This is a genomic window from Mesorhizobium sp. Pch-S, assembly GCF_004136315.1.
Classification (GTDB): domain Bacteria; phylum Pseudomonadota; class Alphaproteobacteria; order Rhizobiales; family Rhizobiaceae; genus Mesorhizobium.
Genome location: NZ_CP029562.1, coordinates 3,303,331 through 3,416,082 on the forward strand (window position 1 = coordinate 3,303,331; position 112,752 = coordinate 3,416,082).

The following is a 112,752-nucleotide window of genomic DNA, read 5'->3' on the forward strand; positions in this document are numbered from 1 at the left end:
CCGCCCGTCTGAATGGCGCGCGGTCGACGGGGTTATCGCAATTCACTAGGCGAAACCGCGGAATGAATTCGTTCAGATGACGATTGTCCGAAACCCGAATAGCGGAGGGTCGGTCGGCTGCTATCGTGCGGCGATTGTTTCTAACCGTTCAGGCGCAATATTTCGACATTCAGCAGAACGGCAAACGCCACCCAGGCGGCCAACGGCACCAGGCACCAGGCCGCGACGGGGTCAATCCGCCGGAACATCACGATCGTGGCAAGAATGACCATCAACTGCGGGATGATGTCGAGCAGCCCCGCAAGCGGACTGTGCAACCCGAAAAACAACCAAGACCAGAGCGCATTGAGCGCCAGTTGGAGGAAGAAAAGCGTCAGCGCAGGATGGCGCTCGGCAGGTCTCCCGGGGATCTTGAGCACACGCCATACTGCATAAGCCATCAAGGCGTAAAGCGTGGTCCAGACGGGTGCAAAAAGCCAGTTCGGTGGGTTGAAAGTGGGTTTGATCAGGCCCGCGTACCAAGAGGCGATGTTCGGGTAGGTAGCCCATTGGCCCAGGAGTGATGCCATGATCACCGGTAGCACGGCAATTAGAGCCCTCAGCCATGCCGGCCATACTTGATGCCTTACCCTTGCGTCCATGCGACTGCTTTCACGTCTTTGAATTTCCCAGCCCAGACAGGCCGACATATTCGTCCCCGATATTTACGCAGTGAACGCAGGCTTGGATCAAAATCTCTTGTGTCATTGGCAGTAATGGCAGCCAGTCGATTTCGTAGCGCATTTCCGGACCCGCTAGGCGAAGTTCGCAGGCCGGAGTCTGACGGCTGTCAGACTGGTCGGCGGCTGGGGAGGTCCAACTGCGGATATTCATCGTTTGGATCCGGCTTGTTCAGTTCGATATCGCACCGGGACATAGCCTGTCCGCTTGAATAAGCGATCTACCTCTTCTCCAGAACGTTGCAAGTAATCTCGCGCGAGTTCGCAAAGAAGGCCCGCCCAGCGAAACTGAGCAGTCCGTTGCCTGAGATGCGTGCCACAACGTTGGACCCGGATCGCCAGACAGTGCACCAATGCCGAGGGGCAAGCCTCCGCTCGAGCCTCCAATACCTCTAGCTAAGTGTTAAGCTGATGAATGAATGGTACCGGGGACCGAGCGGCGCTCATGGCCGTGCTGGCGAACGGTCAGTGGGCGGATCAGCGCGCCAAAGGGTAGCCGTCCAATGCGGCCAAAGAACACGGCCGCGTCTGGTTCTGGGACGCCGTCTTTCCGCTTCTGAACGATTTTGCCCGTGTGCCGGTCTGTGGACTGATCGCCCAGTACAATGATGCTGCCGCATATCCTGGACCGGATCGCCTGCCAGGTGTCATGCGTGATGTCCTGAACCGGAGCCTGCTCATTCGCGGTTTCATCCAGCGTGAGTTTGTCGATCAACGCCCCGCCTTCTACAGCCAGATGGCTGCATGGATTGCATCCGGTCAAATCCGATACAAGGAAGACATCGTCAACGGGCTAGAGGCTGCACCAGAGGCTTTCATCGGTTTGCTGGAAGGGCGCAACTTTGGCAAGTTGGTGGTTCGCGTCGCGGAGTGACGGCATTTCCGGCTGGGTTGCACCTGGTTGCTGGGCGGTTTCGATCCGGGCGAGGTGAGCTTTGACCGTCCGGCGCCACAAAGCGCGGAACGCCATCAAAGCACTCCTGCGACATCGGTTAGGGCAAAATCCTTGCCGACAAAGAGCAAGGGGCATCCATGCTCTTTCGCAACTTCATAGGCAAAACAATCCCCGAAATTAAGCCCAGCAGGGTGCACGCCCTTGCCCCAACTTTCATAAGCACGGGCGATGCGTCGTGCCGATGCCGGTGTGATACTGACAATTTCGAAGCCGAGGCCTTCGATGAGGCGCTCCATTTCTTCGCCGACATTTCGCCTTGCAGCCACAATCAGCACTTCAGCCACAGTGCCAGAGGAAATCAGGAGCTTTTCTTCGGCTTCCAGTGCAACGGCGCAGGCATCCGCTTCGGGTTCATTCAGCACAATGGCCATTAGTGCCGATGTGTCGACCGCGATCATTTCGGAAGGCCGTCATCGCCATAGAGGAAATCCTGGCTTCGCGCGGCATTCGGTCCGGCTACCACCTTTGCGGCGGCAGATGCTCGCACGGCCGTAAGCAGCGTCCGACGGGATTTCCGGTCTGGCGTCGCCTTGATTGGCACAAGCCGTACTGCTGCGTGGCCATGTCGGGTAAGGATGACATCGTCGCCCGCCTCGGCTCGCCGAACAAGCTCCGTTAACTGTCCCTTTGCCTCTGTGACAGACACCTGCATGGTCAACTCCGTAATGGACCACTTAACGGTCCAATCTGCGCTGGTGTTTAGACTATTTGATGGTCCGCAGCAACCGCGTGATAACAATGGGCGCTTCACCGCGACAGCCCAAGCCTCAATGCACTTAAAGCGGCGACATTGGCGGCGCCCCTCCAGGTTTTCACCGAAAGCGCCAGTCCAGCGGATCGCCAGTGTGTGGATGACGCGGAGGATGCCCACAGGCATCAAACTTGTATAGGCTTGAAGGCAATAGCCCTCTAAATGAGCACTCCGCCACTAGATCGTCGAATAATAGATCAGGTTGAGGCCGTTATAGATCACGTGAAGGGTCACGGCCGGCCAGATGGAGGCTGATAGGCGGAACATCGCACCAAAGAAGAGCCCCATCACAAACGCATCCACAAAGATGACGCTCGGTCCGTGAATTGCGGCGAACATGAGCGAACTGCCTAATACCGCGACCCATGATCCGTATTTTTCGAGAGCGCTCTGGACCACCCCGCGAAACACCAGTTCCTCGCCAATCGGTCCCAAGACCGCGCTCGTCAACAACAATAGCAGCATCCCCGCGAGGCCGCCGTTTGCCGCAGCTTGAAAATCCGCTTGTGTGTTCGCTTCGGAGATAAAATGGAAATAGACCGCTTCGACAATGAAGATCAGGCCGAAGCCCACCACGCCAAGCGCTGTGCTGATCGCTATCCACTTGAGCGTCGTCGGACGAAAGCCGAATGCCCCCCAGTTTCGAACACGATAGAGATACGCGCCGAGCAATCCAGCGAGGCCGAGCGCAAAGTTCGCTGCACCGGCGATGTTGACGCGGAAGACGGCCTTGTCGTCGGGCTGGAGCAGCATCCAGTAGCCAAGAAAGCCAATGCCGAGAATATAAACACCAACAGCGATCGCGATCTCCGGCCATCCGGGTTGCGCGATCATGCGTGTCTGGGCAGGTCGAATATCAGTCATTGGGCAGCCACAAATCCACCAATTCCTCCACTGTCACGGCCGTTATTTCTATCAGTTTAGCATTGTGGACGGCTGGTGCTGAAATCTGCGCTGGCAATCCAATGTCCCTTGGCGCGAAGCGGTGATAGGCGGCGATATCTTGCCGTGGAAAACCCGATCATTTCTCTCTGCAAGAGTTTAGGTGAAGCTTCTGGCGCTCCGACTCATCAGAACATGGCTTCGGATCGGGCGGCGACCAGCAGCCAGCCGGGAGGATAGCCCGGCACCAGTATGGAGCAAGCTCTTTACACTGGGGCCGACTTCGAATTGGATCATCCCATGGATGAAACCGACTTGAAGCACCTACGCCGTTGCGTGGATCTGGCTAAAGCTGCCTTGGACGTCGGCGACGAACCCTTTGGCTCGGTCCTGGTATCGAGCGCCGGCGAAGTGCTGTTCGAAGACCATAATCATGTGGCGGGCGGAGATCATACCCAGCACCCCGAATTTGCCATCGCGCGCTGGGCCGCCAACAACATGGCACCGGATGAGCGGGCCGCGGCGACCGTGTATACGTCGGGCGAACATTGCCCAATGTGCGCCGCCGCGCACGGCTGGGTCGGTCTCGGCCGCATCGTCTATGCCAGTTCGTCCGAACAATTGACCACCTGGCTTGGCGAGCTTGGCGTTGCTCCATCTCGTGTCCGGGCCTTGCCTTTCGAAAGCGTGGTGGAAGGGGTTGCTGTCGAGGGACCGGTTCCCGCACTCGCTGAGGAAGTCCGGAAACTGCACCGGGCTTTTCACGGAAAATGAAATGCGGGCTGAACAGGTCGGGTCACGGATTGAGGTTGATGAAATTTAGATCGGCAGCTTAACTAGAGCGTCCACCAGGGCGATTGTCTCTCGGAGGTTCTCTGCCATTCGCTCGTGGTCTGAAAGCCGGCGCTGGGTCGTATAGGTTCGGATACCCTGTCCGTCGACTTCGTATGTCTCCATCGTCTTGCTGCGGATGGAGTAGATCAGACCCTCGCAGGTCTGCAGATCAGTTGCGAGCTTCTCACGTAGCGCTGTCATCGCTGCATTCATGGGGTCCCTGTTGATGCGAGCATTTGTTCCAGTCATCAAACGTGGAGCGCTTTGGCAGGTTCCGGGAGATTTCAGGCAGTTCAGGATCTGTCAGAAACCATCGGCCTAGAAGGTATCATCGGTCGAGGAAACCAAGCGTTCAATCTCCAAGAATGTAGCCACGGCTGCAGCGCAACGCTGTCTTGAAGGACCATATCGGACAACGATGGCTCGGGCGCGAGCTTCACCGATGCCAAATTGCTCGCCGAGCGAAGCAATAAGCGCCTCGCGCTCTTTGGACGCAGATTTTTCCTTGCGTTTCTTTTTCGGCATTTCATTTCCCGACTAACGATATCGGTTTGGTAAGTTATGGCGAGAAGTTCAAGGTTTTACCTGGATAGCACACATCCAGTGCACGACGTTTATGAGGCTGGGAGTGAATCCAGCAGCCCAAGCAAGGCGAGGGTGTTTAATAGGTCAATCGAGTTTGCTTCCGCCTCCTTTCAACGATATTCGTTCGTTGATAGGAGGTTGCGATGGTTCTTTTCTGGTTTGATCAGCAAGAACGCCTGAAGACGAAGAAGGGCCAGGAACTGCTCTCCGATGACCGTCGGGGCGACATCGTCCCTACAAACGTCGCACCGGCGCCGGAGCCAGTTGAGGGCAAGATCGCAGTCAGGATTGGACCTGATGGCAGGCCTGTGGTTGTCGTGAAGGAATAGGGGCTCCAGCCAGCGACTGCACTGATGTGGCTAGCCTTCCTGTCGCTGCGTGAGGTCAGGCAAGATGCGGGGTTCGCGCTTCGGTTCAGAGGCGCGGAATTCGCGCTCTCTCTTTTCTTTGAGCGCTTTCGCGAATGCAGGATCAGCGAGCAGCCGTGCGCGGAGAGCCAGCTCTTCTTCCGTAATATTGGGCAGCACCGTCGTCATTGGGCATAAGGTCCTTGCTGTGGCGGCTTGAACTTACCCCTTGGGTCGGGGCTGTCCTTTTTTCGGAAGCCAGCCCAAGGCTTCCAACCGAGATATTCAACCTGTTGCGAGGCGTTAATGGTGGCGCACAGCTTGTCGGTCTTGCCGCCTTTGACGTTCGTCGAGATGCGCCCCGACCCTTTCACTCCCGAAAGACGGGCGAAAACACTTACCGGATAAGGGCAGTTGTTTCGAAAGGTGACGCAGGAACACTTTTCACCTGAGCCGACGCAGGAAGTCAGCGTTTTTCCGAGCGTAAGACCGCAATAATCGCTGGATGCGACATCTCTGGATGGTTTGCTGGCCTGTCGCGATACCTGCCACTTGCAGGTTTCCGCCGTTCCGGCGCGCTGCGTGTAGGTTCCTGACATGGCTGACCCATTCACAGAGCCGGTGAACGTGCCACCGTTGCCGAACGAGTTGGAGTAGTCAAATCGGATGCTCTTCCCGGAAAGTCGGCCCGACGTGATCTGACCGTTCGTCATTCCGCCGGAAACGCCGCCGGAATCATCTATGGAAAGCTTGAGTGAACCAGACCCGTAGGAGCAGTTTATGCTGCCTACCCAAGTTGTGTCCGCATTCGCGACAGTCAGTGTCATAGAGACGGCGAACAAAGTCGCCAGAATTCGAAGTAGCATACTGTGTTCCCCCAGGCCTTGGGGAATTCTGCTCTAGCTCCGTCAAACAGACAAGTCGGAGCGAAAGCTCTTCAGAGATCGCGAGGTCCACGGCAGGCTTCGCCGCCTCGCATAACCAATTGCAGGAACTCAAAAGCCCAAAATCAGGCGAGATTTACGGCTTAGTTCGTCTCATTAGCGAGGAGGCTTGGGCACGGCGTCGGACACCCGGGCTTTCGCAAACGACGACGATATGTGCGTCCTTTAAGTGTCCTCTCTGAACTAACGCGATTGCGCGTAGACGGATTCTCGGATCATCTGCCAACCGCTCTTTTGGTGGCGCCAGAACTGGCTGAAGATCAGTTCGACTGGTTTGCCGCTGACCTGCATGGTGCGCTTGCCGACCACCATGCCGATGTCGCGGCTCCTGCTCGCATGCAGGTATTCAACGGTGTTCTTCTGCTGAGACGCCGTGTCCTTGTCACGCTGCTCCGCAAAGAACGAAATGATGGCCTGCTTGTCCACCACCAGGGTCTCGCCACTGCTGTCGAGCCGATGGATCAGAAAATCGTCGGCATAAAGCGACCGCAGCTCGTCGGGGTCATTGCGTGCGGCGGCGTCCAGTCGCCTGCAATTTTCAATAAGCTCTTGGTCCATCAATTCCCCCTATAAGCCCGCTCGAGATCAGAGATGATGATCTTCTTCATCTTGTACATGGCCTGCATGGCGCGCTCGGCTCTGGCCCGGTCCTTGTCGGCAATCATGTCGAGCAGGATCGTGGGCGTGACCTGCCAGTAGACGCCAAACTTATCCGTCAGCCATCCGCAGGGCTGTTCGCGGCCGCCGCCGGCCGTCAGTGCATTCCAGTAATAGTCGGTTTCCGCCTGGTCGCCGGTCTCGACCAGGAAGGAGAAGGCTTCGTTGTATGTGACATGCGAGCCGGCGTTGAGGGCCTGTACAGGCATGCCGGCCAGTTCGAAACGCACAACCGACAGTTCCGGATCGGGCAATCTGGTCTGACTTAGTACCCGAGAGTCCTTGAACACCGAGCGATAGAATTCCATGGCCTCTTCGGCCTGACCTTTGAACCAGAGGTGCGGGTAGATTTTCATGACATTCGACCTTTGTGCTTTGGGGGATATTTGGGCTTTTCAGCGATTGAACGGCTGGATCGAACCGTCCCAATCACGTTCGAAGCCGAGATCCTGAAGACGATGAGTGGAGAAGCGCTCGAACCGCTTCGTTGCGCGGCGATGCTGCAGTTTGACCAGCAGGTCATGGGCAGCACCTGCCATCCGCTTTCGTAACCCGGCAATCACGTTCGCGAGATCGACTGACACCGGGGGCTGTGACTTTGTAAGTGCGTAAATGTTACTCATGTGAGAGCCTTTCCGGAGTTCGTTTGATGGTCGGCAAGGGTAAAACCGTTTGCTTTCATGGGATAAGCATGTGTAATTTTGGGTTGGACGACAAACGACTAATCCTTTGAGATTTGTAAGAAGAAGTTACAGATAACCATGGCCCGGAAGCTGCCACCCTTGACTGCGCTTCCCGCTTTCGACGCGGCCGCGCGTCATTTGAGCTTCACGAAGGCTGCCGATGAACTCCTGGTGACGCACGCGGCTATCAGCCGTGCGATCCGGAACCTGGAGGAGGTTTTGGGCACCCGGTTGTTTGAGCGGCATACGCGCTCGGTGCGCCTCACGCCTCAAGGTGCTGCGTATGTCGCCGAGATCGGTCCGGCCTTGGACCGCATTGGCGCTGCGACGATCGTCGCGTCGGCTTCAAGGTCGGCGAGCGTCCTCACCGTCAGCACATCTGACGGCTTTGCAGGGCGCTGGCTTGTTCCACGGTTGCACCGTTTCCACAGTGCACACCCGGACATCGATGTGCGTCTCTCGACATCAGGTGTGCATGCCGACTTTGTCAGGGACGGGATCGATATCGCCATTCGCTATGGCATGGGCGAGTACCCAGGCGTGATTTCGGAGTTTCTGGCTGATGAGGATGTCTCACCGGTCTGCAGCCCTTCATTGCTCGAAGGCAAACACCCGTTGCGCACGCCAGCTGATCTTAAACATCACAGGCTGATCCACGACAATTTTCGGCTCGGGTGGGAGACGTGGTTTCGCGAGGCGGGCATCGATGACGCCGAGCCAGGCATTGGCGTCAAATTCGACTCCGCCGTCTATGCGGTCGAGGCCGCAGTGCATGGCGAGGGTGTTCTTCTCGGACGAAGCGCGCTCGTGTCAGTGGATCTGGCAGCAGGGCGGCTGGTACGTCCTTTCGATATCTCTCTCAAATCGCGATGGAGCTATTATGTGGTCTATCCCGAAGGCGCATTGCGACAGAAGAAGAACAGAATGTTTCGCGATTGGTTGTTTGCGGAAATGGTAGATCAACCCCGAGAAATCTTGCCCTAGAGCGCGCCTGCCTCAACGGCTTACCAGTCGCGGACGGCTTAACTGGTTGGCCCTCCTGCGGCGCAGCGTGGAGTCTGGCCTTCATGGAGTGAATGGCAACTTGGCGTCCTCAAATCGACCGTCCCAAAAGACGGTTGAGGAACGCTTCCTTCCGGACACACATGGCAGCACCTAGGCGCGAACGCTGATCGATTTTGCGTTTCCCGTTTGTCAACGCGCCGCGACCATGTCGCGGGCATGTGTGGAAAAAGTGGAACCAATTGTTGGCGTGCAGATTTTGTTACTGGGCGAGCGCCTGAATTCAACAAGGAGCCTGTGTATGGGAAGCACATCGGACAAGGTCAAAGGTAAGGCCAACGAGGTCGCCGGGAAGGCGCGCCAGGCCATCGGCAAAGCCGTGGGCAACCACGAAGAACAGGCCAAGGGCAAAATCCAGGAAACCAAGGGTAAGGCGCAGGTCGCCAAGGGCCAGGTTAAGGACGCTGTGAAGAACCTCGTCGACAAGGCCTGATCGTAAAATACGCCCCCATCAACGAGCCCGCGGCAACGCGGGCTTTTCCTTTGGAGAATGAAATGCGGATCAAGATGTTGGCTGCAGTACCGGTTGCCTTCGCGCTGCTGGCGGGAAGCGCCCAGGCTCAAACGCCCGACGAGCCCGCCGTCACCGCCTGCAAATCGACCGGCTTGTTGGCGTTGCAAGAGAAGTCCAAGGACATCACCGATCTCGTGATCGATATGGAGAGCGTCGCGGTCAGCAAAGCTGACACCAAAGTTGAAGATGTGCCGGTCAAGACCGTCATCCTCGGCGAAGCCTATATTGCTCGTAGTGGCAAAACCGGAGCGCCTGATCGCTTCGTCTGCCTTCTCGGCGAAAAGGGCAAGGTGCTGTTGACCTTCTTCACCGCACAGTGAGCAAATTCCGTCGTCGCGCGTTTCGGAGGTTGCTAGGGAGGGGCGTTACGAAGTCACGGATTTTCGTGGCGGCTTCAAGGGCCGTGACGTACGGGGTGGCAGCGCCAGCGGAACGGATTCACCACCAGCAACTCCTTAATAGCCGCTATGTGTCGTTGGCCAACGCCCGCTTTCGAAATGCAGCCCCACGGATAACCCGGTCCCCGACTTGCTCGAAGACCGGGATAGCGCTTGTTTCAGGTCATTCTTTAGGCAGAGGTGGTTTGCCATCATCGGGCCGCTCCAGACCGCCTCTATCCGGTCCAAAATCCTTCCAGCCGTGGCGCGGTCCATGCGGATGCGGCGCGCGCAGTTCGTCGACGCGACCATCCTTGTGGATCACCATGCCGGCATGGACAAAGCCGTCGTCGAAACGCCCTTGGATGGTAACCTCCTCATTCTGGGCGACAAGCGGCGAATTGGCTCCGTCTGGGCCGACATCGACGAGCGCGCGGCCGGAGCTGTCAGCGATGATGAACTTGTTGCCGAAGATCTCCGCCACGTTGCCCTTGACCGCGACCAGCGTATTGTCGGCCATCGCGCTTACTGCAACAGGGGGCAGGAGGGCCTGGCGCTCATCTCGGTGCGAGAGTTTCATGGCGACGGCGCCGGCAACGGCTCCGACCAGAAGCATGCCCACCAAAGCCGACCCGCCAAGCACCTTACCGCGCAATCGGCGCCTGGAAGGCTGCTTCGAAGAGGTGTCAGCGTCAGCATTGCCGGCCGGGTCGATATTGTCTTGGTTCGACATTTGCGGTTCCTTTCTTGGGTTGTCGATGGCGCTTTCTAGCAAGCCGTGTCGAACCGAAACTGAACCGCGCCGTTCAGGTTGAGTTAAGTTGCGGGGCCTATCCCCGAACGTGCTGCAAGTTGAAAGTGACCCATGCGTGTTCTCCTCGTCGAAGATGACATTGTGCTGGCTGAAGGCATCTCGAAGGCGCTGCGTTCGGAAAATTTTGCCGTCGACGTCGCGCGCAATGGCGAGGACGGCGTGCATCTCGGCGACACCGAGACTTACGATGTCGCGGTGCTGGATCTGGGCCTGCCCAAGGTCGACGGGATCGGGGTGCTGACCTCCTGGCGTAAGGCAGGGCGCGTGATGCCGGTGCTGATCCTGACCGCCCGGGACGGCTGGTCGCAGAAGGTAGAAGGGTTCAAGGCCGGCGCCGACGATTACATGACCAAACCATTCCGCATCGAGGAGTTGGTCATCAGGCTTCGCGCGCTGGTCCGGCGTGCTGCCGGCTATGCCGCGCCGTTGATAACAAGCGGGCCGTTGAGTTTCGACGCCCAGCTCGGCACCTTCGAAAAGGATGGATTGCCGCTCAAGCTGACCGCCCTCGAATGGCGTGTCCTGCAGTGCCTGATGCTGCGCAAGGATATGACCGTCGACCGCTCCAGCCTTGTCGAGCGCGTCTATGAAGGCGACGCCGATGTAGACTCGAACTCGATCGAGGTGATCATTGCAAGGCTGCGCCGCAAGATCGGCCATGACATGATTGCGACCGAACGGGGTCGAGGCTATCGGCTGGTCACACCGCCATGAAGCTGGCCGGACGCATAAGAAGCCTTGCGCCGCAATCGATTGCCGGACGTTTGGCTTTCGGGTCGGCCATCCTGGTCATCCTGGCCCTGATCGTCACCGGCATCAGCACCGGATTTGTGCTGTCACGCTTCATCCGGGGCCAGATCGACCAGCGGCTCGACACGCAGATCGGCGCGGTTGCAGCGGCCTTGTCAGCGCAAAGCACATTGCCTCAGGGATTGTCGCTCGGCGATGCGCCGCCATTCGACCGGCCAAACGATGGCTGGTACTGGATGGCGACTGCGGACGGGCATCGCTATCGCTCCAAATCACTGGAGGGCGGGGATATCGTCAATCAGGGTTCAGAGCGCTGGTGGGATGCTTGGCATCGAGGCCCATCTGACGACGACGCGCGACCGCGGCCTTTCAAAGGCGCCGGACCGCGCGGTGAGCCCTTGTACTTGCGAACACAAATCGTGCCGATGGATGGGGTCTGGGTCACGATCACGGCTTCAGCGCCGGCGCACGCTCTGGTCAAGCCATTGCGGGATGCAATGGTTCCGATCGTGTTGTCCATGCTGGCGCTCGGGCTGCTGCTCGGGGGCGCGACCGTCCTGCAGTTGCGCCTTGGACTTCGCCCGCTGGCGCGTATGACCAAGGATCTCGAAAATGTTCGCGCCGGCCGAACCGAGTCCATTGGTGGATATCAGCCGCGCGAATTGCGCGGGCTGGTCAGTGAACTGAATTCATTGATCGCCCAGAATGCGGAAGGCATCAAACGGGCGCGTGGTCATGTGTCAAACCTCGGGCACGCGCTCAATACGCCCCTGGCGGCGCTGGCGCTGTCCTTCAGCAGTAGCGACAAGTCTGGGGATCGGGATCGTTTCGCGCTGGTGAGCGAGATGCAGGAACGCATCCGTCATCATCTGGGAAGAGCGCGGGCGGCGGCCTTGCATGGCGCATCTCATGTCAGCACCAGCGTCGGCCCGCATGTTCAGGACATCAAGGACGTCCTTTTGAAAGTTCATGCGGATCGGCGGCTGGTGGTCACCACCGACATACCGGAGACGCTCGCTGTGGCCTGTGAACTGCAGGATCTGGACGAGATGCTGGGCAACATCCTCGACAACGCCTTCAAATGGGCACGCAGTGCTATCGCGGTGACAGGTCGCTTCCAAGACCAGCACGTTGTGCTCGAGATCGAGGACGATGGCCCCGGGATCGCTTCTGAGAAGCTCGATGAGGTGATGAAGGCAGGACGCAGGCTCGATGAGACCATACCGGGCAATGGATTTGGCCTTTCCATCACGCGAGAACTCGCTGAGCTCTATGGTGGCTATCTGATTTTGGGTCGGTCGAGATCGGGCGGCCTGAAGGCAACGGTTGGTTTGCCGGCCTCCGTGGCAGGTGTCGGCCTTTAAGGGCGAGTCCTTCCAGCCAATTCTGACAGGTTTGATCCAGCCTCCGCGTTGCCTTCGGGGGAGCTAGAGATCCGCAGGTCCCCGCTGCGGCGCAAGTAGCTGGAGGCGACAAAGCGGTCGGTTCCATCTGGGCAGATCTGCGCTCTCATTGCTGTCGTTCGATGCCACGCCACCAGGCCAAAAAACTGTCGTTGAGATACAAAACCAGTTTCAGGCGTTACTGCCCTCCAGCAGATCAAACAGCCCGCAAATACCTCCTCGATACCCTAGCTGGCATCGAGGAAGCTTTGCCTAAACCTAATCGCTCATGCCATCTCGACGCTTTCTGCGGCTGCACGACGAAGTTCATTTATCGCGCCGTGGCTTTTCAGCCATTCCGCACGCCGCTCGAACAGGCTGGGAACGACTGCATTGACTTCGGCTATTAGTGCGCCGACATCGGCGGTGAGCAAGCGCCCGCCATCGACGACGATGCGTCCCGCAACCATCGTCAAATCGACATCTCCGCCCTGCACGGCGTGGACCAGATTGTGATGAAGGTTTCCCGCAGCCCCACCTAGCAACGGGGTCATCCGTGGCGTGTCGGTGCGAACCGCAATCAAGTCTGCTTGCTTGCCGACTTCGAGAGAGCCGATCTGCTTGTGCAAGTTCAATGCTCTGGCTCCGTCGATCGTTGCCATGCGACATACGGACCATGCATCGAGGGCTGCCGCATCAAGGGTAGACACCTTTGCCAGGAGAGAAGCGGACTTCATCTCGTCGAACATGTCGAGGTTGTTGTTTTCTTTTTCGCCATCGGTCCCGATGCCAACGGCCACCCCCTTTTTTCGCAATGAAAGCACCGGTGCCGCTCCGCTTGCCAACTTCATGTTGCTCACCGGATTATGGGCAACACCAACCTTGCGTCGTGCCAGGATGTCGATCTCGTCCTCTGACAGCCAGACGCAGTGGGCAAGCAGGACATGGTGCGCATCAAGCATCCCGAAGGCTTCAAGTGCCTGGACGGGGCGTTTGCCATAGCGGCGTTCGGTTTCCTCGACATCGAAGCGGCTCTCGTTGCTGTGGGTATGAAAGCCGACCTTGTATTTGCGGCTAAGCTCTGTCGCGCGGGTCCACGCATCGGGCGTGCCATAGAACATATGCTCAAGACCGACCCAGACCTGGATTCTTCCTTCAGCGCGCCCGTGCCATTCCTGGATAAGTGCCTCATTGGTGTCCAACGTCTCGAAATAGTTGTGATCCGGGTGTTCACCGACGTAGGGAACCAGAACGGCGCGGATACCGAGTTCCCTGGCGACCTTGGCGCTGCCATGCATATACCGCCACATATCGAGGATTGTCGTCGTTCCCGACAACAGCGCTTCAGCATAGCAGAGGTGCGAAGCGATCTCAGCCTCCTTCGCGTTCACGACGCGATGCATCGGATCGATATATTGCTGAAGCCATTCCCAAACAGGAAGTCCCTCCGCGGTTCCGCGCAGCAGACCAGAGTGGGCATGGGCGTTGATCAAGCCAGGCATCAACAGCCTGTTGGCAAGCTTCCTGACCGGAATTCCCGGATTCGCCGCAATCACACTTGCTGCTTCGCCCACCGCCTTGATCCGGCCGTTTGTACCGACGGCGATTGCGCCATTCGTGATCACCGTATTGTTGTCGTCCATTGTAATCAGGTGGTCGGCGCATAGGATCAGTGACATCATTTTCTCCATATTCAGATGGTTAGAGGAATTCAGGCTTCGGCCGCGAGAGCGCTGCGACGCGCTTCGATCTCTGCGGCCTGGTCGGATGCCAATCCGTTGAAAAGCAAGTTGAGCAGGATGGCGCACAGTGTGGCGAGGATGATCCCGCTTTCGGTAACGATGCTTGTCCATGCGGGGAGGTGAGCGAAAAAGCCTGGCGCCAGCATCGGGATCATGCCGACACCAACGCTGACTGCGGCCACCAGAACGGACCCCTGGTTCTTCTCGAAGTCGACGGTCGAAAGGATGCGCACGCCCATCATGGCAACCATCGCAAACATCACGAGAGCCGCGCTGCCGAGCACAAAGGGCGGGGTCGAAGCGATCACATAGGCGAGCTTCGGGAATAGCCCGAGGGCGACGAGTATGAGACCACCGGCGGCGCAAACGTAGCGGCTCTTGACCCCTGTCAACGTAACCAGCCCGATGTTCTGGGAGAAGGATGTGTAGGGGAACGCGTTGAACATGCCACCGAGAACCGCGCCAAGTCCATCGGCCCTAAGGCCCTTGACCAGGCGTGGCGGCGTTGTGGGGCGATCGACGATGGTGCCGAGCGCCAGAAACATTCCGGTGGATTCGACCATCGTGACCAGCATGACGAGACACATCGAAAGGATCGCCAGCGGATCGAAGACTGGCATGCCAAACGCAAAGGGGCGAATGAAGGCCAGCCAGGGTGTCTGGGACCATTCCGACAGGTTGATCTCGCCAATGGCAAAGGCAGCGACGAAACCGGCCGCAATTCCGACCAGCACCGCGACGTTGGCAAGAAAGCCCCTGGCGAAGCGGGACAGCATCAGGATCAGGATCAGCTCGCCAAGCGAGATGACGAGGTAGATGGGAGACCCGTATTTTGGGTTCGGACTGCCGTCGGGCAGCAAAGGTGGTCCTCCAGCCGCCCAATCGATGCCGACCTTCATGAGGCTGATACCAATGACAAGCAGCACCGAGCCCGTCACGACAGCTGGGAACAACCGAAGAAAGCGGCCCATCAGAGGGGCAAACAGGATGCCGAACACGCCCGATGCGATGATGGCGCCATAGATGCCCGGCAGTCCAAGCCCCGGGTTCATGCCGATGGCGATCATAGGGGCGATCGAGGTGAAGGTTACCCCCATCATCACAGGCATCCGCATTCCAAAGCCGGGCAATCCCAGCGACTGGATCAGCGATACGATGCCCGCGACGAACACATCCGCACTGAGGATGATGATCAGGTGCTCTTTGGGCAGATTCAGCGCCGCACCGAGTATCAACGGCACCACGACACAGGCCGAATACATGACTAGGACATGCTGGAAACCCAAAACCGCCGTGCGGACGGGCGGCAGCCTGCGGTCTACTTCATGGACTTCAACTGACATTTCTCCCTCCCTGGAAATGAATGCCGACGCCGAGGTCGAATGCCTCTTGTGCGTGCGGCAAGCGGAATATTGTGGAGGTTGCGCTGGCGTGTAAAATTGGGACCCATCTGGATTCCCGATGGATCAAATGGACCTCTCGCTCGACAAACTCTGGATTTTTCAAGCGGCCGCCCGCGAGAAATCGTTCTCTGAGACCGCTCGAAAACTCGGCAGGGCGCAATCGGTGGTAAGCAGCGCTATCGCTGATCTCGAAATTGATCTCGGTATTTCGTTGTTTGATAGGCAAGGACGCTACCCGCTGCTGACCCATGCGGGTGAAGCCCTTTTGCCGGAGGTGGAGGCCATCCTCTCGCACTGCGACAGCCTCCAGGAACGGGCCCATGCATTAAGCGGCACCTCGGAAGCACGGCTCTCGATCGTGATTGAAGATGCTTTTCCTGCCGCTGAAATAGGCGGAGTGCTTGCGGCCGCCAGCCGGAAGTTTCCGGGCATCCAGCTCAACGTCCTGCAGCCGACGGGCGAGGGGATGGTCGATATGCTGATCAAGGGAGATGCGACTTTCGCGCTTGGATGTGCACGCCCGCATTACCCGCCAGGGATAAGCTTTCGCAGGCTGGGCGACGTTGTCCTGATCAACGCATCCCGGCACGACCATCCCTTGGCCCAGGTCGATGCGGTTCGGTTCTCCCATCTCGCCGACCACCTGCAGCTCTTTCTGGCAGGACAGACCAAGCATCTCCTGACGAGCGAATATCTGAAATCCCCGCGCAGATGGGTCGTCCAAAGCCAGGCGTCGTTGCTCGACTTTCTAAGATCCGGCCTGGGATGGGCCATCGTTCCGAAACGGCTGGTGGCGCCGGACCTGCAGGCTGGTCTTGTGACCGAACTCAAGCTGGACGCGTATCCATTCACTGATTGGCGGGTCGGGCTCGATCTCGTGTGGAAGATCGACGACACACCCGGCATCGTCGCAGCTTGGCTGAAGGCGGAGTTGGGTCGAACCCATATTGGCAGCCGAGAATGAACGTGCGGGAGCGGCATGGAGACCGCTGTGTGAAAAGTTCACTCCGGCAGCTTTGCGCCTTCATTTCGAACGCACGACCGAGCGGCTTCGTATCCCGAAAGCAGCCGCTTTGCACGAAGCCGCGCTATCTATGCAATGAGGCTGCCAAACAACTCGCGCCCGACAGAATTCACGGCGTGAGCCCCGCACATTGGGCGGTGTTGCGGATGTGCGATTCCATCTCGTGCTTTGCACCAGCGCTATCGCTGGTTGTCAGCGCCTTGATGATGCGCCGGTGCTCGGCGATGGAATCTTTCATGCGTTCCGGATTGGTGATGGGAATCGGCTGGCGCTGTGTTTCGGCCAACTGGTCGCGCATCGTCTCATAGAGCGTGCGTAGCACGGCATTTGAGCAGGCTGAGACGATGATGGCGTGGAATTCGAGGTCTGCCTCGACGTTGGCCAGCCGGTCCTGCCGGGCCCAGCCTTCTTCCATAACGCGGGTGGCTGCTTCCATCTGTTCAAGCTGCAACTGTGTTAATCGTCCGGCGGCCAGTCGTGCGATTTCCCCTTCGAGCATGATACGGGTCTGGAACACGTCGAAGACCGAAAAGCTCTCCGAATAACGCCAGGGCGCCATATGGCCCGTCTGACCTTGCGGTGGGCTGGCAACGAACGTTCCCCTGCCAGGTTCCGTCTTCAAAAGGCCGAGCGTTTCGAGCGTCAGCAGTGCTTCACGGAGTGACGCGCGGCTGATGCCGAAGTTTTGTGAGAACTCGCGTTGCGACGGAATCTTTTCGCCCGGCTTCAGTGTCCCGCCCGTGATCATGGCCTGGATTTCCCGAGCCACTGACTGCGGAAGAAGCGTCTTGTTCAGCATTCTCACCCTCTTCTTCAACCCCGCGGGAGCGGGGTGTTCAAATCTATTTTCGACCGGTGGCCTTGCAAAGCGGAAAGAGCCGTGTTTCTGTGGTCTAACTGGTCTGACCAGTTAGACCATGTAGAAGACTTCGAAATCAAAAGGCAAGGGGAGCCCATGACACTGGCATCAAAACTCAAAACGATCCTGCTTTCCGCAACTTGCGCCGTCGTTGGCGTCGTGGCCGCGCACGCTGCCGACCTCACGGTGGGGGCCAACATCGGCAACGTCCCTTGGGAATTCCAGGATGCGGACGGCAAAGTCGCTGGATTCGAGATCGATCTCGTCAACGAAATCGGCAAGCGGCTCGGCAAGTCGGTCGAGTTCGTCAACACACCTTTCAACGGCCTGTTTTCAGCCGTTCAGTCGGGGCGGATCAATATTGGCATCTCCTCGATCACCATCACCGACAAGCGACTGGAGTCGGTCGCCTTCGCGCAGCCCTATTATGACAGCGATCAGTCACTCACCGTGACCGCATCCTCGGGCATAACCGGACTCAAGGGAATGGATAGTAAGGTGATCGGCGTCGATACCGGGTCGACCGGAGATATGTGGGCCGACAAGCACAAGGCCGACTACAAGTTTGGTGAAATCCGCCGTTTCGAGGGCCTTTCCCCGGCGATGCTCGATCTCGTCGCCGGGCGGATTGACGGCTATGTCAGCGACATTCCCGCACTCCTCTATTACGTCAAGGACAAGCCCGATCTGAAGGTCGTCGAACGTATCCCGACCGGCGAAAAATACTCGATGATGTTCAAGAAGGGTGATCCGCTCGCCGCGGAAGTGAACGCGGTGATCACGACCCTGAAAAAGGAAGGTTTCGTCGCGAAACTGCACGAAACCTGGTTTGGCGCAAAAGCGGAGGAAGCGACCTCCACTGTCGCCGTCTTCGACATGCCGGCTGCCAAGTAGCCAACCAACCGGTGTAGCCTCCGACCGGCGAAGCCTCGGGCTTCGCCGGCCTCCCAAGGGAGCCGTCGTGGCATGAATCTCATCGATACCTTCTTCAACGTCAGAGTGCTGCTCGACAGCCTGCCGCAGCTGTTGCGTGGGCTCGTCGTCACGCTTCAGATCGGCGTTACCAGCATTCTTTGCGGATTGGCCGGGGGGCTTTTCCTGGCTGTTGCCCGTCTTTATTCGCCAGCGGTCTTCAAGCCTTTCATCCGGATCTATGTCGACTTCTTCCGGTCGATTCCGCTGCTGGTTCTTCTGATCGTCGTCTACTACGCGCTGCCCTTTGTCGGGATAAAGCTCTCTCCTCTGTTGTCCGCGGTGACGGCACTCACGCTTGTTTCAGCCGCCTATACAGCCGAAATCTTCCGCGCAGGCATCGAAGCGATACCGCGAGGGCAGTTCGAAGCATCGGCGGCCTTGGGCCTCTCGAACAGACATACGATGATCGACGTCATCCTGCCGCAGGCAATCCGGGTCGTCATTCCGCCGCTGACCAACAATTGCATCAACGTGCTCAAGGATACTGCGCTCGCGTCGGTCGTTGCGATGCCAGACCTGTTGAAGCAGGCCACCCAGGCGCAATCGCTTGCCGCCAACCCGACACCGCTGATCGGTGCGGCGGCCATCTATGTCGTGCTGCTCTGGCCGCTGGTGACCATGGTTGCCAGGTTCGAAAAACGTTTCAGCCGAGGGAGACGCTGATGGCTGCTCTCATTTCCATCCGTGGCCTGACGAAAGCGTTCGGCCAGTTCACCGTCCTTCACGGCATCGATCTCGACATCGCCGAAGGCGAGGTGGTTTGTGTCATCGGACCTTCCGGTTCCGGGAAGTCCACGTTGATCCGCTGCATAAACCATCTGGAGACTTTCGATTCCGGGTGCAGCATCACGGTGGATGGTATCCGCGTCGGGCAGGGGGCGGCTCTCGCCAAGGTACGTGCCGAAGTCGGCATGGTGTTCCAGTCGTTCAACCTGTTCCCGCACATGACGGTGCTGCGCAACGTCATGCTGGCGCCGATGCGGGTGCGGGGAACTGCGCTGTCGGAAGCCGAGCGCAAGGCGCGGGAACTGCTTGCTCGTGTTGGTATCGCCGAGCAGGCCGACAAGTATCCCTCGCAGCTCTCGGGTGGGCAGCAGCAGCGCGTGGCCATCGCACGTGCGCTGGCCATGGAGCCGAAGGCACTGCTCTTCGATGAGCCGACCTCGGCTCTCGATCCGGAAATGGTTGGCGAAGTGCTTGACGTTATGCGCACGCTGGCCGGCTCCGGCGTCACCATGATCGTCGTCACACATGAGATGGGCTTTGCGCGCCAGGTCGCCGATCGCGTCATCTTCATGGATGGCGGGCGCATCGTGGAGGTGGGAACGCCCTCAGCCATATTCGATACCCCTCGCGAAGAACGTACACGCGGTTTTCTGCGCGCCGTCCTCAATCATTGAAAACCACGCCCCAAAGGATGATACGAATGGCCATCACCAATCCGTTGGACATCGATTTCGCTCGCGCCCAGTTTCCTGGCCTCGCGCGCGGTTGGACCTTTTTCGACAACGCCGGTGGATCGCAGATCCTCCAGAGCGCGCTCGATCGCATAAACACGTTCCTGATCGAGAAGAATGTTCAGATCGGCGGTTCCTACGCGGTGTCGCAGGATGCGGCGAAAGCGCTTTATGAGGCGCGCACTGCCGCCATGCATCTGGTCAACGCTAGCCGGCCGGAAGAGATCGTGTTCGGAAGCTCGACGACCGCACTGCTGCAGAATCTGGCTCGCGCCATGGCAAGCCAATTCGAACCTGGCGACGAAATCGTCGTCACCGTCAGCGACCATGAGTCAAACATAGGCCCATGGGACAGGTTGCAGGCAGTGGGAGTGGTCGTGAAGTTCTGGCCTCTCGACAGGAAGACCCTGGCGCTGGACCTCGCCGACCTCGAGCCGCTGATGAGCGAGCGCACGAAACTCGTCTGCGTATCCCATGCCTCGAACATCCTCGGCGCGATCAATCCGGTTCGCGAGATTGCCGACTTCGTTCATGGCCGGAATGCCAAGTTGTGTGTCGATGCGGTGGCCTACGCACCGCACCGGGCTGTGGACGTGCAGGCATTCGATGCGGACTATTATGTCTTCAGCCTCTACAAGACCTACGGGCCGCACTATGCATTGATGTACGGGAAGTACGATCTCCTGCTGGAGCTCGACACGCTCTATCACTACTTCTACGGCAAGGACAAAGTCCCCGGCAAACTGGAGCCAGGCAATCCGAACTACGAACTTGCCTATGCGACCTGCGGGATCGTCGATTACTTCTGCGAACTTGGCGCGCGCGCTGGCGCGACCGGTTCGGTGCGCCAGAAGATCGAAGCGGCGTTCGAAGCCATCACACAACAGGAAGATGCCCTTGCGGAGCGGCTGCTGGCGTATCTGCGCCAGCGCAACGATTGCGAGGTCATCGGGCAGGCCGTCAATCGGGACAGCAAACGCGTTCCCACGATCTCCTTCCGTTTTGACGGGCGCGATGCGGCCGAGATCTGCAAGGCCATAGACGGGGAAAATATCGCTATCCGGTACGGCGATTTCCACTCCCGCCGGCTGGCCGAATATCTCGATGTCACCGACCGCAACGGGATGCTTCGTGTCTCGATGGTGCACTACAACACGCTCGAAGAGGTCGACCGCCTGACGGCTGCATTCGACCGCGTGCTTTCGAGCGATACCGGAACCGTTGTGCAAGCACGGCGCCTCCGCTGAATGCTTGGGCGGAGAGCGGCGATGCATTTCGACACGGTTATCCGCCACGGAACGGTCGTGACGGCGAGCGACGTCTTCAAGAGCGATGTCGGTATCATTGATGGTCGGGTTGCAGCTCTTGCAGCCGGGCTGGCAGATGCCGACGAGATCATCGATGCGAGGGGCCTCTATGTCATGCCCGGCGGCATAGACAGCCATGTCCATCTCGATCAGCCGTCAGGTCCCGGCATCGTCATGGCGGACGGTTTCGATAGCGGTACACGATCGGCGGCGATTGGAGGCAATACGACAGTTCTGGCTTTCTGCATGCAGGAGAAGGGCCAGAGCCTGCGTAGCGCGCTGAAGGCCTATCATGCCAAGGCAGAAGGACACTGCCATGTCGATGCGGCGTTCCATCTCGTGATCACCGATCCATCCGCCGCGGTTCTGGGCCAGGAACTGCCGGCCCTGGTGGCAGATGGCTACACGTCCATCAAGATCTTCATGACCTATGAGGGTTTGCGACTGCGCGACGACGAAATCCTGTCGACCCTCGATGCCGCCCGGCGAACCGGCGCACTGGCCATGGTTCATTGCGAAAACGAAGATGCGATCCGATACCTGATTGGCCGCCATGAAGCGGAAGGGTTGCTCGAGCCCAGATATCACGCCACGACCCGGCCCATAGCGGCGGAGCGCGAAGCAACGCATCGGGCATTGTCGCTTGCCGAAATCGTCGACACGCCGATCGTGATCGTTCACGTTTCCAACCGGCAGGCGATGGAAGAAATTCGCCGCGCACGGGAGCGGGGACAGAAGATCGCGGGCGAGACATGTCCGCAATATCTGATGCTGACAGCGGAGGATCTGGACGGCGACGCGCTTGAGGGCGCGAAGTATGTCTGTTCGCCGCCGCCTCGCGACCGGGAAAGCCAGGAGGCTTGCTGGAATGGTATCGAGCAGGGCGTATTCGAGCTGTTCTCCTCGGATCATTGCCCGTTTCGGTTCAACGACAGCGAGGGGAAATCAAACGAACGGGGCAAGCAGAGCTTTCGCTGGATCCCCAATGGCATTCCTGGTGTTGCCACCCGGTTGCCGATCCTCTTTTCGGAAGGGGTGGTGAAGGGGCGGATCGACCTCAATCAGTTCGTTGCGGTGACGTCGACCAACCACGCGAAGCTCTATGGCCTCTACCCGCGCAAGGGAACAATCGCGATCGGCGCGGATGCCGATATCGCGCTGTGGGATCCCGACCAGGAGGTGGTGATCACCAACGATATCCTTCAACACGGTTCGGACTATACGCCCTATGAAGGATTGGCGGTGCGAGGATGGCCGGTACGTACGCTTCTGCGTGGGCAAACCATCATGCAGGACGGCCATCTCAGCAAGGCGACGGCCTCCGGCATTTATCTTCGCAGAACCCTGTCATCGCTGGCGCGCAATTGCGCTGAAACGAACTCCGTTTGAATTGGCTCAGATTGCATCGGAACATATCGATCGTTGGCTGCAAACTGACCCCCTGCAACCACACCGACAGTTCTGCTTCCTACTGGCAGTCATGGAAATCCAGGTCAGTTGCGGCCCATGCAGGCGCGACTGTGCGGCGACACAAGCCAGGGCTTAGCCTCTCGCGCTGATCGGTATGGGCCCGGATGGATTGATAGGTGCTGACGGCCGCGCAAGCACTTCTTGTTGCCACATAGTGCCGATAAGCGCACCCGGCGCCCCATTTGATGGCGCGTCTCAGGCACCGCCCGCTCAGCTTCGGCTGGGCGGGCTCTTTTGATTTCAGAAGCGTTAAGGATTTTGGAACTCCGGGCGAAAAGCTGACTTTTTGGGTTCAGGCAGCGAGAGATGCCCGCAGTCAAAATGTTCGATCATATCAAACGGAGCTTCATATGACCGTCCAACGCTCGGCAATCAGCGGGATTGCCTTTCCTGGCGATATGGATGCGCTGCACCGCATCTACGACAGCCTCTGCAACGAGCGTGGATTTTGTCATGGCAGCCCGGCCGCCCAGGACTTGGCCAGAGCGACGATGAGTCTGTTTTCCCAAGGCGTCTCCGACGAAAGCGAAATCCGGGAAAGCATCGCGATCTACCTGGGCCGAAAATCGCCAGCAGCAACTCTGTTGCACGGGGGACAGTGATGGCTTCGTTCAAGCCGGTAATGTCGCCGCGAGAGGTTATGAATTCCCCGTTTCCTGCATGCATCGCGGTGTGAAAGCGCTGTCCATGACCCTGCCGAACACGGCGAAAGCACAGTCGCAGGCGAAATGCATTGCGGTCAAAGCTGAAGCAAGCACAGCCTGGGAAGCGGTCCAAGCCGCTTCACAGGCTGTCCTTGCTTACCTACCGAGAGTTGGCTTCCAGGCGTGGAGGGGCAGCCTCGCGCTGAGGCTGAATGACCGCGCCGAGCGGATGGCAGGCGGTCAACTTTCGGTCTGCCGGTAAAGAGCAACCCGGTTCTGACCTGGGCTCATGCATCCGAGCGGCTCTCACCAGGGGATGGCGGCGTCACTGCCAGGCTTCGCTCGATGAGTGTGGATATACGCTGCGAGAAGACCTTGGCATCTTTCGGCTTGTCGCCGTCGAGGATGCGGGCTTCATCATAAAGCAGATGAACCATATCCTGCCGGAACGGCAGGTCCTCGTCGCTGAGCTTCGCCAGCGCCAGAATGCGCTCGTGCCGAGGATTGATTTCAAGCACTGGCTTCATGGCTTTATCGAGCCGTCCAGCGGCACTCAGCAGTCGCTCGATCTGGCGATCCGGTCCACCTTCCGGAGCCACCAGACAGACAGGGCTTTCGGTCAGGCGCTCGGAGCTTTTCACATCCGAAAGCTCTTCGCCGAGGGTCGATTTCACGAACGCGATGAAGGTTGCAATCTCAGGGGTGGCTTCGGCATCGGGTTTTGCAGCATCGTGTGGCAGCGCAATCTCGGACAGATCAGCGCCACCCTGCGTTACCGACTTGAAAGGTTTGCCGTCGAACTCCGGCGCCATCGTCACCCAGAAACTGTCGACCGGGTCCGTCAACAGAAGGACCTCGACGCCACGTGCTTTGAACCCCTCAAGTTGCGGCGAGGCTTCGAGCCGGGCCCTGTCGTCGCCGGTCATGAAGTAGATCGCGGTCTGTCCGCCCTTCATGTCCGCGATATAGTCGGCGAGGCTGCGCCATGCTTCGCCTGATGTGGTCGAGTGGAAGCGGGCCAGTTTCAGCAACGCTTCGCGGCGTTCCCAATCCTCATACAGACCCTCCTTGAGGACGACACCGAAGTTCTCCCATATTTTCAAATAGCGCTCGCCGTCCGTTTCGGACAGTTTTGCGAGGTCACCGAGGATGCGGTTGGTTACGCCCTTGCGGACTGCCGCCAGAAGCGGGCTGTCCTGGATCATCTCCCGTGAAAGGTTCAGCGGCAGATCGGCGGAATCGACGAGACCGCGCACGAAGCGCAGATAGCGTGGCACCAGATCCGCATCGTCGGTGATGAAGACCCGCCGCACATAGAGCTTCATGCGACCCTTGCGATCCTGATCGAACAGGTCGAAGGGGCGCGAGCCCGGAATGAAGGCCAGCGTGTTATACTCGTGCCGTCCTTCGGCCTTGAAGTGAATGGTCTCGGCCGGTTCGTCATACAGGCCGGAAACGCCGCGATAGAAATCGGTATAGTCTTCAGGCTTGATGTCGCTCTTCGGCTTTACCCACAAGGCCGTGCCGTCCGCGATCTCTCGTCGGTCGGCTCCCGGCGTCTCGACCAGCGCGACCGGCACCGGCACATGGCCGGATTGTTCCTTGATCAATCCTTCGAGGTGATAGGGTTGCGTGAAGCTGGTGGCGTCCTCCATCAGGTGAAGAACGACACGGGTCCCGCGCCTGGGCGCATCCGCAATCGGGGCCGGCGCGATTTCATATGAGCCCTTGCCGTCGGAAGACCAGCGCCAGGCCGTTTCAGTTCCTGCCTTGCGCGTGATGACGTCAACCTTGTCAGCAACCATGAAGGCCGAATAGAAGCCTACGCCGAACTGACCGATCAGTTCCGCACCTTCTCCAGATTTCGCAGCCTCGATACGCTCCATGAAGGCACGGGTGCCGGAGCGCGCTATCGTCCCGAGCGCCTCGACCAGTTCGTCGCGGCTCATGCCGATGCCATTGTCCTCGACGGTCAGACGTTTTTGGTCGGGATCCGCGGAAATGGTGATGGCCGGCTTGGCATCGCCGCCGAGCAGCTCCGGCCTGGCGATAGCTTCGTATCGCAGTTTCTCGCAGGCATCTGCAGCATTGGAAATCAGTTCGCGCAGGAACACGCTCCGGTCGGAATAGACCGAATGCACCATCATATGGAGAAGGCGTGAAACATCGGCTTCGAAGGATAGGGTCTCGGCTTCTTTCACATCTGTCGTCATGGAAGATTACCTGCTGCAAGTGAATAGGGTAGACGGCCGATGAGATGGCCAAATGCGAGCGTGCTTTCAAGTGTCTTTCGTCTTGGTCGAGAGGGCGTGTGCGCTTCGTATTGCTGAACTCTTCAGCCGGCGAATGCAACTTTTGCCCCCGGCGCGGGAAGGCATGACGCTGGAGGAGAATCCCATCTCGTTGACGTGGTTGACGGCATGCGCGGGCATTGGCGAACCGTGTCAGGTATTCATGGCTGACACATGTTGGCGCGCAACTCGTACTGCTTGAGGGCCCGACCGGTTTATCGGTCGTCGCGTAACTCGCAACGGCTCACCTCATCGGCCGGCGACACGAGGCGTGTCTCCATGTCAGAAAATACTGGGAAAGTTGAACGAACGTCCTGGTAAGAGTTCTGTCTCAGGGTGACACGAAAACCGCTGTCGGAGCTATTCACCGGATATTGACAGAACTCGCGTTATTGCCCTCTCTGAGGATAGGCCCAGTTCAGAGCATAGTCGTCAAGTGCGGTAGGATATGAGTTATCAGGACGTCATCGGACTGCTGAATACAAGCATGTCTGTCATATTCTGCGTATCAATGTTCTTTCTTTGGCGTCACCATGGCAACCTTACCTACATAGGAATATTCGCTCTCTCATACGCGACCAGGGCTATCTGCTTCGGCGTATTCTACTTCGCGTTTACGTTGCAGGATCCGGTGCTGCGGCTTCTGGCCAACGTATTCTTGATGTTATCGATGGTTTTGTTGTCGTTCGGGCTGTCGAGCCGGCGCGGACGACGACCTCGCTACAGCATTCTCCTCATCATTGCTGCAGTCGCGTTAGGCGCGCTTTATTACTATCAGTTCGTGGAGCAAAGTCTGCTGGCACGAGTGATCTATCTCAATGGCGGGCTCGCTGCCGTTGGCCTGGTGATGTTGCTGGATGTCGCGGCACGGCCCATTCGCACGCCAGTTGAGCAGGTGCTGCTCGGCCTGATACTCATTTCGTGTGTCGGGTTTCTTCTGCGCCCCCTGTTCTTGCTCGCGTCCAGCGATGCGGCCGGGCCTGTCGAAGGGGCCTATTGGCTCGTTGTTTCAATATCTGACGCTCTCATATGCGCGATGACTGCTGTCGGGATATTCGCAGTGATCGCAAGCGACGTCATGGATAGCATCAAATCGGATGCCCAGGTCGACGCGCTGTCAGGCCTGTTCAATCGCCGCGGCTTTGAAGCGCGCGTGGTGAATGCGCTGGCGCGGCAGACAGCAGAGGCACCGGCTGCGATGATCCTGAGCGATCTCGATCACTTCAAATCCATCAACGATCGCTTTGGACACAGCAGCGGTGACAAGATCATCCGTGCCTTTTCCGAAACCCTGAAGGACAAAGCTCCGGGAGATGCGATCGTCGCCCGCTTGGGCGGGGAGGAGTTTGCGGTGCTGCTTCCCCCAGGACAGGCCATCGTCGCGCAAGCCGTCGCGGAGGCTACTCGCTCCGCGTTCAAGGAAATCGCGCCAGCTATCCTTTCGAATGAATTTGGCCCGACAGCCAGCTTCGGCATCGCAGTCGCATCAAAGGGCGAAGATCTCCTATCTTTGCTCGATCGTGCAGATCGTGCGCTCTATCAAGCAAAGAGCGAAGGGCGCGATCGCATTCGGCAGGCTGACTAGAAAAACCGTGAGCGCCTTTCTAATTCCGCCTTCCACCCTGGAGACCGATCTAAGCCGGCGGCCCCACAAGACTTACGCAAGGATAAGAGGAGATGCTTGCGTCGCCATCGGCCTGTGGTGATTCGGGTAGGGGGAACCGCGACTTGAGTGCAACTGCCGTTACCAGCTCCGACGCTTTCGTAAGCAGAGCAGCCAGAATGGCGCTGCTGCATTCTGCCTGCTTCCATCGCACCACTGTGGCCGCCGCGATGACGGTGCTCCTGCCTTCGGCGGAAGCGCTTGCGCAATGCGCCCCGCCGCCACCTGCGGCGGTGAGCATCTCCTCCGGCAACTGCGAGGATCCGGCGTTCACCGCGCGAGAGAGCGCGGGCACCGTGGTCGAGGTCACCGGCACCGGGAGTTATAGCGCCACCTCTACCCATCTTCTGGTAACGAACAGCGGCTACGGCGCGCATGCGACCGGCGGCGGAACAATCTCGTTCACCGGCCTGCCTGACGATAGCACTACGCTGAGCGAAATCACGACTTATGGCTTGGGCAGCCACGCCCTCTATGCCGAGGGTGGCGGACTGATCACCGGTGACAACATCGCCATCTACACAAACGACGCCGGCGCTTATGGCGTCGGCGCGGTGGGAGCCGCTAGCAGCGTTACGTTGTCCGATGGCGCGGTAAACACTTTCGGTGACGGCTCCCACGGGGTCTATGCGGCGAGCGGTGGGACGATCATTCTGACCCGAACCGATATCCAGACCTACGGCGCGGGTGCTTCCGCTGTCTTCGTGGACGCCGGAGGCTCGATCACCCTCAACAACCTGAACACGTACAGCAACGGAGACCATGGTCCGGGCGCCGTCGCCTCCGGTGCCGGCAGCAGCCTCACCCTCAACAAGACCTATGTGAACGTGACGAGCAACGGCAGCGCCGGACTGTTCGCCGACGGCGGGGGAATGGTCACCATGAACGGTGGGGCCATCGCGAGCGGCGACTATTACGGCGGCACCGTCATTGCCAACACACCGGGCATCGTCGCCCGGGGCACCGGCAGCAGCATCCAGGTCAGCAATGGCGCAACTTCCGCCACCTATGGCGCAAACAGCCCCGGTGTCTGGGCGGACGCCGGAGCCACGATCGACTTTTCGGGCTACGGCATCTTCACCTATCAACCCAATTCTCCCGGCGCGTCGGCAAGTGGAGCGGGCAGCACGGTCACCCTGACCAACACCATCGTGCGCACGTCCGGCCCTTGGAGCGCTGGCCTGCTTGTCACCGACGCTGGAACAATCACCGTGACGAATACCGAGGTCACCACCGGCTTCAGGGTGACCGGTGGCAACCCGCCAGTCCTCCAGTTCCCAGATGCCCAGATCGGCTTGGAGGCGCATGGCGCCGAGGTGGTCGGTGCCGGCAGCCGATTGCAAGCCGAGAATGCTGACTTCACAACGAATGGTGATGGTGCCGTCGGCGTGAGGATCAGCCAGGGCGGCATAGCCTCAATTGTCGGTAGTACCATTGCAACCAGGGGTGATGATACCATTACGGCCGGCGGCGCCGATGGTGTGCGCGTGAACGATGCCGGAAGTCATGGTGTCGTGACCGGAACTTTGATAACCACTGCGGGCATGAATGGCGTAGGCTTGCATGCCAGGGCGGGCGGCACAATCGTCGCCAAGGATGTGAGGCTCGCCACACAAGGGCAGAACGCCCGCGGCGTCCAGGCACAGGAGCCTGACAGCACCATAGCCCTGACGCGTACCGCCATCATCACCGGCGGCACCGGTGCCGCGGGCGTCCAGGCCGACAATGGGGGCACGGTGCAGATCGTCGGCGGTTCGGTTGCCACGACTGGCAGCACTGCGCATGGATTTGCCGCCATCAACGGCGGTACAGTCAATGCCACCGGCACTGCGGTCTCAGCGACCGGTGCCGGATCGACGGCGATTTACCTTGCCGGTAAGGGTCCGAGTGCGATCTCTGTCACCGGTGGCAGCCTAACCGCCACGGATGGCGCGATCATCCGGGCGGAGGGCGGCGACGGCACCGTCTCGATCAGCGGCGGAACAACGATAAACCCGGCCATCGTGAACGGTCGGCTATTGCTGGCGCAGGTAACCGAGGATGCCGCGGCCAAACCGGCCAAGCTGACGCTGAACATCACCGGATTGCCTTCGCTGACCGGCGACATCATCGTCGATCCCTCCACCCTCAGCTACAATCTCAGCAACAGCAATTGGACCGGCAATCTGCTGCTGACCGGCTCGGGCAACACCGCCACCGCCAGCCTGACCACGGCGCGATGGACGGGCGACCTTTTGGCCGATGCCGACAACACCGCCGATGTGGCGCTGGCGCAAGGCAGCCTCTGGACCGGCCTGGCGCGGAACGCGACCGATGTTGCCATCGATGGCAGCAGCGCCTGGGATGTGACCGGGGATTCCAACGCGACCGGCACGGTGACCAATGCCGGCCTGATCCAGTTCCTCGCACGACCGGGAGCCTACAGCACGCTGACGGTCCGCAACTATGCCGGCAACAACGGCCGCATCGGCTTCAACACCTATCTTGAATCGGACAACTCGCCGAGCAACCTGCTGGTGATCGATGGCGGCCGGGCAAGCGGCACGTCGTCGGTGCTGGTGGACAATGCGGGCGGTCCAGGTGCGCAGACCGTGGCAGATGGCATCCGGCTGGTGCAGGTGACCCGTAATGGCACCACCGCGACGAACGCCTTCACGCTCGGCCAGCGCGTCGCCGCAGGCGCCTATGAGTACCAGCTCTTCCGCGGCGGCAGCACCGGCGCCGATGATTGGTTCCTGCGCTCCCACCTCGTCAACCCGCCGACGACCCCGACGGCGCCGAGCGGTCCGGACATCCCGCTCTACCGTCCGGAGGTGGCGCTCTATGCACCGATCCCGGCGATCGGCCGGCAGATGGGGCTCGCGACCCTCGGCACCCTGCATGAGCGCGTCGGCGAGGAAGAGAACATCCGAAACCTGACCGGCCGCGGCTACGTCAATGGCGGCTGGGGCCGCGTCTTCGGGGAAAACACGCGCAACCAGTGGGACGGTACCGTCGACAGCCGTGCTGCCGGCGACCTCGTCGGAATACAGGCCGGCCTCGACGTCATCCGCACCGATCCCTATGCCGGCGGTCATCGCGACCATCTCGGCGTCTATGGTGCGTATACCGATTACAGTGCGCACTCGGTCTCCGGCTTTGCCCTCGGTATCGAGAACCTTCGTGTCGGCCGTCTGTCGATGGCAGGACCTTCTCTCGGCGCCTACTGGACCCATTTCGGGCCAAGCGGCTGGTATGTCGACGCCGTCTTCCAGGGCAACTGGTACGACATAAACGCGCGCTCGGACTACGGGGCCGCGCTGTCCACCGACGCCACCGGCTATACCGCTTCCGTGGAGGCTGGTTATCCGATCCGCTTCGGCGAAGGCAATCGCTGGCAGATCGAGCCGCAGGCGCAGATCATCTCCCAAACCATCTCGGTCAACCGCTCCAGCGACGCCTACTCCGGCGTGAGTTGGGACGAGGGCCATGCCTGGACGGGACGGCTCGGGGCACGGCTGCAATATACCGATGAGGATGCGCAAGGCAGGCTCTGGCAGCCTTATGCGCGGGTCAATCTCTGGCACGCCTTCTCCGGCAATGACAGCGCGATCTTCGGCTCCGCCTCACCCGCCATCGAGACCCGTTTTGGCGATACCGCACTCGAGCTCGGCGGCGGTGTAACCGCGCGGGTCAACCAGAATGTGAGCATCTACGGACAAGGCTCCTACCGCTGGTCGCTCGATGGCAATCGCAGTCGCCAGACCGCAACCGCAGGCACCATCGGCATCCGTTTGAATTGGTAGCTGAGACAATCGAGGCGGGAAGCATTCCAGCATCGCAGGCTCGGCATGACAGCAAGGCCGTCATCTCGGACATCCAGCCTGCCTTTGAGTTTCCTGAAAGCTGCCGTTCGCACCGTCAGACCGGATTGCAGCAGGCTTGACGGACCGTTGCAGATACCCAAGTCCGGGGTAGCTGAAAGCGTATGTCAGTTCATTCGGGGCGGAGCGCCTCGAAACTGATGATTTCGTCGTCTTTGTGCGGTGCTCTTCCATGCTGATAGTTGCCTGACACCACGACATCGACAAAGCCCGCGCGCTCCAGCGCCATCGTGAGCTCTTCGACGCCCCACCACCGCAACTTGAACAAATCGAGTTCGGATTTCGCAAGGTTTCCATCTTGCCAGAGTTCATAGCGCAGACAGGCGAGCGTGGTCTGCGCGACATAGTCTGTTTCAACCCGATGATCCGTGAGTGTCAGCAGATCGCCATCCTCTGTTTTCCAACGCCGGACCGAACCGGTCGGCCCAAGGAAACTATCTATGGGGTCGAGATCTAGGATCAATTTTCCGCCGGGAACCAGGTGATCATAAAACCGTCTCAGCACAGCGATCGCCGATGTCGTATCCGTCACCAACTGAAACGACCCCGCCGGGATGATGATGGCTGCAAAGCTTCTGCCATAGGAGAAGTCTTCGAAGGTCTGTCGTGTTACGCTTGCGGAAAGGTTTCTCTTCCTGCATTCGTCCAGGCAGTAGCCGAGCATCTCGTCGGACGCATCGAACCCTTCGATCGAAAAACCAGACTCGAGCAGTGGCACATAAACGCGACCGTTGCCGACAGCAGGTTCCAGGATCGGGCCCTCGGATTCGCCAAGGCGTTGCCGATAATATTCAACATCGCCGAATGAACGCCCGACCGGTTTGTCCAGATTATAGACCCAGGAAGCCAGTGTCCCGTAACGATTGTTCATTCCAGCCTCGTAGGATCGATTTAGCCGCGCTGCTTCCGCCCTACTCGAAATCAGCTGCCATAAACTTAAAGAAAACGATCCTCGCCAATTGCGAGTAACCGTAAATGGGGCCCGAACGGACCTTCGCGCAAGCGATGGCGCTGGTCTTGTTGAGCATGAGCCAGCGGCTGCAGGGTGCATTGAGAGGGCAGCGACAGCGGGCAAATGGCACGCTGTCGGGGCCCGTCATCACGCGCCTGCATGCAGACGGATGGCTCGTGCCGGTAACCGCCTTGAATTGCCGCGGACCGAGGAGGTCACCATCGCGAATGAATTGCTCGCCGCCTCGGCCCCATTGGTCAGACCACCGTGTCCGGTAGCCGGCCCTCAATATGACTTCCTGGTTTGCTATCGTTGCAAGTAAGAAATTCGTGCCTGGCCGGTTGACTGGGAACGCGACGTCCAATCCGCCGTTCACACAAACTCTGCTTAAGCACGAAAGCAGCCGTTGGACCTGCATCCGGTCCCGCCTTCACATCGGCTTCTGGAGCAGAGATGCCAATCTTGTCGCTTGATCTTTGCATTGACCCTTCCCGATAGCCTGTCCGCTGTCCGCTGTCCGCTATCCGCTATCGGCGATATAGGCGTGCTGCGCGCGGCGGCCCGCGGTTACCCTTTGGGGAACGTTGGCGATGGGGCCGCTATCGGCATGAGGGGGCGCGAGCATTTTTGCGCATCCCAGGGATGCCTCGGGCGCAGCGTATGCGACATCAAGAGGGCGCTGTGCGCGCTGAATGAGCTTTCGCCGCCACGTCCACCCACCACCGGTTCACGACGTCCGGACTGGTCAGCTGGTTTTGCGCTGATGCCTCGAGTTGCATCCTGCGATATTCGCTTGCGGTCGTGCCGAACCGTTGACGGAACGTGCGGCTGAAATGGGCTTCACTGTTGAAGCCGAGATCTGAGGCTATTTGGGACAGTTTGCGTGTTTCGAGGGGATCGCTCAGGGCCGCTCGCACCGCGATGAGCCGACGTTCCTGAACATAGCGCATGATGCCACCCCGGCGGGCGAAGGCGCGGTAGAGCGATGCCCGCGAGATGCCAAGCTTCTCAGCAAGGAAATCCGGGGAGAGTTTGCCGATGGCAAGATTGTCACGGATTGCGGCCTCCGCCAGCGACAAGAGGTCATCATCGGTATGGCGCGAACTTCTGGATGTGAAGTCCGGCTGCAGCAACAGTCGCTTCAGGAAATCCGCCGTGTCGGAAACGGTGCGTGCAACCTCGTCCTGCGAAATTTGCGTGCTGCGCTCCTGAAGTGACCGCATATGGGCAACAAGGAGTTCGTTGCGCCTTGCGTCGAGCCGTGGTTTCAACGTGCCCGGCGCTATTTCGCCTAGCATCCTGCGGGGAACAATCAGCGACAAGGTGGTGGAAGCGAACGCACGCGTCCGCACCTCATGGGCCAGGTCGATCACCGCGACCTTTCCCGGGCTGATAGAGACCTGTTCTCCGGATACCTTTCCGTTGAAACCACCGCTCATATAGAGATGCAGCAAGATGTGGTCCGGCGTCGAAGCGATGCGCTGTCCATCCCGGACAAACATCTGTGGTTCGAACGATACTTTGGCGATGACAATGTCACCCAGAATAGCGCCGTTCGCCGATCCGGCGGGCAGGGTTTTGCTGCGCGTCCACGGCCTCGGCTCGAACAGGGGGGATAACACCGCGCTCCAGGTCGCAAAGGCCTGGTTCGGATCCAGTCCGGTCGTCACATAGTAGAGTCTGGGTATGGTCATGCCGGGGAGATTCGCTGGTCGATGATACTGACCGCGACATGAAGAACAAATCAACTTGAAGCGGACAGACGCGTACCAGCGGCAGCATGCCTCAGTTCCGTATCTCGTCACGCCCCCGGATGTTTAAATTTTCGCGAAAATTTTGATCAAGCGTCTCAAGCGGCGAACAGGCTGAGCCTGGCTGCTGACATCCCCGCGCAACTTGTGTTTTCAAGCACCCGGACATGGGGATGACGCCGGGATCGCGGCGTGTGCTTGGGTGGGTAAAATTGCATATTCGTTCTGACGGGATCACTTCCGGTTCTCGCGCCGTGAAGGCTTTTGAGCGTTTTCACGCATCGACAGAGGGCCAGCGAGAGGGGCCGTCCCGGCCTTCCGTGATGCGCGCCAGGAGGTTTGCAAACCGTGCATGGCGTGGAGGCTTGCTTGCCTGCACCGCGTTGTTCGGCGTGGTACTGGTCGCGACAGACGCCCTCGCGCAATCCGCCGGTGGTCGCGGCGGCGATGGCAATCACGATAGCTATGGAGGCGCCGGCCAGACCTTCGGGGTTACGGGTGCGGCGGGCGGAGACTCGATATATTACCGCGGTGGCGGCGGCGGCGGCGGTGCAGGCGCTGCAGGCGGCAAAGGTGGCTCCAACACAGGCAGCGGCGGCACGGCCGGCACCGATGGCAATCCCGGCAGTCCGATCGGCGCAAACGGTGGCGACGGCGGCAGCGCCAACTACGGCGGCGGCGGTGGCGGCGGCGGTGGTGGAAACGGCATTCGGTTCTCCACGGCCGGCATGCAGATGATAATCAACGCGACCGGTGGCAACGGGGGTACCGGCGGCACGACCTTCTACAACAACGCCGGGGCCGGCGGCGGTGGCGGCTCGGGTGGTTACGGTGTTGGCGTGACCGGAGGCGCGCTGAACCTGAATGTGTTCGGCACGGTCAAGGGCGGTAATGGCGGCGCCGGCGGAACCGGTTACGGTGACAGAAACAGCGGCGGCTCCAGTGGCAGCGGTGGCGATGGCGGCGGCGGCGTCTATGTCGGATCGGCCGGATCGACGCTCAACCTGGCAGCCGGATCGATCATCGGCGGCGATGGCGGCGCGGGCGGCATTGGCGGTCGCGGCAATGGCGCTTCCGGGCGCGGTGGCAACGGCATCGATTTCAGCGGCGTCGGCAACAATATGGTGTCCACGCTGGCGGGCACCGCGATCCGCGGTGGCAACGGCGGTCCGGGCGCCGACGGCGGTGTCGGTATCGTCGGCAATGGCATTACGATCATCAACGAAGGTACGATCGCCGGTGGCTATTCGAACCTTGGCGCACCGGGCGCAGTCCAGGCCGCCGCAATAGCCTTCACCGGTGGCACCAACAGCCTGAGGCTTGGCAATACCGGGACCATCGACGGCGCCATCAGCGTGACGGGTACGCTTTCCATTGATCCCGGTACAACGGCTGCCGGCAGTGTGACGCTCAACAACATCATTCGTGGCACCGGCGGTCTCATCAAGGCAGGTGAGGGCAGGCTGGTGCTGACGGGTGCGAACATCTACACCGGCCAAACAACCCTGGCGGCTGGAAGCCTCAATGTCGGAAGCGCCGGCGCGCTTGGCACATCCGGCGCACTCAGTTTTGCGGGCGGGACGCTGCAATACAGCGCCGCCAATCAGACCGACTATTCGAGCCGGTTCTCGACTGCCGCCGGCCAACAATACAGCGTGGACACCAACGGCCAGGACATCACCTGGGCGGCGGATCTGGCATCGTCGGGCGGTCGTCTTGCCAAGTCGGGCACTGGCACGCTGACGCTGACCGGCGCTGCCGGCTATACCGGCGACACCGTCGTGGCGGGCGGCACCCTGCGGTTCGGCGATGGCGCGGGTGGCAGCACCGCCCTGGGCGGTTCCGTCATGGTTGCCAGCGGTGCCACTGTTTCTTTCGAAACGCCCGGCAGCTCCGACATCGGCGGGCGCGTAGAGCTTGGCGACACGGCTGCTATGTCGATACGGGCCGGAGCCGGCCAGCCACTGCTGAAGACTGCAGGCCTCAGGATCGGGGCGGACGTGAATTTCAATCTCAGTGGTGTCGGCGATCCGAACCGTGCCAGCCAGATCCTGATCGACAGCAGCTCGGTCATTCAGGGCGACTTCGCCACGATCAGCGTTGGCGGTTTCAGTGGCATGGTCGACTATCTGACTGTGAACACGCGAAAGTCCGCCGATGGAAAACAGTATCTGGCCAGCTACGATCTGAGCTGGACCGCCAACAACAACCTGGCTCACGGCACTTTCACCCTGGCCGACGCTGCGAACAGTTTCACCGTTGGGGCTGATCTCGCTGACCGGGCGGCAAATCCTGTCACGGGCTGGGATGGGAAAGCGCTGACCAAGACAGGCGCTGGCACACTGATCCTGGCGGGCGACAATACCTATAGTGGCGGTACGACGATTGCCGCCGGCACGTTGCAGATTGGTGAGGGCGGCAGCAAAGGCTCGATCGCCGGAGACATCGTCAACGAAGGCACCCTTGCCTTTTATCGCTCCGGCACGCTGGCAATGAACGGGGCCATTTCAGGCGGCGGCAGGCTCAGGCAGCAGGGTGCGGGAACGGTGGTGCTGTCCGGCATCAACAGTTATCGCGGCGGCACCGTCATGGACGCAGGCACGCTTTCGGTTTCGGCCGATGCCAATCTGGGCGATCTGTCGGGTGGTCTTGCTTTCCACGGCGGCACGTTGAACACCACCAGCAGTTTCGACACTGGTCGCGCTGTAACACTCGGTTCGAGCGGTCGCTTCGATGTTGCCGCAAACACCTTGCTCGGCCTGTCGGGCGCGGTGTCGGGCAGCGGTGATCTGATCAAGGCCGGCGCAGGCACACTGAAGCTCAGCAATGGTGGCAATGTCTACGGCAACACGTTTGTCGAAGCAGGCTCGCTGACAGGTAACGCCTCAACAATCTCCGGGCGGATCGGCAATGCTGCAACGATGGTGTTCGACCAGGTTTCGGACGGGATCTTTGCCGGCGATATCGGCGCGCTCAACGGCAACCGAGGCATCATGATCAAGCGGGGTGCTGGCGAGCTGATGCTGACGGGCACGTCCGCCCTGGATTGGTCCGTCGAAAAGGGAAAGCTGTCGACCACAGCAAGTCGCTTCGGTGGCAATGTCATGATCGGCGCCGGTGCTGGTGTCATCTTCGACGAACAGGTTGACGCCCTCTATTCGGGAGCGATTTCTGGTGCCGGCAACCTCACCAAGACCGGATCTGGTACGTTGAAGCTTGCCGGTGACAGCTCCGGTTTCGTCGGGTCGACATCGATTGCCAAAGGCATCCTGTCGGTGGACGGTTCGCTCGGTGGTTCGATCCGTGTGATGCCTGGAGCCCGCCTGCAAGGCAAAGGCACCATAAGTGAGCTCACCGTTGCGGCTGGCAGCACCATCGCACCGGGCAATTCGATCGGCACGCTCAATGTGGCCGGCGATGTCTCCCTGGCCGCGGGGGCCATTTATGAAGTGGAAGTCGCAGGCAATGGCACGAGCGATCGCATTGCCGCCAAGGGCAAGGCGACGGTCGACGGCGCCAAGGTGGCCGTAACGGCACTGGATGCCGCGACAAGCTATCAAGACGGCCAGAATTACACGATCCTGACGGCAGACGGAGGCGTCGCGGGTGCTTTCGATCCAGCCGTGCTTTCGCGTTCGGCATTTCTGGATGCGACGCTTGTTCAGGGAAAGAACACGGTCGATCTGAAGATCGCCGTCAAGGGCGCCAAACCAACAGGACCGGTGTTCGAGAAGGCGGCCAATACTTTCAACCGTCAACAGACCGCAGGTGCGCTCGACAGGCTTCAGCAGAGTGGCCAGTCGCTTGCACTTTACAACAAACTGCTGCCGCTCTCGACGGAGGAAGCGCGGTTGGCCTTCGATGGCCTGTCGGGCGAGGTCAATGCTTCGATGGTGACTGGCCTTATCGAGGACAGCCGCTTCACGCGCGAAGCCATCAACGATCGCCTGCGTTCGGCTTTCGAGACGGTCGGCGCCATGCCGCTGACGGGTTATGGTGACGACGCCAAGGAGATCGCCACGGCTTCGGTTGCGTCCGAACGCGGCGGCGCCTGGGGCTCGGTGTTCGGCTCGTGGGGCCATTTCGGCGGCGACGGCAATGCGGCCACGCTGTCGCGCAGCATCGGCGGCTTCGTCACCGGCGTCGATGGCCTGATCACCGATGAGGTCCGGCTTGGTTTCCTCGCCGGCTACAGCCATTCGTCGCTGAAGATCGACGATCGCAGGTCTTCGGCTTCGATAGGCAACTACCATCTTGGTCTCTACGGCGGCACACAACTCGGTGCACTCTCTTTCCGTTCCGGCCTTGCCTATACTTGGAGTGAGATCGATAGCAGCCGGCAGGTGTCGTTCCCCGGCTTCACAGACAGCCTCACCGGCGACTATCGCGCCGGCACCACCCAGGTCTTCGGAGAACTCGGCTACAGCATGAGGCTGGCCGCATCGCCTTCGAGCCCTTCGCCAACCTGGCTTATGTCAATGTCCACACCAACAGCTTCACCGAAACGGGTGGGGCATCGGCACTCACCGTGCGGAGCGGCTCCAGCGACAACACCTTCACAACGCTCGGGCTTCGTGCCTCGACCGACTTCGATCTCGGCTCGGTGAAGGCGACTGTGCATGGCACGATCGGCTGGCGCCACGCCTATGGCGATATCACGCCAACGGTCAGCCAGGCCTTCACCGGCTCCAATGCGTTCCAGATCGTCGGTGCACCGATCGCCAAGGACGCAGCCGTCATCGAAGCGGGGCTCGACTTCACCGTCGCGCCACGCGCAACGCTAGGGATTACCTATCACGGCGAACTCGGCTCCAAGGTCAGCGACCACGGCGTGCGTGCGGATTTGAGTGTGAAGTTCTAAGGGCAGGGCACCCGACTTGCTTGCGGTTGCGCACGCGCGGGCGCGCGCACCGGGTACGGGTTAACAAGGTGATCCCAAGTGTAATTGATAGGCCTATTCGACGCTCTCACTGAGAGGTGGCCTATCTCCTTCGTGGAGGCGGCGGTCAAATTGGGTTTCGGCGCCTAGTCGAAATCAAATGCGTGAAGGCATGATGTGGAGAGAAGCTTGCCGCGGTGAAGCGACCGGCAGCTTTGCGTCCGCATTTCGGTCGTTCGGAAACTGGGAATTTTCCACCGAAAGCGGACATGTCCGCTGGATACTCAAGAATAAGGGTATTTTGGAGAGCGTCTGGTACGCCGCGCCCGTTGAAGACGGGCAATATTCTGGCTCTCTGGCATCGCACTCCACCCGGCTGGCTTATGTGTTTAGCTTACAGAGCTTCCGAAAGCTCCCCTAGCAACTATGCTTGCTGCATATTCCCGATTCGGCCCCACGAACCTAGGCTGTCCCCCATGTAGAAGGACTTGGCGCGTGTATATTCCCAGAACACTTATTGCTGCTAAGGGAAGCAAAGACGAGCGTCGCGTCTCAGAGCCTGACATCGCCGGACTCGGGCGCGTTGTAGTCCTGTTGGGGGAGCCCGGAATCGGAAAGTCGGAGCTGACGACGCAGTTGGGCGATTCATTAGGTGCAATCCGCGTGGCGGCAGGCACTTTCAATAGAACCGCAGACCTTTCGATCTACAACGATTTGGCGCATCGCCCGATAATCATCGATGGACTGGACGAGATACCGGCCTCAGCTACCGAACCTGCGATTGACAGGGTACTGGGTAGGCTTAGCCAGTTGCGCAACCCGAATGTCATAATTTCTTGCCGAGCCGCAGATTGGACCGGCGCGTCCAATCGGGCAAGGTTTCAGAGTGATTATGGGGTGTTGCCCGTCGCGGTGCACATCATGCCATTTAACGATGAACAAGCGAGAGCATTTCTTGTAGGGTACGACACTCGCATCGATACGGATAAGTTGCTGTCAGCGATTGACCGCCAAGGGCTTAACGATCTCGTTGGCAACCCGTTGACGCTCAAACTGTTGGCCGAGGTGTGGCTTCAGGATGAGGGTCTGCCGGCAACCAAGACCGAACTGTTGGAACGGGCAACCTCGCTGCTAATCAGGGAGGAGAATGACGCTCACGACCAATCGCGGCAGGCGCAGACCTCGTCGGAAGCACTCTTGGCGGCGGCTGGAGCCATGTTTGCACATTTGCTCTTGAGTGGAGCCGTTGGCGTAATCACGAACAATCGAAGAAAGGCTGCAGAAGGTTTCATACCTCTAGCTGAGTTGGACAACATTTGCACAACGGCGGATGCCTCCACTGTTACCAAGACACGGCTTTTCAAAGCCGAGGTCGAAGATCAGTTGGTTCCTGTCCACCGTGTCATTGCTGAATATCTGGCTGGGCGATGGTTGAGCCAGAAACTTGAAGACAAATTGTCGGAACGCCGTCTTTTGGCGTTGTTGCAATTCAAAGGAGGAGTGCCATCGGCGCTGAGAGGACTTCATGCCTGGCTCGGCTATTTCTCGCCTAGGGTTCGAGAGCGATGCATTGACACCGATCCGTATGGTTTCCTGCGGTACGGCGAAACAAGCAGCCTAAGTGCCCAAAGTGCGCGTCATCTATTGAAGGCGCTCGCGAAATTGGCTGAGGATGATCCATATTTTCGTAGTGAAGACTGGAGTGTTCGGTCTGTTCGCGGTTTGGCACAGCCCGAGCTAAAATCGGAAATTGTAGCTCTGATTACCAGTCCAAACCGGCATGTGCAGCTTTCTGCGCTGGTTCTAGAATCGCTGGCGGGGTCGCCTCTGACCGCCGAAATCCTACCGGAACTAGACGGGCTAATGAAAGATGCACAGGCTCCGTTTGTGGAGAGGAGCCGGGCATCAGAAGCACTCGCGAAATCGGGTCTGAATATTGACTGGCAGGAGTTGGTTCGCGCGCTGTTGGCGCAGAAAAAGCACGATAGCTGGCGACTTGCTGCTGAAACTATCGGCGATGTTGGTCCGGCGGAATTTCCCGCAGAAATGATCGCAGACGTGCTTGTCGCGCTTAACGGGATCAACGGCTCGGAAAGACGTGAGGCTCGTGTTGTCGGTGCAGACTATGCGTTGATCCGGCGCATCTCTGCCGAACCCGCACAATCCGTTCTGGATTGCATCGCCGTGGCAATTGAAGCCAAACGACACCCGCGCCATTGGCAACTAGGGCGAGGCCTCGCTTCCGCGATTGAGCGTCTACTAGAAATCGCAATCGCCGGACCTCCAATCGAATCAAGACGATTCTGGTCGTGGGTTCGGCATCTTGGAAACAGATTCACCCATCAAGAACAGGCCGACAGAATTAGGAACTACCTGTTAGCGAACCCGGAGTTTCGCAGACAAGTCCAACGGCTGGTGCTTTACGACGAAACCATTGACGGAGGCCCCTGGATGGCCATCGTCCACGAATTGCCGAACTCTCTTGTAGGTTTGAGCCTATCAATCGAAGACACGATCTACTTCTTGCGGGAGATCGCCGACACCAAGGAGTTAACTACCTATCAGTCGACAGTCTGGAATGACTTGGTTCAAGCTACCTGGCGTCGAAATCAGGGTCAGGAGAATCTACAACTCGTTATCGACCAAGGGATTCGACAACACGAGCAGCTAGGCCCGGCATTCGAAGCAATAAAACGGCCTCCAGAGCGTGACTATGAGGCAGAACACAGAAAACGTCAGCAGCAGTACGAATCAAGGCGGCAGGCGAAGTACCGGCAGCATCGTGCTGGATTCGAGAAAGAACTGCCCCAGATCGCCAGTGGCCAGCAGATCGGGGCATTAATATCGCTTGCACAGGGCTATCTCGGGCGCTTTTCGGACCTTCGCGACCACAGCAACCCTCGTGACAGGCTTGTAGAGTGGGTCGGGGAAGAGGTTGCCGAGGCGGCGTGCCGGGGCTTTGTTGCCACACTCATGCGTGATGATCTGCCCGACTTGGAGAAAGTTTGCTCAATCCGAATTGAAGGCAAACACTGGACCATTGAGCCAATAATGCTCGCGGGTATCGCTGAACTGGTTAGAGCAGATCGTTCGCTTGCCGAGATTCCATCAGGTGTGGTTCGGGCCGTGCTCGGTATCTGGTGGGACATGCCAGAATTCAATTCGACGAAACTAGGCGATGACATCGAGGCGGCCTTGGAGCAGGCCGTCTTTGTTGATGGGCAAGGCATGGAAACATTCGTCACAACCGTTATCGAGCCTCAGATATCGAAAGAGCACGTCACCGGCTTGTATCGATTTGCCCGTGAGCCGAGGTTCCTGTCATTCTCACCAAGACTGGCGCTGAGATGGCTCCGAAATTTCCCAAATGCTGTATTCAATAGCCAGCTTGAGTTGATCCAATTGTTGATATGGCATGGAGACAGGACCGAACTTATCAAACTGATAGAGGATCGGGTTGGCGACTTGGATTCTCTCGATGAACAGTCCAAACGGTTGTGGGTCGCAGCCGCCTTTTGCTTTGTTCCATCGGCCTTGCCGCTCTCCGTTTCAAGGGAGATTATTTGGCCGATCAAATCGATCATTCTACCTGATCGGACAGAGCGTGCCGGGTTGAACCTCCCCGTCGACCGCTATGCCGCGATTGTTAGCACTTTTGCACCTGAATGGCCTTTGGTGGGCCATCCCGCTGGCGGTTGGAGTGGCGACCAGAACCCTTGGGACGCCAGCGAGTTCATATCCTACTGCATCAGCGCAATTGGCGCTAACCGGACGGCCGAGGGCACAGAAGCGATTGACCATCTGTCCTCAAGCCTTCAAGGGACGGGTTATTCTGACCTCTTGAAGCATGTCTGTCAGGAGCAAAGGCGTAATCGCCGCGATGCGGAATATTCGATACAGACATTCGATTCCGTTAGGAAGGTTCTCGAGAATCTGGCCCCGGCGACCGTGACCGATCTGAAAATGGTCATGCTTGATCATCTAGCAGACGTTCAGAAGTACATCCGAGATGCCGATACTAGCGGCTGGGAAACTTTTTGGAGCGGCAATCGCCCGAAAGACGAGAACGTTTGCCGGGACCGATTGCTTGACCTAATTCGTCCGCGCCTTGGCGGCGGGATCGAGCTGTTTCCGGAACTTCCCATGCCCGACCGAAATCGGGTCGATATCTATGCAACGATTTTGGGTCAGGGATTGCCGATTGAGATTAAAGGACAATGGCATCCAGAGGTTTGGAATGCGTCTAAAACGCAGCTAGATGACAAATACTGTCGGGACTGGCGAACGGGCGGATACGGCGTCTATTTGGTGCTTTGGTTTGGTGAAGGGACTGGCAGAGATTTGACCCTTGGGCCAAGCGGCTTCTCAGGATCGTTGACCCATCAAGACCTCGCGGAACAACTGTCCCACGGTTTGGCCGAAAGTGACCGGTCACGAATCCAGATCGTAGTCCTTGATGCCTCAAGACCAACAACCAAGAAAGTGCCCCCGGTGACAAAGCGGGCGGCTCGCAAGAAGGGTCGGCCCGTCAGCTAGGCCCATACTTTTCTTTCCTGCTCCTACAGACGAGATTAGAATCTCCAAGCCCCGACAACGAGTCGGCTTTCTTGGCTTTGCTAAGGAAATGCGGAAAGTCCGCTTCCGGCCCAAAACGGAAATCGGAGTTATGCTCAGGAGACGACAATCGCGAGCGGAGGACGAAGGCGGACAAAATGGCGGATGTTTAGAGCCCTTCGAGCCCTGACACTAGCTTTCCCGTGTTTTCAGAATCGACTCTGTAAAACCGCGCGCTCGCTGGATGAAATCGCGTTCCACATCAGAGGCCTGTTCAAGGCCGGAGAGATAATCTTCAAGTTTGCCTCGTACGCGATCCCGAACATCGGGTTCGGATACGCTTATCTGCTCGATGAGCGCTCGCAGCGTTGTCTCAATCGCGAGGAGCCGCGCGCCGAGCGCGACATTGTGAGGATCTGACACTGTGTTCTCCCGGTGCGGTGCGACCGCATTAGCTCGCGGTCTTTGATTCTATAAGATGCTCGTCCTTCCCGGTTTTCAGGGGGTCGGCTTTCGGCCCGGTTCCAGACTTTAGCTGGGCCCGGCTAAATTGGCCGCTCGTCGGAGGCGGACAGTCCCGCGTCCCGGCTTCGCCGTCGCATACTGACGCTCCTTAGACCGCCTTGTTGAACCGATCTCGCGGACGCGAATTTGCTTCGAAGCCCTGCCAACTGACTCCCGGCTGCGGATGTCAGGGCTTCTACGCTTTATGCGCTGCACCTTTGTTTGCCGCCTGCCGGCGGAATTGTCCTACAACGGAATTAAGAGCGAACTAACTTAACACCGGGATGCTTGCCGTTGGTGAACTCAACACCTTCAGCTTCGAGAACTGATCGCACTTTGTCTTGAGTCTCGCTTGAAACCGCCGCAGCGCGTTCGCTGTCACTTTCACAGCGCTTGATCGTGGGAACAGAGACACCGGCTCGGCGGGCCAACTCTGTTTGGGAGAGACCTATTAGCGCCCGAGCCGCTCGCATTTGCGCCGCTGTTACCAATTGTTCTTGATCCTTTTAGATCATTCGTCTATGATCCAAAGGTATCAAAGATACCCTTGGACTCCGGTCCGGGGCGGCTAGACGCAGTGTTGGCGCACTGAGCCTAGCCTAACCACGTCTAAGCTGTCTGGAGCTCGGATCATGGCTGATTCCGACCATACCACGACTTTGTCCATCGTCACCCGCACCAAGGCAAACGGGGAGAGGGTGGCTATTGCACTTTCGCCGAAAAATCCGGAGGCCGGGTCAGATCCCGCTGCTGACGTTTGGGGCAAATGGCGGGCGGCACAGGAAGAGGTAGACCGGCTCTGCCGTCTTCAGCAGCGCCTTGAGAGGAATGTGAGTGCCGGGGCAGTGGGCTTGGGTGAATATACCGAGGCGCTGCTGGCCGAAAACCTGGCCGGTGAACAGGCGTTGGATATGCTCGTGCGGTTGTCCCAAACACCGGCTGCATCGCTTGTTGGTATCGCAGCCAAGCTGGACGCGGTGCTGGGCGAGGCGCAACCCAGCGAGGACGATGATGAATTTCCGTGGCCGCTGATCCGCTCGGCCCTGGCCGATCTCATCCGGATTGGTCGGCTGGGTGTGCCAATGGGTGGGAGCGCAGCGGCGGCTCGGACGAGAGCTGGCAATTCGGCATGACAAGCGGGGCGACAGGCTGCGGCGGATCACGCCTCCGGGTCCAGCAACCGGACACCTTCGCCCTTCTTGTCCACCGACAGGAATTCTATGCCGGCTTTTTTCAGGGCTCTTTCGATGGACTGCAGCGTGCTGACGCGTGAATCGACCTTGCCGTTCTCAAGCCGCGCCAAAGCGTTCACCGAAACGATTGCCGCGTCCGCGAGCTGCTGCTGCGACCAACCAAGCAGAGCCCGAGCGGCTCGAATCTGTCGTGGACTGACCATGATGCCACAATCGGCAGGCATCCGGCCTCCGCCACAGATAGGGTGAAATTCAACCTCATAAGGTGTAGTTCTGATGCTGGCGTGCTCAAGATGGGGCGCGGGACGGGAGGAACGGGTGGAGCACAAACGGACCTCGCTGACACGGGCGGGCTCGTTAAAGTCTGGAGTCCCCGCGGGTCTTACGCCCGAGCCGCATCCTGCCGACCAGCATGTCGGGCGGCAGATCGCGATGGTCCGCGTCCAGTCGGACGTATCGCAGGCACAACTGGCGCGCGCCATCGGCATCAGCTTCCAGCAATTGCAGAAATATGAGAACGGACGCAACCGCGTCAGCGCTTCCATGCTTTACGAGATCGCCAAGGCGCTCAAGGTTCCCGTCGGACGCTTCTTCCAGGGGTTACCGGGCCATGACGCGGTCAACGGTGAAGCCGTACCACTGCCTGCCGATGAGCGCATTCATTTCATTGCGAGCGCCGAAGGACGACGGCTCATCGCCGGCCTGGTGCAATTGCGCCCACGCTTGCGTGCGCGCATTTCGGAACTGATCGCCGACTTGACCGTCAATCCCTGACACCGCTGGCATCATCCAGCGGCGCTGGCGATGCCAGCCCCTACTGGCGCGCCAGTGGCAGAACCGCGTTTTGGCGCGAACCGGGGACAGTGGGTGCCGTTGCCGCTTTGGCCTGGCAGGCGCAGACAAAGACGACGACCGGGGCTGATGCGCTGCGGGGGCGGATGCTTGGGCAGCAGGCGGGTTCGAGTACCCACGAATTTTGGAACGTCAACAGTCGTTTGTCGTTGAGTCGACACAGGCGTTTCGACAGCGGGCGGGGTTCCATGGAAAAAGTCTTTTCTCATTTCGCCGACACCATTTCGCGGTGGACGGGCAAGCCTGCGACATTCGTGCTTTGCGCTCTGGCGGTCGTCGTCTGGGCGGTCAGCGGCCCGTTTTTCGGCTTCTCCGAGACCTGGCAACTGATCATCAACACAGGCACGACCATCGTAACCTTCCTGATGGTGTTCCTGATCCAAAGCACGCAGAACCGCGACAGCACCGCGGTGCAGGCGAAACTGGACGAACTCATCAGGGTCGGCCAGGGCAAGAACGAGTTCATCGGCATCGAGCGGCTGACGGATGCCGAGGTCGCGCAGTTTCGGGCATGGTGCGAAAGCAAGGCGAAACATGCCCGGCGAAAAAGTCCCCCATGGGACGACAGAAAAGCAGCACGTTCCAAAGCAGCACGGTCCTGAGCGCCGGACAAAGCACGCGGCCTTGAGGCTTCGCCCCCCAGCAGCGTTTACCTGCCAGCCGCTCCGCGCCTCGCGGTCCTGACCGAGACATCCCAAAATGTGAACGGTACATCATTGAACGTTTTCCTGGCGCTTGCGTTGGCCCTTGGGGGCAGCCGCAACCGAAAGGATGTTTTGCCATGCAAACCCTGCCCGAAAGGCTGGAAAACAATCTTCTAAGGTCCCTCGATGCGGAGGATCTCACGATCCTCAAGCCTCACCTGGAGGATTGGCAGGCAGACGCGGGCACTGTCATTCACCGACCGGGAGAGCCGCTTCGCGATGCTTTCTTTCCGCGTGGTGCGAGCATGATTTCTTACTGCGTCGTTTTCGGGCGCAAGCGCAGTGTCGACACGATGTTTGTTGGCCGCGAGGGCGCAGCCGGCTGCATTGTCACTCAGGGCCAGTTGCCGGCCTACACACAGGCGCAAGTGCGCACCAGCGGCCCTTTCTGGAGGATAAGGCTGTCGAGGCTTGATGAGGCGAGACGTCAGTCGTCAAACCTGGAGAGCGTTTTTGCGCGCTATTCGGAATGTGTGCTGGCTCAGGTGTTCCAGTCGGTCGCCTGCGATTCCAATCATTCCATCGAACAACGAGCGGCCAAATGGTTGCTGACGGCCATCGATCGAACCGGCGGAACCAATCTGACGCTGACGCAGGAGCAGTTCGCGTCAATGCTGGGCATAGGCCGGAGCTATCTGAGCCGGGTGGTTCATGATTTGCGCAAGCGAGGCATTCTCGAGACGAGACGCAATCGCATCATCGTTCAAAAGCCTGATCAGCTGCGCGCGCTTGCCTGCGATTGCGACACTGCAGTTTCGAGACACTTCGCGACGCTCTTGAAGGGGGTCTACGCAAACAAAGGCTCCGGTCGCTAACGCGGCCGGAGCGATTGCTTGCGGCATTGCGACGAACTTCAGAGCGGCTGCCATCACTGTTTGGTGCGGACAGCTTGAGACGTTGAGAAGCCGCTTGCCGGCTGGATCAACGGGCCTGTGCAAGACCCTTCACCCAGCCATACGCAACTGCTCGCCATCCGCGTATTTTCGGCCAAGATAGAGGTTCAGGCTTTCGCGGATTTCCGCCTCTTCGCTGATACCTTGACCGAACAGGTTCATCATGGCGCGTGCGACATCTTCGGCGGCAGCGCTGCCACAAGGGAGGCCCCACCGAAGGCAGATGTCGTCGTAGATTCCCTTCAGGAGGGTCAGGTCATCCGGATACAGGATGCCGACGCTGTTGGAGAGGTAACGGGAAGCGGACATGGCTTCCTCCCTTCACTTGGGGCGGAAGCGTGATCGTCGCTCACAGCCGGCGATGCCCTGGTTAAACTATCGCCGGTGAGAACAGGATAGCCCCTGTTTTGAAAATGCGTCTGTTTCATAGTGGACACATGCGTTCACGTATGAAGACAGCTGGATTCGAGCACGCGCAATGACTTAGCGCCGCGACTCACGCGCGTTGCCCTACCGTTCGGGGTGACGAAGACTGGCTTGCTGCGGGAGGCTGCCTGTCCCTCCAGGCTGCCGCGACGATCGGCACAAGGCTAGACGCCAGAAACAGGAATGTTGCAGGCCGATGGTTCGGCCTTCCGGTCTGGGAACCTGCTGCGTCGCCCTACACAGCGCTTGGACAGTGAACTAGGTATTGGTTACGAGGTATGTGACTTAATCATTTGCGATCGCGGGACGGCGACCATGGCGGCTCTGGGAAGACATGAACGGTTGCAGATCATGTTGAGCGGGAAAGAACTCGAAGCACTTGAAAACTGGCGCTTTGAAAGAAGAATGCCGTCTCGCGCCGCAGCGGTGCGCGAGTTGCTGCGGCTGGGCCTTGCCGCCGAGGAGGGCCTCGTCACCCGACAGGTGATCAAATCGCGCGACTTCGGCGTATTGGACCCAGACAGCGAGGGTAGCGAGAACGGTCCGGACTGACGGCGCCCGGTCCCTCGCGCTTGCGAAACCTGGCTGCGTAGAAGGCCGTCCCGCGGATGCCGTCAGCACTATTGGTGTTATGGCCGCCAGAAACACCATTTCTCGGCGTTTGCCCTGCAGCTTCGGGACGCTACCCGGCGACTGGCGCGATCTTTTTGGGCGCTCTTGCAAGGATGCGCTCCGAGACCGCTTGCCCGCCTTTGTGACCCTTCCTAGATCGCCTTGGTATGGGTACCGTTTCAGACGCAATCGCTGACGATGAGATGCTGGATAAATTCCAGCGTGATGCGCTCGACTATTTCGTGCGTCACGCCGATCCCGTGACTGGTTTGGTGGCAGACAGGGACCGGCCAGGATCGCCTGCAAGCATAGCCGCTACGGGTATGGGATTGGCCGTCTATGCCGTCGCGGCAGAGCGGGGATGGATCGGTCGAGAGGAAGCCGGGAGGCGAACCCGGACAACGCTGCGATTTTTGATGAACAGCCATCAAGGGACCGAACCTGACGCGAGCGGTCACCGGGGCTTTTTCTACCATTTCCTTGATATGAGAACCGGACAGCGCGCCTGGAAGTCGGAACTCTCGACGATCGATACCGCACTGTTGATGGCAGGTGTTCTGGTTTCCGGCCGTTATTTTGACCGCGATCGCGAGGACGAAGCGGAAATCCGCAAGTTGGCCGATCAGCTATACCGCAGGGTCGACTGGCGCTGGGCGCTCAACGGCGGCGCCCTGGTCTGTCACGGCTGGAAGCCGGGCAAGGGCTTTTTGCCCTATCGATGGCTTGGCTATGACGAAGCGCTCATCCTCTATGTGCTGGCGCTTGGGTCGCCCACATATGGCATTGGGCCGGAATGCTATTCGGCTTGGCTGACAGGCTATCGGTGGAAAACCATCTATGGCCATGAGTTTGTCTATGCAGGTCCGCTTTTCATTCATCAGTTCTCCCACATGTGGATCGATTTCCGCGGGATTCGCGATGCGTTCATGCATGGGCGAGGGCTCGACTATTTCGAAAACAGCCGCCGCGCGACCTTCGTCCAGCGCGAGTACGCAATGCGCAACCCGCGCGGCTTTGATGGCTATGATCAGAATTCATGGGGCCTCACCGCCAGCGATGGGCCAGGCAGGCAACGTCAGCAAATTGATGGAACAACGCGGAGCTACTTTGATTACCGCGCCCGCGGCGTGCCCTTCGGACCTGACGACGGCACATTTTCGCCGTGGGCAGCTTTCGCGTCGCTGCCTTTCGCTCCCGAGATCGTCCTGCCGACGATCCGACATGTCCACGCGAGCGAACGGACGGGTGATGCGCCCTTGCTTGGCGCCAGTTTCAACCGGACGTTTCGCACCGGCAGCGAAGACGGCTGGTTTTCGACGGACCAGGTCGGGATCAACCAGGGTCCGATTGTCGTGATGTTCGAAAACCATCGCTCAGGGCTTATCTGGCGGTTGTTGCGCGGATGCTCATATATCGTCGATGGACTTCGTTCGGCCAGGTTCAGCGCCGGTTGGCTTTGACGGCGTGTCGGTTATCTGGCAGAGGCTTAGCGCAGCAGGCCTTCGTCCTCGAATGCGTCCCACCCTTCCAGAGCGTCGCCTTCGGCAACGTCCTTTCCGAGCCGCTTTTGGTCCTTGTCCGCCCGTGTCCGCGCCGCTTTGTTGGCACCGCGTCGCCTGTTGCGTGTAACCTCCTCGGCATCCTGTTCGCGCCAGATGTTGGGCAGATCGTGGTCAAGCACGTCTTCGATGTGCCTGGGATCGAACACATGAAACGTGACGGATTTGGAGCGCCCACGCATTTTCACGGTGCGGGTCCCGATGCTCTGTAGCCGCCCATCCTTTAACCACTTGTGGCGTTCGCGCGACGATATTGCGAGAACATCCTCGGCTTCGCGTGGCAAGACCGGAAGCGTTTCGAGAGTGGCAACGGTTCTGGTTATCTTCTTCGAGGCGGCTTCGAACGCCTCGGCATCCTCTTCAGCCATTCGCAGCACGAAGCGTCCGGTCTCAGCCTTGGCGTACTTCCTCACAGCCCAGGGCAAATGTGCACGCACCTCTCGCTCGATGCCTTTCATGCGAACCGCAGACCCGAGCGTCGCAGCTGCAGTCAGGGGCCACTCGGCAATCAGCGACAACGGTCCGTCCTGAGACTTTTTCTCTTTCGGCAGCAACATCGCTCTCGTGATGCTGGCGGAGATCTTCCGCAAGCTTGTCGATAGCGCGATCCTTTGAGAATGGCGGGAGCCAGCGATTGCATCACCTCGAAGATGTTCTGATCCGAAATATGCACAATATGGGTATTGCGCGTTGCGGCCTCCAGCAGCCCTCGCGAATACCACGTTGCGGTGCAAACTGCCGCGTTGCAACCCGCTGATTTCAGGAACCTTCCCGTCGCAATTCGGTTGAGTAGAACTCGACGGAGGCTGTGATGGCTCTCAAAGCGAAGCCCGACAAAGACAGGAAGGGCGCCTTGCCCAAACCGGCGGGTGCTGAGCCGAGCGACAAGCCGGTAAGGTATACGAGGGACGATCCTTCGCCCAACCCCAATCAGACGATTGAAAAGAAGCGGCCGGAGCGGCGACCCTGAATTGCGCCGGTTCTCTTTCGCTCGGCCTTACCAGCGACTTCCTGACATTGCGTAGATCTTGGACCGTTGTTTGATGCCAAAAGCTGTAGCCCGTTCAGAAAAGGCAAACCCGACTGGCGCTGCCGCCAAGCGAAAACCCAGTACCACGGCCAAACCGGCTTCCAAAAAGCCTGCGCCACCCGAACCCAGGCTAAGGAAGACGAGCGCTCCTGAAGACCGACACGTGAAAGCGGTTGCGGACGCAGAACTCATTGTCGAAGGCGAACCCGAGGCGGTCGGGGAGGATGTTCCGCCCCCGCCCGAGGCTGTGGAACCAGACCCGAAGCTGACGCCCGAGGAAGCCGAAGCGGCACGCAAGAAGTATCTTTTTACGCGCTTCTGGATCAGTGCGCGTGGCTACTGGAGCCGCCGCGGCGACAGGCTCGCATGGCCGCTCACGCTCGGGCTGGTGACGCTGATCTGCATCAATGTCGGCTTCCAATATGGCATCAATGTCTGGAACCGCCTGATGTTTGACGCCATCGAGCAGCGCAGCGCCGGCACCGTCTATTTCCTGAGCGCGGTCTTCCTGCCGCTGGTCGTGGTCAGCGGCACCATTGTGGTGACGCAGGTCTACCTGCGCATGACGATCCAGCGGCGCTGGCGGTCCTGGCTTACCACGGCAGTGATCGCGCGTTGGCTGACCAATGGCCGCTATTACCAGCTCAACCTGGTGAGCGGGGATCACCAGAACCCGGAAGCCCGGCTGACCGAGGATCTGCGAATCGCCACGGAAGCGCCGGTGGATTTCCTGTCCGGCGTGCTCAATGCGTTTCTGTCTGCCTCCACATTCATCGTGGTGCTGTGGACGATCGGGGGCGCCTTGACGGTGTCGATCGGGGGATCGTTGGTCACCATCCCCGGCTTCCTCGTCATTACGGCCATGGTCTATGCCGCCATCACGTCGACGTCGATGTTCGTCATCGGCCGCAACTTCGTTCAATTGTCCGAACAGAAGAACCAGGCCGAGGCCGAATTCCGCTACGTGCTGACGCGCGTGCGCGAGAACGGCGAAAGCATCGCGCTGCTTGGCGGCGAGGAGGAGGAACGCAGCGGAATCGACAGGACCTTTGCCGGGGTGCTGGCACGATGGGCAAAGCTGACGGGCCAGCACATGCGCACGGCTATGGTGTCGCAAGGGTCCAGTTTGTTTGCGCCCGTGGTGCCGATCCTTTTGTGCGCGCCAAAGTTCCTCGACGGCTCGATGACGCTCGGACAGGTCATGCAGGCCGCTTCGGCATTTGCCATCGTGCAGGGCGCGTTCGGCTGGCTGGTCGACAACTACCCACGCCTTGCAGATTGGAATGCTTCAGCGCGCCGCGTCGCTTCGCTGATGATGTCGCTCGACGGGCTGGAGCGCGCCGAAGAAAGCGACACGCTCGGGCGCATCGAACATGGTGACGCCGAAGGTGACGTCATGGTCAGCCTGAACCGCCTTTCCGTATCTTTGGATGACGGCACCGCCGTCGTTAAGGAAACCAAGGTGGCGATCGAGGCGGGCGAGCGTGTTCTCGTTTCCGGCGATTCCGGATCCGGCAAATCCACGCTGGTGCGCGCCATTGCCGGGCTCTGGCCATGGGGCAAGGGCACCGTCAACTTCCATCCCGACAAGCAATTGTTCATGCTGCCGCAGCGCCCCTATGTGCCGACAGGAACGCTGCGCCGTGCCGTCGCTTATCCGGGTGCCGCAGATGACTTTTCGACGCAGGACATCGAAAGCGCGCTGGACAAGGTGGAACTCGGCCATCTCAAAGACAGGATCGACGAGGACGCACCCTGGGACCAGACGCTCTCGGGAGGCGAGAGGCAGCGCCTCGCCTTTGCGCGTCTGTTCCTGCACCGGCCGGATATCGTCGTGCTGGATGAGGCGACGGCGGCACTGGATGAAAAAAGCCAGGACAGGATGATGGCGACAATGATCGACGAATTGCCGAAGGTCACCGTCATCAGCGTCGCACACCGCGCGGAACTGGAAACCTATCATAGCCGCAAGATCACGCTGGAGCGGCGCAAGGGCGGCGCCAGGCTGGTCAGTGACATCGACCTCATTCCGCGCAAGCGCGGACGCAACCTGATCCAGCGCGCCTTGTGGGGAAGCGGCAAGAAAGCGCGCAGCTAGGCACTGCGCCCGGGCGGGCTTGGACGCCACCCGAAATGCACTTGCTGAAACGAGAAGACCTGCTCGTCACCGAACGGGTCTTGTTGCCTGGGCGGGACTCGATACGCATCCGCGGTGCCAATCTGAATGCTTATGGTAAATAATGGGTTAGCCGCCACTGGCATTTTGGACGGCTTGCATCGCTTATCGCGGGGCACTCATGGCGCTGATCGTGTAGGGCGTGCCGGTCCGAGTACCACCAAGTTCCGTAAGCACAAGATAGTACCGCCCCTGGGGCAGCTGCACGGTGAGATGCTGGTTTGGCAAGAAGCCATTGACCAGGCTCGTTCCGTTCGAACTTGCTACGGCTAGAAGGTTGTCCGAAGCGTCGACAATGCTTGTCCGCACCAGCGCATTGGTGCGCAGCACGGTCAGCTCAAGCTGGTTTTGCGCGCCCGTGAGGTCGAACATCAGCCGATGGCTTTGCTGTGGCCTCAGCCATTCTGTAACGACATAGATATGGGAGGGCGCAAGCGCCGGGTCCGGCGCGTTGTTGTCCTGGGTGCGGTCGATGTAACGGGATTTGCCGTATTGCCCATTCTTCCTGAGCGGTCCCTTGTTGAAGTTCCTGATGCTCGACTGGGGATCGCCCCGAACGTCGCGGGGGCCAAGCGGATCGATCTGAGGATTGACGGTCGCTGCGTAGTTCGCCGGTCCGGAGACGGATGAATTGTCTACGTAGAGACAATAGTAGCCGGGATCATAGGCCTTCGTTTCCAGATCGTCGTGCGGTCCTTCCTGAAGTGTGATCCGGGTGTTGTCATAAGGGTCGACCATCCGCATCCTGTAATGCCGTCCGACACGGACGCTGAAGGGATGGCTGTCGCCCGGCAGGAAGAGCACATAGGCATCGCTGTCACTCGGGTTGTCCAGCGACCCCCGCAGGTTGACCGTGTTTTGATAGCCGTCCAACAAGGGGGCACTGCTGCAACGCGCGCCGGCATTGTCTGTCTGAGGCACGAGCCGCGCCTGGATCGTCAGGTCGTATTTGAGCATGCGTCCGTTGGCGACACCCGGGTCCGTCCACACCGATACGAAATAGTCGCCGGGACTCATCCCGAGGATGAAGTCTTCCTCGTCGCCGCCACGCGAGCGCCAGATCATTTCGCCTCGTGCGTTGTGCACGAACAGCCACATCGATCGGAGGGGTCTCTCGGCCAGGTGGAAATGGACCAGCCACTGGTTGGCGGGAACGTTGAAGCGATAAATGTCGAGGGTGTCGAATTTGTTCGTCGCCACCACGCCCAGCGCGCCGGGCTCTGCCTTGTCGGCTGGCGTGTTGAAATCGGGCTGGGTCAGGCTGCCCAGATCGCCGGCCCGGTCGAAGCTGTTGTTGTTGACGGCGCCGCCGTCATAGTCCGAGGGCGGCGTCCAGGATTCTGCAAGAGCCGCAGACGACACAAAAATCAGCAAGACAGTCAGCAGGATGCGCATCGAATTTCCCCCTCGGTGCCCAGCTGGAGAATTTCGCGCAAGGATTGGTCACCGACAAGGTGATATCGACAGGCAGCGAACCGGTATCGCAGGTCCGAAAGATCTGACGCCTTCTCCCTGCCCATAAGGGTTTCGAATGCGCTGAAGGACCTTGCGAACTGAAAATGGCCGCTCGTCTGAGGCGGGCTGGCCCGTCCCGGCTTTGCCCTCGCATACTGGGACCTTGGAGCTTGCTGGCGTTCGAGCCAGCTGGCTGTCTGCGGTACCGGCCACCGGCGCTGGAACTCTTGGGGCAGGTTCCATGGTCAGTGACCTGACCACCCTTCCACATCCGTCAAGCTGCGGACGGGCGGCAGGGACGCTTGCGAAAATTTCCCCGCATGACCGGGTGAGGGCACCTGCAAGTGCCCTGCGCCGGCAACGCCCACCCGGTCTCGCCTGCTCTGGTGAGAACGATCAGGCGACCTTGCCACCATGTCCGGAATTGCGCGACGTCATCCACGCTGGTGGAACCGCGAGTTCTTCCAGCACCTTGGCAGAACGCGCAAAGCCTTCAAACGCAGACTTGGCAAAAGCAAGCGGATAGTCGCTCTGAAAGGCGTGCTGACAGGCGCGCACAGCAGTATGATAGATGGGTGTACGGCGGGGCTTTGGCCATTCATAGAGAAACTCCAGGGCGTCCTCGAGGCACGCAATTTCCTGGATGAAGTTGTTGCCGTTTTTTATGAAAACGGGGCTGTCGAACATCCGATCGTTCATCAGGTCCTCCAAATCGAACGACAATGCGGTTCAAGGGTGCCGCGGCCGGCTGCGGCAGCGGATTGGAACGATATGTGATGGGTACTTCGAGGGTTCAAGGGGGAAACACTGCCACCGCAGCGTTCGGGCGACTAGGTCGGCTTAAGGCGTTTGGCGCTCAAATACATGAGGGCGGAAGCTGCCTTGACACGGTTCCAGCCAGCGGCTTCGGCCTCGTCGAGGATTTTGTCGATAGGCCCGGCCAACGCCTCCTGGCAGTCGCTATCGTATGCGATTTCATTAGGCCCGTAGGCAGGTTTGCGGATTGAAGATTCCTTTGCCATCTTGGATCGTCCGTGCAGTTCGTCGCGAGGTCGTTTTATCGTGACGTTCAATGTTGTCAACAAGTTAGCCTCTCGTTACGGCGGCGAGACTTGCAATGGCTTTGTCGATTTTATTCCCTGAGATGGTGGGGTGCGCAAATCCAGGCGTGCAGCCGGTCCGCTCGATAGGCAGAGGCTGGGCGAAGCGCGCTGGGATCGTACAACGGCCACCATGCATGCCCGTGTTGGGAGAGCGGATACGCAGTGCCCACGCGGACCTGCGCTGAGAACCCTGGCAGGACTGGCGATATCAGTGTGACCGCAGCCGGTCGCGACCATGGCGCGGCAGCAATCTTTTGGAACGCGCCTCTCGCAGCTTCGTTAGCTGTTCGAGGCCGACAAGCCTCATCACTCACATGGGAGACGACAATGCCGAAGCAGGATCCCGCGAAGCACGGCTTCGCGGACACCGAGGATTATTTGTGGCGCTCGGCGGGGCATCCTCGCCCTCAAAACGCAAGCGATGACACAGACGACGTCGAGCCGGCGGACGAGGACGAGGAAGACGAGGAGGAGATGGCCGGCGAACTCGGCTTCCCCGCTGACGATGACGAAGACGATCAGTAAGGCACCAACCTAGCTCTGTTCAGCGATGAACGGAACAGTGTTTCAAGGAGGAATTCGAAATGGCTAAGACCTCATCGCAAGGCCTGCAGGACCTTTTCCTGGATGGATTGAAGGACATTTACTACGCCGAGAAGAAGATCCTGAAGACGCTGCCGAAAATGGCCAAGAGTGCGTCCGATGCCGCAGTCTCCCAGGCCTTCGAAAAACACCGCGAACAGACCGAAGGCCATGTCGAGCGGCTTGAGGAGGTATTTGCGATGCTCGAAAAGGCACCGCGCGGCAAGATCTGTCCGGCCATCGATGGCATCATCGAGGAGGGCTCGGAGATCATGGAGGAATACAAGGGAACGCCGGCCATCGACGCGGGGCTCGTGGCAGCGGCGCAGGCGGTGGAGCACTATGAGATGGCGCGCTATCGCACGCTTTGCGCTTGGGCCGAAGAACTCGACATGCCGGATGCTGCCAAGCTCCTGAAAACGACCTTGGACGAGGAGAGCGAAACAGATGCCACCCTTGCCCACCTGGCCGAAAGCGACGCCAACCAGCGCGCGCTGCAGAAGGCAGCATGACTGTTGCCAGGAGAAACAAGCCCCGGTCACGGGGCTTGTTTTGATATGATGGCCTAACTCAACAAGCGCGGAACCCGTTGGCAATCAACGCATGCCGGATCGAGACCGCGATCGAGGCGTCTGTTGCGCGCGACGCTGTCGCCTCATCACGGAAGCCATCCTCGCCGATGCCCTCGCGCGTACAAGGAAAGGAGCCAGCCAATGCCTCGCCCACATGACTACGAGACCGGAGCGCGCGTTGCGAAACCGGGCAAGTCGCGGCGTCCGGACCCGATCCACACCGGCGATCCCGCCGACGAGCCGAAAAAGCCGTATGGCCTTGTCGAGGCTCCCGGCGACGTCAACGACAAGACCCGGCATTCCGAAGGGCGCAGTCACAGCCATCCCCGCCTGCGCGGCCATCCGGGTTGATCCACGGCACAAAGGCCATTGGATTGCGGTACGGGCCGACCGCGGCTGACTCGGTGCTTTTGCGTGTCGGGATTCAGCGGCTGTTTTCAGCCGCCTTGCCCTGGCAGATGCAGTGGTTGGATAGCCGCTGCTCCCGATCGACACGGCAGCACATACCGACAAGAGAGTGGCTACCGTTTCCTGCCGCGTGCACAGCCTCCTGAAACGGGAGGGATGTGGCGTCTCTGTGTGGGCGATGCTCAGTCCCGCCGCAGATCGACCGCAGCATCGCCAATCCCGTGTTCCTCGGCTGGTTCAGCCAGGTGACATCATTGACACGATGATTTCTGCACCGCGGCTGTCGGGGACAGACCGCGCCCATCAACGGGCAATGGCACTGATTTCTCGTTGGCCCCTCTTTTCGCCGATCCTGTTTTTGACCGGGGCAGGACTTTTTTGGAACCGGACGCTTGTGAATGAATTTTTGGCTGGATCGCTCTCTCCGGGCGATCAGAGGTGATGTTCACTGCATCTTATGGGGAGACCTCAATGCCGACGTTCAAGCCGGTTATCTTTGAAACCACAAGCGGATACAAATTCACAGTCACGTGCCTTCATGATGTCTTCAAGGTCATGGCAATGGGATGGCCGAACAAGCGCTGTCCCCTCTACAATGAGGCCTTGTGCCTGAGCGCCAGAGCCAAGGAAGGCTGGTGTACGCCAAAGTCTGCCTACGACGCGTTTGTGCGGGCCGCGCAAGCGCAGAAGCGGATCGTCGAACCGCGCAAGCTCATCGATCGTGTCGCCTCCGAACTCATTGCGATCGAGCCTGAGAACTTCAATCCGTTTCCTGATCCGTCGCCGATGCGCTCTCGGGTTCGCCGCCGCATCCAGGCTGTGACGCAGGCAAACAGAAAGATCCATGCGTAGGCAGTGGCTTGACCCTTGCAGGAGGTGAAGATGGCCATCCTTCATTCGTCGACCACCGGCATCGCCTACCCGGGCGACTTGGAAAATCTCAAGCGCATCTATGACATGCTATGCGAAGAACGGGGTTTCTGCCACGGCAGTCCGGCTGCGGAAGACCTTGCCATGGCAACGATGAACCTTTTCGCCCAAGGTGTCTTCGACGCGCGCGAGATCGTCGAGACGTTAAACCTCTACCTGGACCGGAAAGCGTCGGGGCCGAATTTCCAGCCGGCCCTTGCGGCCTAAGGCTGAAGGTCCTGCTCATAATCAAATGGATTGCTGATAGCCGCAGGCCCGAAGATGGCCTGCGGCTCAAGGGTGCGGGATCATGTTCGGGATTTTTGAACCATCTCAAACCCCGCGCCGGTCGTTGCTGGAATGATGTGATCTCGACGTGATCGAGATGCACAGCGATCGCGGCACATCGCTGCTGCGAAGAGATGATGCATATGACTTTTCCGCGGATGTGCTAATCCAGTTCGCCATGAACAAACAACGGCGTTCCATGGCGGCGGCAACCACGACCGATCTGGCAGAACTGATCCGCACCCACGACTGGGCAAGCACAAGCCTTGGTCCGATGCAGCAATGGCCCACGTGCCTGCGCATTGCGGTCGACCTCATGCTGCCTTCAACCGCACAGATCGTCATGTTCTGGGGTGAGGATTTCGTGGCTCTCTACAACGACGCCTATGCGCCGACGATCGGGAACAAACATCCTCGTGCTCTTGGCAGGCCCGCCCGCGAAAACTGGTCGGAACTGTGGGATGATCTGGAGCCACTGCTGCTGCGGGTTTTGCGTGATGGCGAGACCGTGTCGGCAAAAGACAGACCTTTTTATATCGAGCGGCACAATCGTCCCGAGAATGTGTTTTTTGATATCTCGTATTCCCCGGTTCGGGATGAAGCCGGAGCCATTCGCGGCGTTCTCTGCATCGTCAACGAAACGACCGAGCGCGTCGTCGCCCAACTGACCGAGCGCCGGTTGGCGGCAATCATCGAGTCGTCGGACGATGCCATCATGAGCATCGATCTGGATGCGACGATAACGAGCTGGAACGCCGGCGCCGAACGGCTCTATGGTTTTGCGGCGGAGGAGATCATCGGAAGCTCCGTTACACTGCTGCTGCCCCAGGACCGGTCGGAAGAAGAACATGCCATCCTGTCCCGCATCCGCGGTGGCGAGCGGATGGAGCCCTACGAAACGGTGCGGCTGCATAAAAGCGGTGCGAACATTGACGTGTCGCTGACCGTATCGCCTGTGCGCGATGCCGCGGGCCAAATTGTGGGAGCATCGAAAATTGCGAGGGATATCAGAGCCAAGAAAGACGCCGAAAACCTGCAGCGGCTGCTGATGCACGAATTGAACCATCGTGTGAAAAACGTGCTGGCAACGGTGCGGGCGATCGCCAACAAGACGTTTCGTGGGGAAGAGCACATGTTGGCGCGAACTGCGTTCGACGCACGTCTTCTCGCCCTGTCGAAAGCGCACGATCTGTTGACGGCTGAAAGCTGGAGCGGAGCAGAGTTGACCGCTCTCGTAGCGGACGTTCTTTCTCCCTATGGCGCGACCAATATTGCAGTCACGGGTCCCCGTCTGCGGCTGCCGTCGGAGGCTGTGTTGTCGTTTTCATTGGCCTTGCACGAACTTGCCACCAATGCCGCCAAATATGGCGCCTTGTCCGTCCCCACAGGCCGCGTAGACATCCGGTGGTCCATCATCGAAGACGGTGGCCCTCGTCTTGCCATGCGCTGGACTGAAAGCGGCGGCCCACGCGTGGCCGCACCTCGTCGCAAAGGGTTTGGCTCGCGATTGATCGAGCTGTTGTCGACGCAAATGAATGGCGAAGTCCGCATCCACTACGCGGCGTCGGGCGTGGTCTGCGAGATCGATGCGCCCCTTCAACAAGGCTGGGTTGTTGCAGCATAGGGTGTTGCGTCCCACAGCCGCGTGGCTCCTTCTCAAGCCAGCGCGCCGGATGAGTTCGGTCTCTCGACAGTCATCGACACTGGGCTTGCCGATGCCGGTGTGGGTCTCTTGTTCGATCCGACAGGCGTCGCTTCACCTGGCCGGCCGAGGAGGCTCACACATGGCAGATGAAAAAACAGGAACGCCGGCACACAAGCAGCGTTGTCCTGCATAGCTCCAGTCAACGGAGGTTCCAATGCAGGTTCGGCGAACCGAAGTATCAACGCAGATCGAAGGTGGCGACGCCTACGGCTACCGGGTGCGGTTTCAGGGAGCCGACGGTCAATTCATCACGGTGGGCTTCCGCGCCGACCACTGGCTTGACGATGACGATGCGGTAAAGCGACAGGCAATTGCGATGATGGCTGAAGCTGCGTCCACGCTTGGGCCGCTGATTGCCTATAACGCGTTGCGCAGCGGCAATATCGCGCCAGAAGGAAGGTTGGTGGACCAGGTTGGCATCGGCCAGATCGGCGGCGACGTCGACGAGGAGGACGACGACAGTGCCTATCAGGAAAACGATGAGGACCTGCCCGGTGACGACGAGGAAGCCGCTATCAACCGCAGTCCTTCAGGCCAAGGGGGCCGTTTTGACAAGTCCTGACCGGCGAGACGGGTGGAGATAGTACATGGCGCCGCGCGCACTTTGGAAAGGGCATCTCAAACTCGGCGACCTGGACTGTCCGGTGGCGCTCTACGCGGCGGCGTCCAGCGCCGAGCGTATTTCCTTTCACATCGTCAACCGCAAGACAGGCAACCGTGTGCGGCGCGAATATGTCGATGAAGAAAGCGGCAAGCCGGTGGCTGACGACGACCAGGTGAAAGGTTTCGATCTCGGCAACGACACCTTTGTCACGATGGAAGCCGAGGAAGTCGCCGAGCTTGTACCGGATAGCGACAAGACCCTGTCGGTGAGGCGCTACGTCAAATCAGACGATATCGATCCGGTGTTCTTCGATCGCCCGTATTATCTCGGCCCTGATCATGGCGCGGCTGATGCGTTCGCAGCCATCCGCGACAGTCTGGCGGCGGAAAAAGCGGTAGCGCTGGCCGAGACGGTGCTGTTTCGGCGGTTGCGCACGCTGGCGATCCGCGCGCATGGAAAGGGGCTTTCTGCGAATACCCTGCATTTCGACTATGAGATCCGATCGCCCGAAAAGGCTTTCGCGAAGGTTCCTGATCGCAAGATCGACAAGGAGATGCTGGATCTCGCCAAGCACATCATGAAATCCAAAGCTCGCGCGTTTGATCCGGCGCGGTTTGACGATCGTTATGACGCAGCTCTTGCCGAATTGGTCAAGGCAAAGATCGCCGGTCGAAAGATCAAGCCGCCGAAGCGCCGGCGTGAAGGCAAGGTCATCGACCTGATGGAGGCGTTCCGTCGCAGCGCCAAAGGCGATGATGCGGCAAAAAATGGCGATGCCAAATCGCCCCGGCGCAAGGCCGGCTAGTCACTGTCACGGCCATCAGGGCCCCGATCCGGACCCGGTCGGCCTTGCCGCGGAAGCGAACTGACCAAACGAGCGTAGTGATCCATCTCGGAGATGCTCCATTGTTCGAATTCGTCGACAAGGGCGACGCTTGCTGCGCGATCAGGGCCGATCGCTCCAGTCTGGTGCAGCCGGCCAAGGACATTTCCAACATGTGAGCGCGACACCTGGAATCGTTCGGCCAACGCGGCGTAGCCAAGCGCGATCCGCGGCTTACCGCTGCTGCGCCGATAATGATCAGCCATGATCGCGGTCAATACGGGATAGCCGCCATCGTAGCCCGCCATGGCAAGGACAGTTGGAAACGGCGCGATAATGGTGCCGGAAGACAGGATTTGGCGCGCGGAAGCCCAGATCATTCGGCCAAGGCCATCAGGGGAAGCTGCGGCAAGCCGTGCCAGATCTCCGTCGTGAATGTGATCATGAGCTGCGAGGAAAGCGACACAGGAGCGGCTGATCTCTTCTATCAGAAGCGCTTGAGGGCGCAGGATCGAGCGACGGCGATTTGCGGCCTCCGGTTCGGCAGATACCAGGCCGGCCTGTTTGAGGACCGTCACAAAGCTCGTCAATTGGCGAGGGCTGAGTCCCGAAACGGCTTTGAGACGGGCGAGGGTTGGCGAGGGGGTGCCTTCCTCTGCCCACCCGTAATAATTCCAGATGAGCATGTAGGCAGCGTAATAGCGGTCGAACTGATTGAGAAGTTTTCTCAGTGGCCAGCTGGATGACGAAGGCTCGATCATCGTTTCGCAATAGTGCGCGACGGCCGCTGTGAACTTTGCGTGGCTTCTCATCATGCGTTTCGCTGCCAGCGATGCCTTTGCCATGCAACCCGAAAATCCGGAATGGTGCAAAGTTTGGATTGGTGAACGCGCCTGTCAGTGCGCAATAACCATCACCCATTGAAACAGTTTGGGTGACATTTGGCGTGGCGGCACCGGCAGGTTCAGGTTTTCAGATCCTCCCCTTTCGATGCCAAAAAGCGTCGGCGGTGCTTCTGGCCGGCGCGTCAGCCCTTGCGCTGATACCTGGTACTCTGCCCGCATCAGCGCAGTCTGTGTTCTGGGATGGCGGCAATTCAGCCTTGCATGGGAACGGAGTGGTGGACGGCGGCTCCGGAACGTGGACGGCTGGACAGGGTCCGCTCGACAGACATTGGACCGACCAGGCCGGCTCTTCCAGCGCCGGTTTTGCTCCAAATCCGGCCTTTGCTGTGTTCCAGGGCTCCGCCGGAACGGTGACGGTCGACAATGGCCAGGGAGCGGTTGGCGTCACCGGCATGCAATTTGCCGTCGATGGTTATCGTATCCTCGGCGATCAGCTCCTGCTCCGGGGAGCGAATGGCGCAACCATCGTCAGCGTGGGGGATGCTGCGGCTGCATCCCAATCGATGACGGCAAATATCGCGGCTGTCATCTCCGGTAACAGCCGGCTCATCAAGGATGGGCAGGGCCGGCTTGAACTGGCTGGGACAAACACGTTCACCGGAGGAACAACCATCCGATCCGGAACCCTCAGGGTTCTCAATGATCGTGCCTTGGGCAGCGGCCAGGTCATGATGGCAGCTGGAACCACCCTCAGCTTCGCCACATCGCCCTGGCAGTCGATCGGGGCCGTCAACATCGCAGGCGATGTCATCTTCGATGTTGACCGTTTTCAGAACGCCTCGCTGAACCAGGCAGTCAGTGGTCCAGGCGGGTTCACCAAGACCGGGCTCGGTACCCTCAGTCTTTATGGCGACAACAGTTTTGCTGGCGACGTCCACGTCAGGGAAGGCAGATTGTGGGTGGACAACTGGGCTGGGCAATCCAACAGGGCGATCCCTGACTCCGCGCGCATCACCGTCGACGCAGGTGCCGTTGTTGCGTTCCAGAAGGGCGAGACCATCGGCGGGCTGACCGGCGCCGGACTGGTGGACATCACTTATGCAGGAGACCAGGGACTTACAGTCGCAAGCAACAACGATTTCACCTTCGACGGCAACATCTCGGGCGGAGACCCCGCAAGACCAGGGTTCCCGGCTTCCTATCGCTTCACCAAGGCGGGGACCGGAAAGCTCGTCCTGACCGGGATCAGCGATTCTCGATCGGCGGTCCTGGTGAACGGCGGTGCGCTCGTCGTTGACGGATCCATCGCCAGTGGCCTCGTCGATGTCGGAAGCGGCAGCCTGTCTGGGCGTGGAACCATTGCCGGGGCAGTCCAGGTCTATGGTGGCACATTGAAGGGACAAGCCGCAGCGACTCTTGCAATCGGCGGCAGTCTGTCTCTGATCTCGGGATCGGTCGTCGATATCAGTCTCGGGTCAACCAGTGCCGCGCCCTTGTTCAGCATCGGCGGCAATCTCACTCTCGATGGAACGCTCAATATTTCGGATGCTGGCGGCTTTGGCGCTGGGGTCTATCAGTTGATGACCTATCGCGGAACGCTCACGGATCGGGGGTTGGAAATTGGCGCCAGGCCCGTCGGCGTGGCATCTGGGGACTTGACGCTGCAAACGGCCGTCGCCGGGCAGATCAACCTTGTTTCTTCTGCCGGGGCGACGCTGGGGTTCTGGGACGGCGGAAATCCATCTCTCCACGGCAACGGCCAGATCGACGGAGGCTCTGGCGACTGGCAGGCCCTGGGCACCAACTGGACTGACCAGACCGGCGTCATCAACGGTCGTTTCAAGCCTATGCCCGCTTTTGCGATATTCCAGGGCGCCGCAGGCGTCGTTACGGTCGATGACAGAGCCGGTGCGGTCAGCGTCACCGGCTTGCAGATTTCGACCGACGGCTACCGCATAGAGGGTGACGGGATCGAACTCCAAGGCGGTGGCGGAGAAAGCATCGTCCGTGTCGGCAATGGCGCCATATCGGGAGCTGCAACAACGGCCACGATTGCGGCCGAACTGTCAGGGGCCACCAAACTCATCAAGAACGATTACGGGACACTGGTTCTGGAGGGGATCAACAGCTATTCAGGCGGCACCGAACTGCGCGCTGGAACACTGCAGGTGTCGCGAGACGAAAATCTTGGGGCGGGCGCAAGCGCGTTGATCTTCAGCGGGGGGACACTGAAGACCACATCTGGCTTCGATACGACACGATCGATCACGCTCGCCCAGAGTGGCGTGTTTGATGTTGCCAGCGGCGTCACGCTGGACTTGCAGGGGGCGATCGCCGGTGCTGGCGACCTGGTCAAGCAAGGATCAGGCTCGCTCGTGCTCGGCGGCCCGGCAGCCTATCGCAACACACAGGTGCAGGCAGGCACGCTGATCGCCAATTCCAGCTCGATTTCGGGCAATATCGGCAACGCCGGGACCATCGTGCTCGATCAATCCTGGGATGCCAGTTTTGCTGGCAATGTCGTTGGTCTCGACGGCCTGAAGGGCACCATGGTCAAGCGCGGTCCCGGCGACCTGACACTGACGGGGGCGTCGCTGCTCGACTGGGCGGTGGAAGCGGGAAGTCTCACGTCCTCTGCAGACAGGTTTGCAGGCGACGTTTCGATCAGTCCCGGCGCTACCGTCCGCTTCAAACAGGTGTCCAGCAGCACCTTTGCCGGCGCGATGTCCGGCGCGGGCAGGTTCGTCAAGGAAGGGGATGGGTTTCTGCGGCTCACCGGCGACAGCTCTGCCTTCGTGGGAGCCACATCCGTCGACGACGGCGTGCTGGCGGTGGACGGCAAGCTTGGCGGGACAGTGCAGGTCCAGGCAGGTGGTCGCCTGCAGGGAACTGGCACGGTCGGAGCTGTCACCGTGGCAGGCACGATCGCGCCCGGAAACTCGGTCGGCACGCTGGATATCGCCGGCTCAGTTGTCTTGGCCCCCGGCTCGACCTATGAGGTCGAGATCGCAGGCAATGGCGCGAGCGACCGCATCGCCGCGACCGGCAAAGCAACGCTCGGTGGCGGCACGGTCGCGGTCACGGCGCTCGACGCGCAGACCAGCTACCAGGATGGCCAGAGCTACACGATCCTCACAGCAGCGGGTGGCATTACCGGCAGCTTCGATCCGGCCGTACTGGCCCGCTCGGCCTTCCTCGATGCGGTTCTCTTGCAAAGCGTGCAAGCGGTCGACCTGAAGATCGCCTTGAAGGAAACAGGGCCGGTGTTCGGCAAAGCCGCCAACACCGACAACCAGACACAGACGGCTGGTGCGCTGGACACGCTGCAGCAGAGCGGTGCGCCGCTGGCGCTCTACAACACGCTGCTGGTGCTGTCGGCCGATGAAGCCCGCGCCGCCTTCGACAGCCTGTCGGGCGAGGTTCATGCCTCGACGGTGACGGGTTTGCTCGAGGACAGCCGCTTCGTGCGCGATGCCGTGAACGATCGCCTGCGCTCGGCCTTCGAGACCGTCGGCGGCCTGCCGCTGATGGGCTATGGCGACGATGCGAAAGAGATCACCACGGCTTCGGTTGCTTCCGAACGCTACGGCGCCTGGGGCTCGGTGTTCGGCTCGTGGGGGCATTTCGGCGGCGACGGTAATGCCGCGAAACTGTCGCGTTCGACCGGTGGTTTCGTCACCGGCGTCGATGGCTTGATCACCGATGACGTCCGCCTGGGCTTCCTCGCCGGCTACAGCCATTCATCCTTCAAGGTCGATGATCGCAGGTCATCCGCCTCGAGCGACAACTACCATCTCGGCGTCTATGGCGGCACGCAGTGGGGAGCCCTCTCCTTCCGCTCCGGCCTTGCCTACACATGGAGCGAGATCGATACGAGCCGGCAGGTTACCTTCCCCGGCTTCAGCGACAGCCTGACCGGCTCCTACCGCGCCGGCACCACGCAGGTCTTCGGTGAACTCGGCTACAGCCTCAAGGCCGGCAGCGTCGCCTTCGAGCCGTTCGCCAACCTCGCCTATGTCAATGTCCACACCAACGGCTTTGCCGAGCAAGGCGGCGCATCGGCGCTGACCGTCCACAGCGGCTCCAACGACAGCACCTTCACGACGCTCGGGCTGCGCGCCGCGACCGACTTCGACCTCGGTTCAACCAAGGCCACGGTTCGCGGCATGATCGGCTGGCGCCATGCCTATGGCGATGTGACGCCTGCCATCAGCCAGGCTTTCACCGGCTCAAGCGCCTTCACCATCGCCGGTGCGCCGATCGCGAAGGACGCCGCCGTCATCGAGGCCGGGCTCGACTTCGCCATCACACCGCAGGCGACGCTCGGGCTATCCTATCACGGCCAGGCCGGCTCCAAGGCCAGCGACCACGGTGTGCGGGCGGATCTGAATGTGAAGTTCTGATGTCCAGTCCGCCGCCGGCCAGTTCCATTCAACTGAAATAATTGGAACGGCAGCGGCGTCGGCACGTTCGTTCTCGTGAGTTTTCATAAGGAGGGAACAATGCCACTGGGTACAATTCTTGTTATCATTTTGATCCTGATTTTGCTTGGCGGGTTCAGCGGTCTGGGCGGCGGTCCATTTTATGGAACCGGCTACTATGGCGGCGGCGGAATTTCGCTGTTGCTCGTCATTGTCGTCGTCCTGATGGTGCTGGGACGCATCTGACGCAAAGGAGCATCACGATGCTCAAGAAGATTCCTGAAGAAAAAGCCAAGCAGGGGCGCCGAGGCACCCACGTGTTGTGGATCCTGATCGTCAGTCTGCTTTTGGCCGTGATCGCCTGGGGCGCCGTCGAGATCTACGGGCGTAAAAGTGCGGATGGTGAGGTGACACCGCCAATTACGCAGGGCGAGCCCAGCAGCAACTAGAAACTCCTCTGAGGTGCAGTCACATGACCAATCTGGCGACCAAGACCCCTGAACAGATCGAGCATTTGCGAACGCTTGCGACCCTTCAGTTCACCCCCGAATTGTTGCGGGCCGCCCTTCAGCAGCTTTCCAAACTTCAAGGTGGAAAGGGCCTGGATGCGTTCGAACGTTCGATGGTTGAAGTGATCGAAGCACATGACGGCGAGGATCAGGCGGACTTTGCCTCGATCAAGGAGTTCGCGATCGAACAGCTCTACCAGCTCGTTCGAGAGGCCAAGGAGGCGCCCGATATCAAACACCTGCTTGAGGATATTGCCGCACGCAGGACGCCCGGTCGCTCTGAAAATCTCGAAACGCTGGAGGAACAGCTGCAGTCGGGGCTTGAGGACAGCTTCCCGGCCAGCGATCCGCCAGCGGTCGTGTCGTCGACCATTTCGGGCGGCAAGGAAAAACACAAGGAATAGGCATGGCTGTGGCCTGCCGACAAGGGTCTGCGCCGAGGAGGCGCAGACCCTTTTCTTTTCAGTATCCGCCAACGATGGGGAGGATTTCGCCGGTGATGTAACTGGAGCAATGCGGTGACGACAGAAAGACATAGGCCGGAGCAATCTCTTCCGGCTGTGCCGGGCGCTTCATCGGTGTGTTCGCTCCAAACGTCGCAATCTTGTCCGCTGGTTTGTCGGCGGGGTTGAGCGGAGTCCAGACCGGCCCTGGTGCCACCGCGTTGACCCTGATGCCGCGCGGTATCAGGTGGGCTGCCAGCGCTTTGGTGAAAGCGTGTATGCCCCCTTTCGTCATGGAATAATCGAGAAGGCCTGCGCTGCCTTCGATCCCGGTCACAGAACCCGTGTTGACGATTGCCGAACCCGGAGCCATCCGGGCGACTGCCGCCTGCGCCATGAAGAAGTAAGCGTGCAGGTTCGTCTGCAACGTCATCGCAAATTGCTCTTCTGAAATGTCGGCTATTTCGTTCGCGTGAATCTGGAAAGCGGCGTTGTTGATCAGGACATCGACACGTCCGCGCTGCTCGACTGTTTCACGCACGATTTCCTGGCATTTCTCGCGGTTGCGCACGTCGCCGGGAAAAAGGATGCAGCGTCTGCCTTCGGCCTCAACGGCTGCCTGTGTCGCGGCGGCGTCGCTGTGTTCGGCAAGATAGCTGATTGCCACGTCAGCGCCTTCGCGGGCGAACAGGACGGCAACGGCCCGACCAATGCCGGAATCGCCACCGGTGATGAGCGCAACCTTGCCCGCCAGTTTCTGCGAGCCGACGTAAAAGGGCGCATCATAGAGGGGAGCGGGATCAACGTCCGTTTCTTTGCCTGGTTTGGCCAGATGCTGTTCGGGGAAGGGCGGTTCTGGATAGATGCGCCCACCCGCCTGCATCGCTCCACGAGGTTCGGCCGCCGAGCGCTTCTGCTCCTCCTTGGCGTCGACTCGGCTCTGGATGCCGCGCTGCTTTTGGGCGGTTTGTATGCCGGTGTCGTCCTGTTTCTCAGCCGTCACGGAAGCCTCCTTGGCTTTGTCGATGTGTGTGCGGCCAACGGCATCGCGAGGTGCCGGTTCCGAAAAACTGAAAACGGGAACCCACGGCGGTCATGAAAGTTGCTGTGCGAGGGAGGACTGTACCTTGGACGATCGGGTTGTGACACAGGAAGCATTGCGTGATGGTGCGCAAGCAGCACGTGCGATAGCGCTGCGTTATGTTGCCGACGGCGAAGCAGGCATCCGCCGACGCAGGGCCGGACGCGGATTTCGCTATGAGGACGCCAAGGGCCGCAAGGTCGACAGCCAGTCAGACCATGTCCGCATTCGCTCGCTGGCGATACCCCCCGCCTGGACGCAGGTCTGGATTTGTCGCGACGACAAGGGACACATCCAGGCCATCGGCAGGGATGCGCGTGGCCGCCGGCAATATCTCTATCATCCCGATTGGCTCAGCATGCGCGATGAAGCGAAGTTTTCGAGTCTGGTCCCGTTTGCGCAGGCCCTGCCTGCAATGCGACAGCAAGTGGATCGCGACCTGCGCCGGCATGGCCTGCCTCGCGAGCGTGTGCTCGCGGTGGTCGTCTGGCTGCTCGACAACACGCTGATCAGGATCGGCAATCCGGCCTACGCCAGGGATAATGGCAGTTTCGGGCTCACGACGCTGCGCGACAAACATGTCGAGATCGTCGGCTCGACGCTGCGCTTCATGTTCAAGGGCAAGTCCGGCAAGGAATGGAAGCTGAAACTGGCTGATCGTCGTGTTGCGGCGATCGTGCGCAACACACAGGATTTGCCGGGTCAGACCCTGTTTCAATATGTCGACGACAACGCTGACCGCGCCTCGGTCACATCGCATGCGGTCAACGCCTATATCGGCGACATCTGCGGTTTCAGTTCCAAACACTTCAGGACCTGGGGCGCCACCGTAGAGGCCCTGTCGCTGTTTGCGCGCACACCGTTGCCGGAAACCAAAAAAGAGACGGCGCAATTGCGCAACCAGGTCATTGACAAGGTCGCCGCCAAACTTGGCAACACGCGTGCGGTATGCCGCAGTGGATACATTCATCCCCAGATCATCACCTCCTGGGAAAGCGGGCAGCTTCCCGATCAACTGAAAGCCTCGGGACCTGTGCGGCGGAAAGAATTTCTCGAAACAGACGAAGTCCGCACGCTGGCCTGGCTCAGGCACTTGCAGGCTAGCCGGTAACGATGTGGTCAAGCCCGCTATTGCGACTGGCCCAGGGCGTGCGATGCGGGTTGTTCCGTTGACGGCGCCTCGTTTGTCCCCACAATCAGATAAACCGCCAACAATGCCACAATGGCGACGATTGCTGCTCGAACGACTGCGTTCGCCCTTTCCAAGGATGGGACTTCATGGGAACCGGCAAGGCAGCAGCACTGTTCCTCAAAATCTGAGTTCAGGGTTGCAGGCATGGCTTCACAGTCCAGGAAGGTGATCTACGCGGCGCTGGCCGGAAATCTCGGCATCGCAATCGCAAAATTCGCGGCCGCTACCTGGACCGGGAGCTCAGCCATGCTGAGCGAGGGCGTGCATTCCCTTGTCGACACCGGCAACCAGGGCCTTCTTCTGTATGGACTGAAGCGATCGGAGCATCCTGCTGACCGTGCCCATCCGCTTGGTTATGGACGGGAGCTCTATTTCTGGGCCTTCATCGTGGCGCTGCTCATCTTTTCGCTGGGGGCCGGTGTCTCGATCTATGAAGGCGTCACCCACATCCTTTGGCCGCAGCAAATAGAAGATCCGCTCATAAGCTATATGGTTTTAGCGGTGTCGGTCCTCTTCGAGGGCACGTCGTGGTTCATCGCATTGAAGGAATTCCGAAAAGAAAAGGGCCCGGGCAACTACGTCGACGCGGTCCTGGAGAGCAAGGATCCCACCACCTTCACGGTGCTCTTTGAAGACAGCGCAGCACTTATCGGTCTTGTGATTGCTTTTGCGGGCATTTTTTCCGCCCAGTACTTTGACGCGCCGCAGCTGGACGGGGTTGCGTCCGTGGGGATCGGGCTTGTCCTGGCGTTCGTCGCCATCGTCCTTGCGCGCGAAAGCAAAGGACTGCTGATCGGAGAGGCGGCAACGCCACAGTTGCAGCGTTCCATCCTGGCAATCGCAGACGGGGATGATGCAGTCGACCACGCAATGGTGTCATCACCGTTCATCTGTCCCCTCGCCAGGTGGTGGCCAACCTCAGCGTTGAATTCGTCGATGAATTGCGTGCGTCGGAGATCGAACTCGCGGTAGAGCGCATCGAAGCCGAGATTAAGAGACATCACCCCGAAGTGACGTCGCTGTTTGTGAAGCCGCAACGTTCCGGCACCTATCGAGCGGCGGCCAGCAAGCTGGCGCGCCCATGAATGCAAAAAAGGTTGCCGGCCGGTCAGGGCCGGCAACCCTCTCTCAGGGCAAGAGTGCGCGTTATTGCGCTGGAGCAGGGGCGGGCGACACAGGCGCGCCGCTACCGGCACCAGTGGCGCCTGAGGCGGCATCGGCAAGCTTGCTTCGGTCAAAGGCTGGGGCCGCGTTCAGCTGGTCCTTGCTGGCCTTCATGATCAGCCAAGTCTTGCCGTCGCTGCGAACCGCTGCCTTCAATTGATCGGGACTGACGGCGACATCCTTTTCACCGACGCCGAGGAAGCCGCCAACGCCCACCACGATGGCCTCGATCTTGCCATCGGGCGCAAGCACCAGGTCACTGATCTTGCCGACAGTGGCGGCATCCGCCTTTTCGCTCTCATAGACGGTTTCGCCCACGAATGACGAAGCGAGAATCTGGCCGTCCTTTGGTTGGATGGCTCCGACAGTGCCGGCGTCGGTTCCTGCCGGCGGCGTGAAAACTTCCTTGGTCGTTGTCGTGGGTTCAGGGGCGGCCGCCGGTGTCGCCGTCTGTGCAAGGGCCGAGCCGGCGCTGAGCAGGGAGACCGTGAGAAGTGTGGTTGCGAGTTTCATCTGCTTCTGCCTTTTCTGTTGAACACGGAAAGACAACGGCAGCATAACGGCCGGGTTCCAAAAAACTCGATGCGCCGAACCAATTTGCCGCGCAATATTAAAGGGTTGCGTGGCGCCTCAATGTGGGGGCTGTTGATCGTGAGCGACAGACAAGCGCTTCCAGAAAATTGGAACCGGGGTGGCTTTCAGAGCTTGTTTTTGTGGTGTCCAAACTCAACGAAGGAGATGACCATGACCACTTTAACAGGCCATACCGAAGCAATCCCGGCTAGCCGGGTGATCGGCACCAACGTCTACAACACCGCCGGTGAACACATCGGCGACATTAAGGATGTGATGCTGGAAAAGACCTCCAACGGCATCATGTTCGCCGTCATTGGTTTCGGCGGTTTCCTCGGCATCGGTGAGAAATATCACGCCATACCGTGGGCCTCGCTGGATTATGACAAGGGCAAGGAAGGCTATGTCGTGCCCTATGACAAGGAACAGCTGCGGGCCGCACCGTCCTACTCTGTCAATGAGCTGACCGAGCAGGATGGCTTACGGGCGCGCGACGATTCTCACAGCTACTACAAGGTGGACCCTTACTGGCAGTAGGAACTGAGCGCTGGCAGCTCGAACCGTTGCAAACCGGGGTCCCTTCTGGGGCCCCGTTTTTTATCAGCTTCGCCGGTCGATGGGGATTAATCCAAGCTCCGCGCGTCTCGCTCGGCGCCTGCGCGCGAAATGGGTTGACGTCCACACCGATGAAACCTTCTTCCGCGACACTGCGCACGGCTTCATGGCGTGGGCCCTGGCGACGCTGCTGGTCGTTTTCGTGCTTGGCGCGGCGGTGTCTTCCGCCATCGGCGCCGGGGTGCAGGCTGCGTCGACCGTGGCCTCAGGCGCGGCGGTCGGCGCTTCCGCTGGTGCTGCATCGAACAGCTCGGCCGACAGCGGCGCCACCTCCTATTTCGTGGATGCGTTGTTCCGCCCCGATGCTTCGAGGCCTGCGGCACCCGGAGCCGAAGGGGATGCTGCGGCGGCTGCCCAGGCTTCGCGCATCCTGATTGCCAGCGCGGCCGCCGGCGAAGTATCGCCGGACGACAAGGCCTATCTTGGCCAGCTCGTCGCTGCCCGTACCGGGCTTTCCGAAGCCGATGCAACTGCGTGCGTTAATGCGCTGTTCCCTCAGCTGGATGCAAAGGCCGAATTCGCCTGGGCAGGATCTTTCGGCACCACGACCACGGGCCTGCCCTATATCGGCGAATTGACCGGCTATGCGGGCGTCTTCGCGGCGCAGGGTTATGGCGGCAACGGCATCACCTATTCGCAGATCGCATCGGAGCTGATCGCCACGGCCATCGCTGGCGGCGAAGACGGCGACGCGGGTCTCTTTGCCTTTGGCCGGACCAGCATGCTGCGGCGGGTAGTGGACTGGACCAGTAGACTCGCGCCCTAAAAGTTTTGCAGCTTCCCGACCAGCAGCGTGGGATCAACTCTTTGCAACTTGCATCGTCCGGCGACGTTTGGCCCCGAGGGAGATCTTGGGACACTCTCAACAACGCTCAAGGAGGAGCAAATGCTACGGATTTTGGCCACCATCGTGTTTGGCTACTGGGCGTACCGCGTTGGTCGGGAGTTGGTCGACAGCGTGCCGGACGATTTTGACATCGTTGAGCGGCCGGGTTCGGTCTCGGAGCGGGCAAGGGCGCGCCGGCATGTATCCGCCACTCACCGTCACTGACGAGGAGGGGCGCATGCTTGCCATGCCGAGTACCTTTCGGCATTCGATGATGTCGGGTTTACCATAGCCGCTGACGCAGGCCTCTGGGGTCGGTGGTGCTCGCACCCTGGTGTGCCTTGCGTAAACGATGGCACAGGCGTCTCTGAAACAACGCAACCGGGTGCGCCTGAGCTGCGCGCCACGCACGCACCGGTGTGCACGGCTAGCGGTGTTGCTCCCTGCGTTGCCGTTCGATCTCTTCCGGCTCCTCTTCATCGATCGTGGTCAATTGATCTTTGGCTTTGGAGTTGGCGCGCAACAACTCATCCAGCTTCGCCTGCAGCGCCTGTGTGTCGCGATGCTCTGCTCGCTGAATGAAGAGTGTCATGGCCCATGTCGCCAGCGTGGCAAATCCATGCCAGTCAAAAGTCTCCCGCTCGAAGGTGAGCCACAACGCAGCATAGCCGACCAGGACCAGAAATGCCCATGGACGGGCAGTTGCCGTTCCCAAATGTGTCAGGATGCTTGCCGTGCGCAATTCTGTCGTTCCTTCTTTCGACAACCACAACCTCACATTTGGTCGTTGTAAGGCTCCTTGGTCCGACCAACCTGCTTGGCGAGTTCAGAAAACGTTGGCAGCGTTGCCCTGCGTGACTCAGTGTTGGCGAGCCTGAGCAACCGCACGGGAAAGCAGACCGCATCCCGGTTCGACGGCGACATATCCTCGAAAAGGTGTTCGTCGCCCGTGAGGGATGCTTCGATCTTGCGCAAGGCGAGATCGATCTCCTCGACAGAGATCAGGCCTTTGCGAACCAGTTCGCTATTGATGGCTGCAACGGCCATCAACAACCCTTCGATCTGAAGATTGGCTACGTTCATCGGGCGTCATTCCTCGCCACATGATGATATCTGGACTGTCGCAAGAGCGTCGAGCCAAGCCGTGGCATGGCGCAACGAGACTGCAGTTAGTCGAGGCGCACAGTCGCAACCTTGTCCCGATAGTCCTCTTTCGGATCGCCCATGCCGAGAAAAAGCTTCACGCCGGCGACGACGCTTGAGGCATCTTTCCAGATTTCGGCTTGCCCCGGCTCGAAAGCGAGCAGGCACAGTCGAGGATCGTCCTTGCCGCCCTCAAACCAGGCAGCCACGTAGCGGTTCCAAAGGCGATCGATCCGGCTGCGATCGTTGTCTGTTTTCAGGGTGCCCTCGACTGTTGCGAAGATGTCGTGCCCTTTTGCCGCATAGATCAAAGTGGCAGGCGTCGGTGTGGACGCATTTTCGGCAAGGTCGGTATCTTTCGCGGTGAAGAAATAGACTGTCCTGCTATCGTCATCGAATTGCGCAGTCATCGGTTTCGGATGAACCGCTTTTGTCCCAACCATGGCGGTCATGTCGGATTGAAACGAGTTCCAGAACGTCTCAGCAAATTCCTGTTCATTGGCCATGGTGCGGTCTCGTGTGAGTTGGTGTTGTGGAACAATGGCGAAGGGAGGGTCGCTTCGCCATCAGTGATGGGCGTGCTGATCAGCGTTGCGCCTTCGTTCGTGACGCGGAAGCTTCGCCGCCTTTTTCCCCGCCCTTGTGGGCTGCCGGATGGCCGGTGCGTTTGCCGCGCCCCGAACCACCTTCCTTCTTGCCGCCACCGTCGTCCTTGTTGACCGTGGCCCACGCGCGGCGTTCGGCTTCCTGTTCCGAAACGCCACGCTTTTCATAGCTGTCGGCGATATGATCGGCCTTGCGTTCCTGCCTGTCGGTGTATTTTGATTTTTCACCACGCGGCATGATCGGCTCCTTCGTCTCGCGTTGGAGATCGACTCCAGCAACCCTTCAGAATGCGACGTGTTCCGAAAAATTGTGGTCGAGCAGGGGAGAGGGCGCTGCAGGTCGGACGGGACAAGGTGCTCGTCTGCCGTTTCGTTGGCCAGGAAGAGAAACCGGGAAAAAGGCTTCCTGTCTGTTCAGAGTTCCGCAGGGCTTTTCCAAAGGCCGCTTTTCCAATCGGCGGATACGCGACCATTGCCGGTGTCGCCTTGTTCCTGACGATTGACTTGTAAGACGGCCAAAAACCGGAACCCGAGCCGTTCCTTTCGCATTGGACATTGGCAGTTCTCGCAACAGAGCGAGGTGGAACGTGCCAGCCGACAAACTGTCTACTTACAAAGCGAAGCGGAATTTCGAAGCGACCCAAGAGCCGAGCGGCAGCGTTGATGTGAAAGCATCGAACCGACTACGCTTCGTGATCCAGAAACACGATGCAAGCCGCCTCCACTACGATTTCCGGCTTGAGCTGGGTGGGGTCTTTAAATCCTGGGCGGTGACCAAAGGGCCGTCGCTCGACCCGCATGACAAGCGCCTGGCCGTCGAAGTCGAGGACCATCCGCTGGACTATGGCGATTTCGAGGGCACCATTCCGAAGGGACAGTATGGTGGTGGCACCGTCATGCTGTGGGACCGCGGCTACTGGGAACCAGAAGGCAAAGGTTCGATCGAGCAACAGCTTCGACAAGGCGACCTCAAGTTCCAGCTTGATGGCAAACGCCTCAAAGGCAGCTTCGTCCTGGTGCGGATGGACGGCGATCGCTTCAAGGGCAAGCGCAACAACTGGCTGTTGATCAAGCATCGCGACGAGACATCAGTCGAGAAGGACGGCACAGCCGTTCTCGAAGACAATGCGACCTCGGTGGCATCCGGTCGCTCGATGGATGAGATCAAATCCGGCAAGGGCCGCAGACCCAGACCTTTCATGCTTGCGGCAAATGCCCTCGAAGCCGACGCTGTCTGGGACAGCAAGACCGGGCTAGCCGCGCAGAACCGCCAAGCCGCACGCGGTAAGACGGGCTCACATTCCGAAATACCTGCATTCATCGAACCACAGCTTTGCCAGACGCTGTCGCGCCCTCCGAACGGCAAGGGCTGGCTGCATGAAATCAAGTTCGATGGCTACCGCATCCAGATGCGCATCTTGGACGGCAAGGTGACGCTCAAGACCCGCAAGGACCTCGACTGGACCGGTCGGTATCCGGCCATCGCTGCCGCCGCAAAAGATCTGCCGGATGCGATCATCGACGGTGAAATCTGCGCGCTCGATCACAACGGCGCCCCCGATTTTGCGGCGCTGCAGGCAGCGCTCAGCGAAGGCAAGACGGGAGACCTTGTTTATTTCGCCTTCGATCTGCTTTTCGATGGCAAAGAGGATTTGCGATCCCTTGTTCTGATCGAGCGCAAGGCGCGCCTGCAGCAACTGCTTTCTGGCTTCGACGACAGCGATAACATCCGTTTCGTCGAGCATTTCGACACCGGCGGTGACGCGGTCCTGCGATCCGCCTGTCGCCTCTCGCTGGAAGGTATCATTTCGAAGGAGGCGAAAGCTCCTTATTTTTCGGGACGATCGACGAGCTGGGCAAAGTCCAAATGCCGCGCAGGACATGAAGTCGTCATCGGTGGATACGCCACCACGCAAGGGCGCTTCCGCTCCCTTCTGGTCGGCGTGCATCGCGGCAAGAACTTTGTCTACACGGGCCGCGTCGGCACGGGCTTCGGCGGGAAAAAGGCCGAAGTGCTGCTTGCGGCCCTCAAGCCGTTGGAGACGTCCCAATCGCCCTTCACCGGCGGACTGGTGTCCAAGCGCGGCGACACGGTCGTCTGGGTCAAGCCTGACCTGGTCGCTGAAATTGAATTTGCCGGATGGACAGCCGACGGCCTGGTACGACAGGCCGCCTACAAAGGCCTGCGCGAAGACAAACCCGCCGGCGATGTCGAGGCGGAAAAGCCCGCGGATCCGGATACGGAACTTGTCGAGCCTGCGCCTGCGACATCGCGTTCATCGCGGCGCGGCGGCAAAGCAAATGTCATGGGTGTCCTGATTTCGAGCCCTGACAAGGTGTTATGGCCTGCCGAGACCGGAACCAAGGAAATTACCAAGGAAGATCTGGCACGCTATTATGAGGCCGTCGGGCCTTGGATGATCGACCATATCCGCGGTCGTCCGTGCTCGATCATTCGCGCGCCGGATGGCATCAATGGGGAGAAATTCTTCCAGCGTCACGCCATGCCCGGCACGTCCAACCTGCTTGAGCGGGTCGAGGTTTCCGGTGACCGCCAACCCTATCTGGAAATCGACAAGGTCGAAGGCCTGGCAGCCGTCGCGCAACTCGGCGCGGTCGAACTGCATCCGTGGAACTGCGAACCGTATCAACCTGAAGTTCCGGGTCGCCTGGTGTTCGACATCGATCCTGCACCCGACGTGCCGTTCGACCTTGTTGTCGAAGCCGCGCACGAATTGAAGGAACAGCTCGAACGGCTGCACCTCGTCGCGTTCTGCAAGACCACTGGCGGCAAGGGTTTGCACGTGGTTACGCCGCTCAAGGTGGGAAAGCGCCGGAAACCCACCTGGGACGAAGCCAAGGCGTTCGCGCATGCTGTTTGCATGGTCATGGCTTCCGAACGCCCGGATCGCTATCTGACCAAGATGTCGAAGAAGCTTCGACAGGGGCGGATCTTTCTCGACTACCTGCGTAACGACAGGATGGCGACCGCGGTCGCGCCATTGTCGCCGCGCGCCCGGGATGGCGCGACAGTCTCGATGCCGCTGACATGGAGCCAGGTCAGAAAGAACCTCGACCCAAAGCGTTTCACCATGCGCACGGTGCCGGGCCTGCTTTCCAAGACTTCCGCCTGGTCGGATTACTGCGATGGCGAAAGGCCGTTGGAGGACGCCATTCCTGCTTTGCGCCGGGCCGCGAAAACGTAAACGGCGACGGCCGATACTGCGCCGATGGAAGTGCCGATGGAAGTGAAGTTGTCGGACGCAATTCCTGCCGAAGACACGGTCTGGCAGTATGAACCGAAGTGACGCCTAGAACCAACCGGCCCTCAACAGTATGACGATCCAGGCAATGCTGATCGCTCCAAAGATCGCTGCCACCGTCAGCAGCGTCTGCGCGTCACGACGTGTCTGCATAAAAGTTCACCGCGCTTTCTGTTTTTCCTTGGCAAGACTGGCCCGCAGGGCGTCGGTTATGGAAATGACGTTGCTGGCCGTCCCCGGTTTGGAGGTCTTGTGTGCCTTCGCCGATTTCTTCGCGTCGGCCGCGCGCTTCTTGATGAGCTTGCTCAAGCGGTCCTGCAACTGGTCGCGGGAAAATTTCGGGTTCCAGGCAGCGGTCTCTTTCGCAATGGCCCTGCGCATCGACTTCAGCGTTTTCTCGCCGATCTTTCCGCTGTCGATTTCGCCAAAATAATCCGCCGCGTCGCGGACTTCGTCGCCATAGCGCAGGGTCCAAACGAAAATGCCTTTGTCGCGTGAGCGTAACAGGACCGCGCGTTCGCGATTGGCGATCACAAGTCTTGCTATGCCTGCCATGCTGGTCGACTTCATGGCCTCGCGGATCACCGCGAAGGCCTCCGCGCCAACCTTGTCATCTGGCACGAGCAGGTAGGGCCGGTCGTACCAGATCCAGTCGATCGACTCGACGGGAACGAAGGTCTCGATGTCGATGGTCCGGGTGCTTTCAAGGGCGACGGCCTCCAGCTCCTTGTCCGTGAAGACAATCAGTTTTCCTTCCTCGACCTCATAGCCCTTGGCTTCATCGTCCTCGGCAACCGCTTTGCCGGTTTCCGCGTCGAAATACTGGCTTCTGACGCGACGGCCGCTCTTGCGATTGATCGTGTGAAAACGGATCTGCTCACTGCTGGAGACCACCGGCGTCATCGCGACGGGGCAGGTCACGAGGGACAGTTTGAGGTAACCCTTCCAGAAAGCCTGACGCGCCAAAAACTTCGTCTCCATGCTGATAGGAGACGAAAGCAGATCGCGCGAAAGACGTTCCAATTTTTCGCCTTGGCCAATGCAAAAGGCCGGCCGGCGCCGCGGGCAGGGGTGAGAAAAGGCCAGGATAGAACCAAGAGCGCATCAGCGCGTCCTCCCGATCGGTTCCTTTCCTGCCCGCAGGGGTGGATCGATCGAGACGCAAGCCGATGCGGCCGAGACTGCGATTTCGGTGCCGAACCTTCGCGACCGCGCGGCGAAACCCTCCAGGATCGCGGCTGCGACGCTCCCGGTCGCGGCAAGCGGAACCAGCCGGTTGCTGGTGCCGGTCTCTGTCGCCCCATCGCAGTCGCCCAATACGATGGGAAGCAGGTCGATGCCGTCGAGTGCTCCGTCTGCGGCATAGCGGCATGTGGCGACGATGCTTTGCCAGACCTCCGGAGCGCTCCACTCGGTTTCTTCCGGCGGCACATGGAAGAGGAAATTTCCAAGCCCGTAGAAGATCGGGCAGGAATTGTAGATTTCCAGTGCCTGGAGAACCGGGGCGCCATGGCTGACGAAGAGATCGGCTCCGGCATCGATGCAACTGCGCGCAAAGTCCTGAACCCAGGCAGGCACGTCCTGCCATCCTGCCTCCCAATGATGGTGATGCAGATAAGCGATGACGAAGTCGCCACGCCCCGCCGCCCGCCGCATCGCGGAGAGATGCTGGTCGAGATTGTCCCGGTCGACTTCAACGAAGCGGCCAAAGTCGGCTGCCTGTCTGAAGAGGGTGCCATAGAAATTGAGCTCGCTCTCGTCGCGTGCTGGCACCGGATCGTCAGGCTGCACGTAATTCACCAATTCAATCGGCGACGTCCGCAGATCTTCGCTCAGCATGCCCAGACTGCGAAACGTCTCGACCGGCACGCCAACCGTGCGCAGGGTCTTCAGCCGGTTCACGCCAGGGCGCGATGGTCGGGACGCAGTTCGGTTTTCGGCATACATATTGGCCGGCCCGGGGCCGGCATCCATCGCAAACAGCGTGACGTTGCGGCCGCCAAACTGCCGACGTCCGGGCTTCGTCGCGTCCGTTTCGTCGGTACCGATGCCCGCATGCAGAAAGCCGCGTGACCACACTTCACTCAGTGTCGACAGGATCCCGGCCGGTCCGAGGTCGAAGGCGTGGTTGTTGGCCAAAGCGAGTGTGTTGAACCCCATCGACTGCAACGTGTCGAGGACCTCCGGCCGTGAATAGTCGAAATATCTGCCCTTGGTTGGCCATCCCCCATATTGGCCAAGGATTGTCGATTCGAAGTTGGTGAACACCACATCGGCCTGTTTGAGGAGGTCCAGGACCTCCCAGAACTGTTCCTGCCGGATGTGCCGCACATCCTTCTTGATCAGCGACTGGCCCGTCAGGGCCACACGAAAAGAACTCATCATCGAACTCGCCAGGGGTTGGAGATCAGGGGCGCTGGTGCGCCCGTCACGGAGAAACGCCGGTCCTATTTGGTCGACGCCGGCGAAATGTCGGTCTTGAACCATTTCTGGCTCAGTGCCTTGATCGTTCCGTCTTCGACCGCCGCCGCGATGGCTTTGTCGAAGCGCGCTATCAGGTCGGTGTCGTCCTTGCGCATCCCCGCGCCGACACCCGGTCCCCAAAGGCCACCATTCACCTGTGGTCCAAAGAAGACGGCCGCGTGGCCTTCCGGCGTTTCAAGGAAATCGCGCCAGGTGAAATAGTCGGCAAGCCCGCCGTCCACACGCTCGGCTGCGATATCAAGCTTGAGATTGTCGAGGCTATCGTAGCTGCGCAGTGTCACGACATCGCCGAACAGCTCCTTCAGCACGGCCTCTGAGTTGGAGGAGCGCAGCACGCCGATCGTCTTGCCGCCAAGTTGCAATCGCAGACGCTCGATCACAGCCTTCTCAGTTGTCCCTGGCGCAGTGAGGCTGAGCTTTTGCCTGACGTCGCCGGGGTCGAGGGCCAGCGCCTTGCGCACGATGAACTGGTTGTACCCGGCGGCGTAGGGAACCGAAAAGGCGATCGATTTCTTGCGCTTCTCGGTAATTGCCATGCCCGACATGATGACGTCGTACTTGCCGACAAGCAGCGCTGGTATGATGCCATCCCAATCCTGGGCGACAAACTTGCACTTGATGGCGATGCGCCGGCACAATTCGAGACCGACATCGACGTCATAGCCGTAGAGCTCGCCATTGGCATCGGTTCCGTCCCAAGGGGGCGAAGCTCCTTCGGTGGCGATCGTTATCGAATGCTGGTCTTGGGCATGGACTGCTGTTGCCGGAACTAGGGCAATGCAAAGCAGAGCGCTGGCCATGGCTATGCGCATGAGACACCTCTTGTGGTTGCTGGTTGGTCGGGGATGCGGGCTGACGCTAGGGCGCGTGAGCCGGATGGATGCGCAATGCGCGCCGCTTCGGTCGTCTTTCGCTCGACAGGTGGACTTCAAGCAGCCGCGTCGCCTTGACGGCGATCGATGTCAGCAGCAGGTAGATCAACCCGGCGACGACGAAGATCTCGTAGGGTGCGAAGGTTTCCGAGACCATGCGCCGGGCCATGCCGGTTACCTCCAGCAGGGTCACGGTGCTTGCCAGCGAGGTTGCCTTGATCATGCCGACGACCTCGTTGCCATAGGCCGGCAGCGAAATCCTGAATGCAATCGGAAACGTCACGAGCCGGGCGACCTGGAAGCGCGTAAGTCCGAGTGCCGCCGCCGCCTCGATCGTGCCTTTCGGTACGGACTGTAGGCCCCGGCAGAGAATCTCCGTGGTGTGCGCGGCACTGTTCACCGAAAAGGCCAGCAGGGCGCACCAGAAGGGATCGCGCAGGACAATCCAGAAAACACTCGCCCGCACCGCCGCGATCTGGCCGAGGCCATAATAGAGCAGGAAGAGCTGAACCAGCAGCGGCGTGCCGCGAAACACATAAGTATAGGAGAGCACGGCAAGCGACAGTTTCGGCCGCGCGAAGGCGCGGATGAACGCCAGGGGTACCGAGACGACAAAACCTGCGGCCAAGGCAAGGACGGTCAAGGTGAGCGTCAGCTTCAGCCCTGATGACAGGACCATGGCAGCTTCGAGTATCGTGCCGGGTTCCATCCTCGGATCCTACCTGCCCAGGGCCGGGTAGCGGCGTTCGGCAACCCGTATGGTGAGAAGCGTCAGAGTGGTGAGGGCGAGATAGCAGGCCGAGGCCGACAGGTAGAATGCCAGTGGCGCGCGCATCGAGCCGGCACCGACAAAGGCCACGCGCATGATGTCGGTCAGCCCGATGACCGAAACCAGCGCCGTGTCCTTGAAAAGCGAGATCCACAGATTGCCATAGGCCGGCAGGGCGAACCGCCACATCTGCGGGGCAATGACGAAGAGCCAGCGTTGCCATGCGCTGAGGCCGAGCGATTTCGCCGCCTCCGCCTGGCCTGCGGGGATTGCCGCGATCGCGCCGCGAAACACCTCGGTCGCATACCCGCTGAACACCACCGTGAGAGCGATCACGCCCGCGGTGAAGGCGTTGATCTCGACGTAACGCCCCGCGAGGCCGGTCGCGAATGCCGTTCCGCCGAAATAGATGAGCAGGATGATGACAAGCTCGGGAACGCCCCGGACGACCGTGGTATAAGCGGTGATCAATCTGGCGGCGGCCGTCTGGTTGGCGGTGCGGGCGATCGCCATCGACAAACCAAGGGCCGTTCCAAGGAAGCCGCTGACCAAAGCGAGCCCTGTCGTGACCAGGAATGCGTTCGCAAACTGGTTGGCGAAACCATGCATGTATAGATCGTGTCCTGTTGTCCAGTCGATCTCGAAAATATATCAAGCTGTTCCTTGGGTTTTAATCCATGGTTGTCGATATTATTTCGAGTAATCGAAGGTTAAATAATGTGTATTGCGACAGGTTAAGCGGTTATAAAATTCATTCAATCTATAACTTGCATTATTTTTTCTATAAATAATGGTTATATACTTTGAAAATCGGATTGATGGCTCCGGGTGCGGGAAATGTCAGCCGGACAAGGCGGCCGTGGCGCGGTGTTGGCCGTCCAGGAACCGTCAGAGGCAGACGCTACCGGTCTGAAACCATGGGGCGCAGCAAGGTGTGGAGGTCGCTCTCCAGCACGCTCGAAATCCGTTCCATGACGCTGAGGCTCGGGTTCCTTTGCCCGCGTTCGATGCCGCCCATGTAGCTGTAGGCAAGATCGGCTTCCGTCGCGAGTGTCTCCAGCGTCATGCCGCGTTGCAGGCGGACGCTGCGCACATTTGCCCCGAAGATCTCCGCCAGCCGCATGCGCGCATAGCGATGAGCAATCGGCTCACTTTACCAGTCACTATAGTGACTATAGGGTGATGGATTCGAGTTTGGAGTTGTTTCAACCCTTGCGGCATTCACGGCGCGGAATGCTGCCCGTCGCGACACCGTTGGCTCGATCCGGAACCTTGAGGGACACGGCACATGGAGTTGTCGCATAGCGGACTGAAACTGCGGCAACTCCAGGTCTTCCGCGAGGTGCTGCGAGCAGGTTCCACCCGACGCGCCGCCATGGCCCTAGGCATCAGCCAGCCGGCAATCAGCCAGAGCGTCAGGCAACTCGAAGCGACCCTGGGGTTTCCCCTGTTCGAGCGCTCATCAAACCGCATCCTGCCGCTGCACAAGGCCTGGGAATTGCTGCGCAGCGTCGAACTGGCGCTGAACGCGATCGAACGGCTCGAAGCCTCGATCTTCGCCTTGAAGAACGAAGAACGGCCACGCATCGGCATCGCGACGCCGGCGGTGTTCGGTTTCGTCACCTTGCCGAAGGTTGTCGCCGCTATCCGCGCGCAGACCGGCTCCAACGTGCGCACGATCTCCGGCACCTATGATCAGATCGGCGAGCATATCCTGGCTGGTCGGGCCGACCTTGGCATTTCGCGACTGCCACTCGACCAGCGCCTGTTCGAATGGGTCCCGCTGGGCTCCGCGCGCAATGTCTGCGTCTTTCATCCGAGCCATCGCTTCTCCCAGCTGTCACTGGTTGAAGCGCATGATCTGGCAGGGGAAACGATCGTCGACATCGATCCCCACCACGCATCGCACCAGATGAACATGAATGCCCTGCGGTACGAAGGGATCGAACCGGATATCCTTGTCGAATACGATTCCAGCGGCCACGAAGCCGGATTTGTGTCGGCGGGGCTCGGCGTTGCGATCACAAACGAAATTATTGCTCGTGAATACGCAGCATTTGCCCTGGCGTCCAAGCCGGTCGAACCGTCGGCGCTCTACCATTATGTCGCCCTTTGGCAGAAGGGCAGGGTGTTTTCCGACGCGTTGAAGGCGTCGCTCGACGCGATTGTGTCGACATTTGGCAGCGCTGTGGCATCGACCGCCGTGCGCAAACGCGCCTGATGATTTCACACCATTGCCGGCCGAAGGCTGCGGGTCTTGGTGGGCGAGACAGCAGTAGAAACTTGGTTCTAATCCGCCATCAGGCGGCGCGTCATGGACGGGCAACGCACTCCGATTTGCCGGGTCGGCATTCAATACGCCTCCAAGACGCTGATAGCCTGTCGGCTCAGTTTTCGGACAGCAACTGTCGGAAAGAGGCGACGATGGCCTGGTGATGGTAGGGCTTCGGATAGAAAACACTGCCTTCGGGAATGTCGGCGGCGTCGACCTGACGGTGCCCGGAAGTGATGACGATCTTGACCGGCGGCCAGCGGTCCCGCACGGCCGCCGCCAGTTTCAACCCGTCCATGCTGCCGGGCATGTCGATATCGGTGAACAGGATCCGGATCGACGGCTCTGTTTCCAGAAGCCTGACCGCTTCATCGGCGTTCTTGGCTTCGAAAACCCGATAGCCCTCGTCCCTAAGTTGGTCGGCAACGTCCATGCGAACCAGGAATTCGTCCTCGACCACCAACACGGAAATCTCTGCCGTCATGACTTGCCTTCCTGGTGATCTGGTACGCGCATAAACCTCGTTAACAGGCTAACCGAGACAGGGTTACAAAGTTCCCACTTCCATCGATCGATCTCATACATTGGCTGCGATGCCTTTGGCAGTTGGCGTCGAGCTTGATCGCATCGTTGGAGGATGAGCGGAAGCGCGAGGCGTCGCCGGAGCTTCTGCGAGGATGCCGGCGGCCAGGCAGAAATCGTGAAAAGCGGCGTGACCGGTCTCGATGGAGCTTCTGCCGGCCTTCGTCGCATGCAGGGCGATGGTGGCCATATGAAAGAAGGTCGAGCGATCGGGCGGTGACCAGTTGGCCAGAAATTCAATCCCTTCGTCGACGGTCGAAATGGGACAAGGAGAGGGGAACCCTCCTTCGACCTAAAGGATGGTTGCAAATTTCAAAGGACAGCCTGTGAGTGATCAACGCGAAGGCGTCGCGTTCTTAAATCAGCGTTCGTCGACGACGTCGACGGGCGGGCGCAAAGGATACGAACGAAATCCGCCGCCATTCGCTGGAATGGCGGCGGATGCACGGTCTAGTCGTAGACCTTGATGATCCTGCGGGTTGCGGGGTCGACAAGGACGGTCCTGTCGTCGATCACCACGTAGCGATATCTGACATCGGGAACTTCCTCGAAACTGTACAGTTCAACCGTGTCTGGTACCGACGATCCGATATTGAGTTCGATCCCTGGCACGGACAACGACGCCAGCGGTTTCTTCTTGACGTATTCGTGAATGACGGTGTCCTGCTCGGGCGTGACAATCATATCCTGCGCACCGGCCACGATTGCACTGGCACTCACCATCAACGCCGCCAGAACCGGAACCATCGCTGTCTTCGGACGTAAAATCCTCATCACATCGTCTCCGTTTTGAAATCCTTCCGAGCGTTAATTCGGCTGGTTGCCAGAGGTTCCTGCTTTCTTCTGTGTGGCGATCGACAGAACCTGAGAGCGAGCTCCAGTGGCTCCAAAGTCTCTTTCTCGGCCTGCGCGGACATATGCGCCGCTTTTTTGATAACGCGGAGGTGCTGCCTCCCATCGGCAGGAACCGCGTGGACGCCGACCCGTTTTGTGAACAGACCCAATCTACAAACCGAGGAGAGAGATCTTGCACATTGTTCTTGGCGCAAGCGGCCATGTTGGCTCGGCGGTGGCACGCACTTTGCTGAAACGTGGGGAAGCGGTGACCGTCGTGACACGTGATGCCGCGCGATGCATTGACCTGAAAAATGCGGGGGCGGAAATTGCGGTCGCGGACGTGCGTGACATCACTGGACTGCGCAATGTCCTGCTTACCGGCAAGCGCGCATTCCTGCTCAATCCGCCGGCTGCACCGTCAAGCGATACCGATGTCGAGGAACGGGCTACCGTTGCAGCAATCGTAGAAGCCCTTGAAGGATCCGGGCTGGAGAAGGTCGTCGCTGCATCGGCGATAGGAGCTCGTCCAGGTCAGCGCTGTGGTGACCTCACCGTGCTCCACGGGTTCGAAGAGAAGCTAAAGGCTCAGTCCATTCCGGCCGCGATCAATCGCGGCGCCTATTACATGAGCAATTGGATGACGTCTCTCGATACGGTGAAAAATGAAGGCAAGCTTCCCAGCTTCTTCGCCGCCGAGATGACGCTCCCGATGGTCGATCCGGCGGATCTCGGCGAGGCGGCCGCTCGCCGGATGCTCGAGCCGGTCGACAACACCGAGCTCCGCCATGTCGAAGGCCCGCAGCGCTACAGCGCCGGTGATGTTGCGCGGGCATTTGCAGCTGCGTTGCACCGCGACGTGCAGGTCGCCACGGTGCCGCGCGAAAAATGGCTGGAGACGTTCATGGAACTGGGTTTCTCCGAAGCCGCCGCGCATTCCTATGCCCGCATGACGGCATCGGTTGTCGATGAGCAAAGCCCGACGCTCGAAAACCTCGAGCGTGGCCGCACGACGCTGAACGAGTATGTCGCCGCGCATGTGCGGGCAACAGACAACACGTAAGATTGCTGGAGGTAGCCGCCGGCCCGACGCGGAAGGGACATAGCGCATCGGGCCGACACTGGCGCGCGGATTGGAAGTGGGTGCCAGTCTCACACAACTTGCCGGGCCCACGTCCGTTCCAAAAATTTGAAACCGCTGCCATCCCGCAAACGTTTTTGACATAAGGGTTTTTGCGTCCCGGACTTCGCCGCATGGCGGCTTAACCGGCAAAGGAGAAGCGCTATGCCCATACGCCAAAAGCTGGAGGAGGCTGGCGTGTTCAAGCCCGCCGAGATTGAGATGCTTGTCAGGGTGTTCGCCGCGACTTGCCCAAAGTTCGAGAACGTCTGTGACAGGGAACAGCGCGCGGCGCGCATCATCGCCCAGTATCAAGCCGGTGTCAGGGATGAGGCTGAATTGACCGAACTGGCGCGAAAGCCACTTGGCCATTAAGGTTCCGGTACCGGCCCGATGGAGTGTGGACAACATCGGACCGGCCCGGATCGCCAACGGAGAGGTCCATCAGCCTGAGATAAACAATCGGCGTCGTCCGCCGTTCCCGAAATATGCGACGGCCAGCCCAAAAAAAAGGCGCCTCCTCGAGCGGGCTCAAGGCGGCGCAACTGGCAAGTTGGACCGCAGCTCAACGCAATCATGCGATGCCAGGTTCAAAAAAAGTTTTGGGGAAAGAGCGGCCGGCGCCAAAGTGCGGCAGCGCCGGCCTAACGCCGGTTAGGCTCCAGCGCCGGCTAAGATCGTACCCAAGCCTGTCCAGGACGCATCACCCGTTTGGGGTAGGGCGGCCGGTTGGTGTTGTTGACCGCCCGGAGGCGTCACCAGCCGGCCGCGGCGCGCGAGGCGTATTCAGACACAATCGAGGCGGCTCCGCTGTCTAGTTCGCACCACCGAGTTGCTTCGTCATCTTACAGAAATTGTCGTGGTCGGCCGCAATCGTCTTGCCGCTGCATTCCTTCATCATGCTGTCGCGATCTTCCTTGGTCAAAGCTTCCCACGCTGCCTTGAAGTCGGCATCGGACTTGAGGGTCTTCATGTCCTTGTCGGTGTAGAAGGGCGCCATCTTTTCCGGGTTATCGAGCGCCGATGTTCCGGTCTCGCCGGCGGCCAAAGCCGAACCGGTCATGACTGCCAACGCCACGGCGCTTACGCAAAGAAATCTGGTCATTGTTCTTCCTCCTGGTTCTTGGACCGCCAGATGGCAATCTCATGAACCAACGGAAGTTCACCGGTATCGTTCCGGAAACTTGGAGCAGCAGGTCGTTTAAAGCGCTACGTCCGACGCGACGAGGCCAATGCCAGCACTCGTTTCAGTCGTTGGCCAGCATCTCATCCCTGACCACGCGACCCGTGTGTTGCGGTGTGATGAGGTCAGCAAGGTCGAAACCCTGGCGCTGGGCTTCTGCCAGATACGCGCCCCGGATTTCTGGCGGAAGCGAAAAATCTCGAGAAAGCAGCCACAGATGCTTGCGATTTGGTGTTCCGACCAGCGACACCTGATAGTTGGGGTCCAGCTTGAGCACCCAGTAGTCCCCATCCGTGAACGGGAGCCAGCGTAGACCCTTTGGGAGAAAAGTGACCTTCAACCGCGCGTTCGTATCATCCACCGGCGTCGCTTCGCCGAGAGCCCGTGTCGCTTGGCCATCCTTGTCGAAACAGCGATTGTCGACGCGAACTTTCCCGTCCTCCTTCAGGGAATAGGTAGCGGTGATGTCGGTTGCCGCTTCGCCCTCCCATCTGAGCGGAAGACGGCAGATTTCATGCCAGCGACCGAGGTAGCGGTTGAGATCCAGCGTGGGAATGGTCTCGATTTCGCTCATGACATGGCCTGCCTATGCTGCTTTGTAAATTCGTGCGGGAAGTACTGTTCCCACGCCCGCAAAGAAAGGCCGAATCCATGGACTCGGCCTCTCGAATGTTCAGCGGCGTCGGCTCTCGGCCTGGCCGATCAACAGGCCAACCAGAAGGCCAACCGCGCCGCCGATCAGCATTGCGCTGGAAACGGTCCCGGGATTTTCCTTGACGGCTTCCGAGACGGAGTGAGCGCGCGACCTCAATTGCTCAGCCGCGCGCGATGCCCTGTCCGAAGCCAGATCGAGGAAACCGTTGGTCTGCTCGGCAAGGTCGTCTGCGCGGTCGGCCAGCGACCGGTTGATCTTGTTGATCTCACGCTTGAGGCTGGCAATCTGCTTCTCCAGCGCTTCCTGGACTTCGCTCGTGATCTGCTCGGCGGTGCTGTTGCTGTCTGCCATTTTTTGCTCCTTTTCGAGGTGAATGGGATCAAAACACTGCGAGATATTTCAGCAGTGAGATGATGCCGATGACAATGACGATGAGCTGGATGATCTGGCGTATACCGCCTTCAATCGGCAGTCTCTGGACGAGATACAACACGAGGACAATAACGAGAAAAGTTATAAGAATTCCGATAAGTACGCTGGAAGCCATCGTTCCCTCTCAAGTGCAGCGCCAGGTGCGCGTTGGTTAACTGCGATTGCATCGGCAGGTTCCAATTGTTTGACGGGCCGAGCGCACAGAAGGCGTCAAGCCAGTTGCCACCGCTCGCCGCAGTGCGCAGCGGCCGGTGTCTTTGCCAAATGTCATAAATTTGGAACCTCTATCGATACGCTCCGTTCGTTGTGGCGGAGGAAAATCCAGTGAGAGCTTTCACTCTGGTCGCAATGATGACCGCTCTTGTTGCATGCGATAGCGGCCCGACCCTGCAACGAGGCAAAGGTCCGGTGGCGCAGCAAGCCGGCGCCGACGGTCTGCCGGTCGGCACGGAGAATACCAAGGAGACTGCCCGGCCGGAAAGTGCGCTGCACTAGGAGTACCTGATGTTCCAGAACGATCAGATGTTCGGCGGCGAAATCGGCTTGCTGGTGCTCACCGGTGTGCCGATCTTTGTGGTGGCTCTGGTCGGGTTGGCGATGGTGTTGCGGCGCGACAATGCGATGGACCGGGAAGCCGGGAGCGCCGATCCTATGGACACATACGACACGGGCAGCGTGCGCTGTGGTACAGAACCTTCGCCCCGCCCTGGGTATCTCGGGCGCGTTCCTTAGAGGCCGAAGGAGAGCTGCGGCTGCTGGTTGGGTGCGGCGACGAGGGAAGACAGGGTGATCCCGAGCAGGCGGATGCCTTTGCGTGTCGGAAATGTTCCGGCCAACAAGCCGACCGCCAGTTCGATCAGTTGCGCTTCGCTCGTCACGGGAGCGACAAGTGTCCTGCTGCGTGTGATGATCTGGAAGTCGGCATATTTGATCTTCAGTGTCACGGTCTTGCCAGAGAAATCGCGAGACTCGCAATATTGCCAGACCTTTGCCGCCAGCGGCGACAACTCAGCCTTGGCAGGCTCAAACGCCACAAAGTCCGTGGCAAAGGTGTCTTCCGCACCGATCGATTTGCGCGGCCGGTCGGGCTGGACAGGCCGATCGTCGATCCCGCGGGCGATGCGGTAGTACCACGAACCCGCCTTGCCGAAATTCTCCTGCAGGAACGGCAAGGAACACGCCCTCAGATCCGAACCCGTCAGGATACCCAGCCTTTCCATCTTCGCCGCCGTCGCGGGTCCGACGCCGTGGAATTTCTTCACCGCCAGCGCCTCGACAAAAGCCGGTCCATGCTTCGGCGTGATGACAGCCTGGCCGTTGGGTTTGTTCAGATCGCTCGCCATTTTTGCAAGGAATTTGCAATAGGAAACGCCGGCTGACGCATTGAGGCCTGTCACCTCCTTGATGCGCGCGCGGATCAGCGCTGCGATTTCGGTGGCTATGGCGATGTTGTGCTTGTTTGTCGTGACGTCGAGGTAAGCCTCATCGAGCGACAACGGTTCGATCAGGTCGGTGTGCTCGGCGAAGATTTCGCGGATTTGCTGCGATACCGCCCGATAGACGTCAAAGCGCGGCCTCACAAAGATGAGATCGGGACAGCGGCGTTTGGCAGTGACCGAGGCGAGCGCCGAGTGGACGCCGAAGGCGCGCGCCTCATAACTGGCTGCCGCCACGACACCGCGCGCCGCCGATCCGCCGACGGCCACCGGTTTGCCGCGCAGTTCTGGATTGTCCCGCTGTTCGACCGATGCATAGAAGGCATCCATGTCGATGTGGATGATCTTGCGGACACCAGCTTCGACGCCCTGTTTGTCGCGACCGTTCTCGTCAGTCAGGACGTCGTCTACCATTGGCGCTTTCCAGGCACGAGTGCGCCGGCCATCTGGCCCGCATTCCCGGGCGAGACCCCGGCGCTGAACCGGCGGTCTCGCCTTTTCTTCGGTGGGTTGAAAATCCGATCCGAAATCAAATGTGCGACGACACTCAAAAAAACGCTAGTCTCGTTCAGACGCGCCGCTCCTGATCAGGCCGGTCTCGATCGCTTTTCAAAGGCGTTTTTGGCGGCAGCAAGCTGCCCAGCGGGATGTCGAGCGTCAGGGCAAGCCCGCTGTCTTGCCAGTCTCTCAGAATGCGCCCGTCCAGACCCCGCAGAACGGCCTTCTCCAGCGCTGTACCGAATCCTTCCCGGCCGGGATCCCTGCGCGAAGCAAGGTTGGCTTCCTCCTTCCAGGCAAGCCGTAGATCCTCGCCGCCATCGGAGATCGTGACCCTCAGGCGGCCCTCCGGTGTCGACAGCGCACCATATTTGGCGGCATTGGTGGCAAGTTCGTGCAGCAGCAGCGCGAGTGACGTCAGCGCGCTGCCCGAAATCGGCACATCGGCGCCCGCAACTTCGATGCGTGAGGCGTGCTCAAGTTCATAAGGGGCAAGGATGGCTTTCACGAGGGCAGCAACCGTTGCGGCGGAGCTGACCGGGGTCTGGCCGTTGTTCAGGTCGGGAAGCGTCAGATCATGCGCTGCCGCAAGCGTCCGCAGACGCCCTTTCAGGTCACTGGACAGTTCATCGACCGTCTGCGCGGTTTTTGCGCTGAGCGAGATCAGCCCGGAGGTCAGGCTGAACAGGTTCTTGATGCGATGGTTGACCTCGCGCAGCAGCACATCCTGCTGCGCCCTGGCATCCTGATGCAGGCTCAGATCCTGCGTCAGCGTCAGCAGGAATTCGTCCTTGCGCCGGCCGGCTTCGGCGAGCGCTTCGGCCTGAGCCTGCAATGCATCGCGCTGGGCTGAAATCTGCTGGCGCTGGCGGTAGAGTTCGAAGAACACATCCGCCTTGCTGCGCAGGATGTCGGGTTCGATCGGCTTCTGGATGAAATCCACCGCCCCGGTCTCGTAGCCGCGGAACCGGCGCTGGCCACTGGCGCTGCCTGCCGTCACGAAGATGATCGGGATGCGGCGGGTCCGCTCATTGCCACGCATCAGTTCGGCGAGCTCGAAGCCATTGAGGCCAGGCATCTGCACGTCGACCAAGGCGAGCGCGACATCGTGCTGAAGCAGCAGCTCCAGGGCTTCGTCGCCTGAGCGAGCCTTCAGCAGAACAAGGTCATCCCGGCGCAGCAGACCTTCGAGCGAGAGAAGGTTCTCTTCGAGATCGTCGACAAGGAGAAAATGAACTGGGTTCATGGACGGGCCTGCATGGTTTGGAGCGTGACGGCGATCTCATCGAGCGACATGACAAGGGCGCCGGGAACTGAGTGGATTGCCGCTTCCGGCATTGCCGGCGCGAACGCGCCGGCCGGGTCCTGGACGAGTGCAGTGCCGCCGCATGCGACGACTGCCCGCAATCCGCGCGCGCCATCCTGGTTGGCGCCGGTGAGGACAATGGCGAGCAGTGCTGGCCCATAGGCGTCTGCGGCGCTCTCGAAAAGGACGTCGATCGAAGGGCGCGAAAACAGGACAGGTTCGTCGCAGGAGAGTGCCAGTGTCCGCTCGACCTCGACTAGGAGATGATAGTCTGGCGGGGCGACGTAAACCGTGCCGCCGACAATGGGTTCCTTGTCCTCGGCTTCCTTGACGGCCACCAGGCACTTTGCGCCCAGCAGTTCCGCCAGCAGGCTGTGCCGGTCAGGCGGAACATGGACGACAACCAGGATCGGCAAACCGAAGTTCCGCGGCAATTTGGGAAGAATCGCGGAGAGCGCCTCAAGGGCCCCTGCCGAGGCTCCGATGACGATGGCTTCTGCAGGGCTTGGCGTCACGGCCAGCGCCCCTGGTAGATCTTCTCTTCACGGACGAAATCCTCGAAACCATCGCCATGGTGCGAAAAGCGCAGGCTCTCCTTGGCGCCGAGGCCCAGGAAACCCTTGCGGGCGAGCGAGTCCTTGAAAAGGCCGAGCGCCCGGTCCTGCAGATCGCGATCGAAATAGATCAGGACGTTGCGGCAGGAGATCAGGTGCATTTCGGCGAAGACCGCGTCCGTCACCAGGCTGTGGTCCGAAAACACGACGTTGCGGCGCAACGTCCGGTCGAACGAGGCTTTGCCATAAGCGGCCTGGTAATAGTCCGAGAGCGACGATCTGCCCCCCGACTTGCGGTGGTTCTCCGTGAAAAGCGGAATCCGGTCGATGGCGTAGACGCCGGCTTCCGCGGCATGAAGCGCGTCCTGGTTGATGTCGGTGGCGTAGAAGATGGTGCGTTCTTCCAGACCTTCCTCGCGAAACAGAATGACCAGCGAATAGAGTTCTTCGCCCTCGCTGCAGCCTGCGATCCAGACCTTGAGGGAAGGGTAGGTCTTCAGGTGAGGCACCACCTTTTCGCGGATGGCACGGAAGTAGCTCGGATCCCTGAACATCTCGCTGACCTGCACTGTGAGATAGCGCAAAAGATGCGGCAGCATGGCCGGCTCGTGCAGGACCTGTTCCTGCATCGCCGAGAAGGTGGCGAACCCCATCTGCTGGCGCGCCTGCCGGAGCCGGCGCTTGATCGAAGCCATCGAGTAGTTGCGGAAATCATAGTGGTAGCGAACGAACAGGGCCTCCAGCAGCAGCCGGATTTCGATGTCCTCGACCTTTGCGGGCGCGCCGGTTTCCGTCACTTTGGCATCCATACGCGCACGAGAGACAGGAGCTTTTCGACATCCAGTGGCTTTGCCATGTAGTCGTTGGCGCCAGCGTCGATGCAACGTTGTTGATCGTCCGGCATCGCCTTTGCGGTCAGCGCGATGATGGGCAGTTTCTTCCATTGGGACTGCCTGCGAATTTCCCGTGTGGCGGTCAGCCCATCCATCACCGGCATCATGACGTCCATCAACACGAGGTCGATTGGTTTTGCCTGTTCGTTGACCGTGCTGGACAAGGCATTCAGGGCTTCTTGCCCATTGCGGGCGATTTCGACGCTTGCTCCGCGCGGCTCCAGCACATTGGTCAGCGCATAAACATTGCGAATATCATCCTCGACAATGAGGATGCGCCGCCCTTCAAGCAGAGCGTCACGGTTCCTCGACTTGCGGATCATCTTCTGCTGTTCCTGCGGCAACTCCGAAATGACCTGATGGAGGAACAGACTGACCTCATCGAGCAGGCGCTCCGGTGACTTCGCGCCCTTGATGATGATCGATTTCGAATAGCGCCGAAGACGCTGTTCATCGTCGGCCGTGAGTTCCTTGCCGGTGTAGACGATCACCGGAGGGAAGGAGTAATCGCCTTCCTGACTCAGCTTTTCGAGCAGCGAATAACCGGAGGCATCCGGCAGGGTGAGATCGAGCACCATGCAGTCGAATGTCTGCTCGCCGAGGAGCTGGAAGCACTCGGCCGCCGTACCGGCGGTGACGGTTTCGACGTCGTCGGCGGCCAGCAGTTTCGACACCGCTTCGCGCTGGACGGGATCATCCTCGACGATCAGAATGCGGTTCGCGCGCTTGGTGAGCCTTGCCTCGAACTTCTGCAGGACTTCGACCAGTTGTTCGCGCTTGACCGGCTTGATCTCATAGCCGACGGCGCCCAGCGCAAAAGCGGTTTCGGAATGATCCTGCCCCGAGACGACATGGATGGGGATGTGCCGGGTCTGGTCGTCGCGCTTCAGCCGGTCGAGCACTGACAGGCCGGACTGGTCTGGCAGCCCGACATCGAGGATGATTGCGCTCGGCAGGAAGTCCCTTGCGAGATTTAATGCTTCGTCGGCGGTTCCCGCGACTAGCGCGTGAAATCCCATTTCCCGGGAAATATCGCGCAGGATGGCGGCGAACTTGTCGTCATCCTCGACCACCAAAAGCACTCGTTTGGCATCGGCTAGTGCGTTGCGGTCGTCCTTCACCCGTCGCAGGACCGTTGGCCGGGCCGAGCGCGGCGCGTCCGTAGCGGTCGGGACGACGGTGGCCGCGATGCTCGCCGGGATTTCGCGAGAGGGCAGCCTCGCCGGATCGAACCCCGCCGGGATCGTGACGGTGAAGGTGCTTCCTTTTCCTTCCTCGCTTTGGACGTCGATCATGCCACCCAGCAGCTGGGCAAGCTGACGCGAGATCGACAAGCCAAGGCCTGTGCCGCCGAATTTGCGGCTGATGGTGCCATCGGCCTGGTGAAATGCCTCGAAAACGCGCTGCTGCTGCTCCGCGCTGATCCCGATCCCGGTGTCGGAAACGGCGAAGGAAATGCGCTCATTTGCGGCCTTTGCTATCGACAGCTTGACCTGGCCGGTCTCGGTGAATTTGCAGGCGTTCGACAAAAGGTTCTTGAGGACCTGTTCGAGACGTTGTGGATCGGTTTCGATCTCGGCAGGGCAGCCTTCTTCCACATTGACGATGAGATCGAGCTTCTTTTCGGCCGCCACGGGCTCGAAAAGCTGGCGCAGATTGCTGGCGAGCCGTTCCACCGGAACGGCTTCCGGGCGGATCTCGACATGACCAGCTTCGATCTTGGACAGGTCCAGAATGTCGTTGATGAGGGTCAGCAGGTCATTGCCTGACGACTGGATCGTCTTGGCGTATTTGACCTGCTCCTCGGTCAGATTGTCGTCGGCGTTGTCCGCCAGCAGCTTGGCGAGGATCAGCGAGGAGTTGAGCGGGGTGCGCAGCTCATGGGACATGTTGGCAAGGAAGTCGGACTTGTACCGGCTCGCCTGCTCGAGTTCGCGCGCCTTCGACTGCACGGAAGCGTTGACACGCTCCAGATCGTCGCGCTGCGTCTCCAACTGCTGGGTCTGTTCTTCGAGTTGTGAATTGGTCTGCTCAAGCTCGGCCTGCTGTTGCTCCAGGCGCCCCTGGGATTCCTTGAGCGCACGTCCTTGCTCCTCCAGTTCCTCATTGGAGACACGCAGTTCCTCGCTTTGCGTCTGGAGCTCCTCGGCTTGACGCTGGGTCTCGTCCAGGAGGGTTCGCAGTTCCTCGCGGTATGTTGCTGACCGCACAGCAATGGCAATGGCCGCGGATGCCTCTTCCAGAAGCGCTACGGTGCGTTCGTCGATGGGATGAAGGAACCCGAGTTCAAAGACCGAATTGACCTTGCCGTCCAGGCTTGCTGGCACCAGAGCGAGATGGCTGGGACGTGCCTGGCCGAGTGCCGAACCGAAGGCCAGATAGCCGCCGGGCGCGTCTTCGACCACCAGGGTTCGGTTTTCGGCAACGGCTTGTCCCAGCAGGCCGTCCCGCGGCTTGATCTCCAACGGGAGTTTGGCGCCTTCCGGCACGCCATAGGCCGAAGCGCGCCGATAGACACCGCTGCCAACGAACAAAGCACCCGCGACAGCGCCGGTATAGCTTGCCAGGAATTGCAGCACGCTGTCACCAAGCTGCTCCAGCGACTGGTCGCCCAACATCGCCGTGGCCAGTCCGACCTGGCCGGCCTGCAGCCACTCTTCGCGTCGCCGGGCCAAGGTGGCCCGGCGAATGAGGAAGCCGATCGTCAGCGTCAAGATCAGACCGAGTACCCCTGAAAGCAGGCTGCTGGCGAGTGCCGTGGCCTGTGCACTGGCCATCTGCGCGAGACGTTCCTGGCGCACCCGCGTTTCTTCGGTCGCCATTTCGGCGAGCTGGACGCGAATGGCATCCATTTCGGTCTTGCCGCGGTCTGAATTCACAAGCGCGAGAGCGGCTTCGAGACCTTGGGAACGACGCAGCTCGATGGTGTCCTTCATTTCGTCGAGCTTGGCGTCCAGGTGCTGTTTCAGCCTGGCGATCCTGGGCGCCTGCGTTGAACTTTCGCCGGAGAGATCGCCGATTTCAGCGAGCTTCAGCGGGACTGACCGCAAGGCTGCGGTGTAAGGCTCAAGGTAGCGGGCGTCGTCGGTCAGCAGGAAACCGCGCTGACCCGTTTCCGCGTCCTGAACAATGGAGAGCATCTGATCGAGTGCGACGATGGCGCGGTGGGTCTGGACGATCCGCTCATTGCCCTCGCGTAGCGCTTGAAGGTTCAGATATGCGATCGTACCACTGACCAGAAAAAAGATTATCGCTGCGCCGAGACCGATCGCAATGGCCGGATCCAGCCCAAGGGTACGCCTGGAAACGCCTGTATTTGCAGAAGAGGTCATGACAATCTCGCGGTGGAGAAAGCGTCACTTAACGCTCGCTCTAGTTGAAGTGTGTCGAGAAAGACGATTCGGCGGCTGCCGATTGTCGATAGCACCGGAATATTAGCTGTTCCGTATCAAAGTGGACATATCGTCGGTCGAGTTTCTCACGAACTGGCACTTACAGAGGCCGGACACTCAGCTCGACTTTCAGTTCAGCCACCATCCTCAAAACAGCATGCGCTCGCCTAGGAGCGCAGGCGCAACTGCAGCCATACGACTGACGCGCCAGCCAACATCACCGCGATCGCCTTGAACCACCGACGCTCCCAAAGGCGCGGTGGCCGCTCCCAATTGTAGCCTGGCATGCTGATATTCCCCCTTGGCCCGTTTCATCATTGGCATGCCGGCGAAGCATTGTGGAGGCGTACTGCGATCCAGCAAGGCAATATTCGACCTGCGAGCGCATCCTCTCCTGCATGACTTCAGGCATGTCGTCCCACGATGACCCGTCGATTTCGTAGAAAGCCCGCGCAATGTTGTCGATCACGGTTGCGTATGTCGTCACGTGGCACTCTCGGTTTTTGGCGACGGTTCAAGTGATTTGCGATCATTCTCGGCGTGGCTTTGTAGCTAAAGCAGCATTGGAAACGCCCGCCCTATGCGGCGGTTCCAATAATCTGTCGCTGCCGAATACCGTCGATCGCGATCCTGCGCTGAGCTCAGGCGCGTCTCTTGCTGATCGACGAGGCCACAGAGCGGGTGAGAGAGTAAGCTTCGCCTCGGACATGCCAGGCCGCATGGATCGCAAATCCATCAACCGGGATGGGAAAACGTGCCGGTAGGGCGCATCAGAATGCGGCAGCTGTCCTCGAAGACGCACCGATGCGGCGAAATCGCGTCGCGCTGCGTCAGCGCGACGGTAGCGTTTTCCGCTGCCTGTCAGGGCAGGAACGAACACAAGAACGATTTGCGATAGCGCAAGGCAGATCGCGCCACAACCACTAGCTTACGCTGAAATTCGTACCGTTTGCATGTTCGGAAAGTGACAGATTGATGAATGGGATGCCCGAGGTGAGCACAAACAGGCTGGCATTCACCTTCGAGCATTGTCGGCGACAAGCGTCAACGAAGCTGGCACAGACATGACCGGCTCCCTCGCAGGCGGCACCGTGGTGATTGCGCTCACCGTATTGATCCACACATTCGGTCTCATTCTGATCACGCATGGCATGGCTAAGCTCGTGACAACGTTCCGCATGCATGGTCAACGCAGCCGCGTGGCGGCCATGATCAGCGTCGTGCTCGGCCTCTTTGGCGTACTGACGCTCGAAATATGGTTGTGGGCAGCATGTTACCGCCTGTTCGGTCTTATACCTGACTTTGCCACCGCGCTTTACTTCTCGACCGTCACGTTCTCGACCATCGGCTATGGAGATGTCGTGCCGGCACCAGGGTGGCGCATGTTCGCCGCGCTGGAGGGAATTAACGGGTTTCTCCTCATCGGATGGTCGACCGCGTATTTGATTTCGGCGGGAACCCGGATCGGTCCTTTCCGGACCGGAGAACATTTCTAGATCACGCGTGTGCGCGGTGCCGGTTCTTCAGTTTCGCCAGCGTATGGCGCGCAATCATCGCTTCCTCGTCCGTCGGGACGATGCGAACCTCGACTGTGCTGGCTCCGGTGCTGATGAGCGGCGCATTGCTGTCGTTGGCCTCCTCGTTGATCCGTACGCCCAGCCACCGCAGGCGGTCACATACCCTCTTGCGGATCTCAGGGGAATGCTCGCCAATCCCAGCCGTGAATACAAGGCCATCCAGGCCGTTCAGGGCAGCTGCCAGAGCGCCGATCTGGCTGGCGCACCGATAGGCAAAGAGTTCAACCGCTTCACGTGCGCTGGCGTCCTTGCTGGCAAGCAATTCGCGCATGTCGCTTGCGATGCCACCGGATACCCCTAGAAGGCCGCAGCGATGATAGAGCAGGTCCTCGATCTGCGCAGCGGTCATGCCCTGGCGCTGAAGCAGGTGAAGTATGACACCAGGATCGAGCGTTCCGGGACGCGTTCCCATCAAAAGTCCGTCGAGGGCGCTGAAACCCATGGTCGTGTCGATGCTGCGACCCTGCAACAGCGCGCAAAGGCTGGCTCCATTGCCCAGATGCGCGGCGATGACGCGTCCGTTCGAAAGATCCGGAGCGATGTCTTGCATGCGCCCGGAGACGTATTCGTAGGAAAGCCCATGGAAGCCGTAGCGACGCACACCCATCGCCTCATAGGCGCGGGGCAATCCAAACCGGGTGGCGATCTCAGGCATGGTGCTGTGGAACGCCGTGTCGAAACAGGCAACTTGTACCAGTTGCGGGCGCAATCTGCGCAAGGTCCGCATCGGCGCGATGTTTTGAGCCTCGTGCAGCGGCGCCAGCGCCACCAAACCATCCAGATCTTCAAGCAGTTCGGCTGTCACCAACCGAGGCCCGGTGAAGTCGCGCCCGCCGTGAACCACGCGATGGCCAACCGCCAGCAGATTTGCCCCCTCCAGTTTGGACTCAATCGCATTCAGCAAAAAAGGCAGGACGTCAGCGTTGCCATCGTTGCCCCCAAAGACGGCATCCGCCAACGGCGTGCCGTCCGCCGCTGCCATCGTCAATCGCGGTGTGGCGGCCAGTCGCTCCACGCCGCCCCGCAGGATGGGTGTAAGGCATGGATCGCCGTTGAGTGAAAACAGCGCGAATTTCAGGCTGGAAGAACCGACATTCAGCGCCAGAATCGTGTCCGTCATGATCGCCTCCCGAGGTCTCCTAGCGGGTAGGTGACCGATTGCCTTGACAGACATCAAGGACAAAACCGCCCGACTTGTCACGTTGCGGCTATCTTTGTCCGTTTCGATAGGACGCCGCGACCGCTCGCAGTTCAAGCCGGAGAACCCGAATGGCTGATCACAAGACCCTCGTCCCGAGCCCAGATACCACCTTGTCCGATGATGAACTCGCTCTCATCGACAAGTGGTGGCGCGCCGCCAACTACCTGTCTGTCGGGCAGATCTACCTGCTCGACAATCCTCTCCTGCGCGAACCGTTGAGGAAGGAACATGTCAAGCCAAGGCTGTTGGGGCACTGGGGGACAACACCCGGCCTGAATTTCATCTATGCCCATCTCAATCGCATCGTCCGACAGACAAGCAACCAGGTGCTGTTCATTGCGGGACCGGGCCATGGCGCTCCCGGCATTGTCGCTTCGACATGGTTGGAGGGCACATATAGCGAACTCTATCCGGAGGTTTCGCAGGACGCTGACGGCATGCGCCGCCTGTTCCGCCAATTCTCCTTTCCGGGCGGCATTCCCAGCCATGCGGCGCCCGAGACACCAGGGTCCATCCACGAAGGCGGCGAACTTGGTTATTCGCTGAGCCACGCCTTTGGTGCTGCGTTCGACAATCCCGACCTCATCGCAGCCTGTGTCGTGGGAGATGGCGAAGCGGAGACGGGACCTCTGGCCACCTCCTGGCACGGGAACAAGTTCCTCGATCCCGCCGGTGACGGCGCGGTCTTACCCATCCTGCATCTCAACGGATACAAGATCGCCAATCCGACCGTGCTCGCCCGCATTCCAAGGGAAGAGTTGAAGGCACTGTTCGAAGGCTATGGCTATGCGCCGATCCTCGTCGAAGGGGAGGAGCCAGCAACCATGCATCAGGCAATGGCCGGTGCGCTCGACCAGGCATTCTCGATGATCCGCACCATACAGGACAAGGCCAGAGGGGAGGGCGCGCCGGAGCGGCCGATCTGGCCGATGATCATCCTGAAAACGCCCAAGGGCTGGACGGGCCCGAAGACCGTCGATGGACTCAAGGCAGAGGGGTATTGGCGCTCGCACCAGGTTCCCTTCACGATGGAGAAGCCCGAACATCTGGGACTGCTCGAGAACTGGCTGCGCAGCTACAAGCCCGACGAACTGTTTGACCAAGCCGGGCGGCTGAAAGCCGAAATCGCCGCTATGGCGCCTGCAGGCGACCGACGCATGAGCGCCAATCCGCACGCCAATGGTGGTGCCTTGATGCGTCCGCTCAGGCTGCCGGATTTCAAGGACTATGCGGTTGCGGTTGAAGCGCCCGGGAAAGTGGATGCGGAATCCACGCGCCTTGTCGGCCGTTTCTTGCGCGATGTGCTCAGCGCCAATACCGAGCATCGAAATTTCCGGGTGTTTGGCCCCGACGAAACCGCCTCGAACCGCCTCCAGGACGTGTTCGAGGTGACAAATCGGACCTGGAACGCCGAGACACTCGCCTATGACGACCATCTTTCGCCAGACGGTCGCGTCATGGAGATATTGTCGGAACATACCTGTCAGGGCTGGCTCGAAGGCTATCTCCTGACAGGCCGGCACGGCTTTTTTTCTTGCTACGAGGCTTTCATCCACATCGTGGATTCGATGTTCAACCAGCATGCCAAATGGTTGAAGACCTCGAAAGATGTTGCCTGGCGGCGTCCCATCGCGTCCTTGAACTATCTGCTGACGTCCCATGTCTGGCGGCAGGATCACAATGGCTTCAGCCACCAGGATCCCGGTTTTGTAGACCACGTCGTCAACAAGAAGGCCGATATCGTTCGCGTCTACTTTCCGCCGGACGCCAACACCTTGCTTCATGTCACCGATCACTGCCTTCGCAGTTGGAACCGCATCAACGTGATCGTTGCAGGCAAGCAGCCGCAGCCGCAATGGCTAACGATGGATCAGGCCATCAAGCACTGCTCGAAAGGCATTGGAATCTGGGAATGGGCGAGCAGCGACCACAATGGCCAGCCGGATGTCGTGATGGCATGCTGCGGCGACATCCCGACTCTCGAAACCTTGGCCGCGGTGGATCTGTTGCGGGGCTATGCCCCGGATTTGAAGGTTCGCGTGGTCAATGTCGTCGACCTGATGACTTTGCAGCCGAAGACCGAGCACCCTCACGGCCTTTCGGATACCGAATTCGACGAATTGTTCACGAAGGACAAGCCCGTCATCTTCGCCTATCACGGCTATCCTTGGCTGATTCATCGCCTGGCTTACAAACGCACCAACCACGACAACATGCACGTGCGTGGCTTCAAGGAGGAAGGGTCGACCACGACACCCTTCGACATGGTGGTACGCAATGATCTCGATCGGTTTCACCTGGCAGCCGATGTCTTCGACAGGGTTCACCGGCTGAGCGCATCGGCTCCCTACGTCAAACAAGACATCCGCGACAGATTGATCGAACACCGGCTCTATATTCGTCAGCACGGCATTGACCTGCCACAGGTTCGCGACTGGCGTTGGCCGGCCGCAAACTAGAGTCTGGGGCTTTTCACCCTCCCGGCGTCGCCCATCGGGTGTTCCTGGCGCGATGTCGGCTCATCGCGCAAGCGAACGGGAGTTGAATAGGGTGATGTCGGCCGTGCTTTGATTGTCGTCAAGGCGCATGCCTGGGAGGGGAGGCTATCCTTGCCAGCATCAACCGATCGCGGCAAGGGAGTTTCCGGCCATGGGCTACAAAACCATCCTCGTAAATCTGGACATTGACGGTCCAGTCGTCCCGCTCGTCACAGCAGCCACCGATTTGGCAAGGCGCTTCAAGGCAAGGCTGATTGGGTTCTGCGCTGCGGATGCGCCATTGCTCGTCACGGGTGTGGAAGGCGGCGAAATGGCAGCCGAGGCCTGGCAAATGATGCGCAAGGATATCGCCCACCATTTCGAAGCGCTGCGCGACGCATTCGAAAAGGTCGTCGATCACAAGGTCGATGCGCAGTGGCGTGACAGTCTCGATAACCCAGGCCAGGGGCTGGCGCGCGAAGCCAGGTCTGCTGATCTCATCATCATGAATGCGTCGGATGGCGCAGCCACTGGCGATGCGTTTCGCGCTTGCAATCCCGGCAGCGTAGTCCTGCAAGCCGGTCGTCCGCTCCTTATCGCGTCAAAAGGCGCAGATAGCCTGCAAGCGAACAAGGTGACTGTTGCGTGGAAGGATACGCGCGAGTCGCGACGCGCGGTCGCCGATGCAGTGCCGTTGCTGGCGATCGCCGGGGAAGTCGACGTCGTTGCCGTTGTGGCCGCGACGGACAGCTGGCTCCGCGAGAGTCTTTCCGATGTTGGTGCTTTTCTTGCCGCACACGGCATCAAGGCGCGCACGCATATTGTCGAGAATACGCACGACAGCGACGCTTTGCTCTCGTTCCTGAGGGAAAACCAGACGGATGTTGTCGTGTCCGGCGCTACGGACACAGCCGCCTGAGGGAGTGGGTCTTCGGCGGCGTGACGCGCTCCCTGATCGACCAGACAGACTTTCATCGCTTCCTGTCGAATTGACCTGAATTGTTCCGCGCGAACCTGGGAGTACGTCGTGCAGCGTCGTATCGTCGTTATCGTTGGCCACCCCGATCCAGACCCCAAGCGCCTTTGTCGCGCGCTGGCCTCGAGCTATGCCGAGGGGGCTCGCCTGGCTGGTCACCCCGTGCACGAGATCGACATAGCCAGGCTGAACTTTCCGTTCCTGCGGTCAATGGAGGAGTTCAGGCATGGTATGGTTGCGCCGGATTTGACGGACGAAATCGAGGCCATAAAGAAAGCCGATCACATCGTGTTCTTCTTCCCGCTTTGGCTGGGAAGCATGCCAGCCCTGCTGAAGGCGTTTCTGGAGCAGATCATGCGCCCCGGCATCGCCTTCGCCTATTCAGAGCGCGGAGAGGCTGGTCTCACCAAAAGCATGTTCACGAAATGCTCCGCACATATTGTGGTCACCATGGGCATGCCCAGCGCATTTTATCGCCTCTGGTATCTGGGCCAGGGCGTCGCCAGCATGCGTCGCGGCATCCTCAATTTTGTCGGAATACGCCCCGTCAGGCAGACATTCCTGGGTTCCGTGGAAGCCGTTTCCAGCAGCCGACGCCGCAAATGGATCGATCAGATGCGTTCATTGGGAGTTCGCGCGCGCTAAGCGCACTTCAGGCCAGGTGGAATCGCGGGAATGTGACTTGCAGCAGGCAAAGGTGCGGCTGCCGGGCCGCACCCATTGTTGCCGACGTGGCTGACCATCAGCCGACCGTAATGCGATCTTCGACGGTCTTGACGCCAGGCGCCGACCAGGCGGCTCGTTCCGCCGCGCTGCGTTCCGACCACAATTGCACCTTGCCTTCAAGCCGCACCTTGCCGTCTGCCAGCACGTCGATCTTGATTGCCTGTGCTTCAACCTCTGCATTACGCCGGAACGCATCTTCAATGCGTTTTCTGACGTCGCCCGCCGAAGCTCTCGGCTTGATGTCGATGTGGTTCGAGACGCCGGTCACGCCCGCAAGCCCCTTGACCGCATCGACTGCAGCCGTTTTCTGATACCACCAGCTCACCTCGCCGCTGAGCGTAACCCATCCCTTTTGCACCATCACCTGAACCGCTCCTTCCGGAACTGAAGTCGACCATTTGATCGTCTCCACGGCTCGCTTGGCGATTTCATCGTCAGCGGTTCGGTGAGTGCCGGCGGGCCTGACTTCGAGCTCTTCGGCGATGCCTTTCACGCCCTTGACACGACGTACGACGCTCTCAGCCGTGATTTTTTCCGCATAAGTGGCGACGTGCCCACTCAGGGTCACGATACCGTTTTTGACTGCCACTCCGATTTCGGCGGCATCGATGCTTGGCTCGAATTCGAGTTCGTCAACGATGTCTTGTCTCAATGCATTGTCGCTCATCTCGTTCACCTTCAAAATCGGCGGGTCATCCGCCTTACGGCTCCTGATGTTCTTCCCGGCTGCGAGCGATTGCCTTGATCAAGGTCAAGATCGGATCATCCAAATTCTGCAGGCGACAAACTGAATAAGGAAACGCCGGGCCGTGCGACAGCGGACCAGGACGGTTCGGTGTTTGATCTTGCTCAAGGTCCAAGATGCTTTGCCGGTGTAGTGGAGGAAATGTGATCGATGACGTTGGCCAGTGTCGGTTGCGATCAAAGCCAACGACTCAAGCGCTGCAGCCGCATGCTGTCACCTACCATCTGGGGAGGCCCCAATGTTGATCCGGTCGTTGAGCACTCTGGAGTGCACGCGCCTGTTGACGTCTGCGCGACTGGGGCACCTTGCCTGCGCGAAAGATGGGATTCCGTACGTGGTTCCAATCTATTTTGCCTACGAACACAATTACCTCCACGCCTTTTCCATGCCGGGCAAGAAAATCGAGTTCATGCGCGCCAATCCAAAAGTCTCTGTCGCTTTCGAAGAGCGCGGCAGTGGCCGGGAATGGAAAAGTGTTGTTGCCGACGGCGCCTATGAAGAGCTTCAGGACCGCATCGGCCACAAGCAGCAGCGCGATCACGCCTGGTCGTTGCTGAGCAAACATCTGGATTGGTGGGAGCCTGGTGCACTCAAACCGACAACGCCTCCGCTTTCGGATCACTCCGATCATGTCTTCTTCCGAATCCTGATCGATCAGCTGTCCGGGCGCGAGGCCAGGGAAACGATCTAGGTGTCCGCCCAAACCGTCAACTGAAACCACGATGTGTTGAGGCAGTGAGCCGGGATTGCCGTTCGGCCGCAGCGCGTTGGATTGGTGACATGGAAACATTGCCCTTTCGACTGGGCATCGTCCTGGCAGTCTGTTTGCTCGTCGTTTTGGGCGCGGCTGTAAGCGTCAGCCGGCGCCGGGATCGCGCTTGCCGCGGTGCTCGCAAGCCGCGCATACCTGTACGGCTTGCTGAAGCGCCTGACGTGGGTCGAGCTTCGATCGGCGCTCCTGCGGACGTCTTTTCCGTGGTCTCTTCGTGGTTGAGCTTTTGACACGGATCAATGTCTGATTTTTCCGCTCCGTGCATGGTCGTCGCAGAAAGGAAAATCCCATGACACTTGTGAGTGACCTGACGCCGAGGTTCCGTCATGTGCGGCTTTTGCTTGCACGGGAGAAAGGACATCCGGGCGGAGACCAGCATGAAGGCTATGACCTGCTGGTGCCCCTGGACGAGAAAGGCCATCTCGATCCTCATGAGTGGAAAACGCATCAGGTGTTTTGCCGCGTGCGGCGCTTCAACGGCGACGGTGAGGCGCACGTCGGACAACTTCGCCGCAAGCCAGGCGGCCAGTGGTATTTCGATTATGAAATGGGCGACCGTGATGACGAAATCGGTTTCCGGCTCGGCGAGGAGCGCTTCGTCACCGGCGAATATGTTTCGATCGGCCGTAAGGGCGCCATGCACACCTATCGGATAGCGCGTGTTGAAAAGCCGTGAACTCGCACGCGCGTAAAAGGGGCTTCGCGATCCGTCTTCAGGATCCCGTGTTACCCCCGCGCGCAGCGCTTTTCGTGATGCGGGCTGACGCCAGAAGGTGTAACCTGCTGATCGATGTCCCGGAAATCGAGGAGCGCTCGTGGACCGGTTTATTGCGCTGTCCAATATCGCGCATTTCGAAAGGCTGCTCGCTCGGGAAACCGAGCCCGACAGGCGTCGGGTGATCGGGGATTTGCTCGCCCGCGAAAAGGCAAAGCTCGAGATGCTCGAACAGCGAGAGAACGCGGGTCGTTCTCCCGGAGCGTCAGGAAAATCGGGCGCGCCTCGGCCTTGAGGCGTTTCACAAGGACATTGGCGCGCGGTCGGCGGGCCTTCGCCCTCAGCGATCCTCCGCCGTCCCGGCTCCTGCGCCTGGCCCCCCATAGCGCAGGAGCTTGAGGTTGGTGGACCTCTCCGACGGGATACGCGCTGAACCACACATGCTATCCCGGCTTTGGGGGACACCATGTGCACTTTCCCGTCGGCACCTTCATCCAAGCACTGGCATCGCCGGACATCTTTGATCCGCGTCAAATCCATGCCTGATGGAAAGTGTGCAATCCGGCATGCCCGCTGTCGGTGCCACAATCAAATCGTTGCGAAGTCGTTCGAAAAAATGATTCAGGTCAAAGCGCCGCGCTTCGACCTTCATCACTCTGCCAGGATGTGGAATCCGGTAGCAAACGCGCCTTTTGGGCAAGATCTCCAACTCGCGGTCATAGACCGGGACGGCGTGCACGCGCTTGTTTTTCCCTGCCAAAGGGAGGCTTCTGGCTGGCGTGACGTTGTCACCGGCGCTGTCGTTGACATACGACCAACCCATTGGCGCCCGTGGAATTCTGGTCGGGTCGGGGATGGTCCTGCCAGACCGAACTAGTCTCGCGAGCCGGCAGCCAGGGCCATACGCACCAGATGCGAGAGGCTGCCAGCTTGCATCTTGTTCATGAGATTCGCACGATGAATTTCCACGGTGCGCGGGCTGATGCCCAGATCATAGGCGATGCTTTTGTTTGGCAAGCCGGCAACGAGGCCGTCGAGCACCTGCCGTTCGCGCTGTGACAGCGTCGACAGACGATTGCGGATGTCAGCTGCCTGTGCATGCGTGGCGGCTGCCAGGTCGCGATTGGCCAGTGCCGAATGCACCGCATCAATGAGCACGTGATCTTCGAATGGCTTCTCGATGAAGTCGACGGCGCCTTCCTTCATTGCCTGGACTGCAAGTGCGACATCAGCGTGCCCGGTTATGACAATCACCGGTACCGCTTGTCCCCGTGCTTTCAGCTGACGCAGGAATTCGATGCCGTCGATCCCCGGCATGCGCACGTCGGAAACAATGCAGCCCCGGATCTCCGTCGAAGCGGCTGTCAGGAATGCCGTCGCGGAATCATGCAGCCGGATGGCAAAGTCGGCAGTCGCAAGCAGGAAGCCCAGGGATTTTCGGACATCGGGATCATCATCGACCACGTGGACGACATTATCGGTCACTTTGGGCGTCGTCCTCTTTCACCGGATGTCGTTGTCATTGCGAATGAAAACTGCCGAACGCGATTCTTGACGGGCATCAATGCGCGCCAGTCCAAAGCTTGGGATTGAAGGCATTCCGTCGTCCTCAATGAGGTGTCAGCGTGTCCTATAAAACAATCATCGTCAATTTGGCCGTTGACGCGGATCCCGACCCAACCGTCAAGCTCTCCGCGGCCATGGCAGCGCGATTTGAGGCGCAACTGATCGGCTTCGCCGCCGCCGATATTCCGCCTCTCGTGGCAACCGAAAAGGGTTTCGTCTACGAAGGCGGGGTCATGGAGACGCGGCGCCGGGAGCTGGAAAAGCGCCTGGCGACGTTGCGCAACACTTTTGAACGGCTCGTTCCTGCTTCCATCGCAAGCCGGTGGATGCAATGCGTCCACACCCCGACACATGCGCTGGTCGCCGCTGCCCGGTCGGCTGACCTTATCGTCACGGCCAATGGCCGCGGAGATGATCCCTTCCGGATGCTTGATGTTGGCAGCCTGGTGCTTGGCGCTGGCCGACCGGTCCTGCTGGCGGCCGACAATGCCGAGCATCTGTCTGGCAAGACCATCCTCGTGGCCTGGAAGGATGGTCGCGAAGCCCGGCGCGCGGTCACCGACGCGCTGCCGTTTCTGACAAGGGCTGGACAGGTTGTCGTTGCAACCATGGCAGGCGAGCCAGGGGCAGATATCCGCGCCAGCCTTGCCGACATCCTGCTTTTCCTCAAGGCGCACGATGTATCGGCGCGGACCGAGGTCCTGTTGGGCGAGCCCGGTGGCCATCAACTGGTGGAGTTCGCTCACATGATCGGCGCTGATGTGATCGTGTCTGGCTGTTACGGGCACAGTCGGCTGAGGGAATGGGCCTTTGGTGGGATCACGCGCACGTTGATGTCCGAGGGCGGCATCACCCGCATCCTTTCGAATTGACATCCGGGGCGTGCGGTGACCGTTTCCGGGAACAAACCACAGGAAACAATGACACGCGAGGCTCCATCGGTCGGCGGCCCGGCGAATGTCGCTGGAGGTGCTTACTGGGCGCTTGGCTCGGATGTGCTCCTGCGAGAGCTGGGGAGCTCAGTGTCCGGCCTGTCGAAAATCGAGGCACAGGCACGCCTTGCAAGCCACGGGCGGAACCAGTTGAGCGCACGCTCTGGTGCAACGGCGTTGAAGACATTCATCCGCCAGTTTCGCAGTCCGCTTGTCCTCATTCTCGTCTTTGCGGCCCTGGTATCGGCATTTGTGGGGGAAGGGCATGAAGCCGCAATTATCGGCGCAATCGTCCTTGCAAGCTGCGTGCTCAGCTTCAGCCAGGAGTATGGGGCCTCGCGCGTCATGGAGACACTTCGACAACGGATGTCTCGGCAGGTTGTCGTGGTTCGGGACGGTGTGGAATACCCGACAGGCATCGAGGATATTGTTCCCGGTGATGTGATCAGCCTGTCGGCCGGGGACCTCATCGCCGCCGACGGCATCTTGCTTGACGCACGGGACTTCAACGTCAGTGAAGCGGTGCTGACCGGGGAACCGTTTCCGGTGCTCAAATCCGCCGGCCCTAGCCCACCCGATGCCCGGCTGGCCAAGCGCACGAACGTGGTCTTTGCAGGGACTTCGGTGCGGAGCGGAACTGCCAGGGCGCTCGTTGTGGCGACCGGAGTCCAGACCGAATTCGCATCGATCGCACACGCGCTCGCGCGCGCCATTCCAGAAACCGATTTTGGCCGTGGGATTCGCCAGTTTGGTCATCTGATGACAGAGATCATGCTGGTGATCGTCATGCTGGTTCTCACAACCAACCTGCTGCTCGACCGGCCACTTGTCGAATCTTTGCTGTTTTCGCTCGCTTTGGCGGTCGGCCTGACACCGGAACTGCTTCCGGCCATCATGAGCGTCACTTTGGCCAGGGGCGCGCGCACCATGGCCGCCAACGGTGTCATTGTGCGCCGGCTGGATGCCATCGAAAATCTGGGCAGCATGGACCTGCTGTGCACCGACAAGACGGGCACGTTGACTGAGGGGGTGATTCATCTCGACGGATGGTACGATCTCGAAGGCAACCCATCAGAACAGATCCTTCTTTGGGCGCAGCTCAATGCGACGTTGCAGACAGGGTTGAAAAATCCGCTCGACGAGGCGATTGCGAACACGTCGCCTGTTGACGGGGCATCGGTATGGACCAAGCTCGACGAGATTCCTTACGACTTTGTTCGCAAGCGCCTCTCCGTCGCCGTTCAGGCTGGGACAGGCGAGCAACTGCTCATCACCAAAGGAGCCGTCCAGAACGTTCTGGAGGTGTGCGCCTTTGTGCAGGATCTCCACGGCATCCAGCCATTCGACTCCACCCGGCGACAAGCGATCGAGGCGAGGTTCCGGCGCTGGAGTGCTGAGGGCTATCGCGTGCTTGGTTTGGCAATCCGGCGCTTTCGCGGACACGAAAGCTTTGCCCGTGACGACGAACGCGCTCTGATATTTGCGGGATTTCTGCTTTTTCTTGATCCGCCCAAGCGCGGTGTCCGTGAAACGCTGAGCGGACTGACCGAGCGCGGTATCAGTGTGAAAGTCATCTCGGGAGACAATCGTTATGTCGCGGCGCATCTGGCCGAAGCGATTGGCCTGCGGTCGCACCAGGTCCTGACAGGGGCAGAACTGGAGAAACTGACGAAAAACGGACTTTTTGCCAAGGTCGACGACATCGACCTCTTCGTCGAGATCGATCCCAATCAAAAGGAACGTATTGTGGAGGCGCTGCGCAGGCGCGGCCACGTCGTTGGCTATCTGGGCGACGGCATCAACGATGCCCCGGCCCTGCACGAAGCCGACATAGGCATCTCTGTCGACACGGCCGTCGATGTCGCGCGCGAGGCCGCTGATATCATCTTGCTGAAGCGCGATCTCGGCGTGCTGCTAAGGGGCGTCGATGACGGCCGCAAGACATTCGCGAACACGATGAAATATATTTCCATCACCACCAGCGCCAATTTTGGCAACATGATCAGCATGGCGGCCGCATCGCTCTACTTGCCTTTTCTACCGTTGCTGGCCAAGCAGATTCTGCTCAACAACTTTCTGTCCGATATTCCATCCCTTGCAATTGCAAGTGACAATGTCGATGCCGATCAACTGCGGCAGCCCCGCCACTGGAACATTCATTTCGTCAGGCGGTTCATGGTCAGCTTCGGGCTTGTCAGCTCGGCCTTCGATTTCGCGACCTTTGCATTCCTGCTCTATGGGGTGAAGGCGAACGCCTCCATGTTTCAGACCGGCTGGTTCATCGAGTCGGTCATGACCCAACTTGTGATCCTGCTTGTCATTCGCACGCGCAAGGCGTTCTGGGCGAGCCGGCCCAGCCGGCTGCTCGCCACGCTCGTTGCGGCGGTGGCAACTGTTGCGGTCATCATTCCCTATTTGCCCGTGGCGACCTGGTTCGGTTTGATGCCATTGCCCTTGCCGGTGCTGTTGGGCCTGCTGGCAATCACGGGCTGCTATGTCATGGTTTCAGAATGGACCAAACACTGGCTTTTCGACCACGAGATCGACAGCATGGACAAAACAGGACGCCCTGCTGGTGCGCGCCGTTCCAAACGCAGTTGGACGGAGCCGGGAGTTAGGCTGTTCCGCAAGGGTCGCTAAGCCCAAATCCTCAGGCGACAGAGCAGGCATGGCTAATCGATCAGCATCGATGGCGTACGAAACTTTCATAGCTTCCCGCCGATGCCGTTGGGCGACAAAAAAAGCAGGCCGTGCCTCATAGCACGGCCTGCTCGCGGTGTTCTTGGGAGAGAGGACTATCCAGGCAAGGCAGTGGTGCTCAGTTTGCGTTCGACTACAACGAGCGTCGGGTCATCAGGATCGGTCGAAACCGTAAAGCCCATCTCGCGCTCGAGTTCGATTGTGGCATGGTTCTCGCGGTCCTCAATCGACTGTAGCGTTTCGAGGCCTTGCTCTTGAGCATAACGCGCGAGATGGCGCAGGAACTCCCAGCCGACACCGAGATGCTTGCGGTCCTGACGGATGCAGATTGCGACCTCGCCGCGCTTTCCTGTTGCATCGCTGGCGAGCGTGGCCACTGCAATCAGCATGCCGTCGGTGGAAAAGGCAAGGAAGTTGTGAATGCTCGCATCATCGGAGCGAGTCATCGCCACCAGGCGCTCATGAGATACTTGCTTCATCGTGCCCAGGAAGCGGAAACGCAGATCCTCGGGGGTAACATGCTTGAAGAATTCGGCCACGACCGGTTCATCTGCAAGACGCGCGCGGCGGATGTCAAAACGAAATCCGGAGTGGGTGGTCAGCGTGGTCTTCATCGTCCTTCTCCACGGTTGGATATGATGCGTTTCGAGCGATCTCATTCGCCCATGGCGCGCAGGGTATCCCGCTTGAGCATCTCGATCCGGCGAAGGCTGTGGAGGCGAATGACGCCCTTTTCCTTCAACCGGCTGAAGACGCGCGAGACGGTTTCGATGGTAAGGCCAAGATAGTCTCCGATGTCGATGCGAGACATCGGCAGATCTATCTGCCGTAAATCCCCTTGGCGCTCGGCCATGTCGAGCAGGAAAGCGGCGACGCGTTCGATCGCGTTCTGGCGACCCAGCACGAGCAGATGTT

108 protein-coding genes and 4 pseudogenes (2 of these 112 cut by a window edge) are annotated in these 112,752 nt (G+C 59.8%); 58 read left to right on the plus strand and 54 right to left on the minus strand.

Features of this window, described 5'->3' with window-relative positions; all coding sequences use genetic code 11:
* Positions 1–49, plus strand: partial view of an usg protein gene (locus tag C1M53_RS15510; protein WP_129413052.1) — the 3' end only. It extends 230 nt beyond the left edge of the window; only the last 49 of its 279 coding nucleotides appear in the window; its start codon lies beyond the left edge, outside the window; it ends in the stop codon at positions 47–49.
* Between the two features lie 91 nt (positions 50–140).
* Here the strand turns inward: C1M53_RS15510 and C1M53_RS15515 are convergent, their stop codons facing one another.
* Positions 141–641, minus strand: a complete 501-nt coding sequence (locus C1M53_RS15515; protein ID WP_129416191.1) for a TspO/MBR family protein — start codon at positions 639–641, stop codon at positions 141–143.
* A gap of 613 nt (positions 642–1,254) precedes the next feature.
* Between C1M53_RS15515 and C1M53_RS15520 the strand changes: the two are divergent.
* Positions 1,255–1,593 (plus strand): annotated as a pseudogene (locus tag C1M53_RS15520) (zinc-binding dehydrogenase); the annotation flags it as partial.
* 95 nt (positions 1,594–1,688) lie between these two features.
* Here the strand turns inward: C1M53_RS15520 and C1M53_RS15525 are convergent.
* The 3 genes from C1M53_RS15525 to C1M53_RS15535 all read right to left on the minus strand — a co-directional run bounded on the left by C1M53_RS15525 (position 1,689) and on the right by C1M53_RS15535 (position 3,259).
* Positions 1,689–2,072 carry a type II toxin-antitoxin system VapC family toxin gene (locus C1M53_RS15525; RefSeq protein WP_129413053.1) on the minus strand — a complete coding sequence of 128 codons (384 nt, stop codon included), beginning with the start codon at positions 2,070–2,072 and terminating at the stop codon, positions 1,689–1,691.
* Positions 2,069–2,326: a type II toxin-antitoxin system prevent-host-death family antitoxin gene (locus C1M53_RS15530; RefSeq protein WP_129413054.1), complete on the minus strand. Its 258-nt coding sequence runs from the start codon at positions 2,324–2,326 to the stop codon at positions 2,069–2,071. Before C1M53_RS15530 ends, C1M53_RS15525 begins: the two co-directional genes overlap by 4 nt.
* 276 nt (positions 2,327–2,602) lie before the next feature.
* A complete protein-coding gene (locus C1M53_RS15535; protein WP_129413055.1) occupies positions 2,603–3,259 on the minus strand; it encodes a CPBP family intramembrane glutamic endopeptidase in 657 nt (218 codons plus the stop codon).
* Positions 3,260–3,607: 348 nt separating this feature from the next.
* Here C1M53_RS15535 and C1M53_RS15540 point away from each other — a divergent pair, with 348 nt between their 5' ends.
* Positions 3,608–4,081 (plus strand): nucleoside deaminase, encoded by a 474-nt coding sequence (locus C1M53_RS15540; protein ID WP_129413056.1) that lies wholly within the window; start codon positions 3,608–3,610, stop codon positions 4,079–4,081.
* Between the two features lie 378 nt (positions 4,082–4,459).
* Here C1M53_RS15540 and C1M53_RS15545 read toward each other — a convergent pair whose 3' ends face one another.
* Positions 4,460–4,666, minus strand: a complete 207-nt coding sequence (locus C1M53_RS15545; RefSeq protein WP_129413057.1) for a hypothetical protein — start codon at positions 4,664–4,666, stop codon at positions 4,460–4,462.
* Between the two features lie 203 nt (positions 4,667–4,869).
* Between C1M53_RS15545 and C1M53_RS15550 the strand changes: the two genes are divergently transcribed.
* A complete protein-coding gene (locus tag C1M53_RS15550) occupies positions 4,870–5,055 on the plus strand; it encodes a hypothetical protein (protein ID WP_129413058.1) in 186 nt (61 codons plus the stop codon).
* Positions 5,056–5,085: 30 nt separating this feature from the next.
* Here the strand turns inward: C1M53_RS15550 and C1M53_RS31725 are convergent, their stop codons facing one another.
* The 5 genes from C1M53_RS31725 to C1M53_RS15570 form a co-directional block, all read right to left on the minus strand.
* Positions 5,086–5,262, minus strand: a complete 177-nt coding sequence (locus C1M53_RS31725) for a hypothetical protein (protein ID WP_165358149.1) — start codon at positions 5,260–5,262, stop codon at positions 5,086–5,088.
* Positions 5,259–5,900, minus strand: coding sequence for a hypothetical protein (locus tag C1M53_RS15555; RefSeq protein ID WP_129413059.1), 642 nt, complete (start codon positions 5,898–5,900; stop codon positions 5,259–5,261). The genes C1M53_RS31725 and C1M53_RS15555 overlap by 4 nt, the downstream gene beginning before the upstream one ends.
* A 300-nt stretch (positions 5,901–6,200) precedes the next feature.
* Positions 6,201–6,575: a nuclear transport factor 2 family protein gene (locus C1M53_RS15560; RefSeq protein ID WP_245488608.1), complete on the minus strand. Its 375-nt coding sequence runs from the start codon at positions 6,573–6,575 to the stop codon at positions 6,201–6,203.
* Positions 6,575–7,030 (minus strand): VOC family protein, encoded by a 456-nt coding sequence (locus C1M53_RS15565; protein WP_129413061.1) that lies wholly within the window; start codon positions 7,028–7,030, stop codon positions 6,575–6,577. Before C1M53_RS15565 ends, C1M53_RS15560 begins: the two co-directional genes overlap by 1 nt.
* A gap of 39 nt (positions 7,031–7,069) precedes the next feature.
* A complete protein-coding gene (locus C1M53_RS15570; RefSeq protein ID WP_129413062.1) occupies positions 7,070–7,213 on the minus strand; it encodes a DUF1127 domain-containing protein in 144 nt (47 codons plus the stop codon).
* 222 nt (positions 7,214–7,435) lie between these two features.
* Between C1M53_RS15570 and C1M53_RS15575 the strand changes: the two genes are divergently transcribed.
* The 3 genes from C1M53_RS15575 to C1M53_RS15585 all read left to right on the plus strand — a co-directional run bounded on the left by C1M53_RS15575 (position 7,436) and on the right by C1M53_RS15585 (position 9,253).
* Positions 7,436–8,341 (plus strand): transcriptional regulator GcvA, encoded by a 906-nt coding sequence (locus C1M53_RS15575; protein WP_129413063.1) that lies wholly within the window; start codon positions 7,436–7,438, stop codon positions 8,339–8,341.
* A 319-nt stretch (positions 8,342–8,660) separates the two neighbouring features.
* Entirely contained in the window at positions 8,661–8,852 is a 192-nt protein-coding gene (locus C1M53_RS15580; RefSeq protein ID WP_129413064.1) for a CsbD family protein, read from the plus strand.
* A gap of 62 nt (positions 8,853–8,914) precedes the next feature.
* Positions 8,915–9,253 (plus strand): hypothetical protein, encoded by a 339-nt coding sequence (locus tag C1M53_RS15585; RefSeq protein WP_129413065.1) that lies wholly within the window; start codon positions 8,915–8,917, stop codon positions 9,251–9,253.
* 241 nt (positions 9,254–9,494) lie between these two features.
* Here the strand turns inward: C1M53_RS15585 and C1M53_RS15590 are convergent, their stop codons facing one another.
* The gene (locus C1M53_RS15590; protein ID WP_129413066.1) at positions 9,495–10,043 is read right to left on the minus strand and encodes a hypothetical protein; all 549 of its coding nucleotides are present in this window, start codon (positions 10,041–10,043) and stop codon (positions 9,495–9,497) included.
* Between the two features lie 132 nt (positions 10,044–10,175).
* Between C1M53_RS15590 and C1M53_RS15595 the strand changes: the two genes are divergently transcribed.
* Positions 10,176–10,838 (plus strand): response regulator transcription factor, encoded by a 663-nt coding sequence (locus C1M53_RS15595; RefSeq protein WP_129413067.1) that lies wholly within the window; start codon positions 10,176–10,178, stop codon positions 10,836–10,838.
* On the plus strand, positions 10,835–12,238 hold the full coding sequence (locus C1M53_RS15600; RefSeq protein WP_129413068.1) for a sensor histidine kinase: 1,404 nt from the start codon (positions 10,835–10,837) through the stop codon (positions 12,236–12,238). The genes C1M53_RS15595 and C1M53_RS15600 overlap by 4 nt, the downstream gene beginning before the upstream one ends.
* A 305-nt stretch (positions 12,239–12,543) precedes the next feature.
* Here C1M53_RS15600 and C1M53_RS15605 read toward each other — a convergent pair whose 3' ends face one another.
* Together C1M53_RS15605 and C1M53_RS15610 are read right to left on the minus strand one after the other, a co-directional pair.
* The gene (locus tag C1M53_RS15605; RefSeq protein WP_129413069.1) at positions 12,544–13,938 is read right to left on the minus strand and encodes an amidohydrolase; all 1,395 of its coding nucleotides are present in this window, start codon (positions 13,936–13,938) and stop codon (positions 12,544–12,546) included.
* Positions 13,939–13,967: 29 nt separating this feature from the next.
* Positions 13,968–15,341: a nucleobase:cation symporter-2 family protein gene (locus C1M53_RS15610; RefSeq protein ID WP_129413070.1), complete on the minus strand. Its 1,374-nt coding sequence runs from the start codon at positions 15,339–15,341 to the stop codon at positions 13,968–13,970.
* 118 nt (positions 15,342–15,459) lie between these two features.
* On the opposite strand from C1M53_RS15610, the gene C1M53_RS15615 reads away from it, so the two are divergent.
* On the plus strand, positions 15,460–16,365 hold the full coding sequence (locus C1M53_RS15615) for a LysR family transcriptional regulator (RefSeq protein WP_129413071.1): 906 nt from the start codon (positions 15,460–15,462) through the stop codon (positions 16,363–16,365).
* A gap of 169 nt (positions 16,366–16,534) precedes the next feature.
* Here C1M53_RS15615 and C1M53_RS15620 read toward each other — a convergent pair whose 3' ends face one another.
* Entirely contained in the window at positions 16,535–17,224 is a 690-nt protein-coding gene (locus C1M53_RS15620) for an FCD domain-containing protein (protein ID WP_129413072.1), read from the minus strand.
* Positions 17,225–17,380: 156 nt separating this feature from the next.
* Here C1M53_RS15620 and C1M53_RS15625 point away from each other — a divergent pair, with 156 nt between their 5' ends.
* From C1M53_RS15625 to C1M53_RS15650, 6 genes are all read left to right on the plus strand, one after another.
* Positions 17,381–18,178: an ABC transporter substrate-binding protein gene (locus C1M53_RS15625; protein ID WP_129413073.1), complete on the plus strand. Its 798-nt coding sequence runs from the start codon at positions 17,381–17,383 to the stop codon at positions 18,176–18,178.
* Between the two features lie 72 nt (positions 18,179–18,250).
* Positions 18,251–18,922, plus strand: a complete 672-nt coding sequence (locus C1M53_RS15630) for an amino acid ABC transporter permease (RefSeq protein WP_129413074.1) — start codon at positions 18,251–18,253, stop codon at positions 18,920–18,922.
* Positions 18,922–19,659, plus strand: coding sequence for an amino acid ABC transporter ATP-binding protein (locus C1M53_RS15635; RefSeq protein ID WP_129413075.1), 738 nt, complete (start codon positions 18,922–18,924; stop codon positions 19,657–19,659). The genes C1M53_RS15630 and C1M53_RS15635 overlap by 1 nt, the downstream gene beginning before the upstream one ends.
* Before the next feature lie 26 nt (positions 19,660–19,685).
* On the plus strand, positions 19,686–20,963 hold the full coding sequence (locus C1M53_RS15640) for a cysteine desulfurase-like protein (protein ID WP_129413076.1): 1,278 nt from the start codon (positions 19,686–19,688) through the stop codon (positions 20,961–20,963).
* 21 nt (positions 20,964–20,984) lie between these two features.
* Positions 20,985–22,412 carry a dihydropyrimidinase gene (hydA, locus tag C1M53_RS15645; protein WP_129413077.1) on the plus strand — a complete coding sequence of 476 codons (1,428 nt, stop codon included), beginning with the start codon at positions 20,985–20,987 and terminating at the stop codon, positions 22,410–22,412.
* Positions 22,413–22,843: 431 nt separating this feature from the next.
* Positions 22,844–23,095, plus strand: a complete 252-nt coding sequence (locus C1M53_RS15650; protein ID WP_129413078.1) for a hypothetical protein — start codon at positions 22,844–22,846, stop codon at positions 23,093–23,095.
* Positions 23,096–23,424: 329 nt separating this feature from the next.
* Here C1M53_RS15650 and htpG read toward each other — a convergent pair whose 3' ends face one another.
* Complete coding sequence (gene htpG / locus C1M53_RS15655) at positions 23,425–25,350, minus strand: molecular chaperone HtpG (protein WP_129413079.1); 1,926 nt, start codon at positions 25,348–25,350, stop codon at positions 23,425–23,427.
* Positions 25,351–25,915: 565 nt separating this feature from the next.
* Here htpG and C1M53_RS15660 point away from each other — a divergent pair.
* Both C1M53_RS15660 and C1M53_RS15665 read left to right on the plus strand, forming a co-directional pair.
* On the plus strand, positions 25,916–27,013 hold the full coding sequence (locus tag C1M53_RS15660) for a GGDEF domain-containing protein (protein ID WP_245488155.1): 1,098 nt from the start codon (positions 25,916–25,918) through the stop codon (positions 27,011–27,013).
* Positions 27,014–27,210: 197 nt separating this feature from the next.
* Positions 27,211–30,876 carry an autotransporter outer membrane beta-barrel domain-containing protein gene (locus tag C1M53_RS15665; protein ID WP_165358150.1) on the plus strand — a complete coding sequence of 1,222 codons (3,666 nt, stop codon included), beginning with the start codon at positions 27,211–27,213 and terminating at the stop codon, positions 30,874–30,876.
* A 190-nt stretch (positions 30,877–31,066) separates the two neighbouring features.
* On the opposite strand, the gene C1M53_RS15670 is transcribed toward C1M53_RS15665, so the two are convergent.
* Together C1M53_RS15670 and C1M53_RS15675 are read right to left on the minus strand one after the other, a co-directional pair.
* Positions 31,067–31,825 (minus strand): class I SAM-dependent methyltransferase, encoded by a 759-nt coding sequence (locus tag C1M53_RS15670; protein ID WP_129413082.1) that lies wholly within the window; start codon positions 31,823–31,825, stop codon positions 31,067–31,069.
* 749 nt (positions 31,826–32,574) lie between these two features.
* Complete coding sequence (locus C1M53_RS15675) at positions 32,575–33,600, minus strand: helix-turn-helix domain-containing protein (protein WP_129416192.1); 1,026 nt, start codon at positions 33,598–33,600, stop codon at positions 32,575–32,577.
* Between the two features lie 1,178 nt (positions 33,601–34,778).
* Here C1M53_RS15675 and C1M53_RS32140 point away from each other — a divergent pair.
* Both C1M53_RS32140 and C1M53_RS15690 read left to right on the plus strand, forming a co-directional pair.
* Positions 34,779–38,455: pseudogene (locus C1M53_RS32140) on the plus strand (autotransporter domain-containing protein); the annotation flags it as partial.
* A gap of 576 nt (positions 38,456–39,031) precedes the next feature.
* The gene (locus C1M53_RS15690) at positions 39,032–43,072 is read left to right on the plus strand and encodes a hypothetical protein (protein ID WP_129413085.1); all 4,041 of its coding nucleotides are present in this window, start codon (positions 39,032–39,034) and stop codon (positions 43,070–43,072) included.
* A gap of 210 nt (positions 43,073–43,282) precedes the next feature.
* On the opposite strand, the gene C1M53_RS15695 is transcribed toward C1M53_RS15690, so the two are convergent.
* A complete protein-coding gene (locus C1M53_RS15695; RefSeq protein WP_129413086.1) occupies positions 43,283–43,513 on the minus strand; it encodes a hypothetical protein in 231 nt (76 codons plus the stop codon).
* Positions 43,514–43,851: 338 nt separating this feature from the next.
* On the minus strand, positions 43,852–44,067 hold the full coding sequence (locus C1M53_RS15700; RefSeq protein ID WP_245488609.1) for a helix-turn-helix transcriptional regulator: 216 nt from the start codon (positions 44,065–44,067) through the stop codon (positions 43,852–43,854).
* Between the two features lie 159 nt (positions 44,068–44,226).
* Between C1M53_RS15700 and C1M53_RS15705 the strand changes: the two genes are divergently transcribed.
* Entirely contained in the window at positions 44,227–44,727 is a 501-nt protein-coding gene (locus C1M53_RS15705; protein WP_129413088.1) for a hypothetical protein, read from the plus strand.
* Between the two features lie 26 nt (positions 44,728–44,753).
* On the opposite strand, the gene C1M53_RS15710 is transcribed toward C1M53_RS15705, so the two are convergent.
* Positions 44,754–45,011, minus strand: coding sequence for a helix-turn-helix domain-containing protein (locus C1M53_RS15710; RefSeq protein WP_348629987.1), 258 nt, complete (start codon positions 45,009–45,011; stop codon positions 44,754–44,756).
* 52 nt (positions 45,012–45,063) lie between these two features.
* Here C1M53_RS15710 and C1M53_RS15715 point away from each other — a divergent pair, with 52 nt between their 5' ends.
* From C1M53_RS15715 to C1M53_RS15725, 3 genes are all read left to right on the plus strand, one after another.
* A complete protein-coding gene (locus tag C1M53_RS15715; protein ID WP_129413089.1) occupies positions 45,064–45,561 on the plus strand; it encodes a helix-turn-helix transcriptional regulator in 498 nt (165 codons plus the stop codon).
* Positions 45,562–45,650: 89 nt separating this feature from the next.
* Positions 45,651–46,241: a low affinity iron permease family protein gene (locus tag C1M53_RS15720; protein ID WP_348629988.1), complete on the plus strand. Its 591-nt coding sequence runs from the start codon at positions 45,651–45,653 to the stop codon at positions 46,239–46,241.
* Between the two features lie 179 nt (positions 46,242–46,420).
* Positions 46,421–47,158 (plus strand): Crp/Fnr family transcriptional regulator, encoded by a 738-nt coding sequence (locus C1M53_RS15725; protein WP_129413090.1) that lies wholly within the window; start codon positions 46,421–46,423, stop codon positions 47,156–47,158.
* A gap of 129 nt (positions 47,159–47,287) precedes the next feature.
* Here the strand turns inward: C1M53_RS15725 and C1M53_RS15730 are convergent, their stop codons facing one another.
* A complete protein-coding gene (locus C1M53_RS15730; RefSeq protein WP_129413091.1) occupies positions 47,288–47,545 on the minus strand; it encodes a hypothetical protein in 258 nt (85 codons plus the stop codon).
* A 432-nt stretch (positions 47,546–47,977) separates the two neighbouring features.
* Here C1M53_RS15730 and C1M53_RS15735 point away from each other — a divergent pair, with 432 nt between their 5' ends.
* Positions 47,978–48,214, plus strand: a complete 237-nt coding sequence (locus C1M53_RS15735; RefSeq protein ID WP_129413092.1) for a hypothetical protein — start codon at positions 47,978–47,980, stop codon at positions 48,212–48,214.
* 383 nt (positions 48,215–48,597) lie between these two features.
* A complete protein-coding gene (locus tag C1M53_RS15740; RefSeq protein ID WP_245488156.1) occupies positions 48,598–49,734 on the plus strand; it encodes a glucoamylase family protein in 1,137 nt (378 codons plus the stop codon).
* A 26-nt stretch (positions 49,735–49,760) separates the two neighbouring features.
* Here the strand turns inward: C1M53_RS15740 and C1M53_RS15745 are convergent, their stop codons facing one another.
* A complete protein-coding gene (locus tag C1M53_RS15745; RefSeq protein WP_245488157.1) occupies positions 49,761–50,291 on the minus strand; it encodes a hypothetical protein in 531 nt (176 codons plus the stop codon).
* Between the two features lie 585 nt (positions 50,292–50,876).
* Between C1M53_RS15745 and C1M53_RS15750 the strand changes: the two genes are divergently transcribed.
* Positions 50,877–52,961, plus strand: a complete 2,085-nt coding sequence (locus C1M53_RS15750; protein ID WP_165358152.1) for an ABC transporter ATP-binding protein/permease — start codon at positions 50,877–50,879, stop codon at positions 52,959–52,961.
* Between the two features lie 183 nt (positions 52,962–53,144).
* Here the strand turns inward: C1M53_RS15750 and C1M53_RS15755 are convergent, their stop codons facing one another.
* From C1M53_RS15755 to C1M53_RS15765, 3 genes are all read right to left on the minus strand, one after another.
* Positions 53,145–54,434: a hypothetical protein gene (locus tag C1M53_RS15755; RefSeq protein ID WP_129413095.1), complete on the minus strand. Its 1,290-nt coding sequence runs from the start codon at positions 54,432–54,434 to the stop codon at positions 53,145–53,147.
* Between the two features lie 456 nt (positions 54,435–54,890).
* Positions 54,891–55,193, minus strand: coding sequence for a DUF982 domain-containing protein (locus tag C1M53_RS15760; RefSeq protein ID WP_129413096.1), 303 nt, complete (start codon positions 55,191–55,193; stop codon positions 54,891–54,893).
* Positions 55,194–55,324: 131 nt separating this feature from the next.
* Positions 55,325–55,576 carry a hypothetical protein gene (locus C1M53_RS15765; protein ID WP_165357998.1) on the minus strand — a complete coding sequence of 84 codons (252 nt, stop codon included), beginning with the start codon at positions 55,574–55,576 and terminating at the stop codon, positions 55,325–55,327.
* 348 nt (positions 55,577–55,924) lie between these two features.
* Here C1M53_RS15765 and C1M53_RS15770 point away from each other — a divergent pair, with 348 nt between their 5' ends.
* The 8 genes from C1M53_RS15770 to C1M53_RS15805 all read left to right on the plus strand — a co-directional run bounded on the left by C1M53_RS15770 (position 55,925) and on the right by C1M53_RS15805 (position 61,470).
* Positions 55,925–56,122 (plus strand): hypothetical protein, encoded by a 198-nt coding sequence (locus C1M53_RS15770; RefSeq protein ID WP_129413097.1) that lies wholly within the window; start codon positions 55,925–55,927, stop codon positions 56,120–56,122.
* Between the two features lie 59 nt (positions 56,123–56,181).
* The gene (locus tag C1M53_RS15775) at positions 56,182–56,691 is read left to right on the plus strand and encodes a ferritin-like domain-containing protein (RefSeq protein ID WP_129413098.1); all 510 of its coding nucleotides are present in this window, start codon (positions 56,182–56,184) and stop codon (positions 56,689–56,691) included.
* A gap of 201 nt (positions 56,692–56,892) precedes the next feature.
* A complete protein-coding gene (locus C1M53_RS15780) occupies positions 56,893–57,102 on the plus strand; it encodes a hypothetical protein (RefSeq protein ID WP_129413099.1) in 210 nt (69 codons plus the stop codon).
* 528 nt (positions 57,103–57,630) lie between these two features.
* Positions 57,631–58,011, plus strand: coding sequence for a DUF982 domain-containing protein (locus C1M53_RS15785; RefSeq protein ID WP_165358153.1), 381 nt, complete (start codon positions 57,631–57,633; stop codon positions 58,009–58,011).
* 30 nt (positions 58,012–58,041) lie between these two features.
* Positions 58,042–58,296, plus strand: coding sequence for a hypothetical protein (locus C1M53_RS15790; protein ID WP_129413101.1), 255 nt, complete (start codon positions 58,042–58,044; stop codon positions 58,294–58,296).
* Between the two features lie 157 nt (positions 58,297–58,453).
* Complete coding sequence (locus C1M53_RS15795; RefSeq protein WP_348630055.1) at positions 58,454–59,980, plus strand: PAS domain S-box protein; 1,527 nt, start codon at positions 58,454–58,456, stop codon at positions 59,978–59,980.
* A gap of 235 nt (positions 59,981–60,215) precedes the next feature.
* Complete coding sequence (locus tag C1M53_RS15800; protein ID WP_129413102.1) at positions 60,216–60,623, plus strand: hypothetical protein; 408 nt, start codon at positions 60,216–60,218, stop codon at positions 60,621–60,623.
* A 25-nt stretch (positions 60,624–60,648) separates the two neighbouring features.
* On the plus strand, positions 60,649–61,470 hold the full coding sequence (locus C1M53_RS15805) for a Ku protein (RefSeq protein ID WP_129413103.1): 822 nt from the start codon (positions 60,649–60,651) through the stop codon (positions 61,468–61,470).
* On the opposite strand, the gene C1M53_RS15810 is transcribed toward C1M53_RS15805, so the two are convergent.
* Positions 61,467–62,249, minus strand: a complete 783-nt coding sequence (locus tag C1M53_RS15810) for a hypothetical protein (RefSeq protein ID WP_129413104.1) — start codon at positions 62,247–62,249, stop codon at positions 61,467–61,469. The two genes, C1M53_RS15805 and C1M53_RS15810, sit on opposite strands and share 4 nt — an antisense overlap.
* A 359-nt stretch (positions 62,250–62,608) precedes the next feature.
* Here C1M53_RS15810 and C1M53_RS15815 point away from each other — a divergent pair, with 359 nt between their 5' ends.
* The 4 genes from C1M53_RS15815 (at position 62,609) to C1M53_RS15830 (ending at position 67,667) form a co-directional block, all read left to right on the plus strand.
* Complete coding sequence (locus C1M53_RS15815; protein WP_129413105.1) at positions 62,609–66,736, plus strand: autotransporter domain-containing protein; 4,128 nt, start codon at positions 62,609–62,611, stop codon at positions 66,734–66,736.
* A gap of 99 nt (positions 66,737–66,835) precedes the next feature.
* Entirely contained in the window at positions 66,836–67,000 is a 165-nt protein-coding gene (locus C1M53_RS15820) for a DUF3309 family protein (RefSeq protein ID WP_129413106.1), read from the plus strand.
* Positions 67,001–67,017: 17 nt separating this feature from the next.
* Complete coding sequence (locus tag C1M53_RS15825) at positions 67,018–67,203, plus strand: hypothetical protein (protein WP_129413107.1); 186 nt, start codon at positions 67,018–67,020, stop codon at positions 67,201–67,203.
* Positions 67,204–67,226: 23 nt separating this feature from the next.
* Complete coding sequence (locus C1M53_RS15830) at positions 67,227–67,667, plus strand: hypothetical protein (protein WP_129413108.1); 441 nt, start codon at positions 67,227–67,229, stop codon at positions 67,665–67,667.
* 58 nt (positions 67,668–67,725) lie between these two features.
* On the opposite strand, the gene C1M53_RS15835 is transcribed toward C1M53_RS15830, so the two are convergent.
* Positions 67,726–68,589, minus strand: a complete 864-nt coding sequence (locus C1M53_RS15835; protein WP_129413109.1) for an SDR family oxidoreductase — start codon at positions 68,587–68,589, stop codon at positions 67,726–67,728.
* On the opposite strand from C1M53_RS15835, the gene C1M53_RS15840 reads away from it, so the two are divergent.
* Together C1M53_RS15840 and C1M53_RS15845 are read left to right on the plus strand one after the other, a co-directional pair.
* Positions 68,570–69,898 carry a DNA topoisomerase IB gene (locus C1M53_RS15840; RefSeq protein WP_245488158.1) on the plus strand — a complete coding sequence of 443 codons (1,329 nt, stop codon included), beginning with the start codon at positions 68,570–68,572 and terminating at the stop codon, positions 69,896–69,898. The two genes, C1M53_RS15835 and C1M53_RS15840, sit on opposite strands and share 20 nt — an antisense overlap.
* Before the next feature lie 225 nt (positions 69,899–70,123).
* Positions 70,124–71,064: pseudogene (locus C1M53_RS15845) on the plus strand (cation diffusion facilitator family transporter).
* A gap of 61 nt (positions 71,065–71,125) precedes the next feature.
* Here C1M53_RS15845 and C1M53_RS15850 read toward each other — a convergent pair.
* On the minus strand, positions 71,126–71,656 hold the full coding sequence (locus C1M53_RS15850) for a PRC-barrel domain-containing protein (RefSeq protein WP_129413110.1): 531 nt from the start codon (positions 71,654–71,656) through the stop codon (positions 71,126–71,128).
* 231 nt (positions 71,657–71,887) lie between these two features.
* Between C1M53_RS15850 and C1M53_RS15855 the strand changes: the two genes are divergently transcribed.
* The 3 genes and pseudogenes from C1M53_RS15855 (at position 71,888) to C1M53_RS31735 (ending at position 73,382) form a co-directional block, all read left to right on the plus strand.
* Positions 71,888–72,253: a PRC-barrel domain-containing protein gene (locus C1M53_RS15855; protein WP_129413111.1), complete on the plus strand. Its 366-nt coding sequence runs from the start codon at positions 71,888–71,890 to the stop codon at positions 72,251–72,253.
* 106 nt (positions 72,254–72,359) lie between these two features.
* Positions 72,360–73,097 (plus strand): annotated as a pseudogene (locus C1M53_RS32145) (FAD-dependent oxidoreductase); the annotation flags it as partial.
* A 120-nt stretch (positions 73,098–73,217) separates the two neighbouring features.
* Entirely contained in the window at positions 73,218–73,382 is a 165-nt protein-coding gene (locus C1M53_RS31735) for a hypothetical protein (protein ID WP_165358155.1), read from the plus strand.
* A 202-nt stretch (positions 73,383–73,584) separates the two neighbouring features.
* Here C1M53_RS31735 and C1M53_RS15865 read toward each other — a convergent pair whose 3' ends face one another.
* From C1M53_RS15865 to C1M53_RS15880, 4 genes are all read right to left on the minus strand, one after another.
* Positions 73,585–73,923: a low affinity iron permease family protein gene (locus C1M53_RS15865; protein ID WP_245488159.1), complete on the minus strand. Its 339-nt coding sequence runs from the start codon at positions 73,921–73,923 to the stop codon at positions 73,585–73,587.
* An 8-nt stretch (positions 73,924–73,931) separates the two neighbouring features.
* Positions 73,932–74,240: a hypothetical protein gene (locus tag C1M53_RS15870; RefSeq protein ID WP_129413112.1), complete on the minus strand. Its 309-nt coding sequence runs from the start codon at positions 74,238–74,240 to the stop codon at positions 73,932–73,934.
* 86 nt (positions 74,241–74,326) lie between these two features.
* Positions 74,327–74,806: a pyridoxamine 5'-phosphate oxidase family protein gene (locus C1M53_RS15875; protein ID WP_129413113.1), complete on the minus strand. Its 480-nt coding sequence runs from the start codon at positions 74,804–74,806 to the stop codon at positions 74,327–74,329.
* 79 nt (positions 74,807–74,885) lie between these two features.
* A complete protein-coding gene (locus tag C1M53_RS15880; RefSeq protein ID WP_129413114.1) occupies positions 74,886–75,143 on the minus strand; it encodes a plasmid stabilization protein in 258 nt (85 codons plus the stop codon).
* Between the two features lie 349 nt (positions 75,144–75,492).
* Between C1M53_RS15880 and ligD the strand changes: the two genes are divergently transcribed.
* The gene (ligD, locus tag C1M53_RS15885) at positions 75,493–78,111 is read left to right on the plus strand and encodes a DNA ligase D (RefSeq protein ID WP_129413115.1); all 2,619 of its coding nucleotides are present in this window, start codon (positions 75,493–75,495) and stop codon (positions 78,109–78,111) included.
* A 216-nt stretch (positions 78,112–78,327) separates the two neighbouring features.
* Here the strand turns inward: ligD and C1M53_RS15890 are convergent, their stop codons facing one another.
* The 6 genes from C1M53_RS15890 to C1M53_RS15915 all read right to left on the minus strand — a co-directional run bounded on the left by C1M53_RS15890 (position 78,328) and on the right by C1M53_RS15915 (position 83,416).
* Complete coding sequence (locus C1M53_RS15890; RefSeq protein ID WP_129413116.1) at positions 78,328–79,134, minus strand: Ku protein; 807 nt, start codon at positions 79,132–79,134, stop codon at positions 78,328–78,330.
* A 138-nt stretch (positions 79,135–79,272) separates the two neighbouring features.
* Complete coding sequence (locus tag C1M53_RS15895) at positions 79,273–80,553, minus strand: CapA family protein (RefSeq protein ID WP_129413117.1); 1,281 nt, start codon at positions 80,551–80,553, stop codon at positions 79,273–79,275.
* Between the two features lie 62 nt (positions 80,554–80,615).
* Complete coding sequence (locus C1M53_RS15900) at positions 80,616–81,464, minus strand: transporter substrate-binding domain-containing protein (protein ID WP_129413118.1); 849 nt, start codon at positions 81,462–81,464, stop codon at positions 80,616–80,618.
* A gap of 46 nt (positions 81,465–81,510) precedes the next feature.
* Positions 81,511–82,233, minus strand: coding sequence for an ABC transporter permease subunit (locus tag C1M53_RS15905; protein WP_129413119.1), 723 nt, complete (start codon positions 82,231–82,233; stop codon positions 81,511–81,513).
* A 9-nt stretch (positions 82,234–82,242) separates the two neighbouring features.
* On the minus strand, positions 82,243–82,902 hold the full coding sequence (locus C1M53_RS15910) for an ABC transporter permease subunit (protein ID WP_129413120.1): 660 nt from the start codon (positions 82,900–82,902) through the stop codon (positions 82,243–82,245).
* A 292-nt stretch (positions 82,903–83,194) separates the two neighbouring features.
* Entirely contained in the window at positions 83,195–83,416 is a 222-nt protein-coding gene (locus tag C1M53_RS15915; protein ID WP_129413121.1) for a helix-turn-helix domain-containing protein, read from the minus strand.
* 165 nt (positions 83,417–83,581) lie between these two features.
* Between C1M53_RS15915 and C1M53_RS15920 the strand changes: the two genes are divergently transcribed.
* On the plus strand, positions 83,582–84,514 hold the full coding sequence (locus C1M53_RS15920; RefSeq protein WP_129413122.1) for a LysR family transcriptional regulator: 933 nt from the start codon (positions 83,582–83,584) through the stop codon (positions 84,512–84,514).
* 166 nt (positions 84,515–84,680) lie between these two features.
* Here the strand turns inward: C1M53_RS15920 and C1M53_RS15925 are convergent, their stop codons facing one another.
* The gene (locus tag C1M53_RS15925) at positions 84,681–85,049 is read right to left on the minus strand and encodes a response regulator (protein WP_129413123.1); all 369 of its coding nucleotides are present in this window, start codon (positions 85,047–85,049) and stop codon (positions 84,681–84,683) included.
* Between the two features lie 548 nt (positions 85,050–85,597).
* Positions 85,598–85,870: a DUF1236 domain-containing protein gene (locus C1M53_RS15930; RefSeq protein ID WP_245488611.1), complete on the minus strand. Its 273-nt coding sequence runs from the start codon at positions 85,868–85,870 to the stop codon at positions 85,598–85,600.
* Between the two features lie 304 nt (positions 85,871–86,174).
* On the opposite strand from C1M53_RS15930, the gene C1M53_RS15935 reads away from it, so the two are divergent.
* Both C1M53_RS15935 and C1M53_RS15940 read left to right on the plus strand, forming a co-directional pair.
* Positions 86,175–87,044 carry an NAD(P)H-binding protein gene (locus C1M53_RS15935; RefSeq protein ID WP_129413124.1) on the plus strand — a complete coding sequence of 290 codons (870 nt, stop codon included), beginning with the start codon at positions 86,175–86,177 and terminating at the stop codon, positions 87,042–87,044.
* A 222-nt stretch (positions 87,045–87,266) separates the two neighbouring features.
* Positions 87,267–87,476 carry a hypothetical protein gene (locus C1M53_RS15940; protein WP_129413125.1) on the plus strand — a complete coding sequence of 70 codons (210 nt, stop codon included), beginning with the start codon at positions 87,267–87,269 and terminating at the stop codon, positions 87,474–87,476.
* Between the two features lie 439 nt (positions 87,477–87,915).
* Here C1M53_RS15940 and C1M53_RS15945 read toward each other — a convergent pair whose 3' ends face one another.
* The 4 genes from C1M53_RS15945 to C1M53_RS15960 all read right to left on the minus strand — a co-directional run bounded on the left by C1M53_RS15945 (position 87,916) and on the right by C1M53_RS15960 (position 89,486).
* Positions 87,916–88,206, minus strand: coding sequence for a hypothetical protein (locus C1M53_RS15945; protein ID WP_129413126.1), 291 nt, complete (start codon positions 88,204–88,206; stop codon positions 87,916–87,918).
* Positions 88,207–88,348: 142 nt separating this feature from the next.
* Positions 88,349–88,858 carry a lipocalin family protein gene (locus tag C1M53_RS15950; RefSeq protein ID WP_129413127.1) on the minus strand — a complete coding sequence of 170 codons (510 nt, stop codon included), beginning with the start codon at positions 88,856–88,858 and terminating at the stop codon, positions 88,349–88,351.
* 99 nt (positions 88,859–88,957) lie between these two features.
* Positions 88,958–89,290, minus strand: coding sequence for a hypothetical protein (locus tag C1M53_RS15955; RefSeq protein ID WP_129413128.1), 333 nt, complete (start codon positions 89,288–89,290; stop codon positions 88,958–88,960).
* 28 nt (positions 89,291–89,318) lie between these two features.
* Positions 89,319–89,486 carry a Thivi_2564 family membrane protein gene (locus C1M53_RS15960; protein WP_129413129.1) on the minus strand — a complete coding sequence of 56 codons (168 nt, stop codon included), beginning with the start codon at positions 89,484–89,486 and terminating at the stop codon, positions 89,319–89,321.
* A gap of 209 nt (positions 89,487–89,695) precedes the next feature.
* Here C1M53_RS15960 and C1M53_RS31740 point away from each other — a divergent pair, with 209 nt between their 5' ends.
* Both C1M53_RS31740 and C1M53_RS15965 read left to right on the plus strand, forming a co-directional pair.
* On the plus strand, positions 89,696–89,866 hold the full coding sequence (locus tag C1M53_RS31740) for a hypothetical protein (RefSeq protein WP_165358156.1): 171 nt from the start codon (positions 89,696–89,698) through the stop codon (positions 89,864–89,866).
* Positions 89,867–89,875: 9 nt separating this feature from the next.
* Positions 89,876–90,103: a hypothetical protein gene (locus C1M53_RS15965; protein WP_129413130.1), complete on the plus strand. Its 228-nt coding sequence runs from the start codon at positions 89,876–89,878 to the stop codon at positions 90,101–90,103.
* Here C1M53_RS15965 and dinB read toward each other — a convergent pair.
* The 5 genes from dinB to C1M53_RS15990 form a co-directional block, all read right to left on the minus strand.
* A complete protein-coding gene (gene dinB, locus C1M53_RS15970; protein ID WP_129413131.1) occupies positions 90,100–91,221 on the minus strand; it encodes a DNA polymerase IV in 1,122 nt (373 codons plus the stop codon). The genes C1M53_RS15965 and dinB overlap by 4 nt on opposite strands.
* 154 nt (positions 91,222–91,375) lie before the next feature.
* Positions 91,376–92,551: a response regulator gene (locus C1M53_RS15975; protein ID WP_129413132.1), complete on the minus strand. Its 1,176-nt coding sequence runs from the start codon at positions 92,549–92,551 to the stop codon at positions 91,376–91,378.
* The gene (locus C1M53_RS15980) at positions 92,548–93,126 is read right to left on the minus strand and encodes a chemotaxis protein CheB (RefSeq protein ID WP_129413133.1); all 579 of its coding nucleotides are present in this window, start codon (positions 93,124–93,126) and stop codon (positions 92,548–92,550) included. Before C1M53_RS15980 ends, C1M53_RS15975 begins: the two co-directional genes overlap by 4 nt.
* Positions 93,123–93,974 carry a CheR family methyltransferase gene (locus C1M53_RS15985; RefSeq protein ID WP_129413134.1) on the minus strand — a complete coding sequence of 284 codons (852 nt, stop codon included), beginning with the start codon at positions 93,972–93,974 and terminating at the stop codon, positions 93,123–93,125. Before C1M53_RS15985 ends, C1M53_RS15980 begins: the two co-directional genes overlap by 4 nt.
* Positions 93,959–97,390: a response regulator gene (locus C1M53_RS15990; RefSeq protein WP_129413135.1), complete on the minus strand. Its 3,432-nt coding sequence runs from the start codon at positions 97,388–97,390 to the stop codon at positions 93,959–93,961. Before C1M53_RS15990 ends, C1M53_RS15985 begins: the two co-directional genes overlap by 16 nt.
* A gap of 1,124 nt (positions 97,391–98,514) precedes the next feature.
* Here C1M53_RS15990 and C1M53_RS15995 point away from each other — a divergent pair.
* Positions 98,515–98,946, plus strand: coding sequence for an ion channel (locus C1M53_RS15995; protein WP_129413136.1), 432 nt, complete (start codon positions 98,515–98,517; stop codon positions 98,944–98,946).
* 1 nt (position 98,947) lies between these two features.
* Here the strand turns inward: C1M53_RS15995 and C1M53_RS16000 are convergent, their stop codons facing one another.
* Entirely contained in the window at positions 98,948–100,147 is a 1,200-nt protein-coding gene (locus C1M53_RS16000; protein ID WP_129413137.1) for an acetate/propionate family kinase, read from the minus strand.
* A gap of 149 nt (positions 100,148–100,296) precedes the next feature.
* On the opposite strand from C1M53_RS16000, the gene C1M53_RS16005 reads away from it, so the two are divergent.
* From C1M53_RS16005 to C1M53_RS16015, 3 genes are all read left to right on the plus strand, one after another.
* The gene (locus C1M53_RS16005; RefSeq protein ID WP_129413138.1) at positions 100,297–102,687 is read left to right on the plus strand and encodes a phosphoketolase family protein; all 2,391 of its coding nucleotides are present in this window, start codon (positions 100,297–100,299) and stop codon (positions 102,685–102,687) included.
* Positions 102,688–102,877: 190 nt separating this feature from the next.
* Positions 102,878–103,624 carry a universal stress protein gene (locus tag C1M53_RS16010; RefSeq protein ID WP_245488161.1) on the plus strand — a complete coding sequence of 249 codons (747 nt, stop codon included), beginning with the start codon at positions 102,878–102,880 and terminating at the stop codon, positions 103,622–103,624.
* Between the two features lie 108 nt (positions 103,625–103,732).
* Entirely contained in the window at positions 103,733–104,326 is a 594-nt protein-coding gene (locus C1M53_RS16015; protein ID WP_129413139.1) for an NAD(P)H-dependent oxidoreductase, read from the plus strand.
* Between the two features lie 97 nt (positions 104,327–104,423).
* Here C1M53_RS16015 and C1M53_RS16020 read toward each other — a convergent pair whose 3' ends face one another.
* A complete protein-coding gene (locus C1M53_RS16020; protein WP_129413140.1) occupies positions 104,424–105,074 on the minus strand; it encodes a BON domain-containing protein in 651 nt (216 codons plus the stop codon).
* A gap of 316 nt (positions 105,075–105,390) precedes the next feature.
* On the opposite strand from C1M53_RS16020, the gene C1M53_RS16025 reads away from it, so the two are divergent.
* Both C1M53_RS16025 and C1M53_RS16030 read left to right on the plus strand, forming a co-directional pair.
* Complete coding sequence (locus tag C1M53_RS16025; RefSeq protein WP_129413141.1) at positions 105,391–105,843, plus strand: pyridoxamine 5'-phosphate oxidase family protein; 453 nt, start codon at positions 105,391–105,393, stop codon at positions 105,841–105,843.
* 370 nt (positions 105,844–106,213) lie between these two features.
* Positions 106,214–106,600, plus strand: coding sequence for a hypothetical protein (locus C1M53_RS16030; RefSeq protein WP_129413142.1), 387 nt, complete (start codon positions 106,214–106,216; stop codon positions 106,598–106,600).
* Between the two features lie 912 nt (positions 106,601–107,512).
* On the opposite strand, the gene fixJ is transcribed toward C1M53_RS16030, so the two are convergent.
* Entirely contained in the window at positions 107,513–108,124 is a 612-nt protein-coding gene (fixJ, locus tag C1M53_RS16040; protein WP_129413143.1) for a response regulator FixJ, read from the minus strand.
* A gap of 140 nt (positions 108,125–108,264) precedes the next feature.
* Here fixJ and C1M53_RS16045 point away from each other — a divergent pair, with 140 nt between their 5' ends.
* Together C1M53_RS16045 and mgtA are read left to right on the plus strand one after the other, a co-directional pair.
* Positions 108,265–109,077 carry a universal stress protein gene (locus tag C1M53_RS16045; protein ID WP_129413144.1) on the plus strand — a complete coding sequence of 271 codons (813 nt, stop codon included), beginning with the start codon at positions 108,265–108,267 and terminating at the stop codon, positions 109,075–109,077.
* Positions 109,078–109,125: 48 nt separating this feature from the next.
* Positions 109,126–111,777 (plus strand): magnesium-translocating P-type ATPase, encoded by a 2,652-nt coding sequence (mgtA, locus tag C1M53_RS16050; RefSeq protein WP_129413145.1) that lies wholly within the window; start codon positions 109,126–109,128, stop codon positions 111,775–111,777.
* Positions 111,778–111,932: 155 nt separating this feature from the next.
* Here mgtA and C1M53_RS16055 read toward each other — a convergent pair whose 3' ends face one another.
* Positions 111,933–112,451, minus strand: coding sequence for a GNAT family N-acetyltransferase (locus tag C1M53_RS16055; RefSeq protein ID WP_129413146.1), 519 nt, complete (start codon positions 112,449–112,451; stop codon positions 111,933–111,935).
* A 41-nt stretch (positions 112,452–112,492) separates the two neighbouring features.
* Positions 112,493–112,752, minus strand: partial view of a helix-turn-helix domain-containing protein gene (locus C1M53_RS16060; protein WP_129413147.1) — the 3' portion only. Its footprint extends 388 nt past the window's final position; the window shows 260 of its 648 coding nt (coding positions 389–648); its start codon lies off the right edge, out of view — the gene reads right to left on this strand; it ends in the stop codon at positions 112,493–112,495.

Bases quoted from the DNA above. Each gene is read 5' to 3' on its own strand.
- C1M53_RS15515 (WP_129416191.1), bottom strand. From the start codon at position 641: ATGGACGCAAGGGTAAGGCATCAAGTATGGCCGGCATGGCTGAGGGCT.
- C1M53_RS15525 (WP_129413053.1), bottom strand. From the start codon at position 2,072: ATGATCGCGGTCGACACATCGGCACTAATGGCCATTGTGCTGAATGAA.
- C1M53_RS15530 (WP_129413054.1), bottom strand. From the start codon at position 2,326: ATGCAGGTGTCTGTCACAGAGGCAAAGGGACAGTTAACGGAGCTTGTT.
- C1M53_RS15535 (WP_129413055.1), bottom strand. From the start codon at position 3,259: ATGATCGCGCAACCCGGATGGCCGGAGATCGCGATCGCTGTTGGTGTT.
- C1M53_RS15540 (WP_129413056.1), top strand. From the start codon at position 3,608: ATGGATGAAACCGACTTGAAGCACCTACGCCGTTGCGTGGATCTGGCT.
- C1M53_RS15545 (WP_129413057.1), bottom strand. From the start codon at position 4,666: ATGCCGAAAAAGAAACGCAAGGAAAAATCTGCGTCCAAAGAGCGCGAG.
- C1M53_RS15550 (WP_129413058.1), top strand. From the start codon at position 4,870: ATGGTTCTTTTCTGGTTTGATCAGCAAGAACGCCTGAAGACGAAGAAG.
- C1M53_RS31725 (WP_165358149.1), bottom strand. From the start codon at position 5,262: ATGACGACGGTGCTGCCCAATATTACGGAAGAAGAGCTGGCTCTCCGC.
- C1M53_RS15555 (WP_129413059.1), bottom strand. From the start codon at position 5,900: ATGACACTGACTGTCGCGAATGCGGACACAACTTGGGTAGGCAGCATA.
- C1M53_RS15560 (WP_245488608.1), bottom strand. From the start codon at position 6,575: ATGGACCAAGAGCTTATTGAAAATTGCAGGCGACTGGACGCCGCCGCA.
- C1M53_RS15565 (WP_129413061.1), bottom strand. From the start codon at position 7,030: ATGAAAATCTACCCGCACCTCTGGTTCAAAGGTCAGGCCGAAGAGGCC.
- C1M53_RS15570 (WP_129413062.1), bottom strand. From the start codon at position 7,213: ATGGCAGGTGCTGCCCATGACCTGCTGGTCAAACTGCAGCATCGCCGC.
- C1M53_RS15575 (WP_129413063.1), top strand. From the start codon at position 7,436: ATGGCCCGGAAGCTGCCACCCTTGACTGCGCTTCCCGCTTTCGACGCG.
- C1M53_RS15580 (WP_129413064.1), top strand. From the start codon at position 8,661: ATGGGAAGCACATCGGACAAGGTCAAAGGTAAGGCCAACGAGGTCGCC.
- C1M53_RS15585 (WP_129413065.1), top strand. From the start codon at position 8,915: ATGCGGATCAAGATGTTGGCTGCAGTACCGGTTGCCTTCGCGCTGCTG.
- C1M53_RS15590 (WP_129413066.1), bottom strand. From the start codon at position 10,043: ATGTCGAACCAAGACAATATCGACCCGGCCGGCAATGCTGACGCTGAC.
- C1M53_RS15595 (WP_129413067.1), top strand. From the start codon at position 10,176: ATGCGTGTTCTCCTCGTCGAAGATGACATTGTGCTGGCTGAAGGCATC.
- C1M53_RS15600 (WP_129413068.1), top strand. From the start codon at position 10,835: ATGAAGCTGGCCGGACGCATAAGAAGCCTTGCGCCGCAATCGATTGCC.
- C1M53_RS15605 (WP_129413069.1), bottom strand. From the start codon at position 13,938: ATGATGTCACTGATCCTATGCGCCGACCACCTGATTACAATGGACGAC.
- C1M53_RS15610 (WP_129413070.1), bottom strand. From the start codon at position 15,341: ATGTCAGTTGAAGTCCATGAAGTAGACCGCAGGCTGCCGCCCGTCCGC.
- C1M53_RS15615 (WP_129413071.1), top strand. From the start codon at position 15,460: ATGGATCAAATGGACCTCTCGCTCGACAAACTCTGGATTTTTCAAGCG.
- C1M53_RS15620 (WP_129413072.1), bottom strand. From the start codon at position 17,224: ATGCTGAACAAGACGCTTCTTCCGCAGTCAGTGGCTCGGGAAATCCAG.
- C1M53_RS15625 (WP_129413073.1), top strand. From the start codon at position 17,381: ATGACACTGGCATCAAAACTCAAAACGATCCTGCTTTCCGCAACTTGC.
- C1M53_RS15630 (WP_129413074.1), top strand. From the start codon at position 18,251: ATGAATCTCATCGATACCTTCTTCAACGTCAGAGTGCTGCTCGACAGC.
- C1M53_RS15635 (WP_129413075.1), top strand. From the start codon at position 18,922: ATGGCTGCTCTCATTTCCATCCGTGGCCTGACGAAAGCGTTCGGCCAG.
- C1M53_RS15640 (WP_129413076.1), top strand. From the start codon at position 19,686: ATGGCCATCACCAATCCGTTGGACATCGATTTCGCTCGCGCCCAGTTT.
- hydA (WP_129413077.1), top strand. From the start codon at position 20,985: ATGCATTTCGACACGGTTATCCGCCACGGAACGGTCGTGACGGCGAGC.
- C1M53_RS15650 (WP_129413078.1), top strand. From the start codon at position 22,844: ATGACCGTCCAACGCTCGGCAATCAGCGGGATTGCCTTTCCTGGCGAT.
- htpG (WP_129413079.1), bottom strand. From the start codon at position 25,350: ATGACGACAGATGTGAAAGAAGCCGAGACCCTATCCTTCGAAGCCGAT.
- C1M53_RS15660 (WP_245488155.1), top strand. From the start codon at position 25,916: ATGTCTGTCATATTCTGCGTATCAATGTTCTTTCTTTGGCGTCACCAT.
- C1M53_RS15665 (WP_165358150.1), top strand. From the start codon at position 27,211: ATGGCGCTGCTGCATTCTGCCTGCTTCCATCGCACCACTGTGGCCGCC.
- C1M53_RS15670 (WP_129413082.1), bottom strand. From the start codon at position 31,825: ATGAACAATCGTTACGGGACACTGGCTTCCTGGGTCTATAATCTGGAC.
- C1M53_RS15675 (WP_129416192.1), bottom strand. From the start codon at position 33,600: ATGACCATACCCAGACTCTACTATGTGACGACCGGACTGGATCCGAAC.
- C1M53_RS15700 (WP_245488609.1), bottom strand. From the start codon at position 44,067: ATGCGAGCGGCTCGGGCGCTAATAGGTCTCTCCCAAACAGAGTTGGCC.
- C1M53_RS15705 (WP_129413088.1), top strand. From the start codon at position 44,227: ATGGCTGATTCCGACCATACCACGACTTTGTCCATCGTCACCCGCACC.
- C1M53_RS15710 (WP_348629987.1), bottom strand. From the start codon at position 45,011: ATGCCTGCCGATTGTGGCATCATGGTCAGTCCACGACAGATTCGAGCC.
- C1M53_RS15715 (WP_129413089.1), top strand. From the start codon at position 45,064: ATGCTGGCGTGCTCAAGATGGGGCGCGGGACGGGAGGAACGGGTGGAG.
- C1M53_RS15725 (WP_129413090.1), top strand. From the start codon at position 46,421: ATGCAAACCCTGCCCGAAAGGCTGGAAAACAATCTTCTAAGGTCCCTC.
- C1M53_RS15730 (WP_129413091.1), bottom strand. From the start codon at position 47,545: ATGTCCGCTTCCCGTTACCTCTCCAACAGCGTCGGCATCCTGTATCCG.
- C1M53_RS15735 (WP_129413092.1), top strand. From the start codon at position 47,978: ATGGCGGCTCTGGGAAGACATGAACGGTTGCAGATCATGTTGAGCGGG.
- C1M53_RS15740 (WP_245488156.1), top strand. From the start codon at position 48,598: ATGGGATTGGCCGTCTATGCCGTCGCGGCAGAGCGGGGATGGATCGGT.
- C1M53_RS15745 (WP_245488157.1), bottom strand. From the start codon at position 50,291: ATGAAAGGCATCGAGCGAGAGGTGCGTGCACATTTGCCCTGGGCTGTG.
- C1M53_RS15750 (WP_165358152.1), top strand. From the start codon at position 50,877: ATGCCAAAAGCTGTAGCCCGTTCAGAAAAGGCAAACCCGACTGGCGCT.
- C1M53_RS15755 (WP_129413095.1), bottom strand. From the start codon at position 54,434: ATGCGCATCCTGCTGACTGTCTTGCTGATTTTTGTGTCGTCTGCGGCT.
- C1M53_RS15760 (WP_129413096.1), bottom strand. From the start codon at position 55,193: ATGAACGATCGGATGTTCGACAGCCCCGTTTTCATAAAAAACGGCAAC.
- C1M53_RS15770 (WP_129413097.1), top strand. From the start codon at position 55,925: ATGCCGAAGCAGGATCCCGCGAAGCACGGCTTCGCGGACACCGAGGAT.
- C1M53_RS15775 (WP_129413098.1), top strand. From the start codon at position 56,182: ATGGCTAAGACCTCATCGCAAGGCCTGCAGGACCTTTTCCTGGATGGA.
- C1M53_RS15780 (WP_129413099.1), top strand. From the start codon at position 56,893: ATGCCTCGCCCACATGACTACGAGACCGGAGCGCGCGTTGCGAAACCG.
- C1M53_RS15785 (WP_165358153.1), top strand. From the start codon at position 57,631: ATGCCGACGTTCAAGCCGGTTATCTTTGAAACCACAAGCGGATACAAA.
- C1M53_RS15790 (WP_129413101.1), top strand. From the start codon at position 58,042: ATGGCCATCCTTCATTCGTCGACCACCGGCATCGCCTACCCGGGCGAC.
- C1M53_RS15795 (WP_348630055.1), top strand. From the start codon at position 58,454: ATGCACAGCGATCGCGGCACATCGCTGCTGCGAAGAGATGATGCATAT.
- C1M53_RS15800 (WP_129413102.1), top strand. From the start codon at position 60,216: ATGCAGGTTCGGCGAACCGAAGTATCAACGCAGATCGAAGGTGGCGAC.
- C1M53_RS15805 (WP_129413103.1), top strand. From the start codon at position 60,649: ATGGCGCCGCGCGCACTTTGGAAAGGGCATCTCAAACTCGGCGACCTG.
- C1M53_RS15810 (WP_129413104.1), bottom strand. From the start codon at position 62,249: ATGATCGAGCCTTCGTCATCCAGCTGGCCACTGAGAAAACTTCTCAAT.
- C1M53_RS15820 (WP_129413106.1), top strand. From the start codon at position 66,836: ATGCCACTGGGTACAATTCTTGTTATCATTTTGATCCTGATTTTGCTT.
- C1M53_RS15825 (WP_129413107.1), top strand. From the start codon at position 67,018: ATGCTCAAGAAGATTCCTGAAGAAAAAGCCAAGCAGGGGCGCCGAGGC.
- C1M53_RS15830 (WP_129413108.1), top strand. From the start codon at position 67,227: ATGACCAATCTGGCGACCAAGACCCCTGAACAGATCGAGCATTTGCGA.
- C1M53_RS15840 (WP_245488158.1), top strand. From the start codon at position 68,570: ATGCGCCCACCCGCCTGCATCGCTCCACGAGGTTCGGCCGCCGAGCGC.
- C1M53_RS15835 (WP_129413109.1), bottom strand. From the start codon at position 68,589: ATGCAGGCGGGTGGGCGCATCTATCCAGAACCGCCCTTCCCCGAACAG.
- C1M53_RS15850 (WP_129413110.1), bottom strand. From the start codon at position 71,656: ATGAAACTCGCAACCACACTTCTCACGGTCTCCCTGCTCAGCGCCGGC.
- C1M53_RS15855 (WP_129413111.1), top strand. From the start codon at position 71,888: ATGACCACTTTAACAGGCCATACCGAAGCAATCCCGGCTAGCCGGGTG.
- C1M53_RS31735 (WP_165358155.1), top strand. From the start codon at position 73,218: ATGCTACGGATTTTGGCCACCATCGTGTTTGGCTACTGGGCGTACCGC.
- C1M53_RS15870 (WP_129413112.1), bottom strand. From the start codon at position 74,240: ATGAACGTAGCCAATCTTCAGATCGAAGGGTTGTTGATGGCCGTTGCA.
- C1M53_RS15875 (WP_129413113.1), bottom strand. From the start codon at position 74,806: ATGGCCAATGAACAGGAATTTGCTGAGACGTTCTGGAACTCGTTTCAA.
- C1M53_RS15880 (WP_129413114.1), bottom strand. From the start codon at position 75,143: ATGCCGCGTGGTGAAAAATCAAAATACACCGACAGGCAGGAACGCAAG.
- C1M53_RS15895 (WP_129413117.1), bottom strand. From the start codon at position 80,553: ATGATGAGTTCTTTTCGTGTGGCCCTGACGGGCCAGTCGCTGATCAAG.
- C1M53_RS15900 (WP_129413118.1), bottom strand. From the start codon at position 81,464: ATGCGCATAGCCATGGCCAGCGCTCTGCTTTGCATTGCCCTAGTTCCG.
- C1M53_RS15905 (WP_129413119.1), bottom strand. From the start codon at position 82,233: ATGGAACCCGGCACGATACTCGAAGCTGCCATGGTCCTGTCATCAGGG.
- C1M53_RS15910 (WP_129413120.1), bottom strand. From the start codon at position 82,902: ATGCATGGTTTCGCCAACCAGTTTGCGAACGCATTCCTGGTCACGACA.
- C1M53_RS15915 (WP_129413121.1), bottom strand. From the start codon at position 83,416: ATGCGGCTGGCGGAGATCTTCGGGGCAAATGTGCGCAGCGTCCGCCTG.
- C1M53_RS15920 (WP_129413122.1), top strand. From the start codon at position 83,582: ATGGAGTTGTCGCATAGCGGACTGAAACTGCGGCAACTCCAGGTCTTC.
- C1M53_RS15925 (WP_129413123.1), bottom strand. From the start codon at position 85,049: ATGACGGCAGAGATTTCCGTGTTGGTGGTCGAGGACGAATTCCTGGTT.
- C1M53_RS15930 (WP_245488611.1), bottom strand. From the start codon at position 85,870: ATGGTGAGTGCCAGTGCAATCGTGGCCGGTGCGCAGGATATGATTGTC.
- C1M53_RS15940 (WP_129413125.1), top strand. From the start codon at position 87,267: ATGCCCATACGCCAAAAGCTGGAGGAGGCTGGCGTGTTCAAGCCCGCC.
- C1M53_RS15945 (WP_129413126.1), bottom strand. From the start codon at position 88,206: ATGACCAGATTTCTTTGCGTAAGCGCCGTGGCGTTGGCAGTCATGACC.
- C1M53_RS15950 (WP_129413127.1), bottom strand. From the start codon at position 88,858: ATGAGCGAAATCGAGACCATTCCCACGCTGGATCTCAACCGCTACCTC.
- C1M53_RS15955 (WP_129413128.1), bottom strand. From the start codon at position 89,290: ATGGCAGACAGCAACAGCACCGCCGAGCAGATCACGAGCGAAGTCCAG.
- C1M53_RS15960 (WP_129413129.1), bottom strand. From the start codon at position 89,486: ATGGCTTCCAGCGTACTTATCGGAATTCTTATAACTTTTCTCGTTATT.
- C1M53_RS15965 (WP_129413130.1), top strand. From the start codon at position 89,876: ATGTTCCAGAACGATCAGATGTTCGGCGGCGAAATCGGCTTGCTGGTG.
- dinB (WP_129413131.1), bottom strand. From the start codon at position 91,221: ATGGTAGACGACGTCCTGACTGACGAGAACGGTCGCGACAAACAGGGC.
- C1M53_RS15975 (WP_129413132.1), bottom strand. From the start codon at position 92,551: ATGAACCCAGTTCATTTTCTCCTTGTCGACGATCTCGAAGAGAACCTT.
- C1M53_RS15985 (WP_129413134.1), bottom strand. From the start codon at position 93,974: ATGGATGCCAAAGTGACGGAAACCGGCGCGCCCGCAAAGGTCGAGGAC.
- C1M53_RS15990 (WP_129413135.1), bottom strand. From the start codon at position 97,390: ATGACCTCTTCTGCAAATACAGGCGTTTCCAGGCGTACCCTTGGGCTG.
- C1M53_RS15995 (WP_129413136.1), top strand. From the start codon at position 98,515: ATGACCGGCTCCCTCGCAGGCGGCACCGTGGTGATTGCGCTCACCGTA.
- C1M53_RS16000 (WP_129413137.1), bottom strand. From the start codon at position 100,147: ATGACGGACACGATTCTGGCGCTGAATGTCGGTTCTTCCAGCCTGAAA.
- C1M53_RS16005 (WP_129413138.1), top strand. From the start codon at position 100,297: ATGGCTGATCACAAGACCCTCGTCCCGAGCCCAGATACCACCTTGTCC.
- C1M53_RS16010 (WP_245488161.1), top strand. From the start codon at position 102,878: ATGGGCTACAAAACCATCCTCGTAAATCTGGACATTGACGGTCCAGTC.
- C1M53_RS16020 (WP_129413140.1), bottom strand. From the start codon at position 105,074: ATGAGCGACAATGCATTGAGACAAGACATCGTTGACGAACTCGAATTC.
- C1M53_RS16025 (WP_129413141.1), top strand. From the start codon at position 105,391: ATGTTGATCCGGTCGTTGAGCACTCTGGAGTGCACGCGCCTGTTGACG.
- C1M53_RS16030 (WP_129413142.1), top strand. From the start codon at position 106,214: ATGACACTTGTGAGTGACCTGACGCCGAGGTTCCGTCATGTGCGGCTT.
- mgtA (WP_129413145.1), top strand. From the start codon at position 109,126: ATGACACGCGAGGCTCCATCGGTCGGCGGCCCGGCGAATGTCGCTGGA.
- C1M53_RS16055 (WP_129413146.1), bottom strand. From the start codon at position 112,451: ATGAAGACCACGCTGACCACCCACTCCGGATTTCGTTTTGACATCCGC.